The organism is Variovorax sp. RO1, from assembly GCF_002849325.1.
Classification (GTDB): domain Bacteria; phylum Pseudomonadota; class Gammaproteobacteria; order Burkholderiales; family Burkholderiaceae_C; genus Variovorax.
Genome location: NZ_PKMT01000008.1, coordinates 113,802 through 225,850 on the forward strand (window position 1 = coordinate 113,802; position 112,049 = coordinate 225,850).

General features: G+C 68.7%; 105 protein-coding genes (2 of these 105 cut by a window edge). 55 read left to right on the plus strand and 50 right to left on the minus strand.

The genetic code is table 11. The annotated features are described in order from the left end of the window. The 4 genes from CY658_RS28810 to amaB all read right to left on the minus strand — a co-directional run. Window positions 1-1,259, minus strand: the 5' portion of a protein-coding gene (locus CY658_RS28810) for a thiamine pyrophosphate-binding protein (protein WP_101493426.1). Its footprint begins 415 nt before the window's first position; the window shows 1,259 of its 1,674 coding nt (coding positions 1-1,259); it begins with the start codon at window positions 1,257-1,259; its stop codon lies beyond the left edge, outside the window. A gap of 151 nt (window positions 1,260-1,410) precedes the next feature. Continuing rightward, a complete protein-coding gene (locus tag CY658_RS28815; RefSeq protein WP_101493427.1) occupies window positions 1,411-2,628 on the minus strand; it encodes a pyridoxal phosphate-dependent aminotransferase in 1,218 nt (405 codons plus the stop codon). After that, the gene (locus CY658_RS28820; RefSeq protein WP_101493428.1) at window positions 2,625-3,533 is read right to left on the minus strand and encodes an amino acid ABC transporter substrate-binding protein; all 909 of its coding nucleotides are present in this window, start codon (window positions 3,531-3,533) and stop codon (window positions 2,625-2,627) included. Before CY658_RS28820 ends, CY658_RS28815 begins: the two co-directional genes overlap by 4 nt. A gap of 100 nt (window positions 3,534-3,633) precedes the next feature. Next, a complete protein-coding gene (amaB, locus tag CY658_RS28825) occupies window positions 3,634-5,172 on the minus strand; it encodes an L-piperidine-6-carboxylate dehydrogenase (protein WP_101493429.1) in 1,539 nt (512 codons plus the stop codon). A gap of 211 nt (window positions 5,173-5,383) precedes the next feature. On the opposite strand from amaB, the gene CY658_RS28830 reads away from it, so the two are divergent. Next, on the plus strand, window positions 5,384-5,884 hold the full coding sequence (locus CY658_RS28830; RefSeq protein ID WP_101493430.1) for a hypothetical protein: 501 nt from the start codon (window positions 5,384-5,386) through the stop codon (window positions 5,882-5,884). On the opposite strand, the gene tet is transcribed toward CY658_RS28830, so the two are convergent. After that, on the minus strand, window positions 5,885-7,108 hold the full coding sequence (gene tet / locus CY658_RS28835) for a Tet(A)/Tet(B)/Tet(C) family tetracycline efflux MFS transporter (RefSeq protein ID WP_101493431.1): 1,224 nt from the start codon (window positions 7,106-7,108) through the stop codon (window positions 5,885-5,887). A gap of 89 nt (window positions 7,109-7,197) precedes the next feature. Between tet and tetR the strand changes: the two genes are divergently transcribed. Then, a complete protein-coding gene (gene tetR, locus CY658_RS28840; protein ID WP_101493569.1) occupies window positions 7,198-7,845 on the plus strand; it encodes a tetracycline resistance transcriptional repressor TetR in 648 nt (215 codons plus the stop codon). Between the two features lie 10 nt (window positions 7,846-7,855). Here tetR and CY658_RS28845 read toward each other — a convergent pair whose 3' ends face one another. Then, on the minus strand, window positions 7,856-9,490 hold the full coding sequence (locus CY658_RS28845) for a GMC family oxidoreductase (protein ID WP_101493432.1): 1,635 nt from the start codon (window positions 9,488-9,490) through the stop codon (window positions 7,856-7,858). Window positions 9,491-9,560: 70 nt separating this feature from the next. Continuing rightward, entirely contained in the window at window positions 9,561-11,078 is a 1,518-nt protein-coding gene (locus CY658_RS28850) for a CoA-acylating methylmalonate-semialdehyde dehydrogenase (RefSeq protein WP_101493433.1), read from the minus strand. 101 nt (window positions 11,079-11,179) lie between these two features. Between CY658_RS28850 and CY658_RS28855 the strand changes: the two genes are divergently transcribed. From CY658_RS28855 to CY658_RS28885, 7 genes are all read left to right on the plus strand, one after another. Then, window positions 11,180-12,073, plus strand: a complete 894-nt coding sequence (locus tag CY658_RS28855; protein ID WP_374221138.1) for a LysR family transcriptional regulator — start codon at window positions 11,180-11,182, stop codon at window positions 12,071-12,073. A gap of 133 nt (window positions 12,074-12,206) precedes the next feature. Then, entirely contained in the window at window positions 12,207-13,379 is a 1,173-nt protein-coding gene (locus CY658_RS28860; protein ID WP_101493435.1) for an MlaE family ABC transporter permease, read from the plus strand. Next, window positions 13,376-14,230, plus strand: coding sequence for an ABC transporter ATP-binding protein (locus tag CY658_RS28865; protein WP_101493436.1), 855 nt, complete (start codon window positions 13,376-13,378; stop codon window positions 14,228-14,230). The genes CY658_RS28860 and CY658_RS28865 overlap by 4 nt, the downstream gene beginning before the upstream one ends. Window positions 14,231-14,236: 6 nt before the next feature. Next, the gene (locus tag CY658_RS28870) at window positions 14,237-15,193 is read left to right on the plus strand and encodes an MlaD family protein (protein ID WP_101493437.1); all 957 of its coding nucleotides are present in this window, start codon (window positions 14,237-14,239) and stop codon (window positions 15,191-15,193) included. A gap of 16 nt (window positions 15,194-15,209) precedes the next feature. Next, the gene (locus CY658_RS28875) at window positions 15,210-15,899 is read left to right on the plus strand and encodes an ABC-type transport auxiliary lipoprotein family protein (protein WP_257885013.1); all 690 of its coding nucleotides are present in this window, start codon (window positions 15,210-15,212) and stop codon (window positions 15,897-15,899) included. 55 nt (window positions 15,900-15,954) lie between these two features. Continuing rightward, window positions 15,955-16,176 (plus strand): hypothetical protein, encoded by a 222-nt coding sequence (locus CY658_RS28880; protein WP_099794622.1) that lies wholly within the window; start codon window positions 15,955-15,957, stop codon window positions 16,174-16,176. 22 nt (window positions 16,177-16,198) lie between these two features. Then, a complete protein-coding gene (locus CY658_RS28885; protein ID WP_101493438.1) occupies window positions 16,199-16,693 on the plus strand; it encodes a GFA family protein in 495 nt (164 codons plus the stop codon). A gap of 7 nt (window positions 16,694-16,700) precedes the next feature. Here the strand turns inward: CY658_RS28885 and CY658_RS28890 are convergent, their stop codons facing one another. Further along, window positions 16,701-17,462, minus strand: coding sequence for an SIR2 family NAD-dependent protein deacylase (locus tag CY658_RS28890; RefSeq protein ID WP_257885014.1), 762 nt, complete (start codon window positions 17,460-17,462; stop codon window positions 16,701-16,703). A 17-nt stretch (window positions 17,463-17,479) separates the two neighbouring features. Continuing rightward, on the minus strand, window positions 17,480-18,343 hold the full coding sequence (locus tag CY658_RS28895; RefSeq protein WP_101493571.1) for an IclR family transcriptional regulator: 864 nt from the start codon (window positions 18,341-18,343) through the stop codon (window positions 17,480-17,482). A gap of 149 nt (window positions 18,344-18,492) precedes the next feature. On the opposite strand from CY658_RS28895, the gene CY658_RS28900 reads away from it, so the two are divergent. The 6 genes from CY658_RS28900 (at window position 18,493) to fahA (ending at window position 25,068) form a co-directional block, all read left to right on the plus strand. After that, window positions 18,493-19,452, plus strand: a complete 960-nt coding sequence (locus CY658_RS28900) for an MBL fold metallo-hydrolase (protein WP_101493440.1) — start codon at window positions 18,493-18,495, stop codon at window positions 19,450-19,452. A 148-nt stretch (window positions 19,453-19,600) separates the two neighbouring features. After that, window positions 19,601-21,232 carry an FAD-dependent oxidoreductase gene (locus CY658_RS28905; protein ID WP_101493441.1) on the plus strand — a complete coding sequence of 544 codons (1,632 nt, stop codon included), beginning with the start codon at window positions 19,601-19,603 and terminating at the stop codon, window positions 21,230-21,232. 5 nt (window positions 21,233-21,237) lie between these two features. Further along, the gene (locus tag CY658_RS28910; protein ID WP_062472729.1) at window positions 21,238-21,432 is read left to right on the plus strand and encodes a DUF2783 domain-containing protein; all 195 of its coding nucleotides are present in this window, start codon (window positions 21,238-21,240) and stop codon (window positions 21,430-21,432) included. A gap of 47 nt (window positions 21,433-21,479) precedes the next feature. Next, window positions 21,480-22,790, plus strand: coding sequence for a homogentisate 1,2-dioxygenase (gene hmgA / locus CY658_RS28915; protein WP_101493442.1), 1,311 nt, complete (start codon window positions 21,480-21,482; stop codon window positions 22,788-22,790). Window positions 22,791-22,792: 2 nt separating this feature from the next. Next, a complete protein-coding gene (locus CY658_RS28920; RefSeq protein WP_101493572.1) occupies window positions 22,793-23,773 on the plus strand; it encodes a Bug family tripartite tricarboxylate transporter substrate binding protein in 981 nt (326 codons plus the stop codon). A gap of 26 nt (window positions 23,774-23,799) precedes the next feature. Further along, window positions 23,800-25,068, plus strand: a complete 1,269-nt coding sequence (fahA, locus tag CY658_RS28925; RefSeq protein WP_101493443.1) for a fumarylacetoacetase — start codon at window positions 23,800-23,802, stop codon at window positions 25,066-25,068. 149 nt (window positions 25,069-25,217) lie between these two features. Here fahA and mrdA read toward each other — a convergent pair whose 3' ends face one another. The 4 genes from mrdA to CY658_RS28945 form a co-directional block, all read right to left on the minus strand. After that, window positions 25,218-27,218, minus strand: coding sequence for a penicillin-binding protein 2 (gene mrdA, locus CY658_RS28930; protein WP_101493444.1), 2,001 nt, complete (start codon window positions 27,216-27,218; stop codon window positions 25,218-25,220). Window positions 27,219-27,275: 57 nt separating this feature from the next. Beyond that, window positions 27,276-27,797, minus strand: a complete 522-nt coding sequence (gene mreD / locus CY658_RS28935) for a rod shape-determining protein MreD (RefSeq protein ID WP_101493445.1) — start codon at window positions 27,795-27,797, stop codon at window positions 27,276-27,278. Next, entirely contained in the window at window positions 27,794-28,756 is a 963-nt protein-coding gene (mreC, locus tag CY658_RS28940) for a rod shape-determining protein MreC (protein ID WP_101493446.1), read from the minus strand. Before mreC ends, mreD begins: the two co-directional genes overlap by 4 nt. Window positions 28,757-28,841: 85 nt before the next feature. Continuing rightward, window positions 28,842-29,885, minus strand: a complete 1,044-nt coding sequence (locus CY658_RS28945) for a rod shape-determining protein (RefSeq protein ID WP_056583929.1) — start codon at window positions 29,883-29,885, stop codon at window positions 28,842-28,844. Between the two features lie 216 nt (window positions 29,886-30,101). On the opposite strand from CY658_RS28945, the gene gatC reads away from it, so the two are divergent. From gatC to gatB, 3 genes are read left to right on the plus strand one after another with little or no spacing between them, the layout of a single operon-like run. Beyond that, a complete protein-coding gene (gene gatC, locus CY658_RS28950) occupies window positions 30,102-30,401 on the plus strand; it encodes an Asp-tRNA(Asn)/Glu-tRNA(Gln) amidotransferase subunit GatC (RefSeq protein WP_101493447.1) in 300 nt (99 codons plus the stop codon). Beyond that, on the plus strand, window positions 30,401-31,891 hold the full coding sequence (gene gatA, locus CY658_RS28955) for an Asp-tRNA(Asn)/Glu-tRNA(Gln) amidotransferase subunit GatA (protein WP_101493448.1): 1,491 nt from the start codon (window positions 30,401-30,403) through the stop codon (window positions 31,889-31,891). Before gatC ends, gatA begins: the two co-directional genes overlap by 1 nt. A gap of 1 nt (window position 31,892) precedes the next feature. Continuing rightward, on the plus strand, window positions 31,893-33,389 hold the full coding sequence (gatB, locus tag CY658_RS28960) for an Asp-tRNA(Asn)/Glu-tRNA(Gln) amidotransferase subunit GatB (RefSeq protein ID WP_101493449.1): 1,497 nt from the start codon (window positions 31,893-31,895) through the stop codon (window positions 33,387-33,389). A gap of 43 nt (window positions 33,390-33,432) precedes the next feature. Here gatB and CY658_RS28965 read toward each other — a convergent pair whose 3' ends face one another. Next, window positions 33,433-34,086 carry a DUF4124 domain-containing protein gene (locus CY658_RS28965; RefSeq protein ID WP_374221144.1) on the minus strand — a complete coding sequence of 218 codons (654 nt, stop codon included), beginning with the start codon at window positions 34,084-34,086 and terminating at the stop codon, window positions 33,433-33,435. Window positions 34,087-34,140: 54 nt separating this feature from the next. Beyond that, on the minus strand, window positions 34,141-34,821 hold the full coding sequence (pyrE, locus tag CY658_RS28970; RefSeq protein WP_101493451.1) for an orotate phosphoribosyltransferase: 681 nt from the start codon (window positions 34,819-34,821) through the stop codon (window positions 34,141-34,143). 12 nt (window positions 34,822-34,833) lie between these two features. Here pyrE and CY658_RS28975 point away from each other — a divergent pair, with 12 nt between their 5' ends. The 4 genes from CY658_RS28975 to CY658_RS28990 are packed head-to-tail and all read left to right on the plus strand — an operon-like array spanning window position 34,834 to window position 39,846. After that, window positions 34,834-35,637 (plus strand): exodeoxyribonuclease III, encoded by an 804-nt coding sequence (locus tag CY658_RS28975; protein ID WP_101493452.1) that lies wholly within the window; start codon window positions 34,834-34,836, stop codon window positions 35,635-35,637. A gap of 15 nt (window positions 35,638-35,652) precedes the next feature. Then, on the plus strand, window positions 35,653-37,014 hold the full coding sequence (locus CY658_RS28980) for a PcfJ domain-containing protein (RefSeq protein WP_101493453.1): 1,362 nt from the start codon (window positions 35,653-35,655) through the stop codon (window positions 37,012-37,014). Then, window positions 37,011-37,829: a DUF1266 domain-containing protein gene (locus CY658_RS28985; RefSeq protein WP_257885015.1), complete on the plus strand. Its 819-nt coding sequence runs from the start codon at window positions 37,011-37,013 to the stop codon at window positions 37,827-37,829. The genes CY658_RS28980 and CY658_RS28985 overlap by 4 nt, the downstream gene beginning before the upstream one ends. Window positions 37,830-37,845: 16 nt before the next feature. Then, a complete protein-coding gene (locus CY658_RS28990; RefSeq protein ID WP_101493454.1) occupies window positions 37,846-39,846 on the plus strand; it encodes a DUF4034 domain-containing protein in 2,001 nt (666 codons plus the stop codon). 36 nt (window positions 39,847-39,882) lie between these two features. On the opposite strand, the gene CY658_RS28995 is transcribed toward CY658_RS28990, so the two are convergent. After that, entirely contained in the window at window positions 39,883-40,737 is an 855-nt protein-coding gene (locus CY658_RS28995; RefSeq protein WP_101493455.1) for a M48 family metallopeptidase, read from the minus strand. A gap of 61 nt (window positions 40,738-40,798) precedes the next feature. Here CY658_RS28995 and CY658_RS29000 point away from each other — a divergent pair, with 61 nt between their 5' ends. The 6 genes from CY658_RS29000 to CY658_RS29025 all read left to right on the plus strand — a co-directional run bounded on the left by CY658_RS29000 (window position 40,799) and on the right by CY658_RS29025 (window position 47,808). Then, window positions 40,799-42,193 carry an AmpG family muropeptide MFS transporter gene (locus CY658_RS29000; protein ID WP_101493456.1) on the plus strand — a complete coding sequence of 465 codons (1,395 nt, stop codon included), beginning with the start codon at window positions 40,799-40,801 and terminating at the stop codon, window positions 42,191-42,193. Between the two features lie 155 nt (window positions 42,194-42,348). Further along, on the plus strand, window positions 42,349-43,560 hold the full coding sequence (locus tag CY658_RS29005) for a beta-ketoacyl-[acyl-carrier-protein] synthase family protein (RefSeq protein WP_180839070.1): 1,212 nt from the start codon (window positions 42,349-42,351) through the stop codon (window positions 43,558-43,560). Then, window positions 43,557-44,384, plus strand: coding sequence for a beta-ketoacyl synthase chain length factor (locus CY658_RS29010; RefSeq protein WP_101493457.1), 828 nt, complete (start codon window positions 43,557-43,559; stop codon window positions 44,382-44,384). The genes CY658_RS29005 and CY658_RS29010 overlap by 4 nt, the downstream gene beginning before the upstream one ends. A gap of 180 nt (window positions 44,385-44,564) precedes the next feature. Beyond that, window positions 44,565-45,287, plus strand: a complete 723-nt coding sequence (locus CY658_RS29015) for a response regulator transcription factor (RefSeq protein ID WP_101493458.1) — start codon at window positions 44,565-44,567, stop codon at window positions 45,285-45,287. Window positions 45,288-45,299: 12 nt separating this feature from the next. Further along, complete coding sequence (locus CY658_RS29020) at window positions 45,300-46,505, plus strand: ATP-binding protein (protein WP_101493459.1); 1,206 nt, start codon at window positions 45,300-45,302, stop codon at window positions 46,503-46,505. Between the two features lie 64 nt (window positions 46,506-46,569). Next, the gene (locus tag CY658_RS29025; RefSeq protein WP_101493460.1) at window positions 46,570-47,808 is read left to right on the plus strand and encodes an O-antigen ligase family protein; all 1,239 of its coding nucleotides are present in this window, start codon (window positions 46,570-46,572) and stop codon (window positions 47,806-47,808) included. Here CY658_RS29025 and CY658_RS29030 read toward each other — a convergent pair. From CY658_RS29030 to CY658_RS29040, 3 genes are read right to left on the minus strand one after another with little or no spacing between them, the layout of a single operon-like run. Then, window positions 47,799-48,221 carry an ABZJ_00895 family protein gene (locus tag CY658_RS29030; RefSeq protein ID WP_101493461.1) on the minus strand — a complete coding sequence of 141 codons (423 nt, stop codon included), beginning with the start codon at window positions 48,219-48,221 and terminating at the stop codon, window positions 47,799-47,801. The genes CY658_RS29025 and CY658_RS29030 overlap by 10 nt on opposite strands. Window positions 48,222-48,228: 7 nt before the next feature. Then, window positions 48,229-48,438 carry a zinc-finger domain-containing protein gene (locus CY658_RS29035; protein WP_101493462.1) on the minus strand — a complete coding sequence of 70 codons (210 nt, stop codon included), beginning with the start codon at window positions 48,436-48,438 and terminating at the stop codon, window positions 48,229-48,231. A gap of 8 nt (window positions 48,439-48,446) precedes the next feature. After that, on the minus strand, window positions 48,447-49,400 hold the full coding sequence (locus CY658_RS29040) for a branched-chain amino acid transaminase (RefSeq protein WP_101493463.1): 954 nt from the start codon (window positions 49,398-49,400) through the stop codon (window positions 48,447-48,449). 146 nt (window positions 49,401-49,546) lie between these two features. Between CY658_RS29040 and CY658_RS29045 the strand changes: the two genes are divergently transcribed. Beyond that, window positions 49,547-50,539, plus strand: a complete 993-nt coding sequence (locus tag CY658_RS29045; RefSeq protein WP_101493464.1) for a recombination-associated protein RdgC — start codon at window positions 49,547-49,549, stop codon at window positions 50,537-50,539. A 31-nt stretch (window positions 50,540-50,570) separates the two neighbouring features. On the opposite strand, the gene CY658_RS29050 is transcribed toward CY658_RS29045, so the two are convergent. Further along, on the minus strand, window positions 50,571-50,999 hold the full coding sequence (locus CY658_RS29050) for a glycerate kinase (protein ID WP_101493465.1): 429 nt from the start codon (window positions 50,997-50,999) through the stop codon (window positions 50,571-50,573). Continuing rightward, the gene (locus tag CY658_RS29055) at window positions 50,987-51,376 is read right to left on the minus strand and encodes a VOC family protein (protein ID WP_219589620.1); all 390 of its coding nucleotides are present in this window, start codon (window positions 51,374-51,376) and stop codon (window positions 50,987-50,989) included. The genes CY658_RS29050 and CY658_RS29055 overlap by 13 nt, the downstream gene beginning before the upstream one ends. A gap of 172 nt (window positions 51,377-51,548) precedes the next feature. Here CY658_RS29055 and CY658_RS29060 point away from each other — a divergent pair, with 172 nt between their 5' ends. Further along, window positions 51,549-52,004 carry a hypothetical protein gene (locus CY658_RS29060; protein WP_101493467.1) on the plus strand — a complete coding sequence of 152 codons (456 nt, stop codon included), beginning with the start codon at window positions 51,549-51,551 and terminating at the stop codon, window positions 52,002-52,004. A gap of 108 nt (window positions 52,005-52,112) precedes the next feature. Here the strand turns inward: CY658_RS29060 and CY658_RS29065 are convergent, their stop codons facing one another. From CY658_RS29065 to CY658_RS29075, 3 genes are read right to left on the minus strand one after another with little or no spacing between them, the layout of a single operon-like run. After that, a complete protein-coding gene (locus tag CY658_RS29065) occupies window positions 52,113-53,630 on the minus strand; it encodes a BCCT family transporter (RefSeq protein WP_101493468.1) in 1,518 nt (505 codons plus the stop codon). A gap of 47 nt (window positions 53,631-53,677) precedes the next feature. After that, on the minus strand, window positions 53,678-55,069 hold the full coding sequence (radA, locus tag CY658_RS29070; RefSeq protein WP_101493469.1) for a DNA repair protein RadA: 1,392 nt from the start codon (window positions 55,067-55,069) through the stop codon (window positions 53,678-53,680). Between the two features lie 23 nt (window positions 55,070-55,092). After that, window positions 55,093-55,992, minus strand: a complete 900-nt coding sequence (locus CY658_RS29075) for a LysR family transcriptional regulator (protein ID WP_257885016.1) — start codon at window positions 55,990-55,992, stop codon at window positions 55,093-55,095. 101 nt (window positions 55,993-56,093) lie between these two features. Here CY658_RS29075 and CY658_RS29080 point away from each other — a divergent pair, with 101 nt between their 5' ends. The 17 genes from CY658_RS29080 (at window position 56,094) to CY658_RS29160 (ending at window position 72,090) form a co-directional block, all read left to right on the plus strand. Further along, on the plus strand, window positions 56,094-57,794 hold the full coding sequence (locus CY658_RS29080; protein ID WP_101493471.1) for an FAD-dependent oxidoreductase: 1,701 nt from the start codon (window positions 56,094-56,096) through the stop codon (window positions 57,792-57,794). A gap of 135 nt (window positions 57,795-57,929) precedes the next feature. Beyond that, window positions 57,930-58,796, plus strand: a complete 867-nt coding sequence (locus CY658_RS29085) for a tripartite tricarboxylate transporter substrate binding protein (protein ID WP_180839071.1) — start codon at window positions 57,930-57,932, stop codon at window positions 58,794-58,796. 87 nt (window positions 58,797-58,883) lie between these two features. Then, the gene (gene hpaR / locus CY658_RS29090) at window positions 58,884-59,321 is read left to right on the plus strand and encodes a homoprotocatechuate degradation operon regulator HpaR (RefSeq protein WP_101493473.1); all 438 of its coding nucleotides are present in this window, start codon (window positions 58,884-58,886) and stop codon (window positions 59,319-59,321) included. After that, window positions 59,318-59,950, plus strand: coding sequence for a fumarylacetoacetate hydrolase family protein (locus tag CY658_RS29095; protein ID WP_101493474.1), 633 nt, complete (start codon window positions 59,318-59,320; stop codon window positions 59,948-59,950). The genes hpaR and CY658_RS29095 overlap by 4 nt, the downstream gene beginning before the upstream one ends. Continuing rightward, entirely contained in the window at window positions 59,947-60,717 is a 771-nt protein-coding gene (locus CY658_RS29100) for a fumarylacetoacetate hydrolase family protein (RefSeq protein ID WP_101493475.1), read from the plus strand. Before CY658_RS29095 ends, CY658_RS29100 begins: the two co-directional genes overlap by 4 nt. A gap of 46 nt (window positions 60,718-60,763) precedes the next feature. Beyond that, window positions 60,764-61,762 (plus strand): Bug family tripartite tricarboxylate transporter substrate binding protein, encoded by a 999-nt coding sequence (locus CY658_RS29105; RefSeq protein WP_101493476.1) that lies wholly within the window; start codon window positions 60,764-60,766, stop codon window positions 61,760-61,762. Between the two features lie 37 nt (window positions 61,763-61,799). Further along, window positions 61,800-63,266 (plus strand): 5-carboxymethyl-2-hydroxymuconate semialdehyde dehydrogenase, encoded by a 1,467-nt coding sequence (hpaE, locus tag CY658_RS29110; protein WP_101493477.1) that lies wholly within the window; start codon window positions 61,800-61,802, stop codon window positions 63,264-63,266. After that, window positions 63,263-64,237, plus strand: a complete 975-nt coding sequence (locus CY658_RS29115; RefSeq protein ID WP_101493478.1) for a tripartite tricarboxylate transporter substrate binding protein — start codon at window positions 63,263-63,265, stop codon at window positions 64,235-64,237. The genes hpaE and CY658_RS29115 overlap by 4 nt, the downstream gene beginning before the upstream one ends. Before the next feature lie 2 nt (window positions 64,238-64,239). Next, window positions 64,240-64,575, plus strand: a complete 336-nt coding sequence (locus tag CY658_RS29120) for an aromatic ring-opening dioxygenase subunit LigA (protein WP_101493479.1) — start codon at window positions 64,240-64,242, stop codon at window positions 64,573-64,575. After that, on the plus strand, window positions 64,572-65,399 hold the full coding sequence (locus CY658_RS29125) for an extradiol ring-cleavage dioxygenase (RefSeq protein ID WP_101493480.1): 828 nt from the start codon (window positions 64,572-64,574) through the stop codon (window positions 65,397-65,399). Before CY658_RS29120 ends, CY658_RS29125 begins: the two co-directional genes overlap by 4 nt. A 20-nt stretch (window positions 65,400-65,419) precedes the next feature. Beyond that, on the plus strand, window positions 65,420-65,827 hold the full coding sequence (locus CY658_RS29130; protein ID WP_101493481.1) for a 5-carboxymethyl-2-hydroxymuconate Delta-isomerase: 408 nt from the start codon (window positions 65,420-65,422) through the stop codon (window positions 65,825-65,827). Window positions 65,828-65,846: 19 nt separating this feature from the next. After that, entirely contained in the window at window positions 65,847-66,650 is an 804-nt protein-coding gene (hpaH, locus tag CY658_RS29135) for a 2-oxo-hept-4-ene-1,7-dioate hydratase (protein ID WP_101493482.1), read from the plus strand. Between the two features lie 11 nt (window positions 66,651-66,661). Next, window positions 66,662-67,483, plus strand: a complete 822-nt coding sequence (gene hpaI / locus CY658_RS29140; protein ID WP_101493483.1) for a 4-hydroxy-2-oxoheptanedioate aldolase — start codon at window positions 66,662-66,664, stop codon at window positions 67,481-67,483. A gap of 39 nt (window positions 67,484-67,522) precedes the next feature. Beyond that, window positions 67,523-69,259, plus strand: coding sequence for a dihydroxy-acid dehydratase (gene ilvD / locus CY658_RS29145; protein ID WP_101493484.1), 1,737 nt, complete (start codon window positions 67,523-67,525; stop codon window positions 69,257-69,259). 37 nt (window positions 69,260-69,296) lie between these two features. Beyond that, window positions 69,297-70,289, plus strand: coding sequence for a Bug family tripartite tricarboxylate transporter substrate binding protein (locus CY658_RS29150; protein WP_101493485.1), 993 nt, complete (start codon window positions 69,297-69,299; stop codon window positions 70,287-70,289). Between the two features lie 18 nt (window positions 70,290-70,307). Beyond that, window positions 70,308-71,099, plus strand: coding sequence for a class II aldolase/adducin family protein (locus tag CY658_RS29155; protein ID WP_101493486.1), 792 nt, complete (start codon window positions 70,308-70,310; stop codon window positions 71,097-71,099). Between the two features lie 13 nt (window positions 71,100-71,112). Then, window positions 71,113-72,090, plus strand: coding sequence for a 2-dehydropantoate 2-reductase (locus CY658_RS29160; RefSeq protein ID WP_101493487.1), 978 nt, complete (start codon window positions 71,113-71,115; stop codon window positions 72,088-72,090). A gap of 18 nt (window positions 72,091-72,108) precedes the next feature. Here CY658_RS29160 and CY658_RS29165 read toward each other — a convergent pair whose 3' ends face one another. From CY658_RS29165 to CY658_RS29175, 3 genes are all read right to left on the minus strand, one after another. Further along, the gene (locus CY658_RS29165; protein WP_101493488.1) at window positions 72,109-72,903 is read right to left on the minus strand and encodes a hypothetical protein; all 795 of its coding nucleotides are present in this window, start codon (window positions 72,901-72,903) and stop codon (window positions 72,109-72,111) included. Between the two features lie 334 nt (window positions 72,904-73,237). Further along, the gene (locus tag CY658_RS29170) at window positions 73,238-73,951 is read right to left on the minus strand and encodes a YebC/PmpR family DNA-binding transcriptional regulator (RefSeq protein WP_101493489.1); all 714 of its coding nucleotides are present in this window, start codon (window positions 73,949-73,951) and stop codon (window positions 73,238-73,240) included. Between the two features lie 96 nt (window positions 73,952-74,047). Continuing rightward, window positions 74,048-75,004 (minus strand): DMT family transporter, encoded by a 957-nt coding sequence (locus tag CY658_RS29175; RefSeq protein ID WP_101493490.1) that lies wholly within the window; start codon window positions 75,002-75,004, stop codon window positions 74,048-74,050. A gap of 141 nt (window positions 75,005-75,145) precedes the next feature. Here CY658_RS29175 and CY658_RS29180 point away from each other — a divergent pair, with 141 nt between their 5' ends. Then, window positions 75,146-76,084: a LysR family transcriptional regulator gene (locus CY658_RS29180; RefSeq protein ID WP_101493491.1), complete on the plus strand. Its 939-nt coding sequence runs from the start codon at window positions 75,146-75,148 to the stop codon at window positions 76,082-76,084. Here the strand turns inward: CY658_RS29180 and alr are convergent. Continuing rightward, window positions 76,027-77,124 (minus strand): alanine racemase, encoded by a 1,098-nt coding sequence (gene alr, locus CY658_RS29185; RefSeq protein WP_101493492.1) that lies wholly within the window; start codon window positions 77,122-77,124, stop codon window positions 76,027-76,029. The two genes, CY658_RS29180 and alr, sit on opposite strands and share 58 nt — an antisense overlap. A gap of 171 nt (window positions 77,125-77,295) precedes the next feature. Between alr and lplT the strand changes: the two genes are divergently transcribed. From lplT to CY658_RS29200, 3 genes are read left to right on the plus strand one after another with little or no spacing between them, the layout of a single operon-like run. After that, window positions 77,296-78,600 (plus strand): lysophospholipid transporter LplT, encoded by a 1,305-nt coding sequence (gene lplT, locus CY658_RS29190; RefSeq protein ID WP_101493493.1) that lies wholly within the window; start codon window positions 77,296-77,298, stop codon window positions 78,598-78,600. A gap of 60 nt (window positions 78,601-78,660) precedes the next feature. Next, window positions 78,661-79,551, plus strand: a complete 891-nt coding sequence (locus tag CY658_RS29195; protein ID WP_101493494.1) for a DMT family transporter — start codon at window positions 78,661-78,663, stop codon at window positions 79,549-79,551. Between the two features lie 11 nt (window positions 79,552-79,562). After that, window positions 79,563-80,051: a glutathione peroxidase gene (locus tag CY658_RS29200; RefSeq protein ID WP_101493495.1), complete on the plus strand. Its 489-nt coding sequence runs from the start codon at window positions 79,563-79,565 to the stop codon at window positions 80,049-80,051. Here the strand turns inward: CY658_RS29200 and CY658_RS29205 are convergent, their stop codons facing one another. The 10 genes from CY658_RS29205 to CY658_RS29250 all read right to left on the minus strand — a co-directional run bounded on the left by CY658_RS29205 (window position 80,052) and on the right by CY658_RS29250 (window position 91,060). Continuing rightward, a complete protein-coding gene (locus CY658_RS29205; protein ID WP_101493496.1) occupies window positions 80,052-80,486 on the minus strand; it encodes a hypothetical protein in 435 nt (144 codons plus the stop codon). A 98-nt stretch (window positions 80,487-80,584) separates the two neighbouring features. Further along, on the minus strand, window positions 80,585-81,823 hold the full coding sequence (glcF, locus tag CY658_RS29210) for a glycolate oxidase subunit GlcF (RefSeq protein ID WP_101493497.1): 1,239 nt from the start codon (window positions 81,821-81,823) through the stop codon (window positions 80,585-80,587). Window positions 81,824-81,847: 24 nt separating this feature from the next. Continuing rightward, window positions 81,848-82,966 (minus strand): glycolate oxidase subunit GlcE, encoded by a 1,119-nt coding sequence (gene glcE / locus CY658_RS29215; protein WP_101493575.1) that lies wholly within the window; start codon window positions 82,964-82,966, stop codon window positions 81,848-81,850. A gap of 16 nt (window positions 82,967-82,982) precedes the next feature. Further along, window positions 82,983-84,485, minus strand: a complete 1,503-nt coding sequence (locus tag CY658_RS29220; RefSeq protein ID WP_101493498.1) for an FAD-linked oxidase C-terminal domain-containing protein — start codon at window positions 84,483-84,485, stop codon at window positions 82,983-82,985. Between the two features lie 14 nt (window positions 84,486-84,499). Beyond that, complete coding sequence (locus CY658_RS29225; RefSeq protein ID WP_101493499.1) at window positions 84,500-86,161, minus strand: L-lactate permease; 1,662 nt, start codon at window positions 86,159-86,161, stop codon at window positions 84,500-84,502. A gap of 115 nt (window positions 86,162-86,276) precedes the next feature. Beyond that, on the minus strand, window positions 86,277-87,164 hold the full coding sequence (locus CY658_RS29230; RefSeq protein WP_101493500.1) for a LysR substrate-binding domain-containing protein: 888 nt from the start codon (window positions 87,162-87,164) through the stop codon (window positions 86,277-86,279). Between the two features lie 19 nt (window positions 87,165-87,183). After that, the gene (locus CY658_RS29235) at window positions 87,184-88,113 is read right to left on the minus strand and encodes an SMP-30/gluconolactonase/LRE family protein (protein WP_101493501.1); all 930 of its coding nucleotides are present in this window, start codon (window positions 88,111-88,113) and stop codon (window positions 87,184-87,186) included. A 208-nt stretch (window positions 88,114-88,321) separates the two neighbouring features. Further along, the gene (locus CY658_RS29240) at window positions 88,322-89,755 is read right to left on the minus strand and encodes an ammonium transporter (RefSeq protein ID WP_101493502.1); all 1,434 of its coding nucleotides are present in this window, start codon (window positions 89,753-89,755) and stop codon (window positions 88,322-88,324) included. 29 nt (window positions 89,756-89,784) lie between these two features. Continuing rightward, window positions 89,785-90,123, minus strand: coding sequence for a P-II family nitrogen regulator (gene glnK, locus CY658_RS29245; protein WP_056583732.1), 339 nt, complete (start codon window positions 90,121-90,123; stop codon window positions 89,785-89,787). Between the two features lie 70 nt (window positions 90,124-90,193). After that, window positions 90,194-91,060: a TorF family putative porin gene (locus CY658_RS29250; RefSeq protein WP_101493503.1), complete on the minus strand. Its 867-nt coding sequence runs from the start codon at window positions 91,058-91,060 to the stop codon at window positions 90,194-90,196. Window positions 91,061-91,277: 217 nt separating this feature from the next. Here CY658_RS29250 and CY658_RS29255 point away from each other — a divergent pair, with 217 nt between their 5' ends. Then, window positions 91,278-92,816, plus strand: coding sequence for a YifB family Mg chelatase-like AAA ATPase (locus tag CY658_RS29255; protein ID WP_101493504.1), 1,539 nt, complete (start codon window positions 91,278-91,280; stop codon window positions 92,814-92,816). Between the two features lie 12 nt (window positions 92,817-92,828). On the opposite strand, the gene CY658_RS29260 is transcribed toward CY658_RS29255, so the two are convergent. The 6 genes from CY658_RS29260 to tssJ form a co-directional block, all read right to left on the minus strand. Further along, on the minus strand, window positions 92,829-94,781 hold the full coding sequence (locus CY658_RS29260; RefSeq protein WP_101493505.1) for a serine/threonine-protein kinase: 1,953 nt from the start codon (window positions 94,779-94,781) through the stop codon (window positions 92,829-92,831). Window positions 94,782-94,817: 36 nt separating this feature from the next. Then, window positions 94,818-95,561, minus strand: coding sequence for a type VI secretion system-associated protein TagF (gene tagF, locus CY658_RS29265; RefSeq protein WP_101493506.1), 744 nt, complete (start codon window positions 95,559-95,561; stop codon window positions 94,818-94,820). 27 nt (window positions 95,562-95,588) lie between these two features. Beyond that, window positions 95,589-99,224 (minus strand): type VI secretion system membrane subunit TssM, encoded by a 3,636-nt coding sequence (gene tssM, locus CY658_RS29270; RefSeq protein WP_101493507.1) that lies wholly within the window; start codon window positions 99,222-99,224, stop codon window positions 95,589-95,591. Continuing rightward, window positions 99,224-100,609 carry a DotU family type VI secretion system protein gene (locus tag CY658_RS29275; protein ID WP_101493508.1) on the minus strand — a complete coding sequence of 462 codons (1,386 nt, stop codon included), beginning with the start codon at window positions 100,607-100,609 and terminating at the stop codon, window positions 99,224-99,226. Before CY658_RS29275 ends, tssM begins: the two co-directional genes overlap by 1 nt. 8 nt (window positions 100,610-100,617) lie before the next feature. Further along, window positions 100,618-101,913 carry a type VI secretion system baseplate subunit TssK gene (gene tssK, locus CY658_RS29280; protein WP_374221145.1) on the minus strand — a complete coding sequence of 432 codons (1,296 nt, stop codon included), beginning with the start codon at window positions 101,911-101,913 and terminating at the stop codon, window positions 100,618-100,620. Window positions 101,914-102,156: 243 nt separating this feature from the next. Next, entirely contained in the window at window positions 102,157-102,681 is a 525-nt protein-coding gene (gene tssJ / locus CY658_RS29285; protein ID WP_101493510.1) for a type VI secretion system lipoprotein TssJ, read from the minus strand. 170 nt (window positions 102,682-102,851) lie between these two features. Between tssJ and CY658_RS29290 the strand changes: the two genes are divergently transcribed. Genes CY658_RS29290 through CY658_RS29300 form a run of 3 tightly spaced genes read left to right on the plus strand, consistent with a single transcriptional unit; the run spans window position 102,852 to window position 105,961 of the window. Continuing rightward, window positions 102,852-103,226: a TssQ family T6SS-associated lipoprotein gene (locus CY658_RS29290; RefSeq protein WP_225616869.1), complete on the plus strand. Its 375-nt coding sequence runs from the start codon at window positions 102,852-102,854 to the stop codon at window positions 103,224-103,226. A 55-nt stretch (window positions 103,227-103,281) separates the two neighbouring features. Next, window positions 103,282-105,174: a type VI secretion system-associated FHA domain protein TagH gene (gene tagH / locus CY658_RS29295; protein ID WP_101493512.1), complete on the plus strand. Its 1,893-nt coding sequence runs from the start codon at window positions 103,282-103,284 to the stop codon at window positions 105,172-105,174. Further along, complete coding sequence (locus tag CY658_RS29300) at window positions 105,167-105,961, plus strand: PP2C family protein-serine/threonine phosphatase (RefSeq protein WP_101493513.1); 795 nt, start codon at window positions 105,167-105,169, stop codon at window positions 105,959-105,961. Before tagH ends, CY658_RS29300 begins: the two co-directional genes overlap by 8 nt. Before the next feature lie 12 nt (window positions 105,962-105,973). Here CY658_RS29300 and CY658_RS29305 read toward each other — a convergent pair whose 3' ends face one another. The 6 genes in view from CY658_RS29305 to CY658_RS29330 are tightly spaced (at most 53 nt apart) and all read right to left on the minus strand, a layout consistent with a single transcriptional unit that may run on beyond the window. After that, entirely contained in the window at window positions 105,974-106,354 is a 381-nt protein-coding gene (locus CY658_RS29305; protein ID WP_056583673.1) for a DUF4150 domain-containing protein, read from the minus strand. Window positions 106,355-106,369: 15 nt separating this feature from the next. Further along, window positions 106,370-107,014, minus strand: coding sequence for a DUF3540 domain-containing protein (locus CY658_RS29310; protein ID WP_101493514.1), 645 nt, complete (start codon window positions 107,012-107,014; stop codon window positions 106,370-106,372). A gap of 53 nt (window positions 107,015-107,067) precedes the next feature. Then, a complete protein-coding gene (locus CY658_RS29315) occupies window positions 107,068-108,117 on the minus strand; it encodes a pentapeptide repeat-containing protein (RefSeq protein WP_101493515.1) in 1,050 nt (349 codons plus the stop codon). Then, on the minus strand, window positions 108,114-110,825 hold the full coding sequence (locus tag CY658_RS29320; protein ID WP_101493516.1) for a DUF2169 family type VI secretion system accessory protein: 2,712 nt from the start codon (window positions 110,823-110,825) through the stop codon (window positions 108,114-108,116). Before CY658_RS29320 ends, CY658_RS29315 begins: the two co-directional genes overlap by 4 nt. A gap of 18 nt (window positions 110,826-110,843) precedes the next feature. Then, a complete protein-coding gene (locus tag CY658_RS29325; protein WP_101493517.1) occupies window positions 110,844-111,275 on the minus strand; it encodes a hypothetical protein in 432 nt (143 codons plus the stop codon). Window positions 111,276-111,286: 11 nt separating this feature from the next. Further along, window positions 111,287-112,049: the 3' end of a type VI secretion system Vgr family protein gene (locus CY658_RS29330; RefSeq protein WP_101493518.1), read on the minus strand. Its footprint extends 1,607 nt past the window's final position; 763 of the gene's 2,370 nt are visible here — the last part of the coding sequence; the start codon falls outside the window, past its right edge — the gene reads right to left on this strand; it ends in the stop codon at window positions 111,287-111,289.

Below are 112,049 nucleotides of genomic sequence, written 5' to 3' on the forward strand. Positions count from 1 at the left end.
GGCAGGCCGTAGCCCATCGAACCGCTGGTCGGTGCCAGTTGGCTCGCGAACGCGCGGAACGGCCAGAAGCGATGCACCCAGGTCGCGAAGTTGCCCGCGCCGTTGCAGAAGATGGTGTCGGCCGGCAGCACCTCGCGCAGGTGCTGCATGACCTCGCCCATCTGCAACGGGCCGGGAATGCGGATCGCAGCCGGGTCGCTCCAGCGCAGGAAGTCTTCGCGCCCGGTCTTCGTCTCGGCCTGCCAGGCAGGCGCCGAGGCCGGGCGCAGCGCGGCCACCGCGTCGGCGAACGCCTGCGGCGTGGCGTGGATGCCCTGCGTCGGGCGATAGAGCTTGCCGAGCTCGTCGGCATCGGCGTGCACGTGCACCAGCGCCTGCTTCGGCTGCGGAATCGCAAACAGCTCATAGCCCTGCGACGGCACTTCCGACAGACGCCCGCCCACCAGCAGCACGAGGTCCGCATCGCGGATGCGCGCCAGCATGCGCGGGTTCGCGCCGAGTCCCAGGTCGCCCGCGTAGCAGGGGTGGTCGGCGGACATCAGCATCTGGCGGCGGAACGAGCAGTACACCGGGAGCGCATACGCCTCGGCGAATTGCGCGAACTGCTGCGTCGCGGCTTCGGACCAGCGGCTGCCGCCCAGGATGACGACGGGCCGCTGCGCCTGCGACAGGCGCTGTTGCAGCTCGGCGAGTTGGGCCGCGCCGGGGTGGGTTTCAGTGACCGCATACGGCAGCGCATCGGCCACCACGGCGGCTTCGGTCAGCATGTCTTCCGGCAGCGCAATCACCACCGGACCAGGCCGGCCCGAGGTCGCGACATGGAAGGCGCGCGACACCAGCTCGGGCACGCGCGCCGGGTCGTCGATCTGCACGACCCACTTGGCCATCGTGCCGAAGACCGCGCCGTAGTCCAGCTCCTGGAAGGCCTCGCGACCCATCGCGTCGCGCGCGACCTGGCCGACGAACAGCAGCAGCGGTGTCGAGTCCTGGTGCGCGATGTGCACGCCCGCCGCCGCGTTGGTGGCGCCGGGGCCGCGCGTGACGAAGCAGATGCCGGGCTGGCCCGTGAGCTTGCCCTGCGCCTCGGCCATCATCGCCGCGCCGCCTTCCTGCCGGCACACGGTCACGTCGATCGATGCATCGTGCAAGGCATCGAGCACGGCGAGAAAGCTTTCGCCGGGCACGCAGAAGAGCTGCTGGACGCCGTGGGTGATGAGCTGGTCGACCAGGATCTGGCCGCCGGTGCGGGAGGAAGTCATGGGGTGTCCGATGTGATGAAGGTCTTGGTATTCGCTCCTTCCCCCTCTGGGGGAAGGCTGGGATGGGGGCAAGCGGCGGTGGATGCGCCGACAGCGATGGATACGCCGCGTGCCCCCACCCCGCCCCTCCCCCGGAAGGGGAGGGAGAAATTCACGAGAGCGCCGCGCATGCCGCTTCGATGCGCGCACACGCCTCTTCCAGCTGCGCCATCGACGTCGCATACGAGATGCGGAAATACGGCGCCAGCCCGAACACGCTGCCCGGCACCACCGCCACCTCGAACGCCTGCAGCAGGTAGCGGCAGAAGTCGCTGTCGGTCTGCAACAGCGCGCCGTCGGCGGTGCGCTTGCCGAGCACGCCGGCGCAACTTGCGAATGTGTAGAAGGCGCCCTCGGGCACGCGGCAGTGCAGGCCCGGCGTGCGGTTGAGCGCGGCCACGACGAAGTCGCGGCGCTGTTGAAAGGATGCGCAGCGCTCGGCCACGATGCCTTGCGGTCCGGTGAGCGCTTCGATGGCTGCGGCCTGGCTCACCGACGACGGGCACGAGGTCGACTGGCTCTGCACCACGGCCATCGCCGCGATCAGCGCGCGAGGCCCGGCGCCGTAGCCGACACGCCAGCCGGTCATCGCATAGGCCTTCGACACGCCGTTCACCGTGAGCGTCCGGTCGCGCAGCCGCGGCTCGACGGCCACGGGCGTCGCAAAGGCGAGGCCGTCGTAGAGGATGTGTTCGTAGATGTCGTCCGCCAGCACCCACACGCCCGAATGCTCGAGCAGCACGTCGGTGATCAGCTTCAGTTGCGCCGCGCTGTAGGCCGCGCCGCTCGGGTTCGACGGCGAGTTGAGAAACAGCCAGCGCGTGCGCGGCGTGATGGCCGCCTGCAGTTGCGCCGCGGTCAGCCGAAAGCCGTTCTCCTCGCCGCACGCCACCGACACCGGCACGCCGCCGCAGATCTGCACGATGTCCGCGTACGAGGTCCAGTACGGCGCGGGCAGGATCACTTCGTCGCCCGGGTTCAGGCTCGCCATCAGCGCGTTGAAGATCACCTGCTTGGCGCCCGCGCTCACGCTGATCTCGTCGAGCGCAAAGTCCAGCGCATTGTCGCGCTTGAACTTCAGCTGCACGGCCGCCTTCATCGCCGGGCTGCCGTCGAGCACCGTGTAGCGCGTGTCGCCGCGCGCAATCGCCTGCGAGGCCGCATGCCGGATGTTCTCGGGCGTGTCGAAGTCGGGCTCGCCCGCGCCCAGCACGATCACCGGGCGGCCGGCGCGCTTGAGCGCCTGCGCGTGGTCGGTGATGCGCAGGATCTCCGAGACATTGATGGCGCGCACGCGTTGCGCCGGAGAGAACACGGCGGCGTCGGTCACTTCGCGTAGGCTTCCAATGGCTTGTCGTTGGGTTCGAGCAGCAGCTGCTTCAGGGCCGGGCTCATCGGCAGGTTGAGGCTGGTGTTCTTCGGCGGAATCGCGGCCACGAACCACTTGGTGTAGATCTTCTCGAGCTCGCCGCTCTTCATGAGCTTGCGCAGCGACTCGTCCACCGCGGCCTTGAAGCTCGGGTCGTCCTTGCGGAACAGCAGTGCGATCGGCTCCGAGCCCAGCGCCTCGCCGGTGATGCGGTAGGCCGTCGGGTTCTTGGAGTTCGCGATGATGCCGGCGAGCAGGTTGTCGTCGAGCACGAAGGCATCGGCGCGGCCCGACTCCATGAGCAAAAAGCTCTCCAGGTGGTCCTTGCCGAGCATCGTGTTGTACGAGACGTTCTGCGCGCGCTCGCGCTTGCGCAGCAGCTGCACGGCGGTGGTGCCGGTCGAGGCCGACACGTTGCGGCCCGCGAGCTGGTCGAGCGAGGTGATGCCCGAGTCGACCTTGGTGGCCATGCGCACTTCGCTCACGTACGTGGTGAGCGCAAAGGCCACCTGCTGTTGGCGCGCGGTGTTGTTGGTGGTGGGGCCGCAGCCGATATCGAGCGTGCCGTTCTGCACCAGCGGGATGGTGTTCTGCGCGGTCACGGCCATGTACTCGAGCTTCGCGGAAGGCACGATGTCCTTCAGCACGCGCTCACAGAGTTCGACGTGGTAGCCCACGTACTTCTCGCCCGCGCCCAGCATGTAGGCCATCGGCGGCGAGGCTTCGCGCACGCCGAGCACGACCTTGCCGCTGGTCTTGATCTTGTCGAGCGTGCCGCCGGTCGGGGTCTGCTGCGCGGTGGCTGGGGTGCCGAAGGCGAGCGCGAGCAGCGCGGCGGTGGCGAGGGTTTTCAGTTGCATCTTCATCTTTTCTGTCTCCTGGTGGTTTTCTTGGGGGGATGCGCGCGACCGCTGCCCTGCCGCTGCAGCGAAGTGCTGCGCGGCGAGAACAACAGGCCGGGGTGGGTCAGTCGCCGATGTCGAAGGTCACGCCTTGTGCGAGAGGCAATGCCGTCGAGTAGTTGATGGTGTTGGTGGCGCGGCGCATGTACGCCTTCCAGCTGTCCGAGCCCGCTTCGCGCCCGCCGCCGGTTTCCTTCTCGCCGCCGAAGGCACCGCCGATCTCGGCGCCGCTCGGTCCGATGTTGACGTTGGCGATGCCGCAGTCCGACCCGGCACTGGACATGAAGCGCTCGGCCTCGCGCACGTTGAGCGTGAAGATCGACGACGACAGGCCCGCGCCCACCGCGTTGTGCCATTCGATGGCCTCGTCGAGCGTGCTGTAGCGCACCACGTAGAGGATGGGCGCGAAGGTCTCGCGCAGCACCGGGCCGTCGTGCGACTTCAGCTCGACCAGCGCCGGGCGCACGTAGTACGCGTCCTGCGTGCCGATGCCGTCGACGCGCTGGCCGCCGTGCACCGTCGCGCCGATCTCGCGGCTTTCGTTCAGGGCCTTCTGCATGCCGTCGAAGGCGGCGCGGTCGATCAGCGGACCGACCAGCGTGCCGGCCTCGCGCGGATCGCCCACCTGCACGTTGCCGTAGACCTTCACGAGCTTGGGCACCAGCTGCTCGTACACGCTGTCGTGCACGAACAGGCGCCGCAGCGTGGTGCAGCGCTGGCCGGCCGTGCCCATGGCCGCGAACGCGATACCGCGCAGCGTGAGATCGAGGTCGGCCGAAGGCGTGACGATGGCGGCGTTGTTGCCGCCCAGTTCGAGGATCGCGCGGGCGAAGCGTGCAGCGAGCTTGGGCGCGACCTGCCGGCCCATCGCGGTGGAGCCGGTGGCCGAGAGGATCGGCACACGGTGGTCGTCCACCAGCACCTCGCCGATGTCGCGCTGGCCCAGCAGCAAACCAAGCAGGCCCTCGGGCGCATCGCCGAAGCGGGCGATGGCGCGCTGCGCGATGGCATGCACGGCCAGTGCCGTGAGCGGTGTTTTTTCGGACGGCTTCCACACTACCGAATCGCCGCACACCAGTGCGAGCGCCGCGTTCCACGACCACACGGCCACGGGAAAGTTGAAGGCCGAGATCACGCCGCACACGCCCAGCGGATGCCAGGTTTCCATCATCCGGTGCTCGGCGCGTTCGGTGGCCAGCGTGAGGCCGTAGAGCTGGCGCGAGAGGCCGACCGCGAAGTCGCAGATGTCGATCATTTCCTGCACCTCGCCCGCGCCTTCGGACGGAACCTTGCCGGCCTCCAGCGTGACGAGGCGGCCCAGGTCCTGCTTGGCCGCGCGCAGCTCTTCGCCCAGCAGGCGCACCAGCTCGCCGCGGCGCGGCGCCGGCACCAGGCGCCAGGCCTTGAAGGCCTCGTGCGCGCGGCCGATGGCGCCGGTGGTTTCCACGGCCGTGGTCTGCGGCACCTGCGCGATCACTTCGCCGGACACCGGCGAGCGCACCGTGAGGTCGCCGCCGGTGTGGGCGGTGCGCGGCACGCCCAGGCGCTGCAGCAGTTGGTCGACTTCGGCGGGGAGGGACACGGGGGTCTGGGCTTCAGGCATGGACGCTCCAGGGGGAGGAAAGAAACGGAACGGCAGAACCGGGCCAATATGTGCGAAACCCGCGCCCTTGCCTAGTGAAAAATTGGAAGGACCTGATGCGTTTGCGGAATGAACTCGGCGTGCGCTCCCTGCGCAACGGGCTGCGCGCCTACGCGCGGCGCGCCGATGGGCGCTGAAGATTCCGCACCTTCACTTCCCCGCCGGACGCGCCATGAAGCTCATCCATGCCCTCTACGCCACGGTCCACGCGCTGATGGCGCTCGCGTTCGCGGTGGCCTCGCTCGTGCTGGTCGTGATCGCGGCGCGCGCCGGCTGGGGCGCGGTCATGAACGGCCTGGACCTTCCGGCGGCCGAGGCCGTCATCGAAGCGGTGGGCCTGCTCGCGGCCGGCGTGGTGGCGCTGCAGATCTCGCAGACCGTGCTCGAAGAAGAGGTGGTGCGCGACGCGCACATCGGCGCTCCCACGCGGGTGCGCCGGTTCCTCTCGCGCTTCATGGTGGTGATCGTGGTGGCCGTCGCGGTCGAAGGGCTGGTCGCGACCTTCAAGGCGCGCGAGGCGCCCGAGCTGATGTTGCACGCTGCAGCCATGCTTGGCGCCGTGGGCCTGCTGATGGCGGGCTGGGGACTCTTCATCCGCCTGAACCGCTACGCCGAAGAACTGGAGCCCGAGGCGATGGCCGAGGCCAAGAGCGAAGACAGGAAGCTGAAGTGATCAGCGCGCCGGCGACGACCGGCGCAGCATCACCGGCAGGCACAGCAGATAGAGCACGGCACCGCCCAGCCACACGATGCCCGGAAAGCGCGCCCGGAATGCGAAGTAGACCGAGCTGATCACCAGAGGCCCGACCACCGAAGCCAGGCTCGAGAGGCTCGCAAGCACACCCTGCAGCCGCCCCTGCTCGGCCTCGCCCACGCGCCGCGAAAGCGTCGCCTGCAGCGCCGGCTGGCCGATGCCGCCCATGCACAGCAGCGGCAGCAGCGCGAGCGCCATCCAGCCCTGCGTGGCGAAGGCGATCAGCGCGTAGGCCGTGCAGTCGGCGAGCGTGCCGATGGCGATCGCCGCGCGCTCGCCCCAGCGCTCGACCACCGGGCCCGCCACGAAGCCCTGCACCAGCGCATGCAGCAGGCCGAAGCACGCGAGCGACAGGCCGACCGTGGTGGCGTTCCAGGCGAAGCGGTCCTCGCCGTAGAGCACCCAGGTCGTGCCAGCAACCTCGCCCACCATCACGAGCACGCCGAACACGCCGAGGATCGGCAGCAGCGCGGGAACGCCCGCGGCCCAGCGCAGCGGCGCCAGCGGATGCAGCACGCCGCGGTCGAAGGGTTTGGCCGCGAGCGCCGACGGACGCGACTCGCGCAGCACCAGCAGGCCGACCAGAAAGGTGATGCCGTTGAGCACCGCGGCGGCCACGAACGGCAGCCGCACGCCGTGGTCGCCGAGCACGCCGCCGATCGCCGGCCCGGCGATGAAGCCCAGGCCGAAGCAGGCGCCCATGCGGCCGAACCAGCGCGCGCGCTGGTGCTCGGGCGTGAGGTCGGCGATGGCCGCCGAGGCCACCGCCATGTTCGCGCCGGTCATGCCCGCGATCGCGCGGCCCACGAACAGCAGCCACAGCGAGGGCGCAAAAGCCATGAAGAGCGCGTCGATCGCCGCGCCCGCCACCGACACCAGCAGCACCGGCCGGCGGCCGAAGCGGTCGCTCAGCGCGCCGAGCACGGGCGCGCACAGGAACTGCATCAGCGCGTAGAGCGACAGGAAAGCACCGAAGCGCCAGCCGAGATCGCCGGTGTGGCCGACCTCGCGCAGCAGGCCCGGCACGATCGGCATGACCAGGCTGATGCCGATGGCGTCGAGCGTGACGATCGCGAGGATCACCGCATGCGCATGGCGTCCGCCCGCGACAGCGGACGGAGAAGAAAGATCATAATTTATCATTGATAAGGAATTATCAGCGATAAATTCCAGGCTGTGAAGCACCCCTCATTCGCCCGTACCTTCGCCCGCAGATGGGCACGCACATCGACATGAAACTGGACAGTGAAGTGATCCTCGAAGCCGCGCTCACGCTGCTCGACGAGGTCGGCATGGACAAGCTCAGCACGCGGCTGCTGGCCGAGCGGCTCGGCGTGCAGCAGCCCGCGCTGTACTGGCATTTCAAGAACAAGCGCGCGCTGCTCGACGCGATGAACCGCGAGATCCTGCGCCGCGCGCACGACCGCCGGCTGCCACTGGCGGGCGAATCGTGGGAGACCTTCCTGCGAGAGAACGCGCGCAGCTTCCGGCGCGCGCTGCTGGCGCGGCGCGACGGCGCACGCCTGCATGCCGGCTCCGAACCCGACCCGGGCGACCTCGAGATGGTGGAAGCCCAGTTGGCCGCCGTGGTCAGCCGGGGCTTGCCGGCGACGCAGGCCATGGCGCTGCTGATTGCGCTGGGCCGCTACACCGTGGGCTGCGTGCTCGAGGAGCAGGCGGCACCGCCCGATGCGGAAGTGCGGCAGCAGGCGCTCGATGCCGCTGCGGCCTCGCGCCCGCTGCTGGCCGAGGCCTTCGCCAGCTACCGCAAGGCCGGTCCCGATGCGATGTTCGAGGTCGGCGTGGACCTCATGCTCGAAGGCGCGAGGGCGCGCCTGTCAGAGGCCACGAAGCCGCGCAAGGCAGCGCCGCGCCGCTGACGCCGTCGGCTCAGCGGCCGCGGTTGTCTTCGAGGATCCAGCCCGCTGCCTTCTCCGCCATCATCAGCGTCGGGCTGTTGGTGTTGCCGCTCGTGATGGTGGGCATCGCGCCCGCATCGACCACGCGCAGGCCGTGCACGCCGCGCACGCGCAGGCGCGCGTCGAGCACCGCCATCGGGTCGCCGTCGGCGCCCATCTTGGTGGTGCCAACCGGATGGAAGATGGTGGTGGCGATGTCACCGGCCAAGCGCGCGAGGTCTTCGTCGGTCTGGTACTGCGCGCCGGGCTTCCACTCTTCGGGCTTGTACTTCGCGAGCGCGGGCTGCTGCGCGATGCGGCGCGTGACGCGCAGCGAATCGGCTGCGACCTTGCGGTCTTCCTCGGTGCTCAGGTAGTTGGGCGCGATGGCGGGCGCGTCTTCGAAACGCGCGCTCTTGATGCGCACCGAGCCCCGGCTCGTCGGGTTCAGGTTGCACACGCTCGCGGTGAAGGCCGGGAAGCTGTGCAGCGGTTCGCCGAAGGCGTCAAGCGACAGCGGCTGCACGTGGTACTGGATGTTGGGCCACTCGCGGTCGGGCGAGCTGCGCGTGAACGCGCCGAGCTGCGACGGCGCCATGCTCATCGGGCCGCTGCGTTTCATCAGATATTCGAGGCCGATCTTCGCCTTGCCGACCATCGACGAGGCCAGCACATTGAGCGTGGGTGCGCCCTCGATCTTGTAGACCGCGCGGATCTGCAGATGGTCCTGCAGGTTGGCGCCGACGCCGGGCGCGTCGACCGCCACGTCGATGCCGTGCTGGCGCAGCAGATCGGCGGGGCCGATGCCCGACAGCTGCAGGATCTGCGGCGAGCCGATGGCACCCGCGCTGAGGATCACTTCGCGCTCGGCGTGGGCGGTGCTCATTTCGGAGCCGTTCCACACCTGCGCGCCGGTGCAGCGTTTGGTGCCGTCGGGCAGCGTCTCGAACAGCAGGCGCGACACCTGCGCGCCCGTCCACAACTCGAAGTTGGGGCGGCCGTAGCAGGTGGGCCGCAGGAAGGCCTTGGCGGTGTTCCAGCGCCAGCCGTTCTTCTGGTTGACCTGGAAGTAGCCCACGCCTTCATTGCTGCCGCGGTTGAAGTCGGTGGTGTGCGGCACGCCGGCCTGCACGGCCGCGTCGGCGAACGCATCGAGGATGTCCCAGCGCAGCCGCTGTTTCTCGACGCGCCACTCGCCGCCTGCGCCGTGCATCTCGTCGGCGCCGAGGTAGAAGTCTTCGTGCTTGCGAAAGGCCGGCAGCACGTTCTCCCAGCGCCAGCCTTCGTCGCCCGTGAGGGACGCCCACTGGTCGTAGTCGCGCGACTGGCCGCGCATGTAGATCATGCCGTTGATGCTGGAGCAGCCGCCCAGCGTCTTGCCGCGCGGATAGCGCAGCGTGCGGCCGTTGAGGCCCGCGTCGGGCTCGGTGTTGTAGAGCCAGTCGGTGCGCGGGTTGCCGATGCAGTAGAGGTAGCCCACCGGAATGTGGATCCAGTGGTAGTCGTCCTTGCGGCCGGCCTCGATGAGCAGCACACGCTTGGTCTTGTCGGCGCTCAGGCGGTTGGCGATGAGCGAGCCGGCGGTGCCGGCGCCGATGATGATGTAGTCGAAGGTGGTGTCGCTCATGGCGGCTGGCTTTTGTCTCTCGTTGTTCTTCGGATGGGAAGCGCCGCGCGTGCGGCGCCCCCTTTTACCTTTACTTCGCGGTCGGCATCACGAACTCGGCGCCCTTGCCGATGCTCTCGGGCCAGCGCTGCATGATCGACTTCTGCTTCGTATAGAAGCGCACGCCCTCTTCGCCATAGGCGTGCATGTCGCCGAACAGGCTCTTCTTCCAGCCGCCGAAACCATGCCACGCCATCGGCACCGGGATCGGCACGTTGATGCCAACCATGCCGACCTGGATGCGGCGGCCGAACTCGCGCGCCACGTTGCCGTCGCGCGTGAAGCAGCTCACGCCGTTGCCGAACTCGTGGGCGTTGATGAGGTCCACGGCTTCCTTGAAGGTCGCGACGCGCAGGCAGCCCAGCACGGGGCCGAAGATTTCTTCCTTGTAGATGCGCATCTCGGGCGTGACGTGGTCGAACAGCGTGCCGCCCATCCAGAAGCCATCGCCACAGCCTTCGCCGGCGACGTTGCCGTCGAAGGGGCGGCCGTCGACCAGCAGCGTCGCGCCTTCCTTCTCGCCCAGGTCGATGTAGCCGGTGATGCGCTCGTGCGCGGCGCGCGTGACGATCGGGCCCATCTCGGCCGCGAGGTTGGTGCCGTTGAGCACCTTCAGCGTCTTCGTGCGCTCGATGAGCTTGGGCAGCAGCCGGTCGGCCACGTCGCCCACCAGCACCGCGACGCTGATCGCCATGCAGCGCTCACCGGCCGAGCCGTAGCCGGCGCCGATGAGTGCGTCGACGGCCTGGTCGATGTCGGCGTCGGGCATGACGACCATGTGGTTCTTCGCGCCGCCCAGTGCCTGCACGCGCTTGCCGTGATGGGCGCCGGTTTCGTAGATGTAGTTGGCAATGGGCGTGGAGCCCACGAAGCTGATCGCCTTGACGTCGGGGTGCTCCAGCAGCGCGTCGACCGCGACCTTGTCGCCCTGCACCACGTTGAACACGCCGTCGGGCAGGCCGGCCTGCTTGAGCAACTCGGCCATGAAGAGCGACGCGCTCGGGTCGGTCGGGCTGGGCTTGAGCACGAAGGTGTTGCCCGCGGCAATGGCCACCGGGAACATCCACATCGGCACCATCACCGGGAAGTTGAAGGGCGTGATGCCCGCGACCACGCCCAGCGGCTGGCGCAAGGTCCAGTTGTCGATGCCGGTGCTCACCTGGTCGGTGAAGTCGCCCTTGAGCAGCTGCGGAATGCCGCAGGCGAACTCGACGATGTCGATGCCGCGGCTCACTTCGCCCTGCGCGTCGGTGAAGACCTTGCCGTGCTCGGCGGTGATGAGGTGGGCGAGCTCGTCCTTGTGCTGGTTGAGCAGCTCCAGAAACTTGAACATCACGCGGGCCCGGCGAATGGGCGGCGTGTCGGCCCACTTGGGGAACGCAGCCTGCGCGGCGGCCACGGCGGCCCCCACCTGCGCGGCGTCGGCGAGGCCGACCTTGCCGGTGACGGCGCCGGTGGCGGGGTTGGTCACGTCCTGCGTGCGGCCGGAGGTGTTGGCGGCGGGGGCGCCGGCGATGTGGTGGTCGATATTTCGGGTGCTGATGGACATGTTCGGGTCTCCTGAAGGCAATTTGGCCCGCTCCACGAAGAGAAAGCCAATGAATTCGCGTCGATGGCGCTATAAATCAGTCTTATATGACTGTGCCATCGATGGACCTCCAGATTCTGCGCGCCTTCGTTCTGGCGGCGCGCGAGGGCAACGTCTCGCGCGCCGCCGAAAAGCTGCACCTCACGCAGCCCGCGGTGAGCCTGCAGCTCAAGCGTCTGGCCGAAGAGACGGGGCTGGTGCTGTTCACCCGCACGCCGCACGGGCTGGCCCTCACGGCCGACGGCGCGGCGATGCTGCCGCAGGCCGAGCGCGTGCTGGCGGCCGTGGGCGACCTGCAGCAGGCCGCGCGCAACCTGCAGGTCACGGTGCGCGGGGCGTTGCGCATCGGCACCATCCTCGACCCCGAGTTCACGCGGCTCGGTGTGTTCCTGCGCGAACTGGTCGAGGCCGCGCCGCAGATCGAGACCGAGCTGCGCCACGGCATGAGCGGCAGCGTGCTGGCGCAGGTGCTGCGCGGCGAGCTCGACGTGGGCTTTCACCTCGACCCCGGCGACGAGTCCGACGATGCAGCCCCAGCGCCGCTGGCGGTGCGCACGCTCACCCGCTTCAGCTACCGCGTGGTCGCGCCGGCCGGCTGGGGCCCGCAGGTGCTCGGGCGCGACTGGAAGGCGCTGGCCGCCCTGCCCTGGCTCGCCACGCCGCCCGAGTCGGCGCACCACCGGCTGCTGGAACGCGTGTTCGGCCCGCTCGGCCTGGCGCCCCGGCGCGTGGCGCTGGTCGACCAGGAGGCCTCGATGCTCGACCTGCTGAAGTCGGGCGTCGGCCTGAGCCTGGTGCGCGACTCGATCGCAATCCGCGAAAGCCAGGCCCACGGCCTCGTGCTGGCCGACCGCGTGCGGCTCGATTGCGCGCTGCGTTTCGTCTCGCTGGCCGCGCGCCGCGACGAACCCGTGATCGCCAGCGCATGGAACGCGCTGGCCCGGGCCTGGAGCTGAAGGGTTCCTGAAAAAACGGCGTCTGGCCCTACGCAAACGAAGGGCCAGACGCACACAAGCCCCGGATGCACGCGGTTACGATGCGCCGTCTCACCTGCGTCCTTTGTTAACAAACAGCCTCACTCGCACGCCCATGGTTTCCACCCCGTCGTCTGCCGACCTGCCCGCCACCGACGACGCCTCTGCGCCGCCGCGCGCGCGCACGCAGGACGCCGACGGCCGCAGCTGGGCCGTGGCCAGCGGGTGCTGGACCACGCTGGCAATGTCGTCGCGGCCAGCGTGGGAGGCGGTGGCCAAAGACCTCGCCGCCCTGCCGCCAGCCGACGACCAGGCTTGGGACCTGCGCCCCATCGGCCAGCTCGACCACATCGGCGCCCAGCTGCTGTGGGACCACTGGCGCCACGACTGGCCGGCCACGCTCGAGCTGTCGCCGCAGCACCAGGCGGTGCTCGACCAGGTGGCGAAGTTCACGGTGGCCACGCCCGACGAGCCCCCGAAATCACTGAGCGACCGCTTGCGCGAACTCGCCCACCACGGCCCGCGCGCGATGGCGGTGATGCGCGACTTCGTGGGCCTGATCGGCCAGCTCGCGCTCGACCTGTGCACGCTGGCGCGCGCGCCGCACCGCGCGCCGTGGCGCGACTTCTCGGGCCACCTGTACCAGTTCGGCGCCACGGCGCTGCACATCACGGCGCTGGTCGGCCTGCTCATCGGCGTGGTGCTGGCGTATCTGATCTCACAGCAGCTGCGCAACTACGGCGCCGAGGCCTTCGTGGTGAACATCCTCGGGCTGTCGCTGATCCGCGAACTCGGGCCGGTGCTGGCCGCCGTGCTGATCGCGGGCCGCTCGGGTTCGGCGATCACGGCGCAGATCGGCGTGATGCGCGTCACCGAAGAACTCGACGCCATGCGCGTCATGGGCATCCCGCACGGCTTTCGCCTCGTGATGCCGCGCGTGCTGGCGCTGGCCATCGCGATGCCGCTGATCAGCCTGTGGACCTCGATGGCGGCGCTGGCCGGCGGCATGCTCGCGGCTGACGCCGCGCTCGGCATTTCGCCGGCGTATTTCCTGTCGGCCCTGCCGCGCGCGGTGCCCATCGCCAACCTCTGGCTGGCCCTGGCCAAGTCGGCGGTGTTCGGCGTGCTGATCGCGCTGATCGGCTGCTACTTCGGCATGAAGGTCAAGCCCAACACCGAGAGCCTGGGGCGCGGCACCACGTCGTCGGTCGTGACCTCGATCACCGCGGTGATCCTGGTCGATGCGCTCTTCGCAGTGCTCTTCAAGGGCATAGGATTCCGCGGATGAACGCCGCCACGACATCCCCGCCCGGCACCGTCGTCGACATCCGCAAGCTCTGGACCGTGTTCAAGAGCCCCGACGGCGAGCAGGTGGTGCACCGCGACCTCGACCTGCACCTCGACCGCGGCGAGGTGCTGTCGCTGGTCGGCGGCTCGGGCACCGGCAAGACGGTGCTGCTGCGGCAGATTCTCGGGCTGCAGAAACCCACGAAGGGCACGGTCGAGGTGCTGGGCCGGGCGCCGGGTGAACTCAGCGCGGCCGGTGCGGCCAACGTGGGCATGCTGTTCCAGCACGGCGCGCTGTTCTCGGCCTTCAGCGTGCTGGAGAACATCGCCTTTCCGCTGCGCGAACTCAAGCTGCTGCCCGACGAGTTGATTCGCCATGCCGCGCTCGTGAAGCTGCAGATGGTGGGGCTGGAACCGCAGCACGCGAACAAGAGCCCGTCGGATTTGTCGGGCGGCATGATCAAGCGCGTGGCGCTGGCGCGCGCGCTCATCATGGACCCGCCGCTGCTGCTGCTCGACGAGCCCACGGCCGGCCTCGACCCTGAAGCCTCCGACAGTTTCTGCGACCTGCTGCGCGGCCTGCACCGCGAGCTGGGCCTGACGGTCGTGATGGTCACGCACGACCTGGACACCCTGTTCGACCTGAGCACCCGCATCGCGGTGCTGGCCGACCACAAGGTGATCGTGAGCGGCACGGCGCGCGAAGTCATCGCCTATCCGCATCCCTTCATCCACGAATACTTTCTCGGCGGGCGCGGCCAACGCGCCCTGGAGGCGCTGCACGACAAGCCCGCCGCCGGCAAACAACCATCCGCGCCGCGGCCCGAGGCCGCGCGCGCTGAAGAAAGGTAGGTCCCCATGGAAAACAAGGCCCACGCCCTCGCCGCCGGCGCCTTCGTGCTCGGCCTGATCGCCGCGCTCGTCGCGCTGGTGGTCTGGTTCACGCGCGACAACACCGTGCGCAACGTGTACGAACTCTCCACCCGCGACGCCGTGAGCGGCCTGCAGCCGCAGGCCCAGGTGCGCTACCGCGGCATCTCGGTCGGCAAGGTGACCTCGATCGACTTCGATCCCAAAACCAAGGGCAACGTGCGCGTGCGCATCACGGTCGACGAGCGCGTGCCGCTCACCACCTCCAGCTTTGCCACGCTGAGCTACCAGGGCGTGACCGGCCTGGCCTTCATCGCGCTGGACGACGAGGGCCAGTCGACCGTCGCGCTCAAGCCGAACAACGACAACCCGCCGCGCATTCCGCTCAAGCCCTCGATGCTCGCGAAGCTGCAGGACCGCGGCGAGGAAATCATCGACCAGGTCGAAGAAGTGACCAAGCGCGCCAACATGCTGCTGGCCGACGCCAACCAGAAGCGCGTGGCCGACGCGCTGGAGAACATCGCAGCCGCCTCGGCCAGCGCCAACACGCTGCTCAAGCAGCTCGACAACACCGTGAAGACCGGCCTGAACCCGACGCTGGCCGCCATGCCTGAGACGCTGTCGACGGTGAAGAAAGCGGCCGGCGACGTCTCGCGCGTGGCCAACAACTTCAACTCCACCGTGGGCAAGCTCAACGCACCCGACGGCCCGGTCGAACGCCTGAGCGAGGGCACCAAGGCGCTGGCGCAGGCGGTCGATTCGTTCAACGCCGCCACCCTGCCGCGCGTGAACCGCGTGGCCGACGACACCGCCCACGCGGTGCGCCGCCTGGGCCGCGCGGCCGACAGCATCAACGACAACCCGCAATCGCTGCTGTTCGGTAACGGCGGCGCGGTCGCGGGCCCGGGCGAGCCCGGCTTCGTTGCGCCCGCCGCACGCCACTGACCGGGAGCAGAACACCATGCGCATGAAGAACACCCTCCACGCCCTCGCCAGCCTCGGCTGTGTGCTGCTGGTCGCCGGCTGCGGCATGCTGCCCGACAAGCCGGCGCGTTCCACGCTGTACGACTTCGGTCCCGGCCTGTCGACCACTGCACCTGCGGCAACTCCTGCCACCGCACTGCCGGCGCTGTCCCTCGCGGAGTTCGACAGCAACTCGCGCCTGGACGGCACGCAGATCCTGTACCGCATGGGCTATGCCGATGCCAACGAGCTGCGCCCCTACGGCCAGTCGCGCTGGAGCCTGCCGCCCGCGCAGCTGCTGCGCCAGCGGCTGCGTGACACGCTGGCCGAGCGCCGCACCGTGCTCGGCCCCGAAGAAAGCGCAACGCTCGCACGCACCGAGAGCATCGTGCCCGACACGCTGCGCATTTCGCTCGACGAGTTCAGCCACTACTTCGATGCGCCGGCCAGCAGCACGGGCCTCGTGCGCCTGCGTGCCACGCTGGTCCGCAGCGCCACCGGCGGCGACCGCGTGATGGGCCAGCGGACCTTCACCGTGCGCCGCCCCGCCGCCAGCGCCGACGCGCCGGGCGGCGTGAAGGCGCTCATCGCGGCGAGCGACGCGGCCATGGCCGAGGTCGTGCAATGGGTCGACCAGCTGCAGCAGCAAGAGCCGCCGCAGCCGCGCGCGGCGGCACCGCGGCGCTGAGCGACCGGCGTTTTTTATTTCTGTTCTTTCCAACCACCTCGAGGAGACCCGTCCCATGAACGCAACGCGCATCGTCGGCATCCTGCTGGTCGTCGCCGGCATCGCCGGGCTCGGCCTGGGCGGCTTCAGCTTCACCAAGGAAACCCACCAGGCCAAGCTCGGCCCGCTGGAGTTCTCGGTGAAGGAAAAACAGAACGTCAACATCCCGTCCTGGGCCGGCGTGGCAGCGATCGTGGTGGGCGGCGCGCTGGTGCTGCTGGGTGGCAAGAAGGGCTGAGCGCCCGACGACCACTGCCACCATGGCCGACGCCTTCGTGCCGCTCGAAGGCGGCTGCACCTGCCGGCAGGTGCGCTACCGCCTGAACGCGCCACCGCTCTTCGTGCACTGCTGCCACTGTCGCTGGTGCCAGCGCGAAACGGGCTCGTCTTTCGCGCTCAATGCGCTGATCGAACCGGAACACGTGCAGATGCTGCAGGGCACGGTCGATCGGGTGCTCACGCCCTCGGCCAGCGGACGCGGCCAGACCTACGCGCGCTGCCCGGCCTGCCACGTCGCACTGTGGAGCCACTACGCGGGCGCCGGCGACGCCGTGAGCTTCATCCGCGTGGGGACGCTCGACACGCCCGACCGGCTGCCGCCGGACCTGCACATCTTCACGATGTCGAAGCAGCCGTGGGTGGTGCTGCCGGCCGGCGCGCCCGCCGTGCCTGAGTATTACGACCGCAAGGACTACTGGCCGGCCGAGAGCCTCGCGCGCTGGCGCGTGCTGCGCGAGAAGCTGCGGGCCGGCTAACGGCTCATCAGTCGCCGACCATGCCCGCCAGCAAGCGCGGTAGCAGGTCTTCCGACGCCCCTCGCAACACCACCGCCGCCGCATCGTCCAGATGCGGCAGCGGCTCGATGTTCAGCGTCACCAGCCGCGCACCGCGCGCCATCGCCAGCTTGGGCAACTCGGCCGCCGGGTAGACGATGGTGGTGCTGCCGACCACCAGGAACAGGTCGGACTCCTGCGCCGCCACCTGAGCGTCGAGCAGCACGCCGGCGTTCAGCATCTCGCCGAACATGACGACGTCGGGCCGCGCGTGCGAGCCGCAGCGCAGGCAGCGGTGGAACGGCCAGGGGCCGCTGCGGTTGCCGCAGTGGTCGCAGCGCCAGCGGCGCAGCGAGCCGTGCAGCTCCAGCACGTCCTGCCCGCCGGCCTTGCCGAGCAGGCCGTCGACGTTCTGCGTGATGAGCCGCGTCGCAGGGCGCAGCCGCTGCAGCTGCGCGAGCGCGAGGTGGCCGGGGTTGGGCGACGCGGTTTCGATCAGCGACAGGCGCTGGGCCCAGAACTTCGTGAAGCCGCCCGGGTCGCGCGCGAGGTCGTCGGCATGCGAGAACTTGAGCGCGTTCTGGCTCATCCAGAGGCCGTCGGCATCGCGGTAGGTCGGGATGCCCGAGGCCTTGGACAAGCCCGCACCCGAAAAGACCACGATGCGCCGCGCACCGCGCAGCAGCGCCACGGTGCGGTCGATGCGCAGCGCGAGGTCGTCGGAGTCGGAAGAAGAAGACGTGGAAGACAAGGCGGAAGAAAACAGGGTCATCGATCGGAGACGGAGGGAACCACGGCGCTGGTGGCGCTCGCGCCCAGGCGCTGCGACACCGTGCCCGCGCAGGCCTTGAGCGCGCGCGCGATCTCGCCGTCCCAGGCGGTGTGGAAGATGCCGGCCGGGCCGATGGCGGTCACGGCCAGCACGATGGCGCCGGTGTGGTCGAACACGGGCGCGGCCATGGCGCTCACGCCCTCGATCACCTCGCCGTCGGAGCGGCTGATGCCGTGGTCGCGCACTTCCTGGCACTGGCGCTCGAAGTCGCTCCACGAGGGCAGCGGCTGCACCGGCGGCATGCCGGCCGGCGGCGCGGGTTCGGCGGCGCCCTTGCGCTGCTTCTGGCGCTGACGCTCGTCCTCGAGCTGCGCGCGCACCACGGCCGGGTCGAGGTAGGCGGCAAAGACGCGGCCCGAGGCCGTGTTGGTGAGCGAGAACACGGTGCCGTGGCGCATGTTCACGTGCACCGGCGAGGGCGACTCGGCCGTGCGCACGATGGTCGCGCCGCGCGCGCCCCACACGGCCAGCGCCACGGTGTGGCCGATCTGCTGGGCGAGCTGGCCGATCAGCGCCGTGGCGATGTGCACCGGGTCGGCCTGCTGCAGGCTGATCAGCCCCAGTTGCAAGGCCAGCGGCCCGAGCAGATAGTGGCCGCTGGCGCGGTCCTGCTCGATGAGGCCCAGCCGGCCGAAGCTCACCATGTACGGGTGGGCCTTGGCGGCCGTCATGTCCGCCTCGCGGGCAAGGTCTTTGAGCGCCATCGGGCGGCCGTGGTGCACCAGCGCGCGCAGCAGCTGCCCGCCGACTTCGATGCTCTGGATGCCGCGCTGGGCGCGGTCGGTGTCAACAGTCGCCATGGCCGCCTTGCCGTCTGGTTGTTCGTTCATGAAGAAGGCATTAGACATGAACTGATCTCGGGCTTACACTGCGCGCATTCGTTATCTGCAAACTCGTTCGCCTTAAACGAATAAGGTGAATCCAAAAACCAACCCACCGGAGACACACGATGAGCCAAGCCAAGAAGTTCGCCAGCCAGGCCGACCTGGAAGAAAAGAAGATCACCTTCAGCCAGATTTCGGAGCACGCCTGGGCCTACACGGCCGAGGGCGACCCCAACACCGGCATCATCATTGGCGACGACTGCGTGCTGGTGGCCGACACCCAGGCCACGCCCGCCATGGCCGCCGACGTGGTGCGCCGCATCCGCGAAGTGACCGACAAGCCCATCAAGTACGTGGTGCTCACGCACTACCACGCGGTGCGCGTGCTGGGCGCGGCGGGCTACGGCGCCGAACACATCCTGGCCAGCCAGGACACGCGCGACCTGATCGTCGAGCGCGGCGAGGAAGACAAGGCCAGCGAAATCGGCCGCTTCCCGCGCCTGTTCCAGAACGTCGAGACCGTGCCCCCGGGCCTGACCTGGCCCACCATGACCTTCACCGGCAAGATGACGCTGTGGCTGGGCACGCTCGAAGTGCAGCTGCTGCAGCTGGGCCGCGGCCACACCAAGGGCGACACCGTCGTCTGGCTGCCGCAGGAGCGCGCGCTGCTGTCGGGCGACCTGGTCGAGTTCGGTGCCACGCCGTATGCCGGCGACGCCTACTTCCAGGACTGGCCGCAGACGCTGGACAACCTCGCCGCCCTGAAGCCCCTGGCCCTGGTGCCGGGCCGCGGCGCCGCGCTGACCACGCCCGAAGACGTGGCCAAGGGCCTGCAGGAAACGCGCGCCTTCATCGCCGACGTGTACGCCAGCGTGCAGGACGGCGTGAAGGCCGGCCGCGACCTGAACGCGGTCTACAAGGAGACCTACGAGAAGCTCAAGCCCAAGTACAGCCAGTGGGTGATCTTCGACCACTGCATGCCGTTCGACGTGAGCCGTGCGTACGACGAAGCCTCGGGCCATGCGGACCCGCGCGTGTGGACGGCACAGCGCGACATCGACATGTGGAAGGCGCTGGAAGGCTGATCGATTTTTCTCCCTCCCCTCCCGGGGGAGGGTTGGGGTGGGGGCAGGCAGAGCGCCGGTTTCGAGCGCCGCGTGCCCCCATCCCCGCCTTCCCCCGGAAGGGGAAGGAGCAAGACAAGGACAGAAGACAAGAACACGGAGACAACACGTGATCGACTATCAAAGCCTGCGCTTCGACTACACCCGCCACGCCGACCAGGACGCCGCTGCGCTCGCCCGCCACCCCGTGGTGGTCGTGGGCGCCGGCCCGGTGGGCCTCACGCTCGCCATCGACCTCGCCCTGCGGCAGATTCCCGTGGTGCTGCTCGACAACGACAACAGCCTGTCCAGCGGATCGCGCGCGATCTGCTTCGCCAAGCGCACGCTCGAGGTGTTCGACCGCCTCGGCTGCGGCGACCGCATGGTGGACAAGGGCGTGTCGTGGCACGTCGGCAAGGTGTTCTTCCATGACGAGCAGGTCTACCGCTTCGACCTGCTGCCCGAACCCGGCCACGAGCGCCCGGCCTTCATCAACCTGCAGCAGTACTACGTCGAGGGCTACCTCGTCGAGCGCGCCGCGGCGCTGCCGCTGATCGACCTGCGCTGGAACAACAAGGTGGTCGGCATCGAGCAGGGCGATGACGGCGCGGTGCTCACCATCGAGACGCCTGAAGGCAACTACGAACTGGCCGCCGGCTACGTCGCCGCCTGCGACGGCTCGCGCTCCAACCTGCGCCAGATGCTGGGCCAGGAAGCCAAGGGCCGCACCTTCCGCGACCGCTTCCTCATCGCCGACATCACGATGGACGCGCAGCTGCCCACCGAGCGCCGCTTCTGGTTCGACCCCTCGTTCCACCCCGGCCAGAGCGTGCTGCTGCACAAGCAGGCCGACGGCATGTGGCGCGTCGACTTCCAGCTCGGCTGGGACGCCGACCCGGTGGAAGAACGCACGCCCGAGCGCATCACGCCGCGCGTGCGCGCACTGCTGGACAGCATCGGCTTCGAAGGCGTGCAGTTCCAGATCGGCTGGGCCAGCGTCTACACCTTCGCCTGCCAGCGCATGGAGCGCTTCCGCCACGGCCGCGTGCTGTTCGCGGGCGACTCGGCGCACGGCGTGTCGCCGTTCGGCGCGCGCGGCGCCAACTCGGGCGTGCAGGACGCCGACAACCTCGCGTGGAAGCTCGCGGCCGTGCTGGCCGGCGACGCGCCCGACGCGCTGCTCGACAGCTACGCCAGCGAGCGCGAGTTCGCGGCCGACGAGAACATCCGCAACTCGACGCGCGCCACCGACTTCATCACGCCCAAGAGCGAGGTGAGCCGGCTGTTCCGCGACGCGGTGCTCGAACTGACGAAGCGCCACGCCTTCGCGCGCTCGCTGGTCAACAGCGGGCGGCTGTCGGTGGCCACGGTGCTGCGCGACTCGCCGCTCAACACGCCCGACGCCGACACCTTCGCGGGTGCGATGGTGCCCGGCGCGGCGGCGGCCGATGCGCCCGTGCGGCGCGCCGACGGCAGCACCGGCTGGCTGCTGCGCGAATGCCATGTGGCGCGCTTCACCGCGCTGGTGTTCGGCCAAGGCGACGCCGCCGAGCGCAGCCTGCAGGCGCTGAACACCAGCGACCTCGCGCTGCACGTCGTGCGCGTGGAAGGCGATGGTGCTGAACTCGCCACGCAGCGCTACGACGCGCAGCCCGGCACCGTCTACCTGCTGCGGCCCGACCAGCACGTGTGCGCGCGCTGGCGGCAGCCCACGGCGGCGAATATTCGCGCGGCCCTCGACCACGCACTGGCAAAGGCATGACCCCGATGCAACCACAGCTGATCACCACGCCGAACCTCGAAGCGCCCGACGATTTCTACGAGGCGCTCATCGAGGCCCACCAAGGGCTTTCCACCGAAGAAAGCCACGCCTTCAACGCACGGCTCGTGCTCGTGCTGGCCAACCACGTCGGCTCGCTGGCCGTGCTGCGCGAAGCCTTCGACGCGGCGCGTGCCGGCTGACCTGCGACCACACTCCCACCTCATCGCGATTTTCGAAAGAGAAGCCCATGACCCAACCCACCCCTGCCTCCGAACGGCGCTACCAGAGCGGCTTCGGCAACGAATACGCCTCCGAAGCCGTGCCCGGTGCGCTGCCGCAAGGCCGCAACAACCCGCAGCGCGGCCCCTTCGACCTGTACACCGAGCTGCTCTCGGGCACCGCCTTCACGGCGCCGCGCCATGAGAACCGCCGCACCTGGCTGTACCGCCGCCAGCCCTCGGTGGTGTCGGGCCGCTACCAGCCCTACGCACAGGCGCACTGGACCACCGGCGCCGACCGCGAGATCGCGCTGCCGCCCGAGCCGATGCGCTGGGGCCCGCTGCCGCTGGACGGCGCGGCCGACGTCGACTTCATCGACGGCATGCACACGCTGGCCGCCAACGGCGACGCCGAATCGCAGGTCGGCATCGGCTCGCTGATGTACCTGGCCGGCCGTTCGATGGAGCAGCGCGCTTTCGTCAACGCCGACGGCGAGATGCTGGTGATGCCCCAACAAGGCCGCCTCGTCGTCACCACCGAACTCGGCGTGCTCGACGTGAAGCCCGGCGAGATCGTGGTGCTGCCGCGCGGCATGGCCTTCAAGGTCGCCCTGCCCGACGGCCTCTCGCGCGGCTACGTGTGCGAGAACTACGGCGCGCACTTCCGCCTGCCCGAACTCGGCCCGATCGGCTCGAACGGCCTGGCCAACGCGCGCGACTTCCAGGCGCCCGTGGCGGCCTTCGAGGAAGACGGCGGCGCCTACGAACTGGTGAAGAAATTCGGCGGCCGCTTCTGGACCGCACCGACCAAGCAATCGCCCTTCAACGTGGTCGCGTGGCACGGCAACCTCGCGCCGGTGAAGTACGACACGGCGAACTTCATGGTGATCGGCTCGATCAGCTTCGACCATCCCGATCCGTCGATCTTCACCGTGCTGACTTCGCCCAGCGACACGCCCGGCACGGCCAACTGCGACTTCGTGATCTTCCCGCCGCGCTGGATGGTGATGGAAAACACCTTCCGTCCGCCGTGGTTCCACCGCAACCTCATGAGCGAGTTCATGGGCCTGGTGCTGGGCGAGTACGACGCCAAGCCGGGCGGCTTCAAGCCCGGCGGCGCGAGCCTGCACAACTGCATGGTGCCGCACGGCCCGGACGAAGAAGCCTTCGACAAGGCCACGCACGCCGACCTCAAGCCGCACAAGCTGGACAACACGCTGGCCTTCATGTTCGAGAGCCGCTACCGTTTCATTCCGACGAACTTCGCGCTGCAAAGCCCGGCGCTCGACACCGACTACACCGACTGCTGGGCCGGTCTCAAGGACCAATTCAAGCCATGAAGATGAAGAAGAGCGCTTTCGCCCTCACCCGCCGCGCGGCGGCCGTTGCACTGCTCGCGGCGCCGTTGCTGCTGGCGCATGCGGCGGACTTTCCGTCGAAGCCGATCAAGTTCATCGTGCCCTACAGCCCCGGCGGCACCACCGACCTCGTGGCGCGCACCGTGGGCCAGAAGGTGTCGGAGAAGCTGGGCCAGCCGGTGCTCATCGACAACCGCGGCGGCGCGGGCGGCAACATCGGCATGGACGCCGTGGCCAAGGCCGCGCCCGACGGCTACACGATCGGCTTCGGCGCGATCTCGACCAATGCGCTGAACCCGCACATCTACAAGTCGATGGCCTTCGACCCGCGCAAGGACTTCACGGCCATCAGCCTGCTGGGCATGTCGACCATCGTGCTCGAAGTACCGGGGGCCTCGCCCATCAAGTCGGTGCCCGACCTCATCGCCGCCGCGAAGAAGAACCCCGGCCTGCCCTACGCCACCGCGGGCGCCGGCACCTCGATGAACCTGGCCGGCGTGATGTTCGCGCAGATGACCGGCACCGAGCTCACGCACGTCGCCTACAAGGGCAGCGGCCCGGCCATCACCGACATGCTGGGCAACACCATCGGCGTGATGTTCGACAACCTGCCGGCGTCGCTGCCGCACATCCAGGCCGGCAAGCTGCGCGCGCTGGCCGTGGCGGGCTCCACGCGCTCGCCCTCGCTGCCCGACGTGCCGACGATGGCCGAAGCGGGCCTCAAGGGCTATGCGCTGGAGCCGTGGTTCGGCGTGTACGGTCCGGCGAAGCTGCCACCGCCGATCGTGAAGGCGCTGAACGAAGCGTTCGTCGAAGCGCTCGCCATGCCCGACGTGAAGGCCAAGCTGCAGCAGGCCGGCTTCTCGCCGCGCGGCTCGACCGCGCAAGAGCTGACCACGCTCACCGACACCGAATACAAGCGCCTGGGCGACGTCGCCAAAAAAGCGGGCATGACCGCCGACTGATCCGATTCAAGAACCGAAAGACATCCATGACCGCACTCAACGCCACCCACGACCCGAAGCTGCGCAGCTGGGTCGCCGCCGCCAACGTGGCCGGCACCGACTTCCCGATCCAGAACCTGCCCTTCGGCCGCTTCCGCACCGCCGGCAGCAGCGAGGCCTTCCGCATCGGCGTGGCCATCGGTGACCAGATTCTTGACCTGCGCGCGGCCGGCCTCATCGACACCGACGACATGAACGTGTTGATGGACGCCAACGCGCGCGACCGTCAGGCCCTGCGCGCCGCGATCTCCGCCGGCCTTGCCGAAGGCAGCGGCCAGCAGGCCGCGTGGTCGAAGGCGCTGCTCGCGCAGGCCCAGGCCGAGATGACCGTGCCTTGCCGCATCGGCGACTACACCGACTTCTACACGGGCATCCACCACGCCACCACCATCGGCAAGCTGTTCCGTCCCGACCAGCCGCTGATGCCCAACTACAAGTGGGTGCCCATCGGCTACCACGGCCGCGCCTCGTCGATCCGCGTGAGCGGCCAGACCTTCAAGCGCCCGCACGGCCAGACCAAAGCACCCGACGCAGAAACGCCGAGCTTCGGCCCGTCGAAGCGGCTCGACTACGAACTGGAGCTGGGCTTCTTCGTGGGCCGCGGCAACGCGCTGGGCGAGCCCATCGCCATCGCCGAGGCCGAAGACCACCTGTTCGGTGTGACTTTGCTCAACGACTGGTCGGCGCGCGACGTGCAGGCCTGGGAATACCAGCCGCTCGGCCCCTTCCTCTCGAAGAGCTTCACGAGCACGCTGTCGCCCTGGATCGTGACGACCGACGCGCTGGCCCCGTTCCGCGCCAAGTTCGAGCGCCCCGCCGAAGACCCGCAACCGCTGCCCTACCTCGACGCCCCGTCGAACCGCGCCAGCGGCGCGCTCGACATCACGCTCGAAGTGCTGCTGCAGACCGCGAAGATGCGCGCCGACGGCGTGGCGCCCGTGCGCCTGACGCTCGGCAACACCACCGAAGCCGCCTACTGGACCGCCGCGCAGCTCATCACGCACCACACGGTGAACGGCTGCAACCTGCAGCCCGGCGACCTGCTGGGCTCGGGCACGCTGTCGGGCCCGCAGCCCGACCAGGCCGGCTCGCTGATCGAACTCACGGGAGGCGGCAAGCAACCGATCACGTTGCCGAACGGCGAGAAGCGCACGTTCCTGGAAGACGGCGACACGCTGGTGATACGTGGCTGGTGCGAGCGCGAGGGCGCGGTACGCATCGGCTTGGGTGAAGTCACCGGGACCGTGGTGGCCTGAGGCCCCGCGTCGCCCTCTCTCCCCGTGTTGTTCCCTCTCCCTCTGGGAGAGGGCTAGTGTGAGGGCAAGGGCCTTGCCACATCGCGCGGCGTTGATCGCCCCGCACCCTCACCCCAACCCTCTCCCCCAGGGGAGAGGGAGCAAGAAGATCAGGGCGTCGGCGCCGCCGCCGATGCCGCGCTCGCAGGCACTGGCGAAGCCGCTCCCGCCACAGGCCACACCACCTCGCTGGCCACGCGCGGCTTGCCCATCGGCGGGCCGGCGCGGCCGATGCGCACGGCGGCCATGTCGGCCTCGCTCGGGTACTGGTTCATGAGCCAGTAGTCGAACACGCGGCGCGCAATGGGCGCCGCGGAGCCTGCGCCCCAGCCCGCGTTCTCGACGATGACCGCGAGCGCGATCTTCGGGTTGTTGGCGGGCGCGTAGGCCATGAACAGTGCATGGTCGCGCTGGTGCTCTTCGAGCGCGCGCGCGTTGTACTTGGTGTTCTTGGCCTGCGTCACGGCCTGCGCCGTGCCGGTCTTGCCGGCCGCCTGGTAGCCCGCGCCCGCGAACACGCCGCGCGCGGTGCCGCTGGTGACCACGGCGGTCAGGCCCTCGCGGATCACCGCGACATTGGCCGCCGTGTAGCCGAGGTTCTCGGCCGGCGGCTGCGGCAGCGGCACGACCTGTCCGCTGACCGTGTTGCGCATCGCCAGCGCCAGGTGCGGCCGGTGCTTCATGCCGCCGTCGGCCACGATGGCCGTGGCCTGTGCGAGCTGCAGCATCGTGAAGGCGTTGTAGCCCTGGCCGATGCCCAGCGAGATGGTCTCGCCTGCGTACCACTTCTTGGCCTCGGGCCGCTTGTAGGCGTTGCGCTTCCACTCGGTGCTGGGCAGCACGCCGCGCACCTCGCCGCCCAGGTCGATGCCGGTGATCTGGCCGAAGCCCATGGGCTTCATGAAGTCGTGGATGAGGTCCACGCCCATCTCGTTGGCCAGCGAGTAGTAGTAGATGTTGCTCGACAGCTGGATCGAGCGGCGCATGTCGACGCCGCCGATGTTGCCCTCAGGGCTGCCGAAGCGGTGGCCGCCGAAGTTGAAGTAGCCGGGGTCGTTCACCACCACGTTGGCCGCGCGCTTGCCGGTCTGCAGCGCCGCCATCGCCATGAAGGGCTTGTAGGTCGAGCCCGGCGGGTAGGTGCCGCGCAGCGCGCGGTTGAGCAGCGGCTTGTCGAGCGACTCGCTGAGCTCTTTCCAGCTCTCGGTGTCGATGCCTTCCACGAAAAGGTTGGGGTCGAAGGTGGGCTTGCTCACGAAGGCCAGCACCTCGCCGGTCTTGGGGTCGATGGCCACCAGGGCGCCGCGGCGTTCGCCGAACATGTCTTCGATCAGCTTCTGCAGCTTGATGTCGAGCGACAGCATGACGGTGTTGCCCGGCGTGGCCGGATGGCTCGCGAGCCGGCGCACGGCGCGCCCGCCGGCCGAGGTTTCCATCTGCTCGACGCCGGTCTGGCCGTGCAGCATCTTCTCGTAGCTCTGCTCGATGCCGAGCTTGCCGATGTAGTCGGTGCCTTTGTAGTTGGCCTGGTCTTCTTCTTCCCAGTCTTCCATCGCGGTCTTCTCGCGCTGGTTGATGCGCCCGATGTAGCCGAGCACGTGAGAGCCCGTCTCGCCGTTCGGGTAGTTGCGGAACAGGCGCGCCTTGATCTCCACGCCCGGGAAGCGATAGCGCTGCGCCGCGAAGCGCGCCACCTCTTCGTCGCTCAGGCGGGTGCGGATCGGAATGGAGTCGAAGCTGCGCGAGTCTTCGCGCAGGCGCTTGAAGCGGCGGCGGTCGCGCGGCGACACCTCGAGCACGCTGGTCAGGCTGTTGATGGTTTCCTCGACATCGCCGACCTTCGAGGGCGTGATCTCCAGCGTGTAGGCCGAGTAGTTGGAGGCCAGCACGATGCCGTTGCGATCGAGGATGAGCCCCCGGTTCGGCACCACCGGCACCACGGCCGTGCGGTTGCTCTCGGCCTGCTCGGCCAGGTCTTCATGGCGCACCACCTGCAGGTACACCAGCCGCGCGCCCAGCAGGCTGAAGGCAAAGAGCACCGCCAGGCCGATGACGATCACGCGGCGCTTGAAGCGCGCCAGATCGGCGGCAACGTTGCGGATTTCAGTCATGGGATCAGGAGCTTAGGCGTGCGCAGGTGCGATGGCAAATGCGACGGAAAGAAGAACTCAGAGGGGTCGGTTCTCGTCGGGTTCGGGCGTGCGGCGCTGCGGTGCGAGCAGCAGCGCGCTGGCCAGCGGCCACAGTGCGGCCTCGAGGGCCGGCGAGATCAGCACGCCCCACCCCGGGAACACGCCGCCGCCGATCATGCGCGTGATCACCTCGATGAACTGCGACAGCGCAAACAGCGGCAGCACCTGCAGCGCCTGCGAGAGCACCGGGTACCAGAGCAGGCGCCGGTGGATCATGGCCGCGAAGAAACCCAGCGTGGTGTAGGACAGCGCATGCTGGCCCAGCATCGACGCCTGGTGCACGTCCATGAGCAGGCCGAACATGAAGGCCGCGCCGATGCCCACGCGCGCGGGCTGGTGCACGCCCCAGAACACGATCACCAGCGCCAGCAGGTCGGGCATCCAGGCGGCGCGGCCGATGGGAATCATGTTGACCAGCAGCGCCACGAGCAGGCTGGTCCACATGAAGACGGGGCTGACGGGCAGCAAGAGCTGCTGCTGGCCGGGGCGCTTGATCATCGCGTGGCTCCCGCGGGCTTCTTTTCGTTCTTGCCGGCACCCGGCTTGCCCTCGGGGCGCTTGCGCTGGGTGGATGTGGCCTCGACGTGCGGCGGCGCCACGGGCGCGCCCGAGGGCTCGAGCACCAGCACGTAGCGCGCCGCGGTCACACGGGCCAGCGGCACGCAGTAGATGCGCGCAAAGGCCGAGTCGGCGCGGCGCTCGATGCGTTCGATCTTCGCCACCGGCAGGCCGGCCGGGTAGATGCCGTCGACGCCGCTGGTGGACAGCAGGTCGCCCTCCTGCAGGTCGGCATTGGCCGCCATGAAGCGCAGCTCCATGCCGCCGCCGTGCGCCGACGCGTCGCCGAAGGCCACGCTGCGCACGCCGGTGCGGGTGTTCTGCACAGGAATGGCCAGGTCGCGGTCGATCACGAGCGTGACCTCGCTCGTGAAAGGCAGCACCTGCGTCACCTGGCCCAGCACGCCGCGCGCATCGATCACCGGCGAGCCGGCGGCCACGCCTTGGGTGAGGCCCTGGTCGATGACGATCTTGCGCGTGTAGGGGTCGGCCGCGTCGTACAGCACCTCGGCCGGGCGGCCCGGCGTGGTGGTGGTCTGGCGCAGTTCGAGCAGTTCGCGCAGGCGGGCGTTGTCTTGTGCGAGCGTGTCGGCGCGGCTGGCGGTTTCGGCCTGCAGCATCAGCGCCTTGCGCGCTTCTTCTTCGTTGTGCTGCGCGGTCTGCAGCTCTTCGAAGTAGCGGCTGCCGCCCATCACCAGCATGACGGGCTTGAGCGCCACCATCTGCACCGGGTAGAGCACCGCGCCGATGGCCGAGCGGATCGGCTTCACGAGGTGAAAGCGCGCGTCGGCCACCATCAGGAAGAGCGAGAGCGCGCCGAAGAAGATCAGCTTGCTGAGTGCCGATTGCCCCTGGTTGAACAGAGGTGGCGCTGTGCGATCGAGCGTGCCCAGAGGCATGTAGTCAGACCCGGCAGTGGTGCGGCATCAAATAACAAAAGGCCGGCCTGCGCAAGCAAAGGCCGGCCGATGGAGGCTTTCGCCTTTACTCGCTGGTGAAGATGCTTCCGAGACGGTCCATGCGTTCGAGCGCGATGCCGCAGCCGCGCACCACGCAGGTCAGCGGATCTTCGGCCACGAGCACCGGCAGGCCGGTTTCCTCGGCGAGCAGGCGGTCGAGGTCGCGCAGCAGCGCACCGCCGCCGGTGAGCATCATGCCGCGCTCGGCGATGTCGGCGCCCAGTTCGGGAGGCGTCTGTTCCAGCGCGTTCTTCACGGCCGAGACGATGTTGTTCAGGGGGTCGGTCAGGGCTTCCAGCACTTCGTTGCTGCTGATGGTGAAGCTGCGCGGCACGCCTTCGGAAAGGTTGCGGCCCTTGACTTCCATTTCCTTGACTTCGGAGCCCGGGAAAGCCGAGCCGATGTTCTTCTTGATGACTTCGGCCGTCGGCTCGCCGATCAGCATGCCGTAGTTGCGGCGGATGTAATTGATGATGGCTTCGTCGAAGCGGTCGCCGCCCACGCGGACCGAGCCCTTGTAGACCATGCCGCCCAGCGAGATCACGCCCACTTCGGTGGTGCCGCCGCCGATGTCGACCACCATCGAGCCCGAGGCTTCGCTGACGGGCAGGCCGGCGCCGATGGCCGCGGCCATGGGTTCTTCGATGAGGTAGACGGCGGTGGCGCCGGCGGCTTCGGCCGCGTCCTTGATGGCGCGGCGCTCGACCTGGGTCGAGCCGCAGGGCACGCAGATGATGATGCGCGGGCTCGGCGTGAGCAGCGTGCGCGGGTGCACCATCTTGATGAACTGCTTGATCATCTGCTCGGTGATCACGAAGTCGGCGATCACGCCGTCCTTCATCGGGCGGATGGCCTCGATGTTGCCGGGCACCTTGCCCAGCATGGCCTTGGCTTCGCGGCCGACGGCCTGGATCACCTTCTTGCCATGGGGACCGCCTTCGTGGCGGATCGCGACCACGGAGGGTTCGTCCAGCACGATGCCCTTGTTGCGGGCGAAGATCAGGGTATTGGCGGTGCCGAGGTCAATCGCCAGGTCGGTGGAGAAGTACCGACGGAAAGCTCCAAACATGTGCGGAATCCTCTGAGCACGGCCTGCGCATCGGCAGGACGTCGCTCTATTTTTGGGTCGTTTGACGGGGTGAATTGATCGTTTTTGGCGCAAAAGCCGGCGCGTTCGCGGGGGTTGCGGCAAAGGCGGGATAATAACCGAATCCCCTCTGAATCCCGTGTCGGCACCCTCTTCGGCGTGCGATTGCCTCTGGTTTTTTCGACCCGTCAGCCATCTATGTCTCTTTCCGCTTCCGATATTGCACGCATCGCCTCCCTGGCGCGGCTGCAGCTTGCCCCAGATGAAAGCGAGCGCATGCTCACTCAAATCAATGGCTTCTTCGATCTGGTCGAACGCATGCGCGCGGTCGACACCACCGGCGTCGAGCCGCTGGCGCACCCCGTGGCCGCGCGCGAAGACGTGACGCTGCGCCTGCGCGACGACGTCGTGAGCGAGCCGAACAACCGCGAAGCCAACCAGAAGAGCGCCCCGGCCGTCGAAGCCGGCCTGTTCCTCGTGCCCAAGGTGATCGAATAATGAGCAGCGGTGAACTGCACCAATTGAGCGTGGTCGCGCTGGCCAAGGCGCTGGCCGACCGCAAGGTTTCGGCCGTCGAGGCCTCGCAGGCCTTTTTGGGCCGCATGAAGGCCCACGAATCGCTCGGCACCTTTGTCGACGTCAACGAAGAAGTCACGCTGGCCCAGGCCCGCGCCGCCGACGCGCTCCTCGCCAAGGGCAACGCCCCCGCGCTGGCCGGCGTGCCGATCGCGCACAAGGACATCTTCGTCACCACCGACTTCGCCACCACCGCCGGCTCGAAGATGCTCGCGGGCTACCGCTCGCCCTTCGATGCGACCGTGGTGCGCCGCCTGGCCGAAGCCGGCGCGGTCACGCTCGGCAAGCTCAGCTGCGACGAGTTCGCGATGGGCTCGGCCAACGAGAACGTCGCCGTGCCCGCCGTGGGCCACGACACCGCCGTGCCGGTGCGCAACCCTTGGAACCTCGACCGCATTCCGGGCGGCTCGTCGGGCGCCAGCGCGGCGGCCGTGGCCGCGCGCCTCGCACCCGCCGCCACCGGCACCGACACCGGCGGCTCGATCCGCCAGCCCGCTTCGTTCTGCGGCGTGACCGGCATCAAGCCGACCTACGGCCGCGCCTCGCGCTACGGCATGGTGGCCTTCGCCTCGAGCCTCGACCAGGCCGGCCCGATGGCCCGCTCGGCCGAAGACTGCGCGCTGCTGCTGTCGGCCTTCTGCGGCCCCGACCTCGACCGCGATTCGACCTCGCTCGACAAGCCCGCCGAAGACTTCGGCCGCTCGCTGAACGACTCGCTCGACGGCCTGCGCATCGGCGTGCCGAAGGAGTTCTTCGGCGACGGCGTGGCGCCCGGCGTGCGCGCCGCCATTGATGCAGCGTTGTTGCAGTACGAGAAGCTCGGCGCGAAGCGCGTCGAGGTCTCGCTGCCGCGCACCGAGCTGTCGATTCCCGTGTACTACATCCTGGCCGCCGCGGAAGCATCGAGCAACCTGAGCCGCTTCGACGGCGTCAAGTTCGGCCACCGCGCCAAGCAGTACAAGGACCTGGCCGAGATGTACGAACGCACGCGCGCCGAAGGCTTCGGCGACGAAGTGAAGCGCCGCATCATGATCGGCACCTACGTGCTCTCGCACGGCTACTACGACGCCTACTACCTGCAAGCACAGAAGGTGCGCCGCATGATCGCGGACGACTTCCAGCAGGCGCTGACGCAGTGCGACGTGATCGTCGGCCCCGCCGCACCGACCACCGCCTGGAAGATCGGCGAACACGGCGACGACCCCGTGGCCGACTACCTCGCCGACATCTTCACGCTGCCCGCCTCGCTCGCCGGCCTGCCCGGCATGAGCGTGCCTGCAGGCTTCGACGCCGGCATGCCCGTGGGCCTGCAGCTGATCGGCAACTACTTCGGCGAAGCGAAGCTGCTCAATGCAGCGCACCGCTTCCAGCAAGCCACCGACTGGCACACGCGCACGCCGGAGGGTTTTTAAGATGAGCGATACCACCGCAGTGAACACCTTCGAAGCACAACAACAAGGCCGCCCCACCGGCCCGCTGGTGCGCGGCTATGAAGTCATCATCGGCTTCGAAACGCACGCGCAGCTGTCGACGAACAGCAAGATCTTCAGCCGCGCCTCCACGGCCTTCGGCGCCGAGCCCAACACGCAGGCCTGCGCGGTCGACCTGGCATTGCCCGGCACGCTGCCCGTGATGAACAAGGGCGCGGTCGAACGCGCCATCAAACTGGGCCTGGCGCTCGGTTCGCACATCGCGCCGCGCAGCGTGTTCGCGCGCAAGAACTACTTCTACCCCGACCTGCCCAAGGGCTACCAGATCAGCCAGTTCGAGATCCCGGTGGTGCAAGGCGGCTCTGTCTCTTTCTTCCTCGGCGAAGAGAAGAAGACCGTGCGCCTCGTGCGTGCCCACCTCGAGGAAGACGCGGGCAAGTCGCTGCACGAAGACTTCATCGGCCAGAGCGGCATCGACCTGAACCGCGCCGGCACGCCGCTGCTCGAGATCGTGACCGAGCCCGACATGCGCTCCACCGCCGAGGCCGTGGCCTATGCGCGCGAACTGCACAAGATCGTCACGTGGATCGGCATCTGCGACGGCAACATGCAGGAAGGCAGTTTCCGCTGCGACGCCAACGTGTCGGTGCGCAAGCCCGGCGACAAGCTTGGCACGCGCCGCGAGATCAAGAACCTGAACAGCTTCAAGTTCATGCAGCAGGCGATCGACTACGAGATCAACTCGCAGATCGACGAGCTCGAAGACGGCCGCGCGATCCAGCAAGCGACCGTGCTGTTCGACCCCGCCACCGGCGAGACGCGCACCATGCGCACCAAGGAAGACGCGGCCGACTACCGCTACTTTCCCGACCCCGACCTGCCGCCCCTGGTGGTGGCCGCCGAATGGATCGAGCGCGTGCGCGCCACGATGCCCGAGCTGCCGCGCGCCACGGCCGAGCGCTATGTGCGCGACCACGGCCTGTCGGAATACGACGCCGCGCAGCTCACGCAAGGCGCGGCGCTGGCGCAGTACTTCGACGATGCGGTGAACGCCGGCGCAGCGCCCAAGCTGGCCAGCAACTGGATCACCGGCGAAATGGCACGCCGCCTGAACGCCGCCGAAATCGGCATCGAGTCCGCGCCTGTGAAGGCCGCGCAGCTTGCGCAGCTGGTGACGCGCATCGCCGACGGCACGCTGCCGAACAACGCGGCGCGTCAGGTGTTCGAAGCGCTGTGGAGTGGCGAAGGCAGCGATGTCGACGCGATCATCGAAGCGAAAGACCTGAAGCCGATGAACGACACCGGCGCGCTCGACAAGATCCTCGACGAGGTGATTGCCAAGAACGCGAAGAATGTCGAGGAATACCGCGGCGGCAAAGAGAAGGCACTCAACGGCCTCGTGGGCCAGGTCATGAAGGCCAGCGGGGGCAAGGCGAACCCGGCGCAGGTCACCGAGCTGCTGAAAGCCAAGCTGGGCTGATCAAAAACCCCGGGGCCTTGCGCAAGGCCCCGGCGGGTTCGATTCAGCGGGGGTTGCCGCCGTTCTGCGGCGACCAGAGCGTCTTCAGGCGCCCGCGCTCCTCATCGAAGCGCGCATTCACGCGCTTCTTCTCGTCTTCCTGCTCCGCGACGAAGCGGTTCTGCACGGCCACGCTCTGCGTGTTGTCCTCGATCCTGCGGCGCACTGCGCCGGGCGCCTTGCTCGTGTCCTGCTTGTAGAACTCGAGCTCTTCGTCGATCTTCTTGCGCTCGTCGGCGAGCTCGGCGATGCGCTTCTTCGCGGCCTGGATCACCGCATCGATCTGCGACAGCGCCTCGACGCGCTCGCGGTCGTGCGTGGTGGCGTTGGGGTAGCGCACCAGCAGCGCGCGCTCGCGGCGGCGCTCGTCGATGAGCCGTGCGGCCTGGATGGCGGCTTCGCGGGCGCGGTCCTCGCGCTCCTGCAGCTCGCGCGCCGTGTAGGTCGGCTCCAGCTTGCGGCGCACCGTGCCGCTCGGACCCAGTTCGCGCTGCTCGCGGTCGCTGCACTCGGCGATCGGCCGGTCGGCCGTGAGCGTGCGTCCGCGCGCATCGACGCAGGTGTAGATGCCGACGCCGGGCGCGTCAGTCTTCGCAGGCTGCGCCAGCGCCACGCCGCACGACGACAAGGCCGCCAGGCCCAGCCACAGCGACGCCATGGCACAGGCAGAAGAAGAGGGATCGCGCGCGGGGCGTCGCATCGGCGCTGCGTCTCAGGCGCCGTAGCGCGTGCGGTAGGCCAGCACGCGCTCGCGGTGCGCGCCGAGGTCGGCGGCGGCGTTGCCCGAGAGGTAGCTCAGCAGGTCGTCCAGCGTGGCGATGGCGACCACCGCGAGGCCGAGCTGGTTGCGCACGTACTGCACGGCGCTGTGGTCCACGTCGACGCCGTTCTCGGTGGCTTTTTCCTGCCGGTCGAGCGCGATGGACACGGCGTGCGGCGTGGCGCCCGCGGCCTGGATGGCGGCAATCGATTCACGCACCGCGGTGCCGGCCGACATGACGTCGTCGACGATGAGCACGCGGCCCTGGAGCGGCGCGCCCACGAGGTTGCCGCCCTCGCCGTGCGTCTTGGCTTCCTTGCGGTTGTAGGCAAAAGGGTAGTTGCGGCCGCGGCGGGCCAGCTCGGCGGCCACGGTGGCGCCCAGCGGGATGCCCTTGTAGGCGGGGCCGAAGATCATGTCGAACTCGAGCCCGCTTTCGATCAGGCGGTCTGCATAGAATCCGGCGAGCCGCGCGATCTTGGCGCCGTCGTCGAACAGTCCCGAATTGAAGAAATACGGGCTCATGCGACCGGCCTTGGTCTTGAATTCGCCGAAGCGAAGCACGCCGGCGTCGAGCGCGAACTGCACGAAGTCCTGTGCCACCGCGCTGCTTGTCTGACCGTCTACAGCCATTGGAAATTCCTTGTGTTCAAACTGACCAGTCTCAATCTCAATGGCCTGCGCTCGGCGGCCACCAAGGGCGTCGCCGACTGGGTGGCCGAACTCGCGCCGGATTGTATTTGCATGCAGGAGATCCGCGTCCAGGCCAGCGATGTCGAGGGCCGCTTCGAAAAGATGGCCGAGCTCCAGGGCCACTTCCACTTTGCCGAAAAAAAGGGCTACGCGGGCACCGCCGTCTACACGAAGCATGCGCCCAGCGCCGTGGTGGTGGGCTGGGGTGATCCCGAATTCGACGCCGAAGGCCGCTACCTCGAACTGCGCTTCGACACGCCGAAACGCAAGTTCTCGGTGATCAGCTGCTACTTCCCGAGCGGCAGCTCGGGCGAAGAGCGCCAGGCCGCCAAATTCCGCTTCCTGAAAGGCTTCTTCCCGCACCTCGTGGCGCTGAAGAAGGAGCGCGAGTTCATCCTGTGCGGCGACATCAACATCGCGCACCAGGAAATCGACCTGAAGAACTGGCGCGGCAACCAGAAGAACAGCGGCTTCCTGCCCGAAGAACGCGCCTGGATGACGCGCCTGCTCGACGCGGGCACCGAAGGCGCGGGCCTGGTGGACGTGTACCGCCGCCTCAAGCCCGACACCACGGGCGACGCCTACACCTGGTGGAGCAACCGCGGCCAGGCCTACGCGAACAACGTGGGATGGCGGCTGGACTACCACCTCGCGACCCCGGCCATGGGCGCACTGGCGCGCACCGAGGCGATCTACAAGACGGTCAAGTTCAGCGACCACGCGCCGATCACGGTGGAGTACGACTTCACGCTGTAAGTCGCCCGCCCGTCGATGCCCATCCCGACTTCGCCTCCTTCCACGAGCCCCTCCGCGCCACCTGCCGCGACGGCGGTCTATCTGCCGCGCGACGTGGTGAACGCGCCCGAGGTCAAGGCCGCGATTGCGCGCCGCAGCGCCGAGCGCGGCGACGACGCCGACATGGCGGCCTGGCTGCTGAATCACTTCTTCCGCTGGGCCATCGGCAGCTTCGGCAACGTGCTGCCGGTGCAGTCGCCCGCCGACTACCTGGCCGCGGCCGGGCCCGACAAGCCGCTGCCCGAGTGGCTGGCCAAGCAATTGCAGCCGCGCGCACCCGTTGCCGCGAACGCGGCGGCCGCGCAGGACAAGGACAAGTCCAAGAGCGGCAAGGCCGACCCGCAAGCCACCGAAGCCAGTTCGAAGACTTTCTACTACCTCGACCCCGAGCACCTGCTGCTGGTCGACCGCGAACGCATGCTGGTCGAGTTTTTGCGCTCGCGGCGCGGCACGCGGCTCGAACAGAAGCTGCAGCGCATCACCTGCTTCATGGCCATGGCCCTGTGGGAGCAGGAGCACCAGCGCATGCAGGCCAAGCGCAACAAGGGCTGGGTGCCCAGCAGCGGCCTGGCGCTGAAGGAGCTGCTGCGCACGCCCAACGGCGTGATCTTCGAGTTCATCGGCAGCCATGCGGCCTTGCGCGAGGAAATGGCCTACGAGTCGTTCCACATGCAGCACTGCCTGGGCCAGTTCGCCAACCTCAAGAAACTGAACGGCGGCTATGGCGAGCAGTACGCCAGCGCCGCGCAGAGCGGCCGGCTGCGCCTGTTCACGCTGCGCAGCGCGGGCAACCTGCCGCACGTGACCATCAGCCTCGAAGTGCATGCCGACGGGCTGCGGGTCGACCAGATCAAGGGCAAGCAGAACCGCCACCCGGTGCGCAAGTACGCCGACGACGTGCTGCAGTTCCTGCGCACGCTGCCGCCGCGCGGCCAGCGCCACAGCGACTGCGAAGGCATGGGCCTGGTGTTCGAGCCCGAAACGGCGGACGACACCAGCACCACCCAGGGCCAGTGGAAGTTCGTCACCGACGTGCGCAGCCCCGACTTCCTGCTCAGCGTGATGAGCGGCAACTTCCACCTGATCGAGCACTTCGAGCAACCGCCGCCGGCGCTGCAATGGCTGCTGCTGCGCATTGCACCGCACGAGCTGGCGCGGCTGCGGCAGATGGACGTGGCGGTGGCCGCCGCCGCCCGCCTGACGCTGCCCGCGAACCGGCTGCCGCCGTCGCTGCAGGCCGCCTCCTCGGAGGCGCCCGCCGCGATGATGGAAATCGAAGGCATCTCGCTGAGCGCCGCCGTGTGCGCGCCGCTGCTGCTGGGAGCCGCCTCGCCATGATGCAGGCACTCCTCATCGTGATGCTGCTCGGGCTGCTGTACCTCGGGCTGCGCGTCGCGTGGTTCGTCGTGCGCACCGCGTTCCGTCTCGTCGTGCGCGGCTCGGACACGGCGATCGGCCACATCGAAAAGGCCAACGCCGACCTCGCGGCGCGCGCGGCGCAGGCCCGGGCCGACGCCGGCAAGGTGGTGCCCAACCGCCGCCGCTGGGCACTGGCGCTCGGCGACATCCTGCTGCTGCGCAACGGCCTGCGCTGCGACAGCGACGCGCTGGCGCTCGAGCTGCCCGCCGAGCAGCGCCAGCGGCTGGCCAAGCAGGTGCTGCGCGAGATGAACATGGCCGCCGACCTGCCCGAGCGCGACATCGCCACGCAGATGCAGACCGCGCTGGTCGGCTGGGTCAGCGGGCTCGGCCGCACCCACGCCAACTTCTACGAACAACTCGCGGCCGAAGGCAAGGTGCGCGACGCGCTGGCCTTCGACTGCGCGCGCACGGCCTTCCTGGTGCGCTGCATCGCACTGCTGGGCTGGGTGCCCGAGTCGCAGGCCTGGCTGGTGCTGTTCCTCAACGCGCAACGCGCGCAGGACAGCTTCGAGAGCTGGGAAGATTTCGGCCACGCCTACGCGCGGGCCCGGCTGCACTGGCTGCGCATCAGCAGCCAGGACGGCCCCGCCTCGTCGCGCGCCACGCTGGAAGTGCAGGAGCACCTGCAGAACACCCAGGGCAACTGGCTCACGCTGCCGTGGAAGCGCTACCGCATCTTCGACCCCCAACCCACCCCGACCTCCATTCCCGCCCCTGCCGCGTCGGCCTGACGCGCGCCCGCCGCCCATGACCACACACACGCCCCCCGCCGCAGCGACCGTGATTCCCCCCGCGCCCGCGCGCTGGAAGCTCTGCGACATCGACGCCCTGCTGCGCGCCGGCGACCACGCCGCGCTCGACCAGCGGCTCGACGACGCGCTGGCCGCCAGCTTTCAGGACCGCGACGACGAAGAGCGCTATTACGGCGCCTTGCCCGACGACCTGGCCGGCTGCACCGCCGCCGGCGCCGAAGGGCTGGCCCGCCTGGCCGCGTGGCAGGCCGCCAACCCGCAATCGGCCCACGCCTGGCTGTGCGAAGCGCACTACTGGTACCACTGGGCCTATGAATACCGCGGCTCGGGCTGGGCCAGCTCGGTCACCGCGCTCGGCTGGGAATGCGCCCATGCCTGTGCCACGCGCTGCGCCGTCGCCGCGCTGCGGGCACTCACGCTCGCGCCCACGATGTGGACCGCCTGCGCCCTGCTGCTGCAGAGCACCTCGGCCTTCAACGAACCCGAGTGGCTGACCGAGTTGGTGCGCAGCGGCCGCGGGCCCGGCAACCCGCTGCAGCACGACTTTTCCCTCGACGATGCGGCCACCCGCGAAGAGCTGCTGGTGCAGCTCGCGCGCTCCGGCCTGGCGCACGACGAGCGCGTGGTTTGCCCCGAGGCCGTGCCCGCCGCCCTGCCCTCGCCCGTGCAGGGCAAGAAGGTGATCAGCGGCACGTCCTACTGGATCCACGCCACGCTGCACGTGCATCCGCGGCTGTTCTTCTTCATGCGCCAGTGCGTCTGGTTCCAGCAGCCGCGCTGGGGCGGCAGCCACGAGCGCGTGCGCGCCTTCATCGCCTCGCCCGCCTGCGCCCACCTGAACGAGGTCGAAAAAGACCGGCTGCGCCACGAGATCTGGCGTGACGAATACCAGGGCAACGCGGTCGACAAGGACGAAGACCCGGCCGAAGCGCAGCAGCGCATGGCCGCCACGCGCCAGCGCGCCAACGAGGCGCTCTACCCGTACCACCGCTGGGAAACCCTGCGCTGGCTGGCCGTCAGCCACTACATGCTCGACCAGCACCCCGAGGCGCTGGCCTGCCTGCGCGAAGCCGAGAGCCATCACCCGATCGACGACGAGTACGCGATGAACATGGCGGTGCACGTCGCCCTGGAGCAGGAGCCCGACGGCCACTGGCTGGGCCAGGCCATCTGCAACAGCGCCAACGCCTACGAATGCAACACCGCGCTGATCCTGCACGGCTACTGCAGCCTGAAGGGCGCCTTGGGCTTCGTGCCCAACGAGGCGACGGGCCATGCCTGGCTGGCGGCCGCGCGCGAACGCAACGCCGGCACCGAGAACTGGGACGACCTGGCGCGCGCGCTGTGGCGCGTGCCGCGCAACAAGGAAGCCTTCGAAGTGCTGGAACTCGGGCTGGCGGCGGGCGACACCTCGTGCCTGCTCACGCTCGGCATCTTCCACGCGGGCGGCGAGCACGGCACCCAGGACCGGCAACAGGCCCTGCGCTGCTATGGCCAGGCGGCGGAGGCCGGCAACAGCGTCGCGGCCTACAAGCTGGGCTACCTCTGCCACGACATGGCCTGGGACCACGCCACGCCCGTGGCGCAGCGCCCGGCGCTGCAGCTGCAGGCGGTCGAAGCCATGATGAAGGCCAGCGAACTGGGCCACGACGACGGCACCGAAGGCGCACTGATGTTCATCAGCAGCCTGTTCGACATCCCCGTGCGGCACCGCTACCTGGATTTCGTGCGCGAGCACGCGACCAACGGCGACGCCGTCGCCATGGCCGCGCTGTCGGCGTTGATGGGCGACCCCAACGACAAGGGGCTCTACAACTACCGCGAGAGCGTGCGCTGGATCATGGGCGCGCAGGCCGTGGCGCCCGAAGACGAGTTCGTGGTGAACGTGACCAAGAACTCCCACCAGGACGGTTTTCTGTCGTCCACGCTCTACAAGCTCACGCGCCGGCAGATCAAGGCGCACGAGATCCCGGGCGGCGACAACGCGATGGTCTGAGCGCGCGAGGCGCTGAGCGGGGCGGCAGGCCGCCGCTCAGCCCTTCTTCGCGTCTTTGTAGAGCTTCTCGACCTTCGGCACATTCGCCTCGAGCTTGGCGATGCGGTCCGGCCCGCTCGGGTGGGTCGACAGAAAGCTCAGGCCGCCCTGGTTCTTGGAGGCCGTGGCCATCTTCTTCCACAGCGAGACCGAGGCCTTCGGGTCGTAGCCCGCGCGCGCGGCGAGTTCGAGGCCGACGAGGTCGGCGTCGGTTTCGTCGCTGCGGCTGAACTTCAGCGTGATGAGCTGCGTGCCGGCGCGCGCCGCAAGGTCGCCCACCTGGCCGAGCCCCAGCAGTTGCGCGCCGATGGACAGCGCCGCGCCGGTGCCGACGCTCTTGGCCATGCGGGCGCGGGCATGCTCGCGCAGCGCGTGCGCCATTTCATGGCCCATGACCATCGCGACCTCGTCGTCGCTGAGCTTGAGCTGTTCGAGGATGCCGGTGAAGAAGGCGATCTTGCCGCCGGGCATGCAGAAGGCGTTGATCTGCTTGCTGCCGATCAGGTTGACCTCCCACTTCCATTCGCGTGCGCGGGCGTTCCACGGCAGGGCGAAGGGAATGAGCCGCTGCGCGATGGTGCGCAGCCGCTGCAGTTGCGCGTTGCCGTCGCCGGCCAGCGCGCCCTTGGCACGCGCCTGTTGAAGCAGCTGGCCGTACTGCTGCACGCCGGCCGACTCGATCTGGTCGGCGGGCACGAGGTTGCGCGCCACCGAGGCGTTGCCGACGTTGACCTGCGCCAGCGCCGGCGCGCTCAGCGCGGCACCGGCGGCGGCGAGCAGGAAGGCCCGGCGCGGGTTCCATGCCGAGGCTTCAGAGAGGGCAGAAAGGGGGCGTTCGCATCGTGTGCACATAGGTGCCCGGATGATAGGAACAAATGGAGACGAGCGCGCACGCCGATCTCCCCGACAGCTCATGGACAATCCCCCACTCATGTCCGCACCGCCCGCCGAAACCACCCAAGCCCCCGCGAGCGCCGCCCTGCCCTGGCGTGACGCGCTCAAGGTCTACCTCGAACCCGCCACCCTGCGCATGCTCGCGCTGGGCTTCTCGGCCGGCCTGCCGCTGCTGCTGGTGCTGGGCACGCTGAGCTTTCGGCTGCGCGAGGCGGGCATCGACCGCACCACCATCGGCTACCTGAGCTGGGTCGGGCTGGCCTATGGCTTCAAGTGGGTCTGGGCGCCGCTGGTCGACCGGCTGCCGCTGCCGCCGCTGACCACGCTGCTCGGGCGCCGGCGCGGCTGGCTGCTGCTGGCGCAGGGCCTGGTCATTGCCGGGCTGATCGGCATGGCGATGAACGACCCGCGCCTGGGGCTGCAGCCGCTGATCTGGTGCGCGCTGCTGGTGGCCTTCGGCTCGGCCACGCAAGACATTGCGCTCGACGCCTTCCGCATCGAATCGGCCGAGACGCGCAAGCAGGCTGCGCTGGCCGCCGCTTATCAAACGGGCTACCGGCTCGCGATGATCTGGGCCGGCGCCGGCGTGCTGTGGGTCGCGGCCTGGGCCGAGGTGGCGCCCGCCGTGGCGGTCACCGGCGCGGCGGCGTACCAGAACGGCGCCTGGAAGACGGCCTACCTCGTGATGGCGGCCTCGATGGCGGTGGGTGTGCTCACGGTGCTGCTGTCGCCCGAACCGGTGCGGCGCGTGCTGCCGAAGGCGAAAAATGCGGGCGAATGGCTGCGCAGCGTGCTGATCGAGCCGTTTGCCGACTTCATCCGCCGCTACAGGTGGCAGGCGGCGCTGATCCTCGCGCTGATCGCCATCTACCGCATCAGCGACGTGGTGATGGGCATCATGGCCAACCCGTTTTATGTAGACATGGGCTTCACCAAGGACCAGGTGGCCACGGTCAGCAAGATCTACGGCGTGATCATGACGCTGGTGGGCGCCTTCGTGGGCGGCGTGCTGTCGATGCGCCTGGGCGTGATGCGCGTGCTGATGCTGGGCGCGGTGCTGAGCGCCGCGAGCAACCTGCTGTTCGCCTGGCTGGCCACGCGCGGGCACGACCTGACGGCGCTGATCGCCGTGGTGTCGGCCGACAACCTGGCCGGCGGCATCGCCTCGGCGGCCTTCATTGCCTACCTGTCGAGCCTGACCAACGTCAGCTACTCGGCCACGCAGTACGCGCTGTTCAGCTCGCTGATGCTGCTGCTGCCGAAGTTCATCGCCGGCTACTCGGGCGCCTTTGTCGACGCCTACGGCTACAGCACCTTCTTCACCGCCACCGCCCTGCTGGGCGTGCCGGTGCTGCTGCTGGTGGCGCTGGCCGCGCGTTCGGCGGCCCGCACAGGCGGCGGCGAGCGTCAATAGGGCCTGCGCCGGAGCTGTCATCTATAGGAAACAGCCGACGCAACCCGATACGCATCGCTGGTAGGCTGTGACATTCATTGCGTGAAAATTGCGCTTTTCCGGTATTTCTTCTGTCGTTGACGCCTTTTCGCCTGTCGCCAGCCCCCACATCCATCGTGCCGTCCCGAATTTCTCCCCTTCAAATCAGTGCCTACACGGCCACCTCGGCCGTCGGCGTCGGCAAGGAAGCGCACGCTGACGCGCTCGCGCATTCACGCAGCGGCCTGCGTGCCAACGATTTCGGCGATGCGCCGCTGCCGACCTGGATCGGCCGTGTCGACGGGCTGGAAGACGTCCGCCTGCCCGAATCGGCGATGTCGTGGGACTGTCGCAACAACCGGCTGGCCTGGCTGGGCCTGCAGGCCGACGGCTTCCTCGAAGCGGTCGCGGCCGCGCGCGAGAAGTACGGCGCCACGCGCATCGCGCTGGTGCTCGGCACCTCCACGGCCAGCATCGGCGAGACCGAGCTGGCCTACACGCAGCTCGACGCCGACGGCAACTTTCCGCCGGACCAGCGCCGCGCCGCGGTCCACACGCCGCATTCGCTGGCCATGTTCGTGCAGCAGGTGCTGGGCATCGACGGCCCGAGCGAGACGATTTCGACCGCCTGCTCGTCCAGCGCCAAGGTGTTCGCATCCGCCGAGCGCCTGATCCGCCTGGGCCTGGCCGACGCGGCCGTGGTCGGCGGCGCCGACACGCTGTGCGGCAGCGTGCTGTTCGGCTTCAACGCGCTGGAGCTGGTCTCCACCGAGCCCTGCCGCCCCTTCGACGCGGGGCGCAAAGGCATCAGCCTCGGCGAAGCGGCCGGCTTTGCGCTGGTCGAGCGCGTGCAGCCCGGCGACGGCGGTGCGGCCGCGCCGCTGCTGCTGGGCTACGGCGAAGCCAGCGACGCGCACCACATGTCGACCCCGCACCCCGAGGGCCTGGGCGCCGAGCGCGCGCTCGACGACGCGCTGGCGCGCGCGGGCCTGTCGACCGACGCCATCGACTACATCAACATGCACGGCACCGCGAGCCAGAAGAACGACGAGGTCGAGGGCGCGCTGGTGGCGCGCCGCTTCCCCGCGCGCACGCACGCCAGCTCGACCAAGGGCTTCATGGGCCACACGCTGGGCGCCGCGGGCATCGTCGAGGCAGTCGTCTGCCTGCTGGCGATCGAGCGCGGCCTGATGCCGGGCACGGTCAACACGCGCACGCTGGACGAGGGCTTCGGCCCGCAGATCAAGCTCGAACCCGCCACGGGCGAGGTGCGCTATGCGCTCTCCAACTCCTTCGGCTTCGGCGGCAACAACTGCGCGCTGGTCTTCGGCAAGGCGGAGGCCGCATGAGCACCCTCACGCCTCCCACGCTCTACATCGAAGGCCCCGCCTTCTGGACTCCCACCCTGCCCGGCTGGGACGCCGCCCGCGCGGCCTTCCGCGGCGAAGGCGCGCTGAGCGATCCGCCCGCCAAGCGGCCCTCGCCGCAGGTGCTGGCCCCGGCCGAGCGCCGCCGCGCGCCCGACACCGTGGCGCTGGCGCTCGAAGTGGCCGCCGCGGCCATCGCAGGCGCCGACCGCAACGCGGCCGACGTGCCCTGCGTGTTCACGTCGGCGCACGGCGACCTGTCGATCAACGACTACATGTGCAGCACGCTCGCGAGCGATCCAAAGATGCTGTCGCCCACCAAGTTCCACAACTCGGTGCACAACGCGGCCGTGGGCTACTGGACCATCGGCACCGGCTGCATGGCGGCCAGCAACGCCGTCTCGGCCTACGGCCACAGCTTTGCCGCCGGCCTGCTCGAAGCGGCCGTGCAGTGCGCGGCCGACCAGACGCCGGTGCTGCTGGTCGGCTACGACGCCCCCACGGTCGGCGCGCTGACCTCGGTGACCGACAGCCGCGGCCTGCTCGCCGTGGCGCTGGTGATCGCGCCCGAGCGCACGGCCCGCACTGTGGCCAGCCTCGACTGGTCGCTGGTCGGCGATGCCGCCGGCACGCCGACCGCGCCGCGCTCGGCCGCCGCCACCACGCTGAAGAACATCAACCCGATGGCCGACGCCCTGCCCCTGTTCGAGGCGCTGGCCCAGGCCCCGGGCAGCGCCGACGCGCCCATCGACCTGCCGCTGTCGGCCGCGCTGGCCCTGCGGCTGCGCCTGCAGGCCGCAGGCTGACCGGTCCACGCCGGAGCGGGGCGTGATACACCACGCTCCGGCACGTCATCATTGCCACATGGCGCCCCTGAAACCTGGGCGAGGCGCCATGTTTTCCGCAGCACTCCAGGTTGACAGGGCGATGCTGCGTTTACCCAACTTTACGGAGCGTTCAAGCCCGCTTGCTCCCGGTGAACGACCATGAAGCGCATGAGCACCCCCCAACTCCTGATGATCGAAGACGACGCCCGCCTGGCGCAGATGGTGGGCGAGTACCTGACGCAGTCGGGTTTCGCCTTCAACCACGCCGGTGACGGCGCCAGCGGCCTGGAGCAGTTGCAGCAGCACGCGCCCGACCTGGTGATCCTCGACCTGATGCTGCCCGACACCGACGGCCTCGAGGTCTGCCGCCGCATCCGCGCCCTGCCCGGCCCGCTGGCCAAGGTGTCGGTGCTGATGCTGACCGCCAAGGGCGACCCGATGGACCGCATCATCGGCCTGGAAATCGGCGCCGACGACTACCTGCCCAAGCCTTTCGAGCCGCGCGAACTGCTGGCGCGCATCCGCGCCGTGCTGCGCCGGCGCAGCGAGAACGCCACCGAGAGCGAAGCCTCCACCGTGATGCGCTTCGGCACGCTCGAGATCGACCGCAACGCGCGCACCGTGTCGGTGGCCGGCGCGCTGGCCGACCTCACCTCCTACCAGTTCGACCTGCTGGTGGCCATGGCCGAGCGCGCGGGCCGCGTGCTCACGCGCGACCAGATCATGGAAGCCGTGCGCGGCCGCGAGCTCGAAGCCTTCGACCGCTCGATCGACGTGCACATGGGCCGCATCCGCGCCGCCATCGAGGTCGACGCGAAGAACCCGAAACGCATCCTCACCGTGCGCGGCGTCGGCTACGTGTTCGCCAAGCAACAAGACTAGGACGCGCCCACGATGCTGCGCAGCCTCTACCGCCGCCATCTCTACGTCCGCATCTGGCTCGCGGTGGTCGGCGGCGTGGTCATCCTCACGCTGATGGCCAACTGGATCGTGCGCGTGGCCGCCGAGGCCGAGCGCGAGCGCCTGGCGCCTGTGCCGCGCGAAGTGGTCGTGCTCGACAGCCAGGACCGCACCATCGGCACCGGCAAGGCCATGCGCGTGCCGGGCCAGGGGCTGGAGTTCGACGTGTCGCTGAGCGACGGCCGCGACATGACATTGCGCGTCGCGCCGCGCGAGCGCCCCACCGGCACCGGCGGCTTCGCGCCCTGGCGCACCCCGTTCGGGCTGGGCTGGATGATCGCGCTGGTCGGCGTGGCGGTGGCGTTGGGCGTCTACCCGATCGTGCGGCGCATCACCCAGCGGCTCGAAACCCTGCAGCGCGGCGTGCAGCGCTGGGGCGAGGGCGACCTGTCGGCGCGCGTGCCCGAGGAAGGACAAGACGAAGTGGCCGATCTCTCCAAACTTTTCAACGCCTCCGCCGAACGCATCGAACAGCTGGTGCGTTCGCACAAGTCGCTGCTGGCGAACGCCTCGCACGAACTGCGCTCGCCGCTCACCCGCATCCGCATGGGCCTGGAGCTGATGGGCGACCGGCCGAGCCCGACGGCGCGCGAAGAGATTTCGCGCAACATCGGCGAGCTCGACCAGCTCATCGACGAGATCCTGCTGGCCAGCCGGCTCGACGCCAGCGAGGCCGACATGGGCACCATCGAAGCCGTCGACCTCACCGGCCTGGCGGCCGAAGAGTGCGCACAGGTGAACGCCGAACTCGACCTGGCCGAAGGCACCGACAACGCCACGCTCACCGTGCCCGGCGTGTCGCGCCTGCTGCGCCGTGCGATCCGCAACCTGCTCGAAAACGCCCGCCGTTATGGCGCCGGCGAGATCAGCGTCGAGCTCGGCAGCGCCGGCGGCTACGCCACGGTGCGCGTCAACGACCGCGGGCCGGGCGTGCCGCCGGCGCTGCGCGAACGCATCTTCGAACCCTTCTACCGCCTGCCGGGTGCCAGCGAGCGCAACGGCGGTGTCGGCCTCGGGCTGGCGCTGGTGAAGTCGATCGCCGAACGCCACGGCGGCTCGGTGCAGTGCGAAGACCGGCCGGGTGGGGGCGCGAGCTTCGTGATCCGCCTGCCGGCCAACGCCGCCGCCGCACCGCACTGACGCCAGCGGGCGCGGAGGGGCAAGTCAGGTTCGGGCATAAGCCCCAACCTAAAATCCCGCCCCTATGCAGAGATCGCACATCGTTCGGCCCGCGGCCATGTTCTGGGGGCTGGTGGTGTTCATGCCGGTCGGGGTCACCTACCTGTCGGCCATCGTGCTGCTGCTCGCCCTGCTCGTGGGCGGTGGCTTGCGCGAGCGCTACGCGCGGCTGCGCGCCAACCCGCTGTGGTGGCCGGTGGTGGCCTACGTGGCCTGGACCTTCATCGTGCTGGCCGTGCGGCCGCACTACCCCGAGACCCCCTCCAACCTGTTCCACGGGCTGCGCATCGCCTTCACCTTCCTGATGGCGATGGCGCTCACGCGCGAGGAGGCGCTGTGGGCGCTGCGCGGCTTCCTGCTGATCGCGGCGCTGAACATCGTGCTCATCGTGCTGCACTACACGCTGGGCTTTCCGGTGCCGGGCGCGCTGCGCGGCGTGGTGATGGAAGTGGGCAACAAGTCGATCAGCAACGCGCTGCTGTTCAGCATCGTCGCGGCCAGCGCCGCGGTCTACGGGCTGTCGCAGATCACGGGCCACCGGCCCTGGCGCGCGCTGGCGGCCTTTGCGCTCGTGCTCGGACTGGGCGCCGTGGTCGCTTTGCCGCTCACGTCGCGCACCTCGGTGCTCGCGCTGCTGCTGGTGATTCCCGTGGTCTGCCTGCACCAGTGGAAGAACCACCTGAAGGCGCTGTCGGCCGCGCTGATCCTGGGCGCGGTGGTGATCGGCGCGAGCCTGTACCAGCTGCCGCAGCTGCAGCAGAAGGTCGAGACCGGCATCGAGGAACTCGAGAAGGCGCAGACCGGCGCCGTGTTCCACGGCAGCTGGATCATCCGCTACTACATGTACCGCGACACCGGCGCCATGATTGCCGACCAGCCCGTCGCGGGCTGGGGCATCGGCGGCTGGACCGACCAGTGGCACAAGCGCGGCCCGGCGCTGTTCGCCGACTCCAACATGCCGCACAACGACTTCCTCTGGGTGGGCGCGCAAAGCGGCATCCCGGGCATCCTGAGCCTGCTGGCAATCATGCTCGTCGCCGTCTGGCAGGCCTGGCGCCGGCCCGACATCGCCGGCCGCTACGCGCTGGCCGCGACGCTCATCGCGCTCATCGCGTCGAGCGTGAACTCGGCGATGCGCGACGCGCAGATCGGGCTGGCGGTGCTGTGGATCGCGATGGTCTACCTGCGGCTGGCGCAGGAATCGCAAGACCCCGATCCGTGGCGCGGCTTGTGGCCAGCGCTGCCGGCCCGTCGTCAGGCCTGACCGCGGTCGGCCTTCTGCTTCTGCGCGGCTGCAAACTGCTTGCCGCTGAGCCCGACAAAGAAATAGATCGTCACGGCGTGCAGCACGCCGATGAAGAGCAGCGAGAACAGCAACGGCCCCATCTGCGGGGCCAAGGCCCCGGAAAGCAGGCCCACGCCCAGCCCGAACACGGCCTGGAGTGTCAGGTCGACGGCCAGCATGCCGAGCACGGCACGCGGCTTTTCTTCGCGGGTGAAGTAGCGGCCGTTGCGCTTGCCGAACGCCATGCACGCCCACATGACGGCGCCGAGCAGCGCCGCCGTGTTGGTGCCGGCGTTGGTCTTGACGCCCAGCAGGCTCAGCGTGATGGCGATTCCGAGCAGCAACACCAGGTAGGCGAGGCCGAATCGCACCAACAGGCCGCGGATCGACACGTCAACCTCAGTGGCGGCTCGACACGGTCTCGCCCGCCTTGAGGCGGTACACCGTGCCGCAGTACGGGCACTTGGCTTCGCCGGTGCGCGCCACGTCGAGGTAGACCTTCGGGTGGCCGCTCCAGAGCTTCATGTCGGCCTTGGGGCTGGGGCAGAACACGCCGCCCTGGTGGTTGAGCTCCTTCGCGAGGAGTTCGACAACTGCATTGGTGGACATGTTTTCTCTCAGACCTTCGTGAGCCAGTGGGCGTACTTGGGATTCTTGCCGTTCACGATGTCGAAGAAGGCCGACTGGATCTTCTCGGTGATGGGGCCGCGCGAGCCGCCGTCGCCGCGGTTGCCGATCTCGATGCGGTCAAGTTCGCGAATCGGCGTCACTTCGGCGGCGGTGCCGGTGAAGAAGGCTTCGTCGGAAATGTAGACCTCGTCGCGCGTGATGCGCTTTTGCACGAGTTCGATGCCGAGGTCCTTGCAGATGTGCAGGATGGTGTTGCGCGTGATGCCGTTCAGGGCGCCGGCCGACAGGTCGGGCGTGTAGACCACGCCGTTCTTGACCACGAACACGTTCTCGCCCGCGCCTTCCGACACGAAGCCGCTCGCGTCGAGCAGCAGCGCTTCGTCGTAGCCGTCGTCCAGCGCTTCCATGTTGGCCAGGATCGAGTTGGTGTAGTTGCTGACCGACTTGGCCTGCGTCATCGTGATGTTCACGTGGTGGCGCGTGTAGCTCGAGGTCTTCACGCGGATGCCGCGGCGCATGCCTTCTTCACCGAGGTAGGCGCCCCAGGACCAGGCAGCGACCATGGCGTGGATCTTGTTGCCCTTGGGGCTCACGCCCAGCTTCTCGGAGCCGATCCAGATGAGGGGGCGCAGGTAGCAGCTTTCGAGCTTGTTCTCGCGCACGACCTGCTTCTGGGCTTCGTTCAGCTGTTCCTGCGAGAAGGGGATCTTCATGCGCAGGATCTTGGCGCTGTTGAACAGGCGCTCGGTGTGCTCGGCCAGGCGGAAAATGGACGTGCCGCCGTCGGCCGTCTTGTAGGCGCGCACGCCCTCGAAGGCGCCGCACCCGTAGTGCAGCGTGTGGCTGAGCACGTGGATCTTGGCGTCGCGCCAGTCCACGAGTTCGCCGTCCATCCAGATCTTGCCGTCACGGTCGTCCAGCGAGGGGGGGATCGAGCTCATTTCCTGATTCCTTTGGGAGCGGTATGGGGGTGCGACCCGCGGGGGAAGTCGCAAAAGCTTTCGATTTTAAGGCGGTGCCCGCAAGCCCTGCACTTCAGGGTGCCCGACAATGGCCGGTTGTGCCAACCAGTGGAAAAAGGGTTCCCGTGTCCGTATTCAAGAACGTCATCGTCTATCGCATCGAACCTGCCTGGTCCCAATCACTGACCGAGGCAGAAGAAGGGCTGGCCAAGCAACGCTTCGTGCCTTGCGGCCCCTCGCAGGAAAAGTCCGCCGGCTGGGTCGAGCCCCGCGGCGAAGCCAACGGTCCGTTGGTCGAATCCATCGACGGCCAGTGGCTGGTCGAGTACATGATCGAAAGCAAGCAGGTCCCCGGCTCCGTGGTGCGCCGCAAGCTCGACGAGCGCTGCGCCCAGATCGAGACGACCACCGGCCGCAAGCCCGGCAAGAAGGAAAAGAAGGAGCTCAAGGAAGACATCACCTTGGAGCTGCTGCCCATGGCCTTCACGCGCAGTGCGCGCGTGACGGTGTGGATCGACAAGGCCGAGAACCGCCTCGTGATCAACAGCGGCAACGCTTCGCGCGCCGACGAAGTGGTCACCAGCCTCGTGAAGTCGCTCGACGGCTTTGCCGTGGCACTGATCAACACGCAGATCGAGCCGGCCGCCGCCATGGCCAACTGGCTGCTGACGCAGGAGCCGCCGGCCGGTTTCAGCATCGACCGCGAGTGCGAGCTCAAGGCCTCCGACGACTCGAAGGCCGTGGTGCGCTACGCCAAGCACGCGCTGGACATCGACGAGGTCAAGCAGCACATCACCGACGGCAAGCGTCCGACGCGCCTGGCGCTCACCTGGGACGACCGCGTGTCCTTCGAGCTGACGCATGGCCTGCTGATCCGCAAGATCACCTTCCTCGAAGGCACGGGCGACGGTGCGGCAGGCGGCAAGAAGGAAGACAACTTCGACGCCGACGTGGCCATTGCCACCGGCGAACTCGGCCAGCTGGTGCCGGCGCTGCTCGACGCGCTGGGCGGCGAGGCGGCGTTCTCGGCGGCACCGCCGGACGAAGCGCCGAAGGCTGCGGCTACGGCGCCTGCGGCGCAGGCCGACACGCCCGAAGAAGAAGACGCGCCGTTCTAAGCGAGGCTAAGGCGAAGCGCCCGCGCCGCCTTCAGGCCGCGGGCGTTTCTTCGTCGACCGGCGTCTCGGGCCGCGTGAGCGTCCAGCTCTGCAGCTTGCCGCCGTTGAACACGGCATCGACATAAGAACCGCCGGCATCGGTCCAGCGGTACAGCTCGGGCTGCACGTTCTCGGGCGAGCGCAGTTCGCCGAGCGCGCGCGTCATCGCAATGACGTGCATCAGCGTCACGCCGGGCTTGAGCTTGGCGTTGAGCATCACCGAGCTCGCCACCGTGCCGATGGGCCGGTCGGCGGCCCGCTTGAGCACCTGCATCGTGCGGTTGAAGTGCATCAGCAGGAACATCACGATGGCGCCGCCGGCAAACGCCACGCCGCCCCATCCGTATTGATGCCACGACAGGCCGAGAAGCACGACGGCCCCCACGGGCACCAGCAATTTCTGGAAATTCATGGGGCGCATTGTCGCCGCCCGGTGGAAGGCCCTCGCAGGCCGATGCAGTTGCCCCAGGGGTCGCGCACCTGCGCCATGTGCTCGTCGCCCTCCAACCGCAGCGGGCCGCGGTACAGCGGCGCGCCGCACGCCTCGAGGTGGGCCAGCGCCGCATCGAAGTCGGCGACGTTCCAGTACACGACCGAGCCGGAGGCACCGGCGCCGACCTTCGCGTCGGCCGGCACGAGCTCCAGCAGCACGCCGTGGACCGACAGGCACTCGAAGGCCGGTGAGCCGATCGACAGTGGCACCGCATCGGGGAAGGCGTCGGCGTACCAGCGCAGTGCGGCGTTCACGTCTGTGACGTGAACCATGACGGCGGCAATGGGGGGAGCGGTGGATTTCATTCGGCGACAGCGGGAAACGGGCCGCGATTGTGCAGCCCTGACCCTGCCGCAGTAGCGACCGTGGCTACCGCCGGGCGCAGAAAGCGGTACTCGCGGCGAAAAGCACAGGGTACCGAGACGGGTGCGGGCACATTTCGTCGCACGGGCATCTGCCCGGGCCACCGAGAAACGCATGAACATCCCGCGCTCCGTCACTTTCGTTCGACTCACCCTTGCCGCCGCACTCGCGGGCACCGCACTCAGCGGCTGCTACGTGGTGCCACTCGGGCAGCCCGCTCCCATCGCGCCGTCGCAGCAAAGCTACGCCGTCGCACCGGGGCCGGTGTCACAGACCTTCAGCGCGCGGCTCTATCCGTCGAACGCCGAAGCCGCGCGCTACGGCGCCGTCGGGGGCACGGTGACCAACGACATGAACGGCCGCGGCCACTTCAATGCGCAGATCGGTGCCGAACAGTTTCAGGGAGAGGCGACCCGCGTGGCCGGCTCGCGCACCACCGGTGTGGCCAACGCCACCGGCAGTCGCGGCGGCAACCTGAATTGCCAGTACACGATGAACTCCGCCACCTTGGGCAGCGGCCAGTGCGTGCTCAACAACGGGCCGGCGTTCACGATGCACATCGGAAGCTAAACAACGTCACACACACAGAAATAGAAGGCCAGGGAGGCCAGGGAAGGTAGGGAGGGTCTGCCCGGCGCGTCCACCACGCGCCGGGCATTTTTTTGTCGACTTGCCCGTTCACCAGTTCACGAGCTGCCGCATCTTGCGTCGCAGCTCGCGCTCACGCTTCTGCTCGGCGTTCCAGTCGTCGCGGATGGCCAGCGTGACCGACAGCGCCATGAGCAGGATCACGAACGCAAACGGCAGCGCGAACACGATGGTCGCCGTCTGTATGGCCTTGATGCCGCCCGCGAACAGCAGGCTCAGCGCAATCGCCGCCACCAGCACGCCCCAGGTGATCTTCACGCGGGCCGGTGGGTTCGGGTTGCCCTTGGTGCTCATGATGCCCAGCACCAGCGTCGCGGAATCGCCCGAGGTCACGAAGAACACGAACACCAGCAGCGTGGCCACGATCGACAGCAGCCCGCCCATGGGCATGGCCTTGAACATCACGAACATGGTGGTCGACACGTCGGCCTTCACCGCTTCGACCAGCGGCACGCCCTGGAAGATCTCGAAGTTGAGCGCCGCGCCGCCGAACACCGAGAACCACGCGAAGCCCACCAGCGTGGGCGCGATCACCGTGCCGAGAATGAACTGGCGGATCGTGCGGCCGCGCGACACGCGCGCAATGAACAGGCCCACGAACGGCGACCACGCGAGCCACCAGGCCCAGTAGAACAAGGTCCAGTCGGCCACCCACGAGCTGTTGCGGAACGGGTTCATGCGCAGGCTCATGCGCACGAAGTCGGCGAGGTACGCACCCAGCGTGTTGGTGAAGGTCTCGACGATGGCAATGGTCGGCCCGACGATCAGCACCGTGAGCGCCAGCAGCGCCGCCAGTACCAGGTTGCCCATCGACAGCCACTTCACGCCGCGCTCGACGCCGGTGACCGCCGAGGTGATGAACAGCGCCGTCGTCACCACGATGATCGTCGCCTGCGTCCAGCGGCCGATTTCTGTGCCGAAGGCCGCATGCAGCCCGCTGTTGATCTGCGTCGCGCCCATGCCCAGCGAGGCCGCCACGCCGAAGGCCGTGGCCACCACGGCCAGCACGTTGAAGGCCGGCGACAGCCGCTGCACGAAGCGCCACGGCAGCGCCTCGGTGGCCGAGCTGACCAGCGGCAGCGCCTTGCGGCGGAAGCTGAAGAAAGCGATCGACAAGCCCACGATGCCGTAGATCGCCCAGGGGTGCAGCCCCCAGTGGAAGAAGGCGTAGCGCATCGCCACGCCCGCGGCATCGGGCGAGGCGGCGATCACGCCCGGCGGCGGGTTCGCGTAGTGCGAGATCGGCTCGGCCACGCCCCAGAACACCAGCCCGATGCCCATGCCCGCCGCGAACAGCATCGAGAACCAGGCGCCGATGGAGAACTCGGGCTCGTCGTCCTCGTCGCCCAGCTTCAGATCGCCGAAGCGGCTGAAGGCCAGGAAGACGGCCAGCACCACCAGCCCGAGCACCACCCACAGGTAGAACCAGCCGAAGTTGCGCGTGATGTCGGCGAGCGCGGTGCTGAACACGCGGTCGAGCGACGCGGGAGAGATCAGCCCCCACAGCACGACCACGGCGATCAGCCCGGCGGAGACGATGAGTTGCATGGCGGGATCCTCCGTAAAAATGAATGATGCGCCTGCCGCGCCGCGCGTCAGTCCAGACGCCGCACTACGTCCATCGCTTCTTCGATGCGCTCGACCGGGTGAATGGTCAGGCCTTCGATCTCCTTCGTGCCCTTGCGCGGCGCGTTCGCCTTCGGCACCACGGCCACGCTGAAGCCCAGCTTGGCCGCTTCGCGCAGGCGCTCCTGCCCGCGCGGCGCGGGACGCACCTCGCCGGCCAGGCCCACTTCGCCGAAGGCGATGAAACCCTTGGGCAGCGGCTTGCCGCGCAGGCTCGAGGTGATGGCCAGCATCACGGCCAGGTCGGCCGCGGGTTCGCTGATGCGCACGCCGCCCACCGCGTTGACGAACACGTCCTGGTCCATGCAGGCCACGCCCGCATGGCGGTGCAGCACGGCCAGCAGCATGGCGAGGCGGTCGCGGTCCAGGCCCACCGACAGCCGGCGCGGACTCGGTCCGCCGTTGTCGACCAGCGCCTGGATTTCCACCAGCATCGGCCGCGTGCCTTCGAGCGTGACCAGCACCACGCTGCCGGGCACCGGCTCGGGATGCTGGCTCAGGAAGATCGCGCTCGGGTTGGTCACGCCCTTCAGGCCGCGCTCGGTCATGGCGAACACGCCGATCTCGTTCACCGCGCCGAAGCGGTTCTTGATGGCGCGCACGAGGCGAAAGCTCGAGTGTGTGTCGCCTTCGAAGTACAGCACCGTGTCGACCATGTGCTCGAGCACGCGCGGGCCGGCCAGCGCACCTTCCTTGGTGACGTGGCCCACCAGCACCACGGCCGTGCCGCTGGTCTTGGCAAAGCGCGTGAGGTGCGCCGCGCATTCGCGCACCTGCGCCACCGAGCCGGGCGCGGAGGTGAGCTGGTCGGAGTACACGGTCTGGATCGAGTCGATCACCGCGATGGCCGGACGTGTGGCGTCGAGCGTGGCGATGATTTTTTCGAGCTGGATCTCGGCCAGCACCTGCACCTGCGAGTGGTCGAGCCCGAGCCGGCGCGAGCGCAGCGCCACTTGCGCGCCGCTTTCTTCGCCCGTGACGTAGAGCGCGTTCTGCCCCGCGCGCTGCAGCGCATCGACCGCCTGCAGCAGCAGCGTCGACTTGCCGATGCCCGGGTCGCCGCCGATCAGCGTGACGCCGCCCGACACGATGCCGCCGCCGAGCACGCGGTCGAGCTCGTCGATGCCCGTGGGCGTGCGCGCAATGTCGGTCGCTTCGATTTCCGAGAGCGTGGCGAGTTCGGACGCGCCCGCGAGCGACGCGAACTGCGTGCCGAAGCGGTTGTTGGCCGGTCCGTTGGCCGCGCCGGCGACCTGTTCGATGAGTGTGTTCCATGCCCCGCAGCTCGGGCATTTGCCGAGCCACTTGGGGCTGGTGCCGCCGCATTCGCTGCAGACGAAAGTTGTTTTGTCCTTGGCCATGCAGCGAGTTTAGGGGGCGCGGTTCAGGCGATGGCGAATTCGCGCACCAGCAGGTCCGCGAACGCCGCCGCGGCCGGCGACAGCGTGCGGCCCTGCCGTGTCACGACCGCGATGTTGCGCGCCACCGTCGGGCGCATGAGCCGCCGCGCGACCAACCGCGTGTGGTCGGCATGCGCGAGGATCGATGCCGGCAGCAGCGCCGGGCCGAGCCCGCTGGCCGCCATCGCGAGCGCCGTGGTCAACAGCGTCACCTCGTAGGCGATGTCCAGCCGCACGCCGGCGGTTGCCGCGGCAATGTCGATGCTGCTGCGCACGCCGTACCCCGGCTTGACGGTGATCAGCGGATGGCCCGAGAGCTGCCGCCAGGTGATGCGGTCGGTGCCGGGCAGGCGCAGGTCGCGGTCGGCAATCACTGCAAGGTGGTCGTGCACGAACACACGCTCGTCGAGCCCCGGCGTGCGCGCCTGCAGCGTGCCCACGCCGAAGTCGACCTGCTCGCCGACGACCTTCTCCACGAACTGCCCGGGCGCGCAGTCTTCGATGGCGACCTTCACGTCGGGATGCAGGTCGAGATAGCGGCGCAGGGCCTTGGGCATCAGCGTCTGCGCGATGGTGGACGTGGCCGCGATGCGCACGCGTCCGCGCCGGCCCGCCGCCAGCTCGGCCATCCCGGTGCCGAGCGCATCGAGTTCGGCGAGCACGCGCTCGGCGTAGCCGATGGCTTCGTTCGCGGCCTCGGTGCGTTGCAGCGAACGCGTGGTGCGGTCGAACAGGCGCACGCCGAGCCGATCTTCGAGCTCGCGCAGCAGCACGCTGACGGCCGGCTGCGTCAGCGACAGCGAGGCCGCCGCGCTCGACAGCTGGCCGCTGTGATACACGGCCGCGAATGCGCGCAGCTGCCGCACCGAAGGTACGCCGCGCATTGATAACGGTTTTTTATGAATGGCCATGAAAGTTTCACTTTTTCCGTGAGCCGGTTCGGCACTGTAATGGCGCCTCACAAGAATCTGGAGACAAGCGAGCCATGACCGAGCAACTGCAAGCCCAGGTGCTGATCGTCGGCGCCGGCCCCGTGGGGCTGACGCTGGCGATCGACCTAGCGCAACGCGGCATCGACGTGCTGATGACCGAGATCCGCCACCGCGGCGAGCCGCCCAACGTGAAGTGCAACCACGTGGCAGCACGCTCGATGGAGGTGTTCCGCCGCCTGGGCGTGGCGCAGGCGCTGCGCGATGCGGGCCTGCCGGCCGACTACCCGAACGACGTGGCCTACCGCACGGCCGTGACCGGCATGGAGCTGTCGCGCATTCCGATTCCCGCGCGCCGCGACCGCTACACCGCCACCGGCGGCCCCGACACCTGGTGGCCCACGGCCGAGCCGCCGCACCGCATCAACCAGATCTTTCTCGAGCCGGTGCTGTTCGCGCATGCCGAGGGCACGCCCGGCCTGCGCATCCGCAACCGCACGCGCATCGACGACTTCGAACAGGACGACGACGGCGTGTGGGCCACGGGCGTGGACCTGGACGACGGCCGCACGGTGCGCATCCGCTGCCAGTACCTCGTCGGTTGCGACGGCAGCCGCTCCACGGTGCGCAAGAAGATCGGCGCCAGCCTGCACGGCACCGACGTGGTGGGCCGCGTGCAGTCGACCTACTTCCGCGCGCCCGCGCTGCTGGGCCTGCTGAAGCATCCGCCGGCCTGGGCCACCTTCGCGCTGAACCCGCGGCGCTGCGGCAACGTGTACGCCATCGACGGGCGCGAGACCTGGCTGCTGCACAACTACCTGCTGCCCGAAGAGACCGACTTCGATTCGATCGACCGCGACTGGGCGATCCGCCAGATCCTCGGCGTGGGTGACGACTTCGACTACGAGGTGATCTCCAACGAAGACTGGGTCGGCCGCCGGCTCGTGGCCGACCGCTTCCGCGACCGCCGCGTGTTCATCTGCGGCGACGCGGCGCACCTGTGGATTCCGATGGCGGGCTACGGCATGAACGCCGGCATCGCCGATGCGATGAACCTCTCGTGGCTGCTCGCGGGCCGGCTGCACGGCTGGCTGGCCGAGGCAGCGCTCGCGGCGCACGAGGCCGAGCGCCAGCCGATCACCGAGCAGGTGTCGCGGTTCGCGATGAACCACGCGCTCGCGCTCCAGCGCCAGCGCGAAGGCGTGCCCGACAACATCGAGGCGCCGGGGCCTGAAGGCGAGGCGCTGCGCGCCGCGCGCGGCCAGGCGCTGTACGACCTGAACGTGCAGCAGTACTGCTGCGGCGGCCTCAACTTCGGCTACTTCTACGAAGGCTCGCCGCTCATCGCCTACGACGGCGAACCTGCGCCCGCCTACACGATGTACGAGTTCACGCCCTCGACGGTGCCAGGCTGCCGCACACCGCACCTGTGGCTGGACGACGGCCGCTCGTTGTACGACGCGATGGCGATGCCCGGCGAGGGCTACACGCTGCTGCGCTTCGACCCCGCGATCGATGTCGCGCCGCTCGAAGCCGCCGCCGCGGCGCGCGGGCTGCCGCTGCGCACGCTGGACATCCGCGCCTCGGACGCCACCGCCGTGTACGACCGGTCGCTCGTCATCTCGCGCCCCGACCAGCACGTGGCCTGGCGCGGGCATGCCGTGCCGGCCGATGCGCTCGCGCTGATCGACCTGCTGCGCGGCGCCACTGCAGTGGCCGCACCGACACCCGAACAAGAAAGAGAGACAAGCCAATGAACCGTCGCCATGCCTTGCGCCATCTGGGCGCGCTGTCCGCCGCCGCCTGCGCCGCAGGCCCCGCCCTCGTGCGAGCACAAGGCGAGAAGCCCGTCACCATCGTCGTGCCCTACGCGCCCCGGCGGCACGACCGACATGCTCGGCCGGCTCATCGCGCAGCAACTGGGCACTGCGCTGGGCCGCACCGTGATCGTCGACAACCGGCCGGGCGCCGGCACCGCCATCGGTGCCTCGCAGGTGGCGCGCGCGGCACCCGACGGCTCGACGCTGCTGGTCGCGACCAGCACCACGCTCGCCATCAACCCGTGGCTCTACAAGAAGCTCTCGTACGACCCCGCGAAAGACTTCGCGCCGGTCGGCCTCATCGGCGCGGTGCCGCTGATGGTGGTGGTGCACCCGTCGGTGCCGGCGAACACGCTGGCCGAGCTGGTGGCGCTCGCCAAGTCGCGGCCCGACGCGCTGAGCTACGGCTCGGCCGGCAACGGCAGTCCGCAGCACCTGGGCGCGGAGATGTTCAAGGTCGCGACCGCGGCGAACATGGTGCACGTGCCCTACAAGGGCAGCGCGCTCGCGCTGACCGACCTGCTCGGCGGCCAGCTGCAGCTCATGTTCACGGACATCGCGCCGGCCCTGCAGCACGTGCGCAGCGGCAAGCTGCGCGCGCTGGCCGTGACCTCGCGCAAGCGCCAGCCGACCTTCCCCGCCGTGCCGACCGTGGCCGAGTCCGGCGTGGCGGGCACCGCCGATTTCGAGGCGGTGGCGTGGCAGAGCGTGGTCGCGCCCACGGGCACGCCCAAGGCCTTCCTCGACCGCTGCAGCCAGGAGATCGCCCGCCTCGTCGCGCAACCCGCGCTGCGCCAGAAGCTCGAGAGCGAGGGCTTCGAACCGGCCGCGCCGGGGGCACATGGCGCGGGCTCGCCGGAACAATTGGCCGCCTACATCCGCAGCGAAACCGAACGCTGGGGCCGCGTGATTCGCGCTTCCGGCACAACGATCGACTGAGCGCCTGCAAGCCCGCAAGGGTTATCCCGCAAGCGTGTTTTCTCGGCATTCATTTAACATGTTAAATAATTCTGAGAGGCACAGCTTTTGAGCACCACCTTCACGCACCGCAATTTGCCGCGCCTGCTGCTGCAGGCCCGCGAAGCCGTGATGGCCCACACGCGGCCCAGCCTGCGCGAGCACGCGCTGTCCGACCAGCAATGGCGCGTGCTGCGCGTGCTCGGCGAGCACGGCGCGGTCGACACCGGTCGCGTCGCACGCGAGGCTTTCATCCTCGGCCCCAGCCTCACGGGCGTGCTCGCACGCATGGAGCGCGACAACCTCATCACCCGCGCCCGCGACCCGGCCGACCAGCGCCGCACCGTGGTCGAGGCCACGCCGCACGGCATGAAGCTCGTGAAGCGCCTGGGCAGCAGCATCGAGGCGCACTACGACTGGATGGAAAAGTCGATGGGCAAGGCCAAGCTGACGCAGCTCTACGGCCTGCTGGACGAACTGATTGCGCTGGAGCAACCCGAACCATGACCACCTCTTTTCTCCCCACCGGCACCGTGTACGGCACGCTGCTGAATTTCCGCGCCGAGGCCGCGGCGCTCGCGCCGCAGATGACCGAGGCGCCCTACAAGGCACCGCCGAAGGCGCCCGTGCTCTACGTGAAAACGGCCAACACCTGGAGCCCGCACGGCAGCGCGATCACCGTGCCCGCCGCGGTGCCCGACGTGGAAGTCGGCGCCAGCATCGGCATGGTGATCGGCGCCGAGGGCGACGTCGAAGGCTTCGTGCTGCTGAACGACCTGTCGATTCCGCATGCGAGCTTCTTTCGCCCACCGGTGAAGTTCAAGTGCGTCGACGGCTTCCTGGGCATCGGCCCGGCGCTGCGCGACGCACAGGACGTGGCCGACCCGGCGCAGTTCCGCGTCGAGGTGCGCATCAACGGCGAACTCAAGCAGTCGATCGACTTCTCGCAGCTCGTGCGCCCCGCGCCGCAGCTGCTCGCCGACGTGGGCGAGTTCATGACGCTGGCGCACGGCGACGTGCTGATGCTCGGCTGCGACCTCGGCCGCCCGCTGGCCCGCGCGGGCGACCGCATCGACATCTCCGCGCCAGGGTTCGAAACCCTGAGCCACACGCTGGTGAAGGAAGCAACGGCATGAAGCACGCACGCGTCATCTTCGAAGGCCGCGAGCACACCGGCACCGCGCACGAACTCAACGGCCAGGCCGATGCGGCCGTGCGGCTGCAAGACGGCCGCGTCGTGCCGCAGGAGCAGCTCGTGTGGCTGCCACCGCTCGCGCCCACGGCGCGCCCGCGCACCATCCTCGCGCTGGGCCTGAACTACGCCGACCACGCGAAAGAGCTGGAGTTCAAGGCGCCCGAGGAACCGCTGGTGTTCGTCAAGGGCCAGAGCACGCTCATCGGCCACCGCCAGTTCACGCACCGCCCGGCCGACGTGAAGTTCATGCACTACGAGTGCGAACTCGCCATCGTGGTCGGCAAGACCGCGAAGCACGTGAAGCGCGACGACGCCTATGACTTCATCGGCGGCTACACGGTGGCCAACGACTACGCGATTCGCGACTACCTCGAGAACTGGTACCGCCCCAACCTGCGCGTGAAGAACCGCGACACCTGCACGCCGCTGGGGCCGTGGTTCGTCGATGCGGCCGACGTGTCCGACCCGATGGCGCTCGCGCTGCGCACCACCGTGAACGGCACCGTCACGCAGCAGGGCAACACGCGCGACATGATCTTCGACGCGCCCTTCCTCATCGAATACTTCAGCCGCTTCATGACGCTGTCGCCGGGCGATTTGATCCTCACCGGTACGCCCGACGGCGTGGTCGATTGCCAGCCGGGCGACGTGGTCGTGACCGAGATCGACGGCATCGGCGCCCTGGTCAACACCATCGCCGCGCGCTGACGGACTGACCGAGCTACCCCTTTAAAAAAAACGGAGACACACCGCCATGACGACTGCCAGAACCCGGACCTTCCGCCTTGCTGCCGCCCTCGTGGCGGCCAGCGCCGCCACGATGTTCACGCCGGCCGCGACCGCGCAAACCACATCGGCCTACCCGACCAAGCCCGTGCGCTGGGTCGTGGGCTACCCGGCAGGCGGCGGCACCGACTACCTCGCGCGCACGGCCGGCGCGCAGCTCTCGCAGCAGCTCGCACAGCCCGTCACGGTGGACAACCGCCCCGGCGCGGGCGCGATCATCGCGTCGGAAAACGTGGCGCGTTCGCCGGGCGACGGCTACACCGTGTTCTCGGCCGACAACGGCGTGCTGGTCTACAACCCCGCGCTCTACAAGAAGCTGCCCTACGACGCCGAGAAAGACTTCGCGCTGCTCGGCATGATGGGCCGCTCGCCGCTGATCATCACGGCCGCGCCGGGCGCGGGCTTCAGCGACGCCAAGGCGCTCATCGCCGCACTCAAGGCCTCGCCGGGCAAGTACAGCATCGCCACGCCGGGCACCGGCAGCCCGCACCACCTGGCCTACGAGCTGTTCCAGCGCGAAGCCGGCGTCTCGCTGCTGCACATCCCCTACAAGGGCGGCGCGCCGGCCCTGCAAGACCTCATGGGCAACCAGGTGCCGCTGATGATGCTCGACCTGCCCAGCGGCATCAGCGCCGTGAAGGCCGGCAAGGTCATTCCGCTGATGGCCATGTCATCCGAGCGCGTGCCGCAGCTGCCCCAGCTGCCGACGGCCAAGGAACTCGGCTACGCCGTCGAGGCCTACACCTGGCAGGGGCTGGTGGCACCGGCCGCCACGCCCAAGGACATCCAGGCGCGCCTCGGCGCCGACCTGCTCAAAAGCATGAACGACCCCGGCGTGAAGCAGAAGCTCTACGACGCCGGCTGGGAAGCCCGCCCCACGGACGCCACCGAGATGGCCCGCTTCGTGGACACCGAACGCAAGAAGTGGCACGCGCTCATCAAGGCGCGCGACATCAAGCTCGACTGACGACACACCGCCGCAAGGCCGCAACCCCTTCACGCCCATGCAACAGATCCATCACCTCATCGACGGCAAGCAAGTCCAAGGCGCCGACTACTTCGAAACCGTCAATCCCGCCACGCAGGACGTGCTGGCCGAAGTCGCCTCGGGCGGCGAGGCCGAAGTGAACGCCGCCGTGGCGGCCGCCAAGGCTGCGTTCCCCAAGTGGGCCGGCATGCCCGCGCCGGAGCGCGCGAAGTTGATTCGCAAGCTCGGCGACCTCATCGCCAAGCACGTGCCCGAAATCGCGCAGACCGAGACCAACGACTGCGGCCAGGTGATTGCGCAGACCGGCAAGCAGCTCATTCCGCGCGCGGCCGACAACTTCTACTACTTCGCCGAGATGTGCACGCGCGTCGACGGCCACACCTACCCCACACCCACGCACCTGAACTACACGCTGTTCCATCCGGTGGGCGTGTGCGCGCTCATCAGCCCGTGGAACGTGCCCTTCATGACCGCCACCTGGAAGGTCGCGCCCTGCCTGGCCTTCGGCAACACGGCCGTGCTGAAGATGAGCGAGCTGTCGCCGCTGACGGCCGCGCGCCTGGGCGAGCTGGCGCTCGAAGCGGGCATTCCCGCCGGTGTGCTGAACCTCGTGCACGGCTACGGCAAGGAAGCCGGCGAGCCGCTGGTGGCGCACCCCGACGTGCGCGCGATTTCGTTCACCGGCTCCACCGCCACCGGCAACCGCATCGTGAAGAGCGCGGGGCTGAAGAAGTTCAGCATGGAACTGGGCGGCAAGAGCCCCTTCGTGATCTTCGAAGACGCCGACCTCGACCGCGCGCTCGACGCGGCCGTGTTCATGATCTTCAGCAACAACGGCGAGCGTTGCACGGCCGGCTCGCGCATCCTGGTGCAGCAGTCGATCTACGCCGACTTCGCGGCCAAGTTCGCCGAACGCGCCAAGCGCATCACGGTGGGCGACCCGCTCGACGAGAAGACCATCGTCGGCCCGATGATCTCGCAGGCCCACCTGGCCAAGGTGCGCAGCTACATCGAGCTGGGCCCGAAGGAAGGCGCGACGCTGCTGTGCGGCGGCCTCGAGGCACCGTCGAACCTGCCCGACCGCGTGAAGAAGGGCAACTACGTGATGCCCACCGTGTTCGCCGACGTCGACAACCGCATGAAGATCGCGCAGGAAGAAATCTTCGGCCCGGTCGCCTGCCTGATCCCGTTCAAGGACGAAGCGCACGCCATCGAACTGGCCAACGACATCGCCTACGGCCTGAGCAGCTACGTGTGGACCGAGAACATCGGCAAGGCGCACCGCGTGGCCGCAGCGGTCGAGGCGGGCATGTGCTTCGTCAACAGCCAGAACGTAAGAGACTTACGCCAGCCCTTCGGTGGTACCAAGGCCTCGGGCACGGGCCGCGAAGGCGGCACCTGGAGCTATGAAGTGTTCTGCGAGCCGAAGAACATCGCGGTGTCGATGGGCTCGCACCACATTCCGCACTGGGGCGTGGCATGACGCTGCACCGCCGCGCGCTCATGCAGGGCGCCGCCGCATTCGCGGCCCTGCCCGCACTGGCACGTGCGCAAACGGCATGGCCCACCAAGCCAGTGCGCATCGTCGTGCCCTTCACGCCCGGCGGCACCACCGACTTCGTCGCGCGCCTCGTCGGCCTCGAACTCGGCAAGGCGCTGGGCCAGCCGGTGATCGTCGAGAACAAGCCCGGTGCCGGCACGGTGATCGGTGTCGACACGGTCGCCAAGTCGGCGCCCGACGGCTACAGCTTCGTGTGCGTGGCCAACAGCTTCACGGCCAACCCCACGCTCGTGCGCAAGCTGCCCTACGACACGCTCAAAGACCTGCGCCCGGTCGCGCTCATGGGCATGTCGGAGCACGTGCTCGCCACGCACCCGGGCAGCGGCCTGAAGACGCTGGCCGACCTGCGCAACCAGGCCAAGGCCAAGCCCGGCACGCTGAGCTTCGCCTCTTTCGGCAACGGCACCTCGGCGCACCTGTCGGGCGAGATGCTCAAGCTGCAGATGGGCCTGGACATCGTGCACGTGCCCTACAAGGGCCAGGGGCCCGCGCTCGCCGACCTGCTCGGCGGCCAGGTGACCGTCATGTTCGGCAACTGGCCCGAGTTCCGCGGCCATGTGCAGGCCGGCAAGCTGGTCGCGCTGGGCATGGCGACGGCGCAGCGCTCGCAGTACGCGCCCGCGATACCCACACTGGCCGAACAGGGCGTGGCCATCGAGTCCAATTCGTGGAACGGCCTGCTGGCCCCGGCCGGCACGCCCGACGCCATCGTGCAACGCATGAACGCCGAGGTGAACCGCGCCCTGGCGTCGCCGGCCGTGACCGAGGCGTTCCACAAGGGCGGCATCGCGTCGCTGTCGGGCACGCCCGAGCGCTTTGCCGAGTTCATCCGCAGCGAGATCGCGAAGTACAGCGACGTGATCCGCAAGGCCAACATCCAGATCGAGGGCTGACCATGAGCCTCTATGCGATGCAGAAGTTCTTGTTCGCGCTGAACCGCGACGCCGAGGTGCAGCGCCGCTTCGGAGAAGGTGGCGACACGCGCGCCACGCTGCTGGCCGGCTACGACCTGAACGACGAAGAGCGCGAAGCGATCGGCAGCGGCGACATCGGCAAGCTCTACGTGCTCGGGTGCAACGGCCAGTTGCTGATGCACTTCGCGCCGCTGCTCGGCATCGCATGGGCGGACTATCTGGAAGCCATGCGCGAAGGCGTGCGCAAGTACGGGCCCGTGCGCGCGGGCATCTATGCCATGACAACCGGCACGAACGAAAAGGTGGCAGGCGTATGAGTCTCGTATTCGCAGGCGTGTGCAGCCACGCCCCCGGCATCACGGGCCGCGCGCATCTCGCCGACCCGGCGGTGAAGGACGAGTTCCACGCGCAGTTCCATCGCTTCGGCGAGGCGATGCGCGCCGCGAAGCCCGATGCGGTGATCGTCATCGCGGCCGAGCACTTCGCGAACTTCTTCATGAACAACATGCCCGCGTATGCGATCGGCATGGCCGACAGCTACGAGGGCCCGATCGAGGACCCGAAGTGGCTGGGCATCGAGGCGCGCACCATCCCCGGCGACGCCGCGCTGTCGCAGCGCCTGATCCGCGAAGTGATGCAGACCGTGGACGTGGCCTACGCGGAAGAATGGAAGTTCGACCACGGCATCATGGTGCCGCTGAACTTCCTCACGCCGGACTTCGACACCAAGGTCATTCCCGTGAACATCAACTGCCAGGGCCCGCCGCTCACGCCGCTGCACCGCGCGTGGGCTTTCGGCGAGGCCTTGCGCCGCGCCTGCGACAAGGCGCCCGAGCGCATCGCGCTGGTGGGCACGGGCGGCATCTCGCACTGGCCCGCCACGCCCGATTCGGGCAAGGTGAATGCCGAATGGGACGCCGAGTTCATGCGCCGCTGGTGCGCCAACGACCGCGAGGCGCTGCTCTCGCAGGCCGACTACAACGACGAGGCCACCTACCGCGAAGCGGGCCAGGGCGGCTTCGAGATCCGCACCTTCCTCAGCGTGGCCGCGGCCGCGCGCGGCAAGGGCGAGATCTTCCACATGAAGGCCATCCCGATCTTCGCGGTGACCTGCACGGCCGCCGTGATGTCGGTGGCCTGAACAAGACAAAGAGAACACGCATGCCGCACCTCGTGATCCTGTACACGCCCAACATCGAGGCCGAGACCGACGTGTCGGCACTGTGCCGCACGCTGGCCGACACCATGCTCGAACAACGCGACGAGGCCGGCAAGCCCGTGTTCCCCACCGGCGGCACGCGCGTGCTGGCCTACCCGGCCGCGCACTACGCGGTGGCCGACGGCCAGGCCGACTACGCCTTCGTGTACCTCAACCTGCGCATGGCCTCGGGCCGTTCCGAGGCGGTGAAGAAGAAAGCCGGCGACGACCTGCTGGCCGCCGTGCGCACGCATTTCGAGCCCGTCTTCTCGCAGCGCCACATCGGCATCACACTGCAGATCGACGAAGCGCCGGGGCAGGTGTACGACGGCAAGCACAGCAACCTGCATCCCCTGTTCAACAAGACCTAAGCACCGAGAAGCGAGCCCCATGCTCTCCACCGCCACCATCGCCCAACTGGCCGCCGAACTGCACGAGAGCGAGAAGTCGCGCGTGCAGGTCGAGCATTTCTCCAAGCGCTTTCCCGAGATGACGATCGAGGACGGCTACGCCATCTCGCGCGAATGGGTGAAGCACAAGATCGCCGAAGGCCGCATCGTCAAGGGCCACAAGATCGGCCTCACCTCGCGCGCCATGCAGCAGTCCAGCCAGATCGACGAGCCCGACTACGGCACGCTGCTGGACGACATGTTCTTCGAGCAGGGCGGCGACATCCCGTTCACGCGTTTCATCGCGCCGCGCATCGAGGTCGAGCTGGCCTTCGTGCTCGGCAAGAAGCTGCAGGGGCCGAACGTGACCATCTTCGACGTGCTGGCCGCCACCGACTACGTGGTGCCCGCCATCGAGATCATCGACGCGCGCATCGAGCAGTTCGACCGCCACACCAAGGCCATGCGCAAGGTGTTCGACACCATCGCCGACAACGCGGCCAACGCCGGCATCGTGATGGGCGGCCGGCCGGTGAAGCCCGACGCGGTCGACCTGCGCTGGGTGAGCGCGCTGCTCTACAAGAACGGCGTGATCGAAGAGTCGGGCGTGGCCGCGGCCGTGCTCAACCACCCGGCCACCGGCGTGGCCTGGCTCGCGAACAAGCTCGCGCCGTGGGACGAATGCCTCGAAGCCGGCGAGATCGTGCTAGGCGGTTCGTTCACGCGCCCCACCACCGCCGTGCCAGGCGACACCTTCCACGCCGACTACGGCCCGCTCGGTTCCATCGCTTTCCGTTTCGTCTGACGAGTTTTTCCATGCACACCCCACTCAACACTTTCAAGCAGGCCATGCAGGCCGGCCAACCGCAAATCGGCCTGTGGGTCGGCCTGGGCGACGGCTACGTGGCCGAGCTGCTGGCCGGCACCGGCTACGACTGGCTGCTGGTCGACGGCGAGCACGCGCCCAACGACGTGCGCTCGGTGCTCGCGCAGCTGCAGGGCATTTCCAGCGCGTGGTCGGCGCAGCCCGACGCGCAGCGCTCGCACCCCATCGTGCGCATTCCGGTCGGCGACACCACGCTGATCAAGCAGTACCTGGACATCGGCGCGCAGACGATCCTCGTGCCGATGGTCGACACCGCCGAGCAGGCCGCGAAGCTGGTGCAGGGCATGCGCTACCCGCCCGAAGGCATCCGCGGCATGGGCAGCGCGCTGGCGCGCGCCTCGCGCTGGCAGGCCTACCCCGATTACCTGCATGAAGCCAACGCGCAGACCTGCCTGCTGGTGCAGGCCGAGACGGTCGAGGCGATGAAGAACCTCGACGCCATCGCGGCCACGCCGGGCGTGGACGGCGTGTTCATCGGCCCGGCCGACCTGTCGGCCTCGATGGGCTTCGTGGGCCAGCCCAACCACCCCGAGGTGCAGGCCGTGATCGCCGACGCCGTCGCACGCATCCGCAAGGCCGGCAAGGCGGCCGGCATCCTGTCGACCACCGAGGAGCAGGCGCGCAAGTGGCTCGCGGCCGGCGCACTGTTCGTGGCGGTGGGCGTCGACACGATCCTGCTCGCGGCCGCGGCCAAGCAGCTGCTCGCAAAGTACAAGGCCGCGCCGGGCGCCACCGCGCCCAATGGCTACTGACCTCTCACGCCCTTTCACGAGCCAGCCTTCGCCAGCCGCATGACCACGCCCACCGACCCGACACCCAAGCGCTTCCGCTCCGCCACCATCCGCGAGGGCACGATCCGCGCGACCACGCGCAGCTTCCTGCACGCGCTGGGGCAGGACGACGAGGACATCGCGCGCCCGCACGTCGGCGTGTTCCACACGGGCGGCGAGATGAGCCCGTGCAACCTCAACCTGCGCGAGCAGGCGCAGCACGCCAAGACCGGCATCTACGCGGGCGGCGGCACGCCGCACGAATGCCCGGTGGTGTCGGTGAGCGACGGCCTGACGATGGCGCACTCAGGCATGCGCTTCTCGTTGATCTCGCGCGAGCTCATTGCCGACAGCGTGGAAGCGTCCACCCGCGGCCACCAGTGGGACGGCATCTTCGCCATCGGCGCCTGCGACAAGAATCTGCCGGGTCTGATGATGGGCATGGCCCGCTGCAACGTGCCCAGCGTGTTCGTGCATGGCGGCTCGGCGCTGCCGGGCCAGATGCCCGGGCCCGACGGGCGCGACCTCAACGTGGTCGACACCTACGAGACCATCGGCAAGGTGCTGGCCGGCACGGCCACGCACGACGAGCTCGACGCCATGAGCCGCGCCTGCCTGCCCACGGCCGGCGCCTGCGCGGGTCAGTTCACGGCCAACACGATGGGCATGGTGTCGGAGGCGCTGGGCCTGGCGCCCATCGGCTCGAGCATGGTGCCGGCGGTGTTCAGCGAACGCGCGCCGCTGATGCGCCGCGCCGCGAAGCAGCTCATGAAGGCGGTGATGGGCGATGGCCCGCTGCCGCGCGACGTCGTGACGCGCAAGGCGCTCGAAAACGCCTGCGCCGTGGTGTCGGCCACGGGCGGCTCGACCAATGCGGCGCTGCACCTGCCGGCGATCGCGCACGAAGCGGGCATCAAGTTCCATCTGGACGACGTGGCCGAAATTTTTGCGCGCACGCCGCTCATTGCCGACCTGCGCCCGGGCGGCCAGTACCTGGCGCGCGACGTGTACTACATCGGCGGCGCGGGCGTGATCCTGCGCACGCTGCTCGAGCAAGGCTTCCTGCACGGCGACGCCCTCACCTTCACCGGCCGCACGCTGGCCGAGGAAGTGGCCGACGCCGCCGCGCCCGACGGCCGCGTGGTGCGCACAGCGGGTGACCCGATCACGCGTGACGGCGGGCTGGCCGTGCTCAAGGGCAACCTCTGCCCCGACGGCGCGCTGCTCAAGACGGCAGGCTTGCAGACGCTGGTGCACCGCGGCCCGGCGCGCGTCTTCAACTCGGAAGAAGAAGCGCAGGCCGCCGTGCAGAACCGCCGCTACGAAGCGGGCGACGTGATCGTCATCCGCAACGAAGGCCCCAAGGGCAGCCCCGGCATGCGCGAGATGCTGGGCATCACCGCGCTGCTCTACGGCCAGGGCATGGGCGACAAGGTGGCGCTGTTGACCGACGGGCGTTTTTCGGGTGCCACGCGCGGCCTGTGCATCGGCTACGCGGGGCCCGAGGCGGCCGACGGCGGACCGATCGCGGTGCTGCGCGACGGCGACATGGTGGCCATCGATGCACGCGCCGCGGCGCGCAGCATTTCGGTCGAACTGAGCGCCGACGAAATCGCCTCGCGGCTGGCCGGACGTGAGGTAAACGCGGGGGTGGTGCACGGTGGTTTGTTGGAAAAATACGCGCTCACCGTGCGCCCTGCCCACCAGGGCGCCGTGACCCACTCGGGCGCGGTCACCTGGCTGCGCGACGAGTCGTGATCCTGCTCCCTCCTCACCCCTCCGAAAAGAGACAGACATGACCTTCACCCGCCGCCACATGCTGCAGTCCACCGGCGCCTCGGCGCTGCTCGCCAGCCTCGGCCAGCAGGCCTTTGCGCAGGCTGCCGCGCTCGAGAACGCGACCATCGTCACCGGCTTTGCGGCCGGCGGCACCTCGGACACCACCTGCCGGCGCATTGCGCTGAAGCTGAGCCCCGACTACGCCAAGACCGCCGTGGTCGAGAACCGCACCGGCGCGGGCGGCCAGATTGCTGTGAGCTACGTCAAGGGCCGCCCGGCCGACGGCACCACCATCCTGCAGACGCCGACGTCGATCCTCACGATCTACCCGCACATCTACAAGAAGCTGCCGTACGACCCGATGGTCGACCTCACGCCCGTGAGCCTGGCCTGCATCTTCGACTTCGGCTTCGCCGTGGGTCCGGCCGTGCCGGCCACCGTCAAGACGGTGCCCGAATTTCTCACCTGGGCCAAGGCCAACCCGGCCGGCGCCAACTACGGCTCGCCGGCCGCGGGCTCCACGCCGCACTTCATCGGCGCGCTGCTGGGCAAGCAAGGCGGCGTCGAGCTCAAGCACGCGGCCTACCGCGGCACGCAGCCGGCCATGCTCGACCTGCTGGGCGGCAACATCTCGGCGGTGTCGGGCCCCATCGGCGACATCACGCAGCATCTGCAATCGGGCAAGGTGCGCATCCTGGGCGTGTCGGGTGCCAAGCGCAGCCGCTTCGCGCCCGATGTGCCGACCTTCGGCGAGCAGGGCATCAAGAACATGGCGCACAGCGAATGGTTCGCCTTCTTCCTGCCGGCCAAGGCCTCGCCCGAACTCGTGGCCAAGCTGAACACGGCGATGAAGAACGCGCTGGCGCAAAAAGACGTGATCGACGGCCTCGGCACCTTCGGCCTGGAAGCGATGTCTTCCACGCCTGCCGAGCTGGGCGATCTGTTGAAGAAGGACACCGCCAAGTGGGCGCCGATCGTCAAAGAGGTCGGCTTCACCGCGGAAGGCTAATCACATGAAGGAACTGCCATGAACACACTCGCCACCACTGCGCCGTCGGCGCTGGTCCATCCCTCGATCCATCCCGACGAGCGCGCCGCGCGCGAAGAGCTCGCGGCCTGCTATCGCGTGTTCGCGATGCTGGGCTGGGTCGAGATGATCTACAACCACATCACGGTGCGGCTGCCCGACAGCGTGACGGGTGGCGAGAAGCAGTTCCTCATCAACCCCTTCGGCCTGCACTACAGCGAGGTGACGGCCAGCAACCTGGTGAAGATCGACCTGCAGGGCAAGGTGCTCGACGGTTCGACGCACCAGGTGAACCCGGCCGGCTTCGTGGTGCATGCGGCCATTCACGACGGCTTGCCCGGCGCGCACTGCGTGATGCACACGCACACCACGGCCGGCGTGGCCGTGGCCTGCCTGCAGGGCGGCCTGCAGCAGACCAATTTCTATACCGCCCAACTGCACGGCATGGTGGCGTACCACGACTTCGAGGGCATCACGATCCATGCCGACGAAGGCCCGCGCCTCTTGAAGAGCATCGGCGACCGCAACGCGGTGATCCTGCGCAACCACGGCCTGCTGGCCTGGGGCCAGACGCTGCCGCAGACCTTCGCGATTTTGTGGACGCTGCAGCGCGCTTGCGAGATCCAGATGGCGACCTTCTCGATGGGCGCCGCGATTCCGGTGGGCGAAGAGATTGCGCAGCGCTGCACGCGCGACGCACTGCAGTTCAGCCCCGCGCATGGCGCCGGGCAGGACGTGTTCAATGCGCTGGTGCGGCAGGTGGACCGCATCGACCCGAGCTACCGCAACTGAGGCGCTTGTTCCCATGAAGATTTGCATTTACGGCGCCGGCGCGATCGGCGGATGGATCGGCGTCGGCCTCGCACAGGCGGGCCAGCGCCTCAACGTAGTGGCGCGCGGTGCCACGCTCGACGCGCTGCAGAAGGACGGCCTCTCGCTCATGCGCGGCGACGTGCGCACGCGCGTGCCGGTGAACGCGGTGGCCGACCCCGAGGCACTCGGTGTTCAAGACCTGGTGGTGATCGCTGTGAAGGCGCCCGCGCTGGCCGGCGTGGCCGAACGCATCGGGCCGCTGATCGGGCCCGACACGATCGTGCTGGTCGCGATGAACGGCGTGCCGTGGTGGTTCCTCGAAGGCGGCTTCGGCGGCGAGATCATGGGGCATCGCCTCGCGGCCGTCGACCCCGAGGGCGCGATTGCCAAGGCCATTCCGTCGCGCAACGTGATCGGCTGCGTGGTGCACGCCAGCTGCTCGCTCGACGGACCGGGCGTGGTGCGGCATCACTTCGGCAACGGACTGATCGTGGGCGAGCCCTCGGGCGAAGCCACGCCGCGCGTGCAGAAGCTGGTCGAGCTGCTGAAAAGCACGGGCATCGACACCACGCTGTCGCCGCAGATCCAGAAGGACGTGTGGTTCAAGCTGTGGGGCAACATGACGGTGAACCCGATCAGCGCGCTCACGGGCGCCACCACCGACCTGATCATGGGCGACGACTACGTGCGCGGTTTCATCTCGGCAGTGATGCTCGAGGCCAAGGAGATCGGGCGGCGCATCGGCATCGAGATCACGCAGAGCCCCGAAGACCGGCACGCGGTGACGATGAAGCTCGGCGCGTTCAAGACCTCGATGCTGCAGGACGTGGAAGCGGGCCGTTCGGTCGAGCTCGACGCGCTCGTCACCGTGGTGCGCGAGCTGGGCGAACTGACGGGCGTGGCCACGCCGTTCACGGATGCGCTGCTGGGGCTGGCGCGGCTGCGGACGCGGCAGCTCGGGTTGTACTGAGCGGGCTGCCCCGCCGTCTTACCAACGCTTTTCGGGCGCGGCGGCGATGAACTTGGTGCAGGCCTCCACGGCCTTCGCGCGCTCGTCGCGCAGCAGTTGCCAGTTGTCGGCCTGCCACCGCGCCCAGGCGACCGGCTCCGACTGGTAGCGGCATTCGATCGGTGGACGCATGAAGCCGGGGCGCCCCAGGTCGGCGCCGAACTTGAGGCGGAACAACTCGTCCGATCCCAGCAGGTTTTCGTAGACCAGGTGCCACGGCCCCGGGAGCAGCAGGGTGTCGGCCTCTTTCGGAATCTGGCGCGCCGCCTCGATCTCCTCGGGCGTGGAGCCGTCCGTCAGGGCGGTGGCCAGCGCGGTCTCGGCGCGCTTGCGGTAGATGTCGGTGGCGACCTTGCTCAAGGCGTCGTTGAGTTCGCGCATGGCGGGGTTGACGCCCAACGGATCGTCCTTGAGTTCTTCGAGCGTGGTGCCGCCCAGGTCGTCTTTCGAGAAGCTTTGCGCACCCACGCCGCCCGCCAGCACCGCGAACGCGACGTTCAGCGCCACCTGTCCGGCGACGTTGTTGATCGTGTTCTCGCGGCGCACCACGCGCAGGTGCTCGATGCCGGGTTTGTAGGTGCCGCGGTTGAAGCGCAGATGGGTTTGCGGGGGTGCGGCGGGTGCTGCTTCGGCGGGCGCTGAAGCTGCGCCCATCGGTTGTGGCGCGGCCGCTTCGGTCTGGGCTTGCGCCGAGAAGCCGGCGATGGCCAGTGCCAGGCCGAGGGCATGCCGTGCGGCACGCGACGGCGTTCGTTTCTTCGTCGAATGAGTCATTGAACTGTTTTCCTCCGGCGCGGATTGTCTCCGGTGGAGTGCTCAGTTCATTCGACGATGTTCGGGGCGTGTGCACAGGCCACCGGGTACTTCCCTCCGCGAATGTCCTCCGGCCTGCGGCCTCCCCCTTGATTTCGCTGCGGGAAGCACCCAGTGTCCTGCGCACACCGAGCGCGGTCGTTGTGCGGGTCGATCAACGACCGCACTGCCCAGCGCTCACGTCGATGGGGTGCCTTGCGCAGCGAAATCAAGGGGGAGCCCGAAGGGCGGAGGACATTCGCGGAGCAAGGCTCCCCGTCGGCGGGAGCGTCGCCCTGAACGTCAGCCGTTCAGTTCAACCAGCCAGCCCGACGTACACGTTCTGCACGTCGTCGTTCGCATCGATGGCGGCAAGGAAGGCTTCGACCTCTTCCAGGTCCGCAGCACTCAGGCTTGCCGGATCGATCGGGTTCTTGGGCCGGTAGCCCAGCTTGGCCGACAGCACGGTGAAGCCCTGGGCCGGCAGTGCGCGGCTCACGAGGTCGAGGTCGGCGGCTTCGGTCAGGAACAGGGTGGTGCCGTCTTCGGCGCCGGGCTCGAAGTCTTGGGCGCCGGCTTCGATGGCGGCCACTTCGGCATCGGCGTCCGGGGTGGCGGGTTCGGCCTCGATCATGCCGAGGTGGTCGAAGTCCCACGAGACCGAGCCGGAGGTGCCGAGCTGGCCCTTGCGGAACAGCACGCGCATTTCAGGCGCGGTGCGGTTCACGTTGTCGGTCAGGCATTCGACCATCACGGCCACACGGTGCGGGGCGAAGCCCTCGTACATCACGTGGTCGAAGTGGACCGCCTCGCCCGTGAGGCCGGCGCCCTTCTTGATGGCGCGGTCGAGCGTGTCCTTCGGCATCGAGACCTTGCGGGCCTGCTCGACGACCAGCCGCAGCCGCGCGTTCGAGCCCGGATCGGCGCCGTTGCGCGCAGCGATCATGATTTCCTTGGCCAGCTTGCCGAACAGCCGGCCCTTGGCATTCGCGGCCACGTCCTTGTGCTTGGCTTTCCATTGCGCGCCCATGTCTGCATTCCTTGGTGTTGTGGGGGGCGGCGAAACGCCGCAGCCCCCGAGGATGCCACGAGCCGGAGGCCTCGCACAGCGGGGCCCCTTCCGCCGTCAGGGGCGCCGCGTCAGTTCGCCCTCCTCGGGCGCCAGGCTCACCCACAGGGCGGCGCCCACGATCAGCAGGCCGCCGGCCCAGCCCCAGGGGCCGATGCGCTCGCCCAGCCCGAGGGCCGCGATGGCGGCGCCGAACACCGGCTCGCTGCCCATGAGCAGCGACACGCGGCTCGGGCTGCTGCGCGAGGCCGCGTGGTTCTGCGCGAAAAAGGCGAACACGGTGCACAGCAGCACGAGGTAGGCCATGCCCCACCAGAAGCCTGCCGTGGCGGGCGGCAGGTGCCAGGCGCCGCCGCCCGACACGGCCACCAGCGACAGCGCCGCCGCGCCCAGCGCCATCACGCCGGACTGCACGGCCGTCAGCGTGAGCGCCGGCAGGTTGTGGCGACCCGCCAGCCGGCGGGTAAGGCACACCATGACGGCGCGCAGGAAGGCGGCGGCGAGCATGAGTGCGTCGCCCCACCCCATCGACAGGCTGGCGAGCGAAGGCGCCGACAGCAGGGCCGCGCCCACGGCCGAGAGCCCGGCCGCCCAGAACACGCGCCGCGCGGGCCGCCGGCCCAGCAGCCACCATTCGACGAACGGCGTGATCGCCACGCACAGGCTGATGAGGAAGGCGGCGTTGCTCGCCAGGGTCAGCGAGACGCCGAAGGTCTCGCACAGGAAGATGGCGAGCAGGTTGGCGCCCAGCAGGCCGCCCACGGCGAGCCCCTGGCGCCATTGCGGGTCATGCCACAGCGGCCGCAGCGCGGGCAGCAGCACGAGAAAGGTGAGGCCGAAACGCAGCGCGACGAACTCGAGCACGGGCAGCTGCTGCGTCGCCTGCTTGGCCACCGCATAGCTGCCGCCCCAGACCGCCGCCACGAGCAGCAGCATGAGTTCGGCGGGGCCGAAGCCGGCCGTCCACGACCTGCGCCCCACCGGGACCGCACCTTGCAACGCCTTTGAATCCATACTGTCTGCCCGCGGCCCGGGGCGCCTGAAAGAAGAAGAGAAGGCGCATTGTTCCGGGCGGCACCAGGGCCGCACAGCCGTCGGCCGGAACAGGACTGTTGCGTGGTCGGAACGAATTCATTTCTCAAGGTGCTGCCCGAGATGGTGACCTTTGTGCGGGTCGCCGAGCTCGGCAGCTTCTCGGCCGCCGCCGACCTGCTGGGCATCACGCCCTCGGCCGCGAGCCGGCAGGTGAAGCGGCTCGAACAGGAGATCGGCGTGCAGTTGCTGCAGCGCACCACGCGCCAGCTGCGGCTCACGGAGCCCGGCGCCGAAGCCTTCGCGCGCTGCCGCGAACTGGTGACGGCGGCGCAGGGTGCGATGGACATCGGTGCGCAGTTCGCGCGCACGCCGGCCGGCCGGGTGCGCCTGAGCGCGCCGAAGGCCTTTGCGCGGCGCGTGCTGCATCCGCACCTGCTCGACTTTCTGCGCAAGTACCCGGCGGTGGACGTGCAGCTGGTCGTGGCCGACCGCGACATCGATCCGATCCGCGAAGGCGTCGACCTCGTGGTGCGGCTGACCACGGCGCCGCCCGAGGGGCTGGTGGCGCGGCGGCTGATGGCGGTCGAACACATCCTGTGCGCCACGCCGGCCTACCTGGCGCACCACGCCGCCATCGCGCACCCGCACGACCTGCGCGCGCACAGCTGCCTGTCGCTGGGCGAGCACGAGCGCGACAACCACTGGCGATTTCGGAAGGAAGGCGAAGACGAGGTCGAGGTGGTGGTGGACGGTCGCTACGTCTGCAACCACAGCGAGATGCGGCTCGACGGCGCGCTCGCGGACCTGGGCGTGGCCTGCGTGCCGGCCTTCACTGCGCGCGAGGCGCTGGACGACGGCCGCGTGGTGCGCGTGCTGCCCGAGTGGACGCTGCAGGGCTCCTACCGGGGGCACGCGTGGCTGATGTACCCGCCCAGCCGCTACCTGCCGCCCAAGTGCCGGGTGCTCGTGGAGCACCTGCTCGGCGCGCTGGCCGGCAGCGGCTATTCGTCAGCCGGTGCGAAAGGCACCCGCGGCGCGACCGCGCACATGAGTTCGTAGCCGACGGTGCCGGCGGCCTTCGCCACCTCGTCGATCGGCAGCACCGCACCGGTCAGGGCCGAGCGGCCCCACAGCGTGACCTCGGCGCCGAACTGCGCGTCGGGCACGGGCGTGAGGTCGACGGTGATCATGTCCATGCTCACGCGGCCCACCATGCGGGTGCGCACGCCGTTCACGAGCACCGGGGTGCCGGTGTCGCAGTGGCGCGGGTAGCCGTCGGCATAACCGACCGCCGCGATGCCGATGGTGAGCGGGCCCTCGGCCGCAAAGCGCGAGCCGTAGCCGATGGTGTCGCCGGCCTTCAGCGTCTGCACCGAGATGAGCCGGGTCGACAGCGTCATGGTCGGCTGCAGCTGCCAGTGCGCCGCGTCGTGTTCGGGAAAGTCGGGCGCGCTGCCGTACAGCACGATGCCGGGGCGCACCCAGTCGCCGCGCGTGCGCGGTGCGTGGCGCAGCGTGGCCGCGCTGTTGGCGATGGAGCGCTCGCCGGGCAGGTCGCGCGTGGCGCGCTCGAACACCTCGAGCTGGTGCTCGACGCCGCGCGGGCCGTCGGCGTCGCTGAAGTGTGTCATGAGCGAGATCTCGTCGACCTGCGGGAGCGCGTTCAGGCGCGTCCAGGCCGAGCCGAAGCGTTCGGGCGTGAAGCCCAGGCGGTTCATGCCGGAGTTCATCTTCAGGAACACGCGCTGCGGCTTCAGCGTTTTGTGGGCTGCGAGCATGTCGATCTGCTCGTCGCAGTGCACCGAGTGCCACAGGTCCAGCCGCGAGCACAGCTCCAGGTCGCGCGCGTCGAACACGCCTTCGAGCAGCAGCACCGGGCCGCGCCAGCCCAGCGCGCGCACGCGCTCGGCCTCGGCCAGGTCGAGCAGCGCAAAGCCGTCGGCACCGCGCAGGCCTTCGAAGACACGTTCGATGCCGTGCCCGTAGGCGTTGGCCTTGACCACGGCCCAGACGCGGGCGTCGAGCGCCGAACGGCGGACGCGGTCGAGGTTGTGGCGCAGGGCGGCGGTGTGGACGGTGGCGAGAATAGGGCGCGGCATGGGGGGTGTTGGGGTGGTTTCAGACCACGTTTTAGCATCTTCGGGAATGGGGTCGAATCCCGTGGGGATGCCTGAATTCACGTCGTACCCCCATGCTATAACCGCCCATTCGCACCTGACGCGACACTTTTTCACTACCGCCAGCAGACCCTCTGGCCAGCCAGCCCATCGATGAAGCGCGGTTTTTACACGATCATGTCGGCCCAGTTCTTTTCGTCGCTGGCCGACCAAGCGCTTTTCGTCGTTGCCGTCGATCTCATGCGAAGTTCAGGCGCCCCCGAATGGCAGCGGGCCGCCCTGGTGCCGATCTTCGCGGTCTTCTATGTGGTGCTGGCCCCGCTGGTGGGTGCCTTTGCCGACGCATTGCCCAAGGGCAAGGTGATGTTCATCAGCAACGCGATCAAGGTGATCGGCTGCCTGATGATGCTGTTCGGTTCGCACCCGCTGCTGTCGTATTCCATCGTGGGCCTGGGCGCCGCGGCCTACTCGCCGGCCAAGTACGGCATCCTCACCGAGCTGCTGCCGTCGTCGCAGCTGGTCAAGGCCAACGGCTGGATCGAAGGGCTGACCATCGCGTCGATCCTGTTGGGCATCGTGCTCGGCGGCGTGCTGGTGGGCCATGCGGTGTCGACCCAGCTGCTGCTGATCGACCTGCCGTTCGTCGACACCGGCATCGACTCGCCGGCCGAAGCCGCCATTGCGGTGCTGATCTTTGTCTACGCGCTCGCGGCCTGGTTCAACACCCGCATCCCGCACACCGGCGTCGAGATGCGCCCGCTGCGTTCCGACCCCCAGCAGAGCATGGTGCGCAACCTGGCCGGCCTGCTGCCCGACTTCTGGCACTGCAACGCCCGCCTGTGGCGCGACCGGCTGGGCCAGATCTCGCTGGCGACCACCACGCTGTTCTGGGGCGCGGGCGGCAACCTCAAGTACATCGTGCTGGCCTGGGCCGCCGTGGCGCTCGAATACAACACCACCCAGGCTTCGGCACTGACCGGCGTGGTGACCATCGGCACCGCGGTGGGCGCCATCGTGGCCTCGATGTACATGCGGCTGGACATGGCCACGCGCGTGATCCCCATGGGCATCGCAATGGGCGTGATGGTGATCGGCATGAACTTCATCGGCAACGTCTGGCTGGCGGTGCCGTTCCTGATCATCCTGGGCGGCCTGGGCGGCTTCCTGGTGGTGCCGATGAATGCGCTGCTGCAGCACCGCGGCCACAACCTGATGGGCGCGGGCCGCTCCATTGCCGTGCAGAACTTCAACGAGCAGGCCTGCATCCTTCTGCTGGGCGGCTTCTACAGCGTGTGCACGGGCCTGGGCCTGTCGGCCTACGGTGCGATCAGCGCCTTCGGCCTCGTGGTGGCGGGCTGCATGTGGCTCATCAAGCGCTGGCACGAGAACAACCTCAAGAAGTATCCTGAGGAAGTCGAGCACCTGCTGGCCATCGCCCGCAGCGACAAGCACCACTGATTTCGCGCGACCGCGTTGGTGCAATGGCCGGCGCGCCGAGCGCCCCCACTCCAACGCCTCATGCCCGCCCTTGCCCTGATGTTCAACGCCTTCGTGTGGGGCGTTTCGTGGATTCCATTTCGCCAGATCGCCAGCCACGGGCTGCATCCGCTGTGGACGACCTGCCTGATCTACCTCGTCATCGCCACGGCGATGGGCCTGGTGCGCCGGCACGCCTGGAAAGCCTTCAGCGCGTTCCCGATGCTCGTGGCGCTCGGCCTGGCGGCGGGCTTCACCAACGTGGGTTTCAACTGGGCCGTGACGCAGGGCGACGTGGTGCGCGTGGTGCTGCTGTTCTACCTGATGCCGCTGTGGAGCGTGATGCTGGCCTGGCTGCTGCTGGGCGAGCGGCCGACGGGCGGTGCGCTGGCGCGCGTGGCGCTGGCGCTCACCGGCGTGGTGGTGGTGCTGAAGGCGCCGGGCACCGACTGGCCGGTGCCCTCGAGCCTGCCCGACTGGCTGGGCGTGGCGGCGGGCTTCGGCTTTGCGGTGACCAACATCGTGCTGCGCCACCTGCGGCATGCGCCGGGCGAGTCGCGCGCGCTGGCGATGTTCTGGGGCTGCACCGTGGTCGCGGGCGTCGGCGCGGTGAGCGGCACCGCGTTCGGCGGCATCGATTCGCCGCTGCTCGCCACGCCCGGCTGGTTCGGCTGGGCCGCGCTGCTGGGCACGGGCTTCATCGTCGCCAACGTGTGCCTGCAGTACGGCGCGCCCAAGCTCGCGGCCAGCGCCACCTCGGTGATCATGCTGTCGGAAGTGCTGTTTGCCAGCGTCTCGTCGGTGGTGCTGGGCGCGTCGACCATGAACTCGCGCATCCTCGTCGGCGGTGCGCTGATCGTGCTGGGCGCGGTGTGGTCGGCGTTTGCGCGAACCCCGCCCGCGCGCGATGATGGCGTTTCCGCGTCCACCTGAGGAACTCCCCCATGACCAGTGTCTATGACTTCAAGGCCACCCGCATCGACGGCAAGCCGGTGAAGCTCTCGACCTTTCGCGGCAAGGTGCTGCTGATCGTCAACACGGCGAGCAACTGCGGGTTCACGCCGCAGTTCGAAGGACTGGAAGCGCTGCACGAAAAGTACGCGGGCCTGGGCCTCGCGGTGCTGGGTTTTCCGTCCAACCAGTTCGGCGGACAGGACCCGGGCACCAACGAGGAAATCGGCGCCTTCTGCATGACCAACTACGGCGTGAGCTTCCCGATGATGGAGAAGGTCGACGTCAACGGCAGCGGCGCCCTGCCGCTGTACCAGTGGCTCACCAAGGAAAAGCCGGGCCTGCTGGGCAGCACGGCGATCAAGTGGAACTTCACCAAGTTCCTGGTGGGGCGCGACGGCACGGTGCTCAAGCGCTACGCGCCGCTGGACACGCCGGCCTCGCTCACGCGCGACATCGAGGCGGCGCTCGCCGCCGACTGATCAGAACCGGAAGTCCGCCGTCTTCGGCGCACCGCCGACCGTCACGGTCTGGCTCTTGCTCTCGCCGGTCGACGTGCTCACGTCGATCACGTAGCGCCCTGCCGGCAGGTCGATCAGGCAGACCGGCCCGGTGGCGATGAAGGCCATGGCGGCGGACGAGTTCGCGTCGCCGCCCTTGATCGCGACATTCAGGTTGGCCAGGTAGGCCCCGTCGGCGCGCGCGAACAGCAGCGACAGCGGATGGTTCTTCATGGCGGCACGCATCGCATCCGACTCGTCGGAGCCGATGCCGCCGCACACATAGCGCGCGGTGCCGGCGCCCTGCCAGGCCGGCAAGGCCGACGGCGGCTGCTGTGCCTGCGCGGCGACGGTGCCTGCGATGCAGACAGCGGCCAGCAGCGCGCGGCGCAGCGGAAAAGCAGAAACGAAGGACATGGCGCGAACTCCTTGCAGCGTCTTCGGTTCGCCATGATGCGCCCCGCACGCCGCTCGCGCGCGTCGGACGACAACGTGCCGTGCCGTCCGCGCAGGCCCTACCCTGCCGGCGCCTGCAGCGCCGCGTCGAGCAGCTCGACCCAGTGCCGCACGGGCGTGTCGCCGCTGCCGCTTTGCAGGTGCGTGATGCAACCGATGTTGGCCGAGGCGATGGTGGTGGGCTGCAGCTGCTTCAAGTGGCCGAGCTTGCGGTCGCGCAGCGGGTACGCCAGCTCGGGCTGCAACACCGAGTACGTGCCGGCCGAGCCGCAGCACAGGTGCGATTCGTTCATCGCCACGCGCACGTCGAAGCCGAGCACGCGCAGGTGCGTCTCGACGCCGCCGCGCAGCTTCTGGCCATGCTGCAGCGTGCAGGGCGGGTGGTAGGCCACCACGCCTTCGGGCGCACGCACGCGGGCCTTCAAGGCGGGCACGAGATCGGGCAGCAGCTCGCTCAGGTCGCGCGTGAGTTCGCTGATGCGCGCCGCCTTCGCCGCATAGGCCGTGTCGTGCTGCAGGATGTGTCCGTATTCGCGCACAGTGACGCCGCAGCCCGAGGCGTTCATCACGATCGCCTCGACCTCGTTGCCTTCGACAAAAGGCCACCACGCGTCGATGTTGGCGCGCATCTGCGCCTTGCCGCCTTCCTGGTCGTTGAGGTGGAACTTCACGGCGCCGCAGCAGCCTGCCTTGGGCGCGACCACGGCCTGGATGCCGGCCGCGTCGAGCACGCGCGCGGTGGCGCTGTTGATGTTCGGCGCCATCGACGGCTGCACGCAGCCCGCGAGCATCAGCACCTTGCGCGCATGCGTGGCGGTGGGCCAGCGTCCGGCGTCCTGCTTCGCGGGCACCTTGGCCTTCAGGGCCTCGGGCAGCAGGCCGCGCACCGACTGGCCGAGCTTCATCGCGGGGCCGAACAGCGGCGACGGCAGCGCCTCTTTCAGCAGCCAGCGCGTGGCCGACTCCAGGGCGGGGCGCGGCACTTTCTCGTCGACGATCTTGCGGCCGATGTCGACCAGGTTCCCGTACTGCACGCCGCTCGGGCAGGTGCTCTCGCAGTTGCGGCAGGTGAGGCAACGGTCGAGGTGCAGCTGCGTGCTGCGCGTCGGCGCATGGCCTTCGAGCACCTGCTTGATGAGGTAGATGCGCCCGCGCGGCCCATCGAGCTCGTCGCCGAGCAGCTGGTAGGTCGGGCAGGTGGCGGTGCAGAAGCCGCAGTGCACGCACTTGCGCAGGATGGCTTCGGCTTCGCGGCCCGCGTCGGTGTCGCGGAATTCGGGGGCTAGTTCGGTTTGCATCGCGGGGTGGGTGTCGTTTCTTTTTTAAGACTCGCCTGCGAAGAGCCGGCCGCGGTCGAAGACCCCGTGCGGATCGAACTCCTGCATCAATGCGCGATGGATGCGTGCCACGGGCGCGCTCAATGCGTCGAAGCGCGGCACGTCGCAGTCGGCGGCTTGCGCCGCGGGCACGCGGAACAACGTGGCGTGGCCACCGGCTGCCTGCGCGACTTCACGCAGACGCGCAGCCTGCGCGGGCGGCGCGAGGTACCAGCGCTGCCCGCCGTGCCACTCGATCAGCGGTGCGGCGCAGCCATCGATGGCGATCACCGGCGCGGTCTGCGGCACCGAGAGGCGCCACAGCGCCAGCGAACCTTCGGCGTCGAGCGCGAACCACGGCATGCGCTGGTCGCGCAGCGCGGCCCAGCCGGCGGCCGCGCGCACCGGGTCCTGGCGTTCGCCGCCGAGTTGCGTGCAGGCCGCTTCCACGGCCGCCACGGCGCCGCGCAGCCGCAGACGCAGTACGCCCGCGCCGGGCGCATGTTCGAACCAGCTGCTCGCGTTCAGCGGCAGCGGGCGTCCGCCCCATTCGTTGAGCAGTCGCAGCGCATCGGCCTGGGTGCAGGCGAAGGCGAGCGTGGCCTCGGCGGGCGCGACGGGCAGCACCTTGAGGCTCACTTCGGCGATCACGCCCAGCGTACCGAGCGAGCCGGCCAGCACGCGCGAGACGTCGTAGCCCGCGACGTTCTTCATCACCTGGCCGCCGAAGCTCAGCACCTCGGCGCGGCCGTTGATGAGCATGGTGCCGAGCACGTAGTCGCGCACCGCGCCCACGCTGGCGCGCGCCGGGCCGCTGAGGCCTGCCGCGACCATGCCGCCGACGGTTCCGCCGTCGGCAAAGCACGGCGGCTCGAACGGCAGGCACTGGCCTTGTTCGGCGAGCGCGGCCTCGAGCTCGGCCAGCGGCGTGCCGGCGCGCACGGTGACGACCAGCTCGCTGGGCTCGTAGCTGGTGATGCCGGCGAGGGCGCGCAGGTCGAGCAGCTCGCCGTGCGGCGGTTGGCCGTAGAAATCCTTGGTGCCGCCGCCGCGCAAGCGCAACGGTGTGGCATCGGCCGCGGCGGCGCGCACGCGCTCGACGACCTGCTGGAGGGCGGTGTCCATGTTCGTCATCACGTTCTCAGAATCTCGGCAGGTCGGGGTGCGCCAGCCGGCCGCCGCGCACCACCTCTTTGCCGTACTCGGCGCAGCGCTGCAGCGTGGGAATCACCTTGCCGGGGTTGAGCAGACCGGCGGGGTCGAAGGCGCGCTTGATGCCGAACATCTGCTCGTTCTCGGCCGCGGTGAACTGCACGCACATGCTATTGAGCTTTTCCACGCCCACGCCGTGCTCGCCCGAGACGGTGCCGCCCATGGCGACGCTGGTCTCGAGGATGTCGGCGCCGAACAGCTCGCAGCGGTGCAGCTCGTCGGGGTCGTTGGCGTCGAACAGCACCAGCGGATGCAGGTTGCCGTCGCCCGCGTGGAACACGTTGCAGCAGCGCAGGTTGTATTTCTTCTCCATCTCCTGGATCGCCAGCAGGATGTCGGCGAGCCGCTTGCGCGGGATGGTGGAGTCGAGGCACATGTAGTCGGGGCTGATGCGGCCCGACGCCGGAAAGGCGTTCTTGCGGCCGCTCCAGAATTTCATGCGCTCGTCTTCGCTGGTGCTCACGGCGATGGCGGTGGCGCCACAGCCGCGCAGCACGTCGGTCATGCGGCCGATTTCTTCTTCGACCTCTTCCGGCGTGCCGTCGGATTCGCACAGCAGGATGGCGGCGGCGTCGAGGTCGTAGCCCGCGTGCACGAAGTCTTCGACGGCGGCGGTCATGGGCTTGTCCATCATCTCCAGGCCGGCCGGGATGATGCCCGCGGCAATCACCGCTGCGACCGCGTCGCCGGCTTTGCGCACGTCGTCGAAGCTGGCCATGATGCAGCGCGCCAGCTGCGGTTTGGGCACGAGCTTCACCGTGACCTCGGTGGTCACGGCCAGCATGCCTTCGCTGCCGATGGCCAGCGCGAGCAGGTCGAGCCCCGGCGCATCGAGCGCCTCGCCGCCGAATTCGATCGGTTCGCCCTCGGCCGTGAAGCCGCGCACGCGCAGCACGTTGTGCAGCGTCAGGCCGTACTTCAGGCAGTGCACACCGCCCGAGTTCTCGGCCACGTTGCCGCCGATGGTGCAGGCGATCTGGCTCGACGGATCGGGCGCGTAGTAGAGGTTGAAGGGCGCGGCCGCTTCACTGATCGCGAGGTTGCGCACGCCGCACTGCACGACGGCCGTGCGACTCACGGGGTCGACCTTCAGGATGCGGTTGAACTTGGCGAGCGACAGCGTCACGCCCAGCGCGTGCGGCATGGCGCCGCCCGAGAGCCCGGTGCCGGCGCCGCGCGCCACCACGGGCACGCCGAGCTGGTGGCAGGCCTTGAGCACGGCGGCCACCTGCGCCTCGGTCTCGGGCAGGGCCACCACCAGCGGGCGCTGGCGGTAGGCCGTGAGGCCGTCGCACTCGTAGGGCGTGGTGTCTTCGGCGTGCCAGATGAGCGCATGCGTGGGCAGGTGCGCCTGCAGCGCCCGCACCACCTGCGCCTGGCGCTCCGCCTTCGACAGCTGCGTGTGCTGGTCGGTCGTGACGGGAGCATTCATGGCGGGAGCAACTTTCAGCGGACGACCATCAGGGTGAATGGCCACACATAGGCCTGCAGCGTCACGTACAGGCCGACCAGCGAGGCCAGCGCGATCGAGTGGAAGAACACGTAGCGCAGGATGTCGCCTTCGTGATTGAACCACCGCGTGGCGGTGGAGGCCACCACGATCGACTGGGCGTCGATCATCTTACCCATCACGCCGCCCGAGCTGTTGGCCGCGCCCATGAGGTTGGGCGCCAGGCCGAGCTGGTCGGCCGCGACCTTCTGCATGCCGCCGAACAGCACGTTCGACGCGGTGTCGGAGCCCGTCATGGCCACGCCGATCCAGCCCATGAGCGTGCCGAAGAAGGGATAGAACACGCCGGTGTTGGCAAACGCCAGGCCCAGCGTGGTGTCGGTGCCCGAGTAGCGCGTGAGCGTGCCCAGTGCGAGCATCAGCACGATGGTCATGAGCGAGTAGCGCACCATCCAGAGCGTGCGGACAAAGGTGCGCACGATCTCGACGGGGTTGTACTTCATGAACAGCGCGCTCACGATCGCCGACAGCAGGATGCCGGTGCCCGTGGCCGACAGCAGGTTCAGCACGTACACCGCGCCTTCCTTCGTGGGCGCCGTGACCACTGGCGGCATCTTCTCGATCAGGTTGTGCAGCCCGCCCATCGGGAACGAGGGCGCGAAGACGCCGTTGAGTGCGGTCTTCACCGACGGCAGGCCCCAGATGAAGACGAACACCGAAAGAATCACCCACGGCATCCACGCGCGCACCAGCGCCTCGCGGCTGTGCACGACGATGGCGGCCGGCGGCTTGGCCTCGTGCGCGCTCACGTCCTTGCCGCGCAACGAGGGCGAGCGCCACACGTTCTTGGGCTGCCACACGCGCAGGAACAGCACCAGGCTGGCCATCGACACGATGGCCGCAATGATGTCGACCAGCTCGGGGCCGATGAAGTTCGACACCAGGTACTGCGGCACCGCAAAGGACACACCCGTGACCAGAATCGCAGGCCAGACTTCCATCATCGCCTTGCGTCCGGCGAAGGCCCAGACCAGCCAGAACGGCACCAGCAGCGAGAAGAACGGCAACTGGCGGCCGATCATCGCGGTGACTTCCATCAGGTCGTAGCCGTGCACCTTGGCCAGCGTGATCACCGGCGTGCCGAGCGCGCCGAACGCGACCGGCGCGGTGTTGGCGATCAGCGAGAGGCCCGAGGCGGCCAGCGGCGAGAAGCCCAGGCCGATCAGGATGCCGGCCGTGACCGCCACCGGCGTGCCGAAGCCCGCCGCGCCCTCGAAGAACGCGCCGAAGCAGAAGGCGATCAGCAAGAGCTGGATGCGGCGGTCTTCGGTGATGCCCGAGAGCGAGTCCTGCAGCACCTTGAAGCTGCCGTTCTGTTCGGCCAGCTGCTGCAGGAAGATGATGTTCAGCACGATCCAGCCGATCGGCAGCAGGCCCGTGAAGCCGCCGAAGAGCGCGGCGCGCCCGGCCATCTCGGCCGGCATGCCGTAGGCGAACACGGCGACCACCAGCGCGGCCAGCAGGCCGAGGCCGGCCGCGATGTGGGCCTTGATGTGAAAGAAGCCAAGGCACGCAAGCATCACCACCACCGGGATCGCGGCGAGCGCGGTGGAAATGATCATGTTGCCGAACGGGTCGTAGATCTGCTGCCAGGTCATGCGTTGTCTCCGGGGAGTCTGTTGTTGTGACTCGCACTCTAGGGAGAAGCACGCCGGCCGAATTGAAGGTTTTTTGCCCGGACCTTGATAAAAATTTGTCGCGCGGGCTTGTCGGTCAATGCAGCGTCTGCACGATCCAGTCGACGAAAGCCGCGCACTCCCAGCGCTCCAGCGTGCCCGGCTGCCAGCAGATGTAGTGGCGGTGCGGCGAGGGCACGGGCCGGTCCGACAGCGCCACCAGCCGGCCCGATTCGAACCAGGCAGCGCCCAGTTTCTGGCGCACCAGCGCCACGCCGAAACCGCTCGCGGCCGCGTCGTACACGAGCCCCAGGTCGTTGAACTGCGAGCCCAGGTGCGGCTCGGGCTGGTCGATGCCGCAGCTTGCGAACCAGGTGCTCCAGGGCTCGAGCGGGCTGCGGATCAGCCGCGCGCTGGCGATCTCGGCCGCGGTGCGAAAACCGTCGAAGGGCCCGAACTCGTTGAGGTAGCTCGGGCTGCAGGCGGGCACCACGTCCTCGCCGATCAGCAAGCGGTGCTCGCAGTCGGCATACGCGCCGATGCCGTAGCGCACCTGCAGGTCGGTCTGCTCGGCCGTGACGTCGAGCAGCGGAATCGACACGTGCAGCGCCAGCTCGATGTCGGGGTAGATGTTGCGAAAGAGCTCCAGCCGCGGCATCAAAAACTGGCGGCTGAAGGTCGGCGTGACCGCCACGCTCAGGCGCGGTGCGCGCAGCGCTGCGTCACGGCTGCCGGGCGTGGCCTGTTGCAGCGCGGCCAGGCCGACGCGCACGTTCGCCAGATAGGCGGCGCCGTCGGCCGTGAGGCTGAAGTCGCCGCGACCGAAGAGCTTGAAGCCCACGTGCGCCTCGAGCTGGCGGATGCGGTGACTCACGGCGCTGGCCGTCACGCACAGCTCGTCGGCCGCGCGGCCCGCATGCCGCAGCCGCGCGACGGCCTCGAAGGTCAGCAGGCATTGGATCGGGGGGATGTGGAGCAAGGCCATCCGCGAGGCGCCGGAAGGCTCAGTCTTCGAAGAAGCTGACCGGCAGGCCCGGCGTGTCGACGCGCATCGAGAGCACCGTGCCCGAGGCCGGGCGCTGCACCAGCTCGTCGGCCGGGCGGCCCTTGCGTCCGCTGGTGACGAACAGCGTGCGCAAATCGTCGCCGCCGAAGCAGGGCATGGTCGGGCATTGCACGGGCACCGCGATGGCCGCCACGCGCTCGCCCGAGGGCGCAAAGCGCAGCAGCTGCGCGCCTTCGAACATCGCGACCCAGTAGTGGCCGGCGGCGTCGATGGTGGCGCCGTCGGGGCGACCGTCGTAGTGCGAAGGCGCGCCGGGTACCCAGCCCGCGGGCTTGACGTCGAACTGCTGGAACACGCGCGCATGCGAGAGCGTGTTGGCCTCGGCGTCCCAGTCCCAGGCGCGCACCGCGTGCGCGGCGGTGTCGGCCCAGTAGAGCGTGCGGTTGTCGGGCGAGAACGCCAGGCCGTTGGCGGTGGTGACATGTTCCAGCATCGACGTGATGTTGGGCGAGACGTCCCCTGGCCGCGCGTCGAAGCAGTAGAGCGCGGCATTGGCGCGGTCTTTCGCCTCGTTGAGCGAGCCAGCCCAGAAGCGGCCGAGCGCGTCGCACTTGCCGTCGTTGAAGCGCATGGTGCGCACGTCGTGCTCCACGCGCGCCATCGCGACCAGTTCGCCGCCCCATTCGCGGGCGCGGTAGATGCCGTCGCGCAGCGCGATCACGAGGCCGCCGCTGCGTGCCGGCGCCATGCAGCCGGGTTCGGTGGGCAGCGCCCATCGCTCGACGGTGGCGGTGGGCGAACCGATGTCGCCGCGCGTGCGCAGCACGGCGCGGCCCGGGATGTCGAGCCAGTAGAGCGCGCGTTCGTGCGGGTGCCAGAACGGCGATTCACCCAGTTCGCAGAGGCTGTCTTCGATGGAGGTCCACATGGTGGGGCGATTGTGCCCCCGGCCACGCGGGCAGCGGGCAAAAAAAAGCCCGCTGACGCCGAAGCGCTCGCGGGCTGAACATCCAAAGGAGACTCGCCTGAAAAACTCGGGATCTGTTGTTCTTCTTTGTATCGAAAAAGGGTGGTGGTGGTCTTTGAAGCGCGGGGGCCGGCGCCGTGCCGGACCGCCCGCTGTCTGTGTGTGCGAATCAGCGGTTGTAAGCCGTTTCGCCGTGCGAGGAGATGTCGAGGCCTTCGCGCTCTTCTTCTTCCGACACACGCAGGCCGAGGGTCAGGTCGGCGATCTTGAAGGCGATGAACGCCACCACGCCGGACCACACGATCGTGAACAGCACGCTCTTGACCTGGATCCAGACCTGGCCGCCCATCGTGAAGGTGTCGGGGGTCAGGCCGCCGGTGCCGCCCAGGCCCTTGGCTGCGAACACACCGGTCAGGATGGCACCCAGGATGCCGCCCACACCGTGCACGCCGAACACGTCGAACGCGTCGTCGGCACCGAGCATGCGCTTGAGGCCGCCCACACCCCACAGGCAGACCAGGCCGGCCAGCAGGCCCAGCACGATCGAACCCATCGGGCCGACGAAACCAGCGGCGGGCGTGACAGCCACGAGGCCGGCCACGGCACCGGACGCAGCGCCCAGCATCGAGGCCTTGCCCTTGTGCAGGCTCTCACCCAGGATCCACGACAGGGCCGCGGCAGCGGTGGCGAGCACCGTGTTGATGAAGGCCAGACCCGCAGCGGCGTTGGCAGCACCTGCCGAACCCGCGTTGAAGCCGAACCAGCCAACCCACAGCAGCGAGGCGCCGACCATGGTGAGCGTGAGCGAGTGCGGCGTGAACGCTTCCTTGCCGTAGCCGACGCGCTTGCCGATCATGTAGGCACCGACCAGGCCGGCGATACCGGCGTTGATGTGCACCACGGTGCCGCCCGCGAAGTCGAGCGCGCCGTCCTTGCCCAGCAGGCCGCCGCCCCACACGATGTGGGCCATCGGCACGTAGCTGAAGGTGAACCAGATCACCGAGAACAGCAGCACGGCCGAGAACTTGGCACGCTCTGCAAAGGCGCCGACGATCAGCGCCACGGTGATGGCCGCGAAGGTGCCCTGGAAGGCGACGAACACGTATTCAGGAATCGTGGTCAGCGCGCCGAAGGTCTCCTGCGTGATGCCCTTCATGAAGATCTTGTCGAAGCTTCCGAAGAAATTGCCGTCGCCCGTGAACGCCAGGCTGTAGCCGTAGATGGCCCACAGGATGCTGATGAGCGAGAAGATCACGAAGACCTGCATCAGCACCGACAGCATGTTCTTGGAGCGGCCCAGGCCGCCGTAGAACAGCGCCAGGCCGGGGATGGTCATCAGGATCACGAGCAGCGTCGAGGTGAGCATCCAGGCGGTGTCGCCGGAGTCGACCTTCGGAGCAGGTGCCGCAGCCGGAGCGGCGGGTGCGGCCTTGGCGGCTGCGGGTGCTGCAGCCGCTGCGGGCGCGGGCGCTGCAGCAGCGGGTGCGGCAGGTGCCGATGCAGCCGCTGCTTCAGGAGCGGCAGCGGGTGCCTGGGCCAGCGCCGAAGTGCCGGCGACGAAGACGCTCAAACCGAGCGCAAGAGAGACGAGAAGTTTTTTCATAGTCGTTGTTCTTTCGGGCCAGGACTCGATCAGAGGGCTTCGCGGCCCGTTTCGCCGGTGCGGATGCGCACGACCTGCTCGAGGTTGTAGACAAAGATCTTGCCGTCGCCGATCTTCCCGGTGCGCGCGGCCCCCTCGACCGCCTCGATCACGCGGTCGACCAGCTCGTCGGAGATGGCCGCCTCGATCTTCACCTTGGGCAGGAAGTCGACCACGTACTCGGCACCGCGGTACAGCTCGGTGTGGCCCTTCTGGCGACCGAAGCCCTTCACTTCCGTGACGGTGATGCCCTGCACGCCGATGGCCGAGAGTGCTTCACGCACCTCGTCGAGCTTGAACGGTTTGATGATGGCTGTGACCAGCTTCATGATGAGTTGCTCCTTCTGGATGGATGAAAGGCGGCGCGGCAACGTGGGCCGCGCCTGGTTGTTGTGTCGATTACAGCGTCTTCGTCAGCGTGAGGATGAAGCGCGCCTTGTTGGGCGAGTAGTAGGTGGTGCCGAAGGTACCGAAGTCGGGGATGTCGATGCCCGGGTAGGCCACGACCTGGTAGTTGGACTTCTTGTTGGCGCCCTGCACCGAGCCCGTGAGCGTCAGGCCGCTGCCGAAGTCGTAGGTCGCGCCGACGTTGTAGTCGACGTAGCTCTTGTAGCCCAGGCTGCGGATGTCGCTGGACATGTTGGTGAAGCCGACGGCGGCCTTGAGCGTGACCTTGGGCACGATCTCCTTGCTGTAGGCCAGGTTCAGGTAGCCGGTGTTGCGGCCCTTCAGGCCCGAGCCCGTCTTGGCGCCGGCGTAGCCGAAGTAGTCCTTGGACACCGTGTGCGAGTACTTGGCCGTGAACGAACCGATGCTTTCGTTGGCGTAGGTGGCACCCACGTAGAGCTCGGTGGTGTTGCCCACCGAGTTGCCCGGGTAGATGTAGGTGAGCGCACCGACGTCCATGTCGACCGGGCCGGCCTTGAACTTGTAGCCGCCGTACAGGTCGCTCTCGATGCTGTTGCCCTTGAGCCAGTTGACGCTGGAGTTCCAGTTGCCGACGTAGAAGCCGCTGTCGCCGAAGGCGTAGTCGAAGCCGCCCTGGATGGCGGGCTTGAAGCCCTTGGTCTTGGCGTAGTCGTTCTTGCCGATCATGTCCTGGTCCTGGCCGCGGAACTTGTAGTTCGTGGTCAGCGAGACATTGCCCGTGAGCAGGGGCGCGGGCGCTGGTGCGGCGGCGTCGGCGGCCTGGGCCATGGCGGCGCCGGAGGCGGTCAGGGCGGTGGCCAGAACGATCAACGCCTGGGCGGCGGTACGGTGCGTCATCAGGGAACTCCTCGCAAGTGTGTTGTTGGACCTGAGCACCCTCAAAGCAGGGAGCGTGCCAAAGTGCACAGATACCGCCCCGGCCAGAGGGCGGCCATGCCCGGCGGTGAGCGCCAAATCGTTACAAGCCCTGTTTCCGGCAGTTGCACACGCTTGCACGCTGCACGGTCTTGGGCTTGCATGTCGCAAGCGCACCAACTTGGGGAGAGGAAGAAAAATGAGTCTGTCTTTGGTGCAAAGCCGCGCCTTGCTCGGCCTGGAAGCCGCCGCCGTCACGGTCGAGGTGCATCTGGCGAACGGCCTGCCAAGCTTCACTTTGGTCGGGCTGGCCGAGACCGAGGTGAAGGAAGCGCGCGAACGCGTGCGCTCGGCGATCCAGAACGCCGGGCTCGAATTTCCGACGAACAAGAAGATCGTGGTGAATCTCGCCCCCGCCGATCTGCCGAAGGACTCGGGCCGCTTCGACCTGCCCATCGCCCTGGGCATCCTCGCGGCCAGCGGGCAGATCGAGAACCACCGGCTGGCCGGCCACGAGTTCGCCGGCGAGCTGTCGCTGTCGGGCGAATTGCGTCCCGTGCGCGGCGCGCTCGCGATGGCCGTGGCCACCTACACGCAGGGCACCGCCGTGCGGCTCGTACTGCCCATGGACAGCGCCCACGAGGCCGCGCTGATGCCGGGCGCCGAGGTGTACGGCGCCCGGCACCTGCTCGACGTGGTGCGGCAGTTCGTTGTCGGCGGCGGCGGGCCCGTCGATGCGACCGACGACGGCTGGGCCCGCGTGCGCGCCGTGCCCGGCGACGGCGCGCCGCGCTATGCCGACCTGGCCGACGTCAAGGGCCACACGGGCGCCAAGCGCGCGCTCGAAATCGCCGCAGCCGGCGGCCACAGCCTCTTGATGGTGGGCGAGCCGGGCTCGGGCAAGTCGATGCTCGCGCACCGTTTCGCCGGCCTGCTGCCGCCGATGAACGTGGACGAGGCGCTGGAAAGCGCGGCCATCGCCAGCCTCGACGGCCGGCTGTCGCCCGAGCGCTGGATGAGCCGCCCGACGGCCACGCCGCACCACACGGCGAGCGCGGTGGCGTTGGTGGGCGGTGGTTCGCCGCCGCGGCCCGGCGAGATCTCGCGCGCGCACCACGGCGTTCTGTTCCTGGACGAATTCCCCGAGTTCACGCGCGCCGCGCTCGAAGCACTGCGCGAGCCGCTGGAGACCGGCACCATCACGATCACCCGCGCCGCCCGGCGCGCCGAGTTTCCGGCGCGCTTCCAGCTCATCGCCGCGATGAACCCCTGCCCATGCGGCTACCTCGGCTCCACGCTGAGGCCCTGCCGCTGCACGCCCGAGCGCGTCGCGCGCTACCAGAGCAAGCTCAGCGGCCCGCTGCTGGACCGCATCGACCTGCACATCGAAGTGGCGGCCGTGTCGGCGCCGCAGCTGCTCGATGCGCCGGCGGGCGAATCGACCGACAGCATCCGTGCGCGCGTGGTGAGCGCGCGCGAACGCGCGCTGCAACGCCAGGGCCATGCAAACCAGGCGCTGCAAGGCCGCGCGATCGACACGCACGCCGTGCTCGACAAAGCTGCGCGCCAGCTGCTGCAGCAGGCGGCCGCGCGGCTGGGCTGGTCGGCGCGCAGCACGCACCGTGCGCTGAAGGTGGCGCGCACCATCGCCGACCTCGCGGCGCAGGACACGGTGCAGGTCGCGCACGTGGCGGAGGCGGTGCAGTACCGGCGCGCATTGCGCACCGGCGCGCCCTGACCTGCGGCCCCTTTACTTGAACTCGTGGCTCACGACCGGCGCGGACTTGCTGTCCTGCACCGTCACGCGCTGGCGGTAGGCCGTGAGGTCGCCGTTGCGCACCTCGATCGTGTAGATGCCCGGGCGCAGCGACAGCGACTTGAGCGGCGGGCTCACGCCACGGTCTGCGCCGTCGACAAAGACCTGGCCCCAGGGCCGGATGTTGAACTGCACGCGGCCCATGCCGGGTGCCGCAGCCGGTGATGGCGGTGCGGCCGGCGGTGCGCCCGCGACCACGGTCGGCACGGGGTTGCTGCCCGCCACGGGTGGCGGCGGTGACTGCCGGTTGAGCTGGGCGATGGCGTTGCGCGCCTCCCGCGCATGCAGGCCGCGGCGGTGATGCCGCAGGTAGGCCTCGTAGCCTTCGCGGGTGTTCTCGGCCTGGGCCAGGTTCCAGTCTTCCACCTCGGCGACCACGGCGGGGTCAGGGGGTGGCGGCGCTTCGGGTGGTGCCGGCTGCGCGGGTTGCGCGGGCTGTGCCTCGGGCTCGGCCGGCGGAGCAGCCGGTGGCGCGGGCGCGGCAGCGACGGGCACGTTGTCGAGCGGGCTCAGCGGCGCGCTGGCCGATGCGGCGGGCGCGGACGCAGGCGGTGCCCCGGAGGCGGTCCCTGCCGGCGGCATCGCCGCCGGCGGCGCGCCCGGGTCGGACATCGGCGTGCCGGCCGGTGGTGCCGACGCCACCATCGGATCGGAAGGCGCCTTGGCCGTGAGCCGCCAGCCGATCCAGCCACCGACCGCGAACAGCGCGAGCACCAGCCCGCCCACGAGGAACCACGGCGGGCGCTTGGATGGCTTCTTCGGACGTGCGACCGGCGACGGCGGCGGGGGTGTCGGGGCGCGCGCGGGCGCCGCTTCCACAGGCACGGGTTGCACCTCGGGCGCGGGCGGTGGCGCTTCCACTTCCGGCTCCGGCTGTTCCTCTGGCACAGGCGCCGCGACGGGCACGACAGCAGCAGCAGCAGCAGTCGCCAGCACCGACCGGTCCACCACATAGAGATCGCCCAGCTTCACCAGCCCCAGCTCGGCCGCGAAGGCCGCCACCGTCTGCGTGCGGTCCTTGCTGTGCACGGCCAGCGTGTGGTCCACCGCGGCGCAGAAGGCCGGGCTCAGGTCGTCGCGGTCCATCGACGACAGCGGCACGTAGGCGTCCTGCACGCTGCGCACCACGGCCGAGGGCGGCGGGTGGCCGGTCACGGCGCGGTACAGCACGGCACCGAGCGCATAGAGGTCGGTCCATGCGCCCTGCAGCAGCGTGTTGTCGTCGGCGTACTGCTCGATCGGCGAGTAGCCCGACTTCACCATCACCGCGACCTCGTCGACGAGGTCGGCGATCGACTTGCGCGCGGCGCCGAAGTCCAGCAGCACCGGGCGGTCGTCCTGCTGCTGGATGAAGATGTTGTCGGGCGCGATGTCGCGGTGGAAGCACTGGCTGTGGTGCAGCGTGTCGAGCGCGCCCAGCAGCGGCCCCAGCATGCCCAGCAGCCAGGGCTCGGTGAGCGTGCCCGGCTCGCTCTCCGCCAGCTTGCGCAGCGTGCGGCCCTTGTAGAGCTGGATCGCCATGTAGGCGGTGGAGTTCGCCTCCCAGAAACGATGCACGCGCACCAGCGCCGGATGGCTGAACTGCGCCAGCGTGCGCGCCTCGTTGATGAAACTGCGCAGGCCCGCCGCGAAGGTGGCTGTGAGCCGTTCGGAGCGCACGTGCACGCTGTTGTCGCCCACGCGGCGCGCGAGCATCGAGGGCATGTATTCCTTCACCGCCACTTCGCGCTGCAGCGAGTGGTCGTAGGCGCGGTAGACGATGCCGAAGCCGCCTTCGCCGATGACCTCGAGCAGCTCGAACTCGTCGAGCCGGTGGCCCGTGCCGAGGGGATGGGGGCGCTCCTCCGGCGGGTCGGGCGTCACGCTAGGGCTGGCGGGCGTCGTCATGGGGTGTCTCTTTTTCCTGCGGGTGGATCGGGCGCGTCATGCCCATGGCACGTGGCCTTGCGAAAACAACTGGGAGAACAGCGGCGTGTTGAGCCCGCCGCCGTGCGCCGCGGTGCGCAGCGGCGAGCCATCGGCCTGGTTGGTCCACCAGTAGCTGGTGCCGCCGAAGGGGTCGAAGCACAGCGGCAGTTCGGGCCAGCCCAGGCGCTGCTGCGCGCTCGCGCCGTGCGCACCGTACGCGCCGTTGGCAGCAGGGCCGGCGGCCGCGCCGAGGATCGAGAGGATGTCGTCCGAGCCGCCGCTGGCCGTGCGAAAGCCCGTGCGGCCCGCGGCCAGCACCTGGCTGTCGAAGAGGTCGGGCGCCACGCCGTGGCGAATGGCCTGCAGCAGCGCGCTGCCGCACTGCCAGTACCACGCGGCCGAGCCTTCGAGCACGGCGGGGTGGTAGCGGCTGGCGTCCACCTGCAGCGTCACGCAGGCCGGGTAGTAGCGGCCCACGCGGTCGCAGCTGGGCGCGATGCAGCCGAACTGCACCGCGTTCACGCCGTGCGTCGCGGGGATGGCGAAGTTCCAGACCGGCGCCACCGCGTAGTGCCGCGTCATCGCGTCGGGCCAGCGCTTGAAGCTGCCCAGGCCGTTCTGCATCCAGCGGTCCCACCAGGCCTGCAGCTCGCGCGGCATGCGGCGGTAAAGAAAATCGCCGGCCGACGGCAGCTTGCCGTACCAGCCGATCTGCTCGTCGACGGGCGACCAGGCCTGCGGAGGGAGGGGGCTGTTCATGCAAGGCCCCTGCTGATGTGGTTCATCTCAGGATTTCCCCGGGCACGAGAAGCTGTTCATCTGCGACAGCCGCAGCGGGTTGTAGACGCTGTTGGCCGTCACCGCGAGCACCACCTTCTTGCCCTGCAGGTCGAAGGTCGCATTGAACGATTCGGGCGTGCGGCCCGACGAGATCGAGGCCTTGTCGAACAGCCGGTGCAGCGCCCACGGCCCTTCGGTCACGATGCCGCCGGCCGGCGTGCCGTTGGCGACCGTCACCTGCAGCCGCACCTGGTTGCTGTTGCGCGGACCGGGCCACTTGATGCTGCTGGGCGCCTGCGGACCATGGGCGTAGCGCACCGTCTGGCCGTCGATGTCGAGCGTGAACTGCGTGAGCGTGGCGTCCATGTCCTCGGGCCGGATGTCGAGCGTGAACGACGGCGTGCGCCCGCCCGCCATGCCCGAGAAGAACACGTCGCGGATCGCCTGCGCCTTCTGGAACGCATCGAGGTAGGCCGAGCGCCCCGACGCGCTGCCGTCCACGCCGCGCTTGAAGGTCCACGGGTTGACCGAGGTGTCGACCTGCGAGGCGAGGTTCTTTTGAAAGAAGTCGTCCATCATTCCGCCGGGCGCGAAGAGCTGCGCGAAGTCGCCGGCCGCCACGTCGCGGTTGGAGCCGCGCGCGAACGGGTAGCGCCCCGCAATCGCCTGGCTGCAGAACTGCCCGATGGTCGCGGCCGCGTTCTGCCCGATGTTCTGCCGCGTCACCGCCGCGGCCTTCGACGACGCGGTGGCCGACAGGTCGTTCAGCATGCCCTGGAACGGCACCGGAAGGCGCCCTGCTTCGGCCTGCAGCTTGGTCACGGCATCGCTCGACGGCGGGATGTTGCCGCTGCGCAGCGCGGTGTCGGTGGCAGTGAGAAAGGTGTAGAGCTCGTTGATGAGCGCGGCCGTCTGGTCCAGCGGCGTCTGGCCGCCGGCCTTGGGCGCGGTCACCATGCGGCGCAGCGGCGCGAAGTGGTTGTCGACCAGCGACTCGGGCCGGTCGGGCGCGGTGTTGCGGCGCTGGCTGCCGTCGGGCTGGCCGATGAGCTGCTCGATGCGTTCGCGCGTGCTCGTCACGCGGTTCTGCGCCTGGTCGAGCAGGCTGCGCGCGGCCTCATCGTGGTTGCGCAGCAGGTCGGTTTCGCGCGCGGCGCCGCGGATGATGCGCGACATCGGCGACTCGCCCGTCGACAGCACGCGCGTCATCTGGATGCTCTGCAGCAGCGACTTGCTCTCGGCCAGCCGGATGTCGGCCAGGTACTCGTCCCAGGTGCGGATGTAGTCGGTGAGGTACAGGCGCCGCACCTCGCGCAGCAGCAGCTCGCGCGAGGTGATGTCGGCCATGCCCGGCGCACGGATCTGCAGCACCCAGCGGTCTTCCTGCTCCAGCGCCAGCGTGGTCTCGGCCATGCGCTTGTCGAAGATGTCCCAGTAGCCGCGGTAGGTGAAGAGCGTGGGAATGCCGTCGGTCAGCGGCTTGCCGCTGGCGCGCCGGACCACCAGTGCCGACTCCGCACCGCCCGCCTCGGCGATGGTGAAGGCATTGGGCGCGCTGGTCTGCAAGAGGATGCGGCGCAGCCGCGCGTACGAGCGCTGCGCGAGCGGCACGCCGGCCAGGCGCTCGCGCGTCTGCGCAATGAGCTTGTCGTCCTTGGTGAAGGGCGAGGTCACGACGCGGTCGGCGAACAGCGTCTTCAAATGCGCCTCGAGGTTCGTGCGCTGCTCGCGCGTGAGCGAGGCGCCGATCTTGCGATCGACGTCGGTCAGCAGCCAGGCCTGCAGAAAGTCGGCGTCGTAGCGCTCGGGGTCGTACAGCATGAGGTAGGCCTTGAGCGCCTCGTAGCTGTATTCGGCATCGGCCTTCGCGGCCTCGCGCAGCGACTGCTCCACGCGTTGCGCGGCCTGCGGCAGCAGCACCGTTTCGAGCGCGCGCTGGTACACGCCGTCGGTCGCGGCCTGCAGCTTCTCGCCCTGGTAGAGCCCGAAGCGGTAGCCCACGGGCGGATCGCCGATGTCGAACTCGGCCGACTTCGGCAGGTCGCGCAGTCGGTCGAGGATGAGCAGCGAGCTTGCGACGTCGCCGCTCGAATCGACCACCGTCGGCAGCTCGCCGCGCGCCGCGGCCTTGTTGAAGGCCTTGGCATTGCCGTCGACCTCGGCCACATAGGCCTTGTTGTGGCGCCAGCTGTTGGCCCACGCGCCCAGCAGCACCACCGCGAGCAGACCGACCAGCGCGTAGCCCGCGAGGTCGATCGCGCGGCGGCGGCGGTACCAGCGCAGGTTGGTGCCGGCCACGCCCGCGTCGCGGAAGATCACCTGCTGCAGCAGCTCCTTGAGGAAGTAGCTCTTGCCCGGACCCGGCGGCGGCGCGGGCGGCGCGTTCACCTGCAGGTAGCGCTTGATGGCGCCCATCACGCGGTCGAAGGCCGTGCCCTCCTGCGTGCCGCTGGTGAAGTACACGCCGCGCAGCAGCGGCGCCACCTCGAACTTCGACGGGTTGAACACGTCGGCCAGGAAGGTGCCCAGGATGTCCTCGAAGCTCGCGAACTGCTGCGGCAGCAGGTAGGCCTGCGCGCGCCGCATCGGGTCGGGCTCGGTCGCCATCAGCTCGGGCAGGCGCTCGTCCAGGCGCTGGTGCAGCAGCTTGTATTCCTGGTGAAAGCGCTCGCGCAGGTCGGCCTTGGCCGGGTCCGCGGGGTTGCCCTCGATCGGGAAGGTGAAGCCCCACACCTGTTGGCGCTCGGCGCGGCCCAGCGAGCCGAAGTACTCGTTGAAGCCGGCCAGCAGGTCGGTCTTGGTGACCAGCACGTACACCGGGAAGTTGATGCCCAGGTCGTTGCGCAGTTCGAGCAGCCGCTTGCGCAGCGCCATCGCGTGGCGCGCGCGTTGCGCGTCGTCGGCCAGCGGCAGGTCGGCGATGCTGATGGTGAGGATCGCGCCGTTGATCGGCTGGCGCGGCCGGAACTTCTTGAGCAACTCGATGAAGCCCTTCCACTCGCCCTCGTCGGTCTCGCGGTGGCTCTCGTGCGTGGTGTAGCGCCCGGCCGTGTCGATGAGCACGGCCTCGTTGGTGAACCACCAGTCGCAGTTGCGCGTGCCGCCGATGCCGCGCACGGCCGCCTTGCCGAGCTGGTCGGCGAGCGGAAAGTCGAGGTCGGAGTTGACCAGCGCCGTCGTCTTGCCCGAGCCCGGTGCGCCGATGAAGATGTACCAGGGGAGCTGGTACAGGTACTGCCGGTCGAACAGCGCGAAGCGGCCGGCCGCCTTGCCGCCGGGGCCCGGGGCGAAGCGCATGTTCTTCAGCACCGCCGTGGCGTCGGAGAAGCCGCTGTGCAGCTCCTTGATCTCGGGCGCCTCTTCGGGCTTGGCCTCCTTCGCCTTGGGCGACGGCGTGCGCAGCTGGTGCAGCAGCTGCGCGTTGAGGCGGCGCTCGCGCCACTTGCGATACGCCACGCGCAGCAGCCACACGCCGAACATCAGCGCGATGACGACGATGCGCACGAACTCGCTTTCGAGCGGGCGGTAGCGGCCGACGGCGATCACCGGGCCGATGACCCAGATCAGGAACGCGAGCGCGATCAGCCCGAACAAGACCCAGAGGTCGCGGCTGACGAGAAAACGGAAGAGCGCGCGCAGCATCAGCGGGTTCCTCCTTGCGATGGCTGTTGCTGCGGCGCAGACCCCGGCACGGGCACGCCCGCCACCGGCGCCACCAGCAGCGTCACCTCGACGCGCCGGTTGCGCGCGCGGTTGGCCGCCGAGTCGTTGGGCACCAGCGGATCGGCATCGCCGCGGCCTTCGGCGCGCAGGCGCTCGGGCCGTGTGAGGCGCCGGCCGATCATGGTCTTCACCGCATCGGCGCGCGCCTGCGAGAGCTGCCAGTTCGACGGGAAGCGCACGCTGCGGATCGGCTGGTCGTCGCTGAAGCCGCTGACCAGCACGTTGCCTTCCACCGCATTGAGCGCGTCGGCCACGCGCGCGAGCACCGGCGCGTAGCGGTCGAGCACGCGGTCGGAGCCCGAGGCGAACAGGCCATCGCCGCGCAGCACCACCACGCTGCGGTCGGCCTCGTCGCGCACCGTGAGCAGGCCGTCGCGGATCTCGGGTTCGAGAAAGCGCTGCAGGCGTGGCTGCACCGCCACGGGCGCTGCCACCGCGCGCTGCGTCTGCGGCAGGCGCACCGCGCTCACGGCCGAGAACGCGCCGTCGGAATGGCCCGCGAGGTTGAAGGTGAGCACCGCGAACACCAGCACCAGCAGCACCGCCGCCACCGCGCCCACGGCCCACACCGGCAGCCAGTGGCGCGTGCGGCGCACGGGCGCGCTCGCGTCCTGCCAGTGCGGCGACAGCGGCACGGCGATTTCGCCGCGCGTCTGCCGGATGATCTGCAGCAGCCGCTGCTTGAGCGTTTCGAGCTGCGATCGGCCGTTGTCGATGACGCGAAATCGCCCCTCGAAGCCCATGGCCAGGCAGAAGTAGATGAGCTCGATGAGGTGCAGGTGCTGCTGCGGGTTCTGCACCAGCCGCGACAGCAGCTGGAAGAATTTTTCGCCGCCCCAGGTCTCGTTGTGGAACATCACGAGCAGGCTCTGCGACGACCAGATGCTGCCGCCCCATGGCGTGAGCGCCGCGGCCTCGTCGACCGCGGTGCACAGGCAGTAGCGCGCGCCGATGATCACTTCGGGCGCAATGCCGGCCTGCTGCGCGCGCGTCTCGAAACGCCGCACCTCGTCGACGAGGTGCTCGCGCAATTGCGCGGGCGCCGGATGGTGGCCGGTGGCGCGGATCTGCGGGATCAGGTCGAGCAGCGGATTGGCCGCCGCCACCAACGGGTTGTTGCCCGCCAGCGCCGTGTCGCCCGCATGCGGGCGCCGCGCGTCGTGCCACGCGGTGAAGGCATCGGGCTGGGGCTGCGGTGGTTGGGGTTGCTGCGACCCCGGGCCGCTGCTGGTGTTCGCACCGCCGCCCGGGTTGGGCGGCACGAAGCCTCCCGGGCCGACGGCCATGTCATTGGCACCGTTCATAGGGTCCCTCACGGACGGATGGCCCAGAACTCCATGGCGAGCCCCGGAAAGTCGCCGGCCAGGTGCATGGCGACGCCGCCCGATTTCTCGAGCTGGCGCCACATGTCGCCGCCCTTGTCGAGTTCGAAGTAGTGGTAGCCCGCGTGGTACGGGATCTGGCGCGGCGCCACCGGCAGCGAGCGCACGACCACGCCGGGCAGCTGCAGCTGCACGAGGTCGCGGATGCGCTCGACCGAGCCGATCTTGACCTGCGTCGGAAAGCGCTGCTGCACGGCATCGGCCGGCAGGTCGGCATGCACCGCGAGCACGAAGGCCGCGTTGCGCACCAGCACCGGGTCGGGCATGCGGCCCACGCGCACGCCGTGGCTGCGCTCTTCGAGTTCGATGGCGATGGCGCTCTGCTCGAGCACCGCCGACAGCGAACGCCGCAGCTCTTCCATCAACGGGCGGATGCTCTCGTTGAGGTTGTCGTGGTCGTACACCGGCCACACCACCGGACGGCGCGTGGGCGAGGTGTGCGTGGCGAGGTCGCAGGCCAGCTTGAGCCAGTCGACGAACAGCGTCTCGGGGTGCACCTGCACCGCCTGCTGCGCATGCCAGGTGAGTGCGAGGTAGCGATTGACCAGCTCCAGCAGCAGGAAGTCGGAGACCTCGCTCACGCCGCCGCGCCCCGGTTGCGACAGCCGCGAGGCCAGCGCTTCGGAACGCTGCGTGAGCAGGCCGTGCAACTCGGCCGTCATGCTGCGCAGCATCGGGTGCGCCGAGGCATCGAGCACCGGCGGTATGTAGTTGGCATCGACCACCAGCTTGTGGTCGGTGCGCCGCTCGATCACGCGCACCGCGCCGATGGCCTGCCACTCGGCGGTGAGCGACGACGCGCGCGCCAGCCGCAGGCGCGGCTTGGCCAGCTGCAGCACCGCGGGGCCGAGCGCGACCGCGTTGCCGTCGGCCACTTCGCGTTCGACCACGCCGAAGCGCGCGGCCGAGCCTTCGTCTTCCGAGAAGATCACCTCTTCGCTGCCGGGCCGGCGCAAAGGCAGCGCGAGCACGATGAGTTCGTCGGTGAGATCGGTGGGCACATCGAAGGGCATCGGTGCGTCTTCGAGGCCGAACGAGAACGGCGTGCCGTCGGGCAGCACGCCCGCACCGGCGAGCAGCGACACACGGCCGAGCGCGAAGGCATCGCGGTCGATGTCCAGATGCAGCCATCCCCAGTAGGCACCCTGCATGCCCGCGGTGCGGCGAGTGACGTACTGCTCGACATAGCGCTCCATCTGCTGGAAGTGCTGGGGCCGCAGGTACATGCCTTCGGACCACACCACGCGATTCGCCAATGCCTGAGGTTGGGCGCCCTGACCGGCCGCGCCCGCGTTGCGAACTGTCACCAAAGAACCTCCTGGAGTGCTCACACGGAGGCGGGGAATGCGCTGTTCAGCGGCTCCCCGCTCGATCTTTATTCGCGTCTGATGCTACACGGCGCCTCTTGCGTTCTGCACGACTTTTCAGAGGCAGATGCGCTGCACTTTTGTATTAGCGCGCACTGAAACTTAACGACTTGGTAGCACTTCGAGCCCGCTCTTGCGCACCGCGATGCGCACGCCCTGCTCGCTCGGAGAAAACTGCCACACCTTGTAAAGATTCGTTTGCTTGGGCTCCTTCAACGGCAGCACGATGCGCCACCGAGCCGCTTCCAGCTTGCGATAACCGGCGATCACGCCGATGGCGCGCGAGTCGAGTCCGGCCTCGCGCTTGAACACGCGTTCCTCGCCGCTGCGCAAGATGGCCTGGTCCGCGTTCACGAGTTCGGTCATGAGCGTCTCGCGGTCGCGGTCCTGCAGCGCGAAGTAGTCTGCCGTCTCAAAGTTGCCGGAAGATTTCAGTTCGAAGACCTTCACGAGAATCGGTGCGGACTGGCCGCGGCCGTCGGGATTCACGCCCTCGTCGATGCGCACGGTGATGGCATACGGCGTGGGCATCGACTTCGCTGTCGATGCGCATCCTGCAATGCCAGAGAGGCCTGCGAGCAACGGTGGTGTTGCCAATGCGCCTTGAATCAAGGTCCGTCGATGCATGAGATCTCCCTGAAAGCTTCGCGATCTATATTATCGAAACCATGCACGCGCACGGTGTGCATTGCGTGTTGTTGCATCACGATGCACAGCACACCCTCACTCACGAATTGCCTCTCGCGAAGTAGGAGAAAAGATTGAAGTCTTGCCTGCCTGTTCTGTCTTTTGCCTTCATGCTTGCGCTGTTGAGCGGCTGCCAGAGCACCCCGGATGCATCGCAGCAACCCGAACGCCTGAGCCAGCAAGTGGCGCGCACCACGCTCGAACGTGCGCAGCAGGCCTACGACACCGGCGACTACGCCAAGGCCATCTCCACACTGAAGAGCGGCGGCGTGTCGGTGTTCGACGGGGCCGAGCCCGTGACGCGGCTCGCTGCATTGAAGCTCGAAGCCTTCAGCTACTGCGTGAACAACCAGATCGCGGAATGCCGCACGCAATTCCGCAAGCTCCTCGATGTGTTCCCGAGCTTCGACCTGAACGTCGCGGAACGCACCCACCCCGTGTGGGGCCCCGCGTTCGAGGCCGCGAAGAAGATGAAGCGCGGATGACACGCGGCCGGCCACGGCCGCGCAGTGCTCATGCCGCGACGAACATGGAGATGCCATGCGCTGGACAGTGATTGAACACGGCGGCACGCCCGTGGCCTCGGGGCCTTCGGCGTTGCTCGCCGCCCCGGGCGGCACCATCGGCCGCAGCCCCGACAACCACCTCGTGCTGCCCGACGAACAGCGGCAGATCTCGCGCCTGCAGGCCACCGTGCGCTTCGACGACGAGGGCGCCGCCGTGGTCCGCAACATGAGCGCGGTGTTGCCGATCAGCGTGAACGGACGCACGCTGCGCCATGAAGAAGAGTCGCGCGTCGCGGAAGGCGATCGCGTGACGATCGGCAGCTACGTGCTTGAAGCAGCGAATGCCCGACAGGCAGCGCCACCTGCGATCGCAGAGGCTCCGATCACCGAACCGCTCAGCGAACATCCGGTCGCGCCGATCACGGAGCCGCCGCCTGAGTTGCCCGTGTCCATGTCTGCAGCGCCGGCCCCTTCGCCTTCGATCAGCGCGCTGCTGCCTGCTGCATCGCCGGCGTCCGATGTCTTTGCAGACCTGTTCGGCGAAGGCGCGCTGCCCATCGGCGATGCGCTGCCCGAGACGACGGTCGCGATGCCGACCTTCGCGCCTGCGCCGGTGAATGCGCCGGCACCTGCGCCGTTGCCCGCACCGCCGCCACCACCGCCTCCGTTTTCTTCCGCTGCTGCATCGGCTCCCGCGACCACGCAGGTGTCGGCGCAGATGCCGTCGGCCGCCGACTGGGACGCCATCCTCGCGAACGCACCGCGCCGCGCCGACGATGCACAGGCGCCGATGCCCGACCCGATGGCGCAGGAACCCTTCGCCCTGCCCTCGCAGGCGCAGCGCAACCCCGTCGATCCGCTCGCCGAGCTGAACCCGCAGTCGACACAGGGCCTGTCCGACCTCGCGCTCAAGCGCAGCATGGACCCGCTCTCCTTCTTCGCCGAAGACCGCGATGCGCCCTCACCGCTGTCCGACCCGCGCCCCACGGCGCTGACGCAGGAGAACCCGCTCGACGACGTGCACCCTGCGATGGACCTGATCGCGCGACCGCCAGCCGCAACAGGCCACAGCCTCGCGAACCATGCGCGTGAGATGACGTCGCAGTTCAATCCGCCGCAGCCGGTGGCGATCACGCCATCGGTCGCCATGCCAGAGCCTGTGGAAGAGGTTCCGCCGATTGAAGAGGCGCCTGCCGTTGCCGCAGCGCCGGAGATTCCCGCCGCAGTCGCAGAGCCCGCCGTGCCTGATGATGAAGAGCCGCCTGCCTTGCCAGTCGCTGCAGTCCCTGCGCCAGCGCCCGCATCGCCACGCCCGCCCTCCTCCGGCGAGGACTTGTTCAAGGCCTTTCTCGAAGGCGCCGGCGTCCCCGAGATCGCGGGCCAGCAGCCGCTCGATGCCGATGCGATGCGCCACCTCGGCCGGCTGATGCGCGCCTTCACCGACGGCACCATCGAGCTGCTGTCGTCGCGCGCGATGCTCAAGCGCGAGGTGCGCGCCGAGATCACGATGATCGTGGACGAAGAGAACAACCCCTTCAAAATTTTGCCCAACGGCCGCGCCGTGCTGATGCAGATGTTCGGCGCGCGCATGCCCGGCTTTCTCACGCCCGAGGCCGCCGTGCACGATGCACTCGGCGACCTGCAGTCGCACCAGTTGGGCATGGTCGCCGGCATGCGCGCCGCGCTGCTCACGCTGCTGCACCGCTTCGACCCCGGCGGTCTCGACCAGGCCACGCCGCACGACGGCGGGTTCGGCGAGAAGCTGTTGCCCGGCGGTCGCGAAGCGCGGCTGTGGCGCCAGCTGAAACAGCTGCACGCCCACACCACGGCCGCCGTCGAAGACGACTTCCAGGCCGTCTTCGGCCGCGCCTTCCAGCAGGCCTACGACCGCGAGATGGAACGCTTGAAGGAGGCGCGCCGTGCTTGAAGCCACCCACGCCTTCGCCGTGCCCATCTCGACCTCGCAGTTCTCGTGCGTGGGGGAGCGCAGCGGCAACCAGGACGCCATCGGTTACCACCTGGACGAACGCAACGCCTGCTTCGTCGTGAGCGACGGTGTCGGCGGCCACGCGGGCGGCGAGCTGGCCTCACGCATCGTGGTCGACACCGCGCTCAACACCTTTGTCGACCACCCGTCCGTCGCGGCCGAAGACATTCGCCACGCCGTGAAAGAGGCCAACGACGCCGTGCTCGCCAAGCAGCGCGAGCTGGCCGACCAGAACCGCATGAGCGCGACCATCGTCTCGCTGTTCGTCGACCGCGCCACCGGCGAGGCCTGCTGGGCCCACGTCGGCGACAGCCGCCTCTACTGGTTCCGCCGCGGCGCGCTGATGCAGCGCACCGAAGACCACAGCCTGTCCGAACGCTCCGGCGAAGCCGCCGCGGGCCAGGGCGCCAACGGCGGCGAGCGACTGGTGAAGAGCAACCTGCTGTACCGCGCGCTCGGTGCGCGCGCGACGGCGGAGACGTCAGTGTCGACGCCGCAGCGGCTCGCCGACGGCGATGCGTTCCTGCTGTGCACCGACGGGCTCTGGCAGCTCATCTCGCAGCAGGTGATGGAGCGATCGCTGCAACTCGCCGACAGCGCGGAAGAGTGGCTCGCACTGCTGCGCCGCGCGGCCGAAGCGAAGGCCGACGAGTCGCGCGACAACTACTCGGCGTTGGCGGTGTGGGTGGGGTCGCCGCAGCAGGTGACGCTGGCGGGGACGGTCTGAATCGACGCGCCCTCAGGGCGCCAGCATCAGCACCTTGTACTGGCTCGGCACGATGCGCATGCCGACGATGTTGCAACGGTTCTGCGTCGTGATGCTGGTGACCCGCGTGGCCGGCGTGCCCTTGAGAAGCACGGTGAACGCGCCTGTCACATGACGCGATTGCTGCATGAACGTCTGCGACACCACGCCGCCCAGGGCCCCGGGCTGATCCCCCAGGGTGATGGGCGTGGTCGTGGCCATGTTGTGTGCCGGCATCGCCATGAAGAGGATGTTCCAGGCATTCGGAACAGCCATCGGCCCCATGGCCATGTTCGGGTATGGAATGGGCACCGGCGTCTTGCAGACGTCGGGGAATGCCATGTCCATTCCCATGAGCTGACAGTTGGCAAACATCGGGTACCTCCTCGCTTAGCCCATGTGGATCTGAGCCGCGTCCACCTTCACCAGCTCCTGGCCGGTGACCACCGTGTGGTGGCCATGAATGCGCACCGTCTCGCTGGCCTTGTAGTCCATGTGGCCCGCACGCACCTGGTCGACTTCATCCGTCAGGCGCAGCGTCTGACGCGCCATCTGCACGATGCGGTCAGCCACGGTCTCGAAGACCTTGCCGACCAGTCGGACGCTGCCGGCCGCGGCCTGCACGGAGCGCGTCACCAGCCGCAGTTCACCGATGTCGCACTCGCCCTCTTCTGCCTTGAGTACAAAGCGCTTGTCCGCGCGAAGCCTGAGCTCCGAGGCACTCGCGATGGTCACCCGACCGTTGCCGGCAGACGCGAAGGTGACGTCGCCCGCCGCCTCGATGCAGCTTGACGACGCATCGGCCTGCTCGATCACGGCGATCAGGTAGGTTCGCGCGCTGTCGGGACCGGACACCAGCACGGTATCGCCGCAGGCCGGTTTGAGCAGGCAGCTCGCCGCGCGCCGGCACACCCAGACAGCACCCTGCTCGTCGTCGACGGTGACACGTCCATCCGGCAGCAGTGCGGCGACCACCCCCTGGAAGTGAACCGGAGCCGTCAGCTTCGAGGCTTTATGCAGTGAAACGACTGACATGGAGGTCTCCTTGTTTCGATGGGTCAACAGTGGAAGGGACAGGCCTGGGGGCATCAGCGCGGCGGATGGATCTCTTGAGCCTTGAACAGCTCCGCATCGTTTTCGATGATGCCGCCGCCTCCCGAGAACCGCGCCTCTGCGCGCGCGGCCCGATGAAAGCGAGTGCGCAGAAAACGTGCATGGCGCAGATCCGCGTGATGAAGGTCGGCATAGGAAAAATCAGCATCGTGCAGGTCCGCGTCGCGAAAGCTGGCACCGCTCGCGTGCGCGCGATGGAACACGCTCAGCGGCAGGCGCGAGCGGCTGAAATCGGCACCTTCGAGTTGGGCGTCGGCCCAGATCGACTGATCGAAGATGGCATCGCTGCAATTCGCCTCACGCAGATCGGCTTCCGGGAACATCGTCTGGGCGGCATCCACTGCGCTGAAGTTCGCCTGGGTCAGCGTGGCGCCCTTGAAGTTGCTCTGCGTCAGCACGGCGCCGCTGAAATCGACACCTGCCATCGCGCTGTCGGTGAACTGGCAGCGCAGGAAGGCGGTGTGCGCCAAGCGCTGGCCTTCGAGATTGCACTCCATCAGGATCGAACCATCGCATTGGGCCTGGGCGAACGCCACCGTGCGCAGATCCATGCGATAGAACATCAGGTGCAGCAGCTTCGCCCCACGGCAATCGAGCTGGTCGACCCGTGATTCGGTGACGACGATCTGATCGCAAATGCTGGGCTTCAACACCGCATGCCCGAGCTCGCATCTGACAAAAGCCACGCGCTCCATTTGCGCCTTCCCGAAATCCGCGTGAGCCAGCGACGATTCGAAGAAGTTGGTGTCCAGCATGAACGCGCGGCCGAGTTGCGCGGCCTCCAACCGGCACCGAAACACGCGCACGTCTTTCAAGCTGGCCGCCGACAGGTCGGCTTGATCGAAGTTGCATTGCGCCAGCGAACTGTCGTCGAGGCTGGCGCCACGCAGATTCGTCCTGCTCAGGTCGACGTGCTCCATCTGCGCCCCCGACAAGTCGACGCCGCTGAGGTCCTGACCCGCGAGACTCGCTCTGACCACCGGTTCGCCATGCCGAATCTTGTCCAGAAGTTCTTCGACTGTCATCGAACCTTGTCCATCCTTCGTGCGGGCAAGGTCTTGGCGCCTTGGGTGTAGGCGCCGATGAAGGTGGTCGAGCCATCGATGGCGGCCTGCGACACGTCGGCGCGAAACAAATTGGCGTCCTGCAGGCTGGCAAAGCGCAGGTCGGCCTTGGAAAGATTGGCGTCGATGAGGTTGGCACCGCGCAACGAGGCTTCGCGCAAGTCCGCGCGAATGAACAGGCTCTCGCCGGCATGCAATCCCTCCAGCCGCGCGCGCCGCAGGTCGCACTCGGAGAAGTCACAGCCGTCAAGGCGTGCCTTCGCGAGGTCGGCGCCAACCAGTATGGCGCCGCGCAGGCCGCACTGCCTGAGCGAAGCGGCGCAGAACACGGCCTGCACCAGGCTGCAGCCATGGACGAAGGAACAGGTGACGAGGCTGGCCTCAGTGAAGTCGACCCCCTCCTGCGCATCGAGGGTGACGAAAGCACAGGCGTTCAGCGCGGCGCGGACGAAGGATGTCCCCTTGAAGCTGCACTCGATCCAGCTCACCTGCTTGAACGCGGCGTTGTCGAACGCCATATCTTCCAGTGCCAGCTTGACCATCGCCATCTGCTCCCAGTGCGAGCCGCGCGCATCGCAACGCGCCCATTCGCTTTCGAACAGATCGGCTTGGTTGAACACTGCCTTCGCCAGCACGCAGGAACGAAAAATGGTCTTGTTGCAACGCGTCTGCACGAAGCTCGCACCCGTGAAGTTCGCGCCTTCGCATTGCGCGCCACCCAGATTGGCCTCGTCCAGCCGCGCATCGGTGAGCGAAGCCCGGACAAGCCGCGCCCGCGCAAGCACCGCGCGCGTGAAGTTGCAGCCATCGAGCCGCGCGTCGCTGAAGTCGACGTCTTCGAGGTTCGCTCCCGTGAAGTCAGCACCGCGCAGATCCAGGCCCGAGAGGTTGGCGCCGACGAAGCTCATGCCTGCGAAACGACGCTCACCGCTGGCTGCGGCCTCCAGACGCCGACGCAGCCGCCTGGAGCGCAGGCTGCTGGCCGGCGGCGCCGGCTCGAGCAGGTGTGCGCCGTGGAGGTGCCCCATGCGCGCGCTGTGCCCGGCCTGCTCGCGCAGCCGCGCGCTTTCGGCGGCCTCGTCGGGTGTGAGGGGTGTTCGGCGCTCGCGCGCCGCGTCTTCCTCGAGGCGCGCGAGGTCACGCAGCAGGCGGTCCGGGTCGAATCGGCGCTGCACAGGCTTGCCGGTCCGCGCCGTGACCTCGGTCATGGCCTTGTCGATGCTCGCCTGGATCTCGCCGGACAGCTTGCGCGGATCCATCTGCGACAGCGGCGGGATATCGATATCGGGTTGGATGGCAGCGGGCATCCCGTGTGCGACGGCCTTTGCGCGGTCCTCGGCGGCGCGGGCAAGGGCCGCCTTGCGCATCTGCTCGAGGGCTTGGTCGGCCTTCTCGGCGAAGTCGGGCAGATCGTCCATGGAGGCAGGCGGCTGCAAATCCGGTTCGGACAGGGGCGGCAGATGCTGCTCGGGATCCAGGCCCTGCGCCAGCAGACGGGCGCGCAGGCGTTCGTGCTCGCGCTGCCGGCCTGCGCGCAGGTTGCGCACCATCGGAAGCGAGGCGATATCGGGCATCTGGTCGCCTGCCCATGGCCCCATGATCACCTTGGGGACCAGGTCGCTGTCGCGCAGGACCAGCACCGCCTTGGCTGGATCGATGCGCTGCTGCAGCACCTGCTGGTAGTGGGCGAGCGGCCGCGGCTGATTGCGCAACTCGAGCGCGGGCATGATGTGCTTGACGTCGGCCGCGTCATCCTCCGCGATGGGCGATGCACCGTGCCAGACCAAAATGACGCGCTCGGCGTGCGGAAAAAACCAGGCCGTGCTCAGGCGCAGCGAAATTTCCGACAGCGCGCCACCGTCTTTCTGAAAGCTGGCGAAGCAGCGCGCCTGCCAATCGGGCAGCTGACCGCGCATCACCGGCTGCCCGGGGTGCATGTTCCACAGTTCGTAGGCGGCGCCCGGCGGCAACTCGCGCTGGCCGGGCAGGCGCTGGTCGGCAGGTGCGGCATTGAAGTAGCGCCAGTCCATGTCCTCGGCGAAACCCGGGTAGTCGTGCTGCAGCCACTGCTGGTCGTAGGCGCGCCCCATCAGCGCGAGCCGCTGCGGGCGATCGGGTGGTATGGCGCCGAAACCCGCAGGCACGATGCGCCGCCCGGGTGCGTCCTGACGCGCGCCGGGCAACTCGACATGGGGAAGCCGGCGCGTATGTACGCCGTTGATCGTTTCATCGAAGCTGCCGATGCCTTCCGGGTTGTCGGGCTCGCTCGGGCCGCCATAGGCATGTGCCCAATCCAGCCTCAGGCGTTCGAAAGGCTGGGCAGGCGTCGCACGGCCGTCAAGCCAGTAGCGATCACCGCTCACCAGCACCGACTTGGCCTGACCCTGGAAGACGGCCTGGGCCGCGCACAGTGTCTTGTCGTCCTGATGCGCCGTGTACGCATAGCCGCTGACCAGCCACTCCGGCTCGATCTTGGGCACGCCCAGGTCCAGCACGTTGCCGGGCCCGATTTCGTCGGCCGCCAGCTTCCAGAGATCCTGGTCGGGCATCAACAAGGGCTCGGGCGCCAGGCTGGCCATCGCGAAGACCGAGACGCCCAGCAGGTCTTGCCGCTGCCGTCGGAAGGGCCGCGTGAGGATGCTCAGGCGAAAGGGCTTGATGGTCTTCATGGGGGCAACGCGCCTGCTTCAGCGCATCGGCTGGTCGATGGCGATCTCGCGCGAGACCGGGTCGAAGCGCAGCTTCACGGAGCGCCCCGGTGCGAAGTCGGCGAGCTTCACCGGGCTGATCGGGGCGACCAGTTCGGTCTCGTAGGCAGGCAATCCGCCCTCAGGCTGTACCTGGAGCTTGAGCCGCACGAGGATATAGATACGCTCGACCCGCATGGCCGTGTCATAGCTCTCGAGCACCCTCGCTACGGCCGGCTGGCCCGTACGAAGCACTCGCTCGGCGAGATCCGCACCCATCACGTGGCGGTTGACCACACGCTGCAGATGCGTCACGCGCAAGACATAGCGCTTGGCCAGCGTGGTCAGCACGAACGGCAGCAGCACGACGACAGCGATGGGGACAATCAGATACCAGTACTCAGTGAACCACATAGCGAAAAGATCCAACATGCGCCCCAGGCTCAGAGATAGACGGTGATGCCTCTGGGGTTCACCCTGACTTGGGAGTAGTCGACTTTATGCGCAGGGTTGTCCGTCGTGAAAAGGGTCTTGGTGGCGGTATAGAGGCCGATCGCACCGCTGGCGGAAAACATGTCGAACTTGTTGATGGCGCCCGTGATCGAGTAGGCGTTGAAACCCACGTTTTGGGCGGCGACGCTGATCACCCTCCCATTCAGGAATACGGCAGCGCCATTGATGCTCACGTTGATCCCGGTGATCCCCATGTTGAAGCCCTTGAAGGCGATGCCCCAGTCCGTGAAGGTCACCTTCTTGGCCGACTTGTCCTCCACATGAGGTGCATCCAGGATGATCTTGGTCGGTGACTTGATCGTGATGTCGTCCGCGGTGCTTTCCAGGTGCATCGGGCCATCCGTTGTCGTTGTCAACGACGTGTCCGCATGCACCTTTTGCACTCCCTTGACGAGATAGTCCTCGTCGCCCTTGACCGTCACCTTCTTGCCCTTGGTTTCTTCGGTATACAGACCGAGCACCGTGGTGTTCTGCGGGCCATCGATGTCTTCCTTGAGCGACGTGCCGATGATTCGCTCTTCACCGCCGTCCACCGTGTCCTTGCGCTTGCCGGTGACGTGGATGGTCTGATTCCCGATGACATCGATCTGCTGGTTGCCACCGTCCACCTTGATGAACTGATCGCCACCGTTGACAGTGATCTTCTGCGGCGCGCCCTTGTTGACCGTCAGCGTGTGCGGCCCGTTGACCGTC

What these genes read in the sequence shown, in the direction of transcription:
- CY658_RS28820 (WP_101493428.1), bottom strand. Translation starts at nt 3,533, where the DNA reads ATGAAGATGCAACTGAAAACCCTCGCCACCGCCGCGCTGCTCGCGCTC.
- amaB (WP_101493429.1), bottom strand. Translation starts at nt 5,172, where the DNA reads ATGCCTGAAGCCCAGACCCCCGTGTCCCTCCCCGCCGAAGTCGACCAA.
- CY658_RS28830 (WP_101493430.1), top strand. Translation starts at nt 5,384, where the DNA reads ATGAAGCTCATCCATGCCCTCTACGCCACGGTCCACGCGCTGATGGCG.
- tet (WP_101493431.1), bottom strand. Translation starts at nt 7,108, where the DNA reads ATGATAAATTATGATCTTTCTTCTCCGTCCGCTGTCGCGGGCGGACGC.
- tetR (WP_101493569.1), top strand. Translation starts at nt 7,198, where the DNA reads ATGAAACTGGACAGTGAAGTGATCCTCGAAGCCGCGCTCACGCTGCTC.
- CY658_RS28845 (WP_101493432.1), bottom strand. Translation starts at nt 9,490, where the DNA reads ATGAGCGACACCACCTTCGACTACATCATCATCGGCGCCGGCACCGCC.
- CY658_RS28850 (WP_101493433.1), bottom strand. Translation starts at nt 11,078, where the DNA reads ATGTCCATCAGCACCCGAAATATCGACCACCACATCGCCGGCGCCCCC.
- CY658_RS28855 (WP_374221138.1), top strand. Translation starts at nt 11,180, where the DNA reads ATGGACCTCCAGATTCTGCGCGCCTTCGTTCTGGCGGCGCGCGAGGGC.
- CY658_RS28860 (WP_101493435.1), top strand. Translation starts at nt 12,207, where the DNA reads ATGGTTTCCACCCCGTCGTCTGCCGACCTGCCCGCCACCGACGACGCC.
- CY658_RS28865 (WP_101493436.1), top strand. Translation starts at nt 13,376, where the DNA reads ATGAACGCCGCCACGACATCCCCGCCCGGCACCGTCGTCGACATCCGC.
- CY658_RS28870 (WP_101493437.1), top strand. Translation starts at nt 14,237, where the DNA reads ATGGAAAACAAGGCCCACGCCCTCGCCGCCGGCGCCTTCGTGCTCGGC.
- CY658_RS28875 (WP_257885013.1), top strand. Translation starts at nt 15,210, where the DNA reads ATGCGCATGAAGAACACCCTCCACGCCCTCGCCAGCCTCGGCTGTGTG.
- CY658_RS28880 (WP_099794622.1), top strand. Translation starts at nt 15,955, where the DNA reads ATGAACGCAACGCGCATCGTCGGCATCCTGCTGGTCGTCGCCGGCATC.
- CY658_RS28885 (WP_101493438.1), top strand. Translation starts at nt 16,199, where the DNA reads ATGGCCGACGCCTTCGTGCCGCTCGAAGGCGGCTGCACCTGCCGGCAG.
- CY658_RS28895 (WP_101493571.1), bottom strand. Translation starts at nt 18,343, where the DNA reads ATGGCGACTGTTGACACCGACCGCGCCCAGCGCGGCATCCAGAGCATC.
- CY658_RS28900 (WP_101493440.1), top strand. Translation starts at nt 18,493, where the DNA reads ATGAGCCAAGCCAAGAAGTTCGCCAGCCAGGCCGACCTGGAAGAAAAG.
- CY658_RS28910 (WP_062472729.1), top strand. Translation starts at nt 21,238, where the DNA reads ATGCAACCACAGCTGATCACCACGCCGAACCTCGAAGCGCCCGACGAT.
- hmgA (WP_101493442.1), top strand. Translation starts at nt 21,480, where the DNA reads ATGACCCAACCCACCCCTGCCTCCGAACGGCGCTACCAGAGCGGCTTC.
- CY658_RS28920 (WP_101493572.1), top strand. Translation starts at nt 22,793, where the DNA reads ATGAAGAAGAGCGCTTTCGCCCTCACCCGCCGCGCGGCGGCCGTTGCA.
- fahA (WP_101493443.1), top strand. Translation starts at nt 23,800, where the DNA reads ATGACCGCACTCAACGCCACCCACGACCCGAAGCTGCGCAGCTGGGTC.
- mrdA (WP_101493444.1), bottom strand. Translation starts at nt 27,218, where the DNA reads ATGACTGAAATCCGCAACGTTGCCGCCGATCTGGCGCGCTTCAAGCGC.
- mreD (WP_101493445.1), bottom strand. Translation starts at nt 27,797, where the DNA reads ATGATCAAGCGCCCCGGCCAGCAGCAGCTCTTGCTGCCCGTCAGCCCC.
- mreC (WP_101493446.1), bottom strand. Translation starts at nt 28,756, where the DNA reads ATGCCTCTGGGCACGCTCGATCGCACAGCGCCACCTCTGTTCAACCAG.
- CY658_RS28945 (WP_056583929.1), bottom strand. Translation starts at nt 29,885, where the DNA reads ATGTTTGGAGCTTTCCGTCGGTACTTCTCCACCGACCTGGCGATTGAC.
- gatC (WP_101493447.1), top strand. Translation starts at nt 30,102, where the DNA reads ATGTCTCTTTCCGCTTCCGATATTGCACGCATCGCCTCCCTGGCGCGG.
- gatA (WP_101493448.1), top strand. Translation starts at nt 30,401, where the DNA reads ATGAGCAGCGGTGAACTGCACCAATTGAGCGTGGTCGCGCTGGCCAAG.
- gatB (WP_101493449.1), top strand. Translation starts at nt 31,893, where the DNA reads ATGAGCGATACCACCGCAGTGAACACCTTCGAAGCACAACAACAAGGC.
- CY658_RS28965 (WP_374221144.1), bottom strand. Translation starts at nt 34,086, where the DNA reads ATGGCGTCGCTGTGGCTGGGCCTGGCGGCCTTGTCGTCGTGCGGCGTG.
- pyrE (WP_101493451.1), bottom strand. Translation starts at nt 34,821, where the DNA reads ATGGCTGTAGACGGTCAGACAAGCAGCGCGGTGGCACAGGACTTCGTG.
- CY658_RS28980 (WP_101493453.1), top strand. Translation starts at nt 35,653, where the DNA reads ATGCCCATCCCGACTTCGCCTCCTTCCACGAGCCCCTCCGCGCCACCT.
- CY658_RS28985 (WP_257885015.1), top strand. Translation starts at nt 37,011, where the DNA reads ATGATGCAGGCACTCCTCATCGTGATGCTGCTCGGGCTGCTGTACCTC.
- CY658_RS28990 (WP_101493454.1), top strand. Translation starts at nt 37,846, where the DNA reads ATGACCACACACACGCCCCCCGCCGCAGCGACCGTGATTCCCCCCGCG.
- CY658_RS28995 (WP_101493455.1), bottom strand. Translation starts at nt 40,737, where the DNA reads ATGTGCACACGATGCGAACGCCCCCTTTCTGCCCTCTCTGAAGCCTCG.
- CY658_RS29000 (WP_101493456.1), top strand. Translation starts at nt 40,799, where the DNA reads ATGGACAATCCCCCACTCATGTCCGCACCGCCCGCCGAAACCACCCAA.
- CY658_RS29010 (WP_101493457.1), top strand. Translation starts at nt 43,557, where the DNA reads ATGAGCACCCTCACGCCTCCCACGCTCTACATCGAAGGCCCCGCCTTC.
- CY658_RS29015 (WP_101493458.1), top strand. Translation starts at nt 44,565, where the DNA reads ATGAAGCGCATGAGCACCCCCCAACTCCTGATGATCGAAGACGACGCC.
- CY658_RS29020 (WP_101493459.1), top strand. Translation starts at nt 45,300, where the DNA reads ATGCTGCGCAGCCTCTACCGCCGCCATCTCTACGTCCGCATCTGGCTC.
- CY658_RS29025 (WP_101493460.1), top strand. Translation starts at nt 46,570, where the DNA reads ATGCAGAGATCGCACATCGTTCGGCCCGCGGCCATGTTCTGGGGGCTG.
- CY658_RS29035 (WP_101493462.1), bottom strand. Translation starts at nt 48,438, where the DNA reads ATGTCCACCAATGCAGTTGTCGAACTCCTCGCGAAGGAGCTCAACCAC.
- CY658_RS29040 (WP_101493463.1), bottom strand. Translation starts at nt 49,400, where the DNA reads ATGAGCTCGATCCCCCCCTCGCTGGACGACCGTGACGGCAAGATCTGG.
- CY658_RS29050 (WP_101493465.1), bottom strand. Translation starts at nt 50,999, where the DNA reads ATGCGCCCCATGAATTTCCAGAAATTGCTGGTGCCCGTGGGGGCCGTC.
- CY658_RS29055 (WP_219589620.1), bottom strand. Translation starts at nt 51,376, where the DNA reads ATGAAATCCACCGCTCCCCCCATTGCCGCCGTCATGGTTCACGTCACA.
- CY658_RS29060 (WP_101493467.1), top strand. Translation starts at nt 51,549, where the DNA reads ATGAACATCCCGCGCTCCGTCACTTTCGTTCGACTCACCCTTGCCGCC.
- CY658_RS29065 (WP_101493468.1), bottom strand. Translation starts at nt 53,630, where the DNA reads ATGCAACTCATCGTCTCCGCCGGGCTGATCGCCGTGGTCGTGCTGTGG.
- radA (WP_101493469.1), bottom strand. Translation starts at nt 55,069, where the DNA reads ATGGCCAAGGACAAAACAACTTTCGTCTGCAGCGAATGCGGCGGCACC.
- CY658_RS29075 (WP_257885016.1), bottom strand. Translation starts at nt 55,992, where the DNA reads ATGCGCGGCGTACCTTCGGTGCGGCAGCTGCGCGCATTCGCGGCCGTG.
- CY658_RS29080 (WP_101493471.1), top strand. Translation starts at nt 56,094, where the DNA reads ATGACCGAGCAACTGCAAGCCCAGGTGCTGATCGTCGGCGCCGGCCCC.
- CY658_RS29085 (WP_180839071.1), top strand. Translation starts at nt 57,930, where the DNA reads ATGCTCGGCCGGCTCATCGCGCAGCAACTGGGCACTGCGCTGGGCCGC.
- CY658_RS29095 (WP_101493474.1), top strand. Translation starts at nt 59,318, where the DNA reads ATGACCACCTCTTTTCTCCCCACCGGCACCGTGTACGGCACGCTGCTG.
- CY658_RS29100 (WP_101493475.1), top strand. Translation starts at nt 59,947, where the DNA reads ATGAAGCACGCACGCGTCATCTTCGAAGGCCGCGAGCACACCGGCACC.
- CY658_RS29105 (WP_101493476.1), top strand. Translation starts at nt 60,764, where the DNA reads ATGACGACTGCCAGAACCCGGACCTTCCGCCTTGCTGCCGCCCTCGTG.
- hpaE (WP_101493477.1), top strand. Translation starts at nt 61,800, where the DNA reads ATGCAACAGATCCATCACCTCATCGACGGCAAGCAAGTCCAAGGCGCC.
- CY658_RS29115 (WP_101493478.1), top strand. Translation starts at nt 63,263, where the DNA reads ATGACGCTGCACCGCCGCGCGCTCATGCAGGGCGCCGCCGCATTCGCG.
- CY658_RS29120 (WP_101493479.1), top strand. Translation starts at nt 64,240, where the DNA reads ATGAGCCTCTATGCGATGCAGAAGTTCTTGTTCGCGCTGAACCGCGAC.
- CY658_RS29125 (WP_101493480.1), top strand. Translation starts at nt 64,572, where the DNA reads ATGAGTCTCGTATTCGCAGGCGTGTGCAGCCACGCCCCCGGCATCACG.
- CY658_RS29130 (WP_101493481.1), top strand. Translation starts at nt 65,420, where the DNA reads ATGCCGCACCTCGTGATCCTGTACACGCCCAACATCGAGGCCGAGACC.
- hpaH (WP_101493482.1), top strand. Translation starts at nt 65,847, where the DNA reads ATGCTCTCCACCGCCACCATCGCCCAACTGGCCGCCGAACTGCACGAG.
- hpaI (WP_101493483.1), top strand. Translation starts at nt 66,662, where the DNA reads ATGCACACCCCACTCAACACTTTCAAGCAGGCCATGCAGGCCGGCCAA.
- ilvD (WP_101493484.1), top strand. Translation starts at nt 67,523, where the DNA reads ATGACCACGCCCACCGACCCGACACCCAAGCGCTTCCGCTCCGCCACC.
- CY658_RS29150 (WP_101493485.1), top strand. Translation starts at nt 69,297, where the DNA reads ATGACCTTCACCCGCCGCCACATGCTGCAGTCCACCGGCGCCTCGGCG.
- CY658_RS29155 (WP_101493486.1), top strand. Translation starts at nt 70,308, where the DNA reads ATGAACACACTCGCCACCACTGCGCCGTCGGCGCTGGTCCATCCCTCG.
- CY658_RS29160 (WP_101493487.1), top strand. Translation starts at nt 71,113, where the DNA reads ATGAAGATTTGCATTTACGGCGCCGGCGCGATCGGCGGATGGATCGGC.
- CY658_RS29165 (WP_101493488.1), bottom strand. Translation starts at nt 72,903, where the DNA reads ATGACTCATTCGACGAAGAAACGAACGCCGTCGCGTGCCGCACGGCAT.
- CY658_RS29170 (WP_101493489.1), bottom strand. Translation starts at nt 73,951, where the DNA reads ATGGGCGCGCAATGGAAAGCCAAGCACAAGGACGTGGCCGCGAATGCC.
- CY658_RS29175 (WP_101493490.1), bottom strand. Translation starts at nt 75,004, where the DNA reads ATGGATTCAAAGGCGTTGCAAGGTGCGGTCCCGGTGGGGCGCAGGTCG.
- CY658_RS29180 (WP_101493491.1), top strand. Translation starts at nt 75,146, where the DNA reads ATGGTGACCTTTGTGCGGGTCGCCGAGCTCGGCAGCTTCTCGGCCGCC.
- alr (WP_101493492.1), bottom strand. Translation starts at nt 77,124, where the DNA reads ATGCCGCGCCCTATTCTCGCCACCGTCCACACCGCCGCCCTGCGCCAC.
- lplT (WP_101493493.1), top strand. Translation starts at nt 77,296, where the DNA reads ATGAAGCGCGGTTTTTACACGATCATGTCGGCCCAGTTCTTTTCGTCG.
- CY658_RS29195 (WP_101493494.1), top strand. Translation starts at nt 78,661, where the DNA reads ATGCCCGCCCTTGCCCTGATGTTCAACGCCTTCGTGTGGGGCGTTTCG.
- CY658_RS29200 (WP_101493495.1), top strand. Translation starts at nt 79,563, where the DNA reads ATGACCAGTGTCTATGACTTCAAGGCCACCCGCATCGACGGCAAGCCG.
- CY658_RS29205 (WP_101493496.1), bottom strand. Translation starts at nt 80,486, where the DNA reads ATGTCCTTCGTTTCTGCTTTTCCGCTGCGCCGCGCGCTGCTGGCCGCT.
- glcF (WP_101493497.1), bottom strand. Translation starts at nt 81,823, where the DNA reads ATGCAAACCGAACTAGCCCCCGAATTCCGCGACACCGACGCGGGCCGC.
- glcE (WP_101493575.1), bottom strand. Translation starts at nt 82,966, where the DNA reads ATGGACACCGCCCTCCAGCAGGTCGTCGAGCGCGTGCGCGCCGCCGCG.
- CY658_RS29220 (WP_101493498.1), bottom strand. Translation starts at nt 84,485, where the DNA reads ATGAATGCTCCCGTCACGACCGACCAGCACACGCAGCTGTCGAAGGCG.
- CY658_RS29225 (WP_101493499.1), bottom strand. Translation starts at nt 86,161, where the DNA reads ATGACCTGGCAGCAGATCTACGACCCGTTCGGCAACATGATCATTTCC.
- CY658_RS29230 (WP_101493500.1), bottom strand. Translation starts at nt 87,164, where the DNA reads ATGGCCTTGCTCCACATCCCCCCGATCCAATGCCTGCTGACCTTCGAG.
- CY658_RS29235 (WP_101493501.1), bottom strand. Translation starts at nt 88,113, where the DNA reads ATGTGGACCTCCATCGAAGACAGCCTCTGCGAACTGGGTGAATCGCCG.
- CY658_RS29240 (WP_101493502.1), bottom strand. Translation starts at nt 89,755, where the DNA reads ATGAAAAAACTTCTCGTCTCTCTTGCGCTCGGTTTGAGCGTCTTCGTC.
- glnK (WP_056583732.1), bottom strand. Translation starts at nt 90,123, where the DNA reads ATGAAGCTGGTCACAGCCATCATCAAACCGTTCAAGCTCGACGAGGTG.
- CY658_RS29250 (WP_101493503.1), bottom strand. Translation starts at nt 91,060, where the DNA reads ATGACGCACCGTACCGCCGCCCAGGCGTTGATCGTTCTGGCCACCGCC.
- CY658_RS29255 (WP_101493504.1), top strand. Translation starts at nt 91,278, where the DNA reads ATGAGTCTGTCTTTGGTGCAAAGCCGCGCCTTGCTCGGCCTGGAAGCC.
- CY658_RS29260 (WP_101493505.1), bottom strand. Translation starts at nt 94,781, where the DNA reads ATGACGACGCCCGCCAGCCCTAGCGTGACGCCCGACCCGCCGGAGGAG.
- tagF (WP_101493506.1), bottom strand. Translation starts at nt 95,561, where the DNA reads ATGAACAGCCCCCTCCCTCCGCAGGCCTGGTCGCCCGTCGACGAGCAG.
- tssM (WP_101493507.1), bottom strand. Translation starts at nt 99,224, where the DNA reads ATGCTGCGCGCGCTCTTCCGTTTTCTCGTCAGCCGCGACCTCTGGGTC.
- CY658_RS29275 (WP_101493508.1), bottom strand. Translation starts at nt 100,609, where the DNA reads ATGAACGGTGCCAATGACATGGCCGTCGGCCCGGGAGGCTTCGTGCCG.
- tssK (WP_374221145.1), bottom strand. Translation starts at nt 101,913, where the DNA reads ATGTACCTGCGGCCCCAGCACTTCCAGCAGATGGAGCGCTATGTCGAG.
- tssJ (WP_101493510.1), bottom strand. Translation starts at nt 102,681, where the DNA reads ATGCATCGACGGACCTTGATTCAAGGCGCATTGGCAACACCACCGTTG.
- CY658_RS29290 (WP_225616869.1), top strand. Translation starts at nt 102,852, where the DNA reads ATGCTTGCGCTGTTGAGCGGCTGCCAGAGCACCCCGGATGCATCGCAG.
- tagH (WP_101493512.1), top strand. Translation starts at nt 103,282, where the DNA reads ATGCGCTGGACAGTGATTGAACACGGCGGCACGCCCGTGGCCTCGGGG.
- CY658_RS29305 (WP_056583673.1), bottom strand. Translation starts at nt 106,354, where the DNA reads ATGTTTGCCAACTGTCAGCTCATGGGAATGGACATGGCATTCCCCGAC.
- CY658_RS29310 (WP_101493514.1), bottom strand. Translation starts at nt 107,014, where the DNA reads ATGTCAGTCGTTTCACTGCATAAAGCCTCGAAGCTGACGGCTCCGGTT.
- CY658_RS29315 (WP_101493515.1), bottom strand. Translation starts at nt 108,117, where the DNA reads ATGACAGTCGAAGAACTTCTGGACAAGATTCGGCATGGCGAACCGGTG.
- CY658_RS29320 (WP_101493516.1), bottom strand. Translation starts at nt 110,825, where the DNA reads ATGAAGACCATCAAGCCCTTTCGCCTGAGCATCCTCACGCGGCCCTTC.
- CY658_RS29325 (WP_101493517.1), bottom strand. Translation starts at nt 111,275, where the DNA reads ATGTTGGATCTTTTCGCTATGTGGTTCACTGAGTACTGGTATCTGATT.